Source organism: Pseudomonas sp. NFACC51, from assembly GCF_900103575.1.
Lineage (GTDB): Bacteria > Pseudomonadota > Gammaproteobacteria > Pseudomonadales > Pseudomonadaceae > Aquipseudomonas > Aquipseudomonas fluorescens_Q.
Window position 1 is genome coordinate 1 of sequence record NZ_FMXH01000006.1, and the last position, 115,343, is coordinate 115,343.

Below are 115,343 nucleotides of genomic sequence, written 5' to 3' on the forward strand. Positions count from 1 at the left end.
CCCGTGGCGAGGGAGCTTGCTCCCGCTGGGGCGCGAAGCGGCCCTAAAACCCGGCGACGCGGTGGATCAGGTTGATTGAGTGAGCTTGAGAGGGGGCTGCTGCGCAGCCCAGCGGGAGCAAGCTCCCTCGCCACAAAAGCATCCCGCTCGACCAACCGATTTGCTCTTGAAAACTGACACTGATTCGAGGCATTCCCTTAATCCACGCCGTGCCCAATTCCCCCGTGGCGAGGGAGCTTGCTCCCGCTGGGGCGCGCAGCGGCCCTAAAATCCGGCGACGCGGTGGATCAGGTTGATTGAGTGAGCTTGAGAGGGGGCTGCTGCGCAGCCCAGCGGGAGCAAGCTCCCTCGCCACAAAAAGCCTCGTCCTCGCTGTTTCCTCTTTGCGCACCAATTTGTTACCGAATGCCCCAGCGTGGCGCAATGCCATGCTTCTGTGACCCTCCGATTGCCCTCTCGAAAACCCTCTTAAAAAATTTCATGCCGCTCAGCAGCCCTGAAATCACAAGGCTTTCAGCCAATTCCCCAACCGTTTCTGAACACCACCTCCAACAAGTTGGCCGCTTGATTGCATATGCTTGTACATACAAGTAAAGACGTATGCGTATGAGTCACTGATATTCAACGCAACGTTCGCTAAATCGCTGCCCACTGCCCGGGCTGGTCTGGATTGATCGCTGAGGAGTTTTTGCTGTGACCGACGCTACCCGCAAACCTGAAAAATACCGTGACGTTGAAATCCGTGCCCCTCGCGGTAACACGCTGACCGCCAAGAGCTGGCTGACTGAAGCGCCGCTGCGCATGCTGATGAACAACCTCGACCCGGAAGTGGCCGAGAACCCCAAGGAACTGGTGGTCTACGGTGGCATCGGTCGCGCGGCGCGCAATTGGGAGTGCTACGACAAGATCGTCGAAAGCCTGACCAACCTGAACGACGACGAAACCCTGCTGGTGCAATCCGGCAAGCCGGTGGGTGTGTTCAAGACCCACAGCAACGCCCCTCGCGTCCTGATCGCCAACTCCAACCTGGTGCCGCACTGGGCCAGTTGGGAGCACTTCAACGAACTCGACGCCAAGGGCCTGGCCATGTACGGCCAGATGACCGCCGGCAGCTGGATCTACATCGGCAGCCAGGGCATCGTGCAGGGTACCTACGAAACTTTCGTCGAGGCTGGTCGCCAGCACTACGACTCCAACCTCAAGGGGCGCTGGGTCCTGACCGCCGGCCTGGGCGGCATGGGCGGTGCGCAACCCTTGGCCGCGACCCTGGCCGGTGCGTGCTCGCTGAACATCGAGTGCCAGCAGGTGAGCATCGATTTCCGCCTGAAAACCCGCTATGTCGACGAGCAAGCCACCGACCTCGACGACGCCCTGGCGCGCATCGAGAAATACACCGCCGAAGGCAAGGCGATTTCCATCGCCCTGTGCGGGAACGCTGCCGAGATCCTGCCGGAAATGGTCCGTCGTGGTGTGCGTCCGGACATGGTCACCGACCAGACCAGCGCCCACGACCCGCTCAACGGCTACCTGCCGGCCGGCTGGACCTGGGACGAGTACCGTGCCCGCGCCAAGACCGAACCTGCCGCCGTGGTGAAGGCCGCCAAGCAATCGATGGCCATCCACGTCAAAGCCATGCTGGCCTTTCAGAAAATGGGCGTGCCGACTTTTGACTACGGCAACAACATCCGCCAGATGGCCCAGGAAGAGGGCGTCGAAAATGCCTTCGACTTCCCTGGTTTCGTCCCGGCCTACATCCGTCCGCTGTTCTGCCGCGGTATCGGCCCGTTCCGCTGGGCTGCGCTGTCCGGTGATCCGCAGGACATCTACAAGACCGACGCCAAGGTCAAGGAACTGATCCCCGACGACGCCCACCTGCACAACTGGCTGGACATGGCCCGCGAGCGCATCAGCTTCCAGGGTTTGCCGGCACGGATCTGCTGGGTCGGCCTGGGCCAGCGCGCCAAGCTGGGCCTGGCGTTCAACGAGATGGTGCGCAGCGGCGAATTGTCGGCGCCGATCGTGATCGGTCGCGACCACTTGGACTCCGGTTCCGTGGCCAGCCCCAACCGTGAAACCGAATCCATGCAGGACGGTTCCGATGCGGTCTCCGATTGGCCGTTGCTCAACGCCTTGCTCAACACCGCCAGCGGCGCGACCTGGGTGTCGCTGCACCACGGTGGCGGCGTCGGCATGGGCTTCTCCCAGCACTCGGGCATGGTGATCGTCTGCGACGGTACCGACGAGGCGGCCGAGCGCATTGCTCGCGTACTGCACAACGATCCGGCCACCGGCGTCATGCGTCATGCCGATGCCGGTTACCAGATCGCGATCGATTGCGCGAAAGAGCAGGGGCTGAACTTGCCGATGATTACCGGCAAGTAACCCCGAGCCCCTTGTGGGAGCGAGCTTGCTCGCGATGAGGGCGTGTCAGTGCTGACCCACCGCTATCGCGAGCAAGCTCGCTCCCACAGGGAAGCAGCGGCGAAAATGAATTCCAGAACAATCCACAGAGGTTGAACCATGGCTGTCAGTAGCACACGCGCAAGCAGCAAGCCGTTGATCGAGAAACGTTCGATCGACTACATCCCGGAAGCGGAGCGACACGGTCGGCTGTTGAGCCAGTTCACCCTCTGGATGGGGGCCAACCTGCAAATCACTGCCATTGTCACCGGTGCATTGGCGGTGGTGCTTGGCGGTGATGTGTTCTGGTCGTTGATCGGTTTGCTGATCGGCCAAGTGCTCGGCGGTGGCGTCATGGCCTTGCATGCCGCGCAAGGGCCCAAGCTTGGCCTGCCGCAGATGATCTCCAGTCGGGTGCAGTTCGGTGTGTATGGCGCGGCCATCCCGATCGTGCTGGTGTGCCTGATGTACCTGGGTTTCACCGCGACGGGCACCGTGCTTTCCGGTCAGGCGCTGGGCCAGTTGTTTGATGTCAGCGACAGTGTCGGCATCCTCATTTTCGCCAGTGTCATCGTGTTGGTCACGGTGCTTGGTTATCGGGTGATTCACTTCATTGGCCGTGTCGCCAGCATCCTGGGTGTGATCGCCTTCGTTTACCTGTTCGCTCGCCTGATGAGCCAGACGGACGTTGGCGCACTCCTGCAAATCCGCCATTTCAGTTGGAGCAGCTTCCTGCTGGCGGTGTCGCTCGCGGCCTCCTGGCAGATCGCTTTCGGCCCCTATGTGGCGGACTATTCGCGTTACCTGCCGAGTCAAACTTCCTCGGTGAAAACCTTTTTTGCCGCAGGCGCAGGTTCAGTCATCGGCGCGCAGGTGGCGATGATCCTCGGCGTGTTTGCCGCGGCCTCGGCCAATGGGCAGTTCGCCGGTCACGAAGTGGCCTACATCGTGGGCCTGGGCGGTGCCGGCGCCACGGCTGCGCTGCTGTATTTCAGCATCGCATTCGGCAAGGTCACCATCTCCACGCTGAACTCCTACGGCAGCTTCATGTGCATCGCGACCATCATCAGCGGTTTTCGTGGTCACCTGAACGTCACGCGCCTGCAGCGTCTGGTCTTCGTGCTGGTCATCGTCGGCGCTGCGACGCTGATCGCGCTGCTCGGCCAGCACTCGTTCCTCGGTGCGTTCAAGTCCTTCATCCTGTTCTTGCTGGCGTTCTTTACGCCTTGGAGCGCGATCAACCTGGTGGACTACTACTGCATCACCCGCGAGCGCTATGACGTACCGGCACTGGCCGACCCGAACGGTCGCTACGGTCGTTGGAACGCCCTTGGCATCAGCGTCTATGTCTTCGGCGTACTGGTTCAACTGCCGTTTATCGCCACCAAGTTCTATACCGGTCCGCTGGTGGAAGCCATGGGCGGTGTGGATATTTCCTGGATCATCGGTCTGGTGGTTCCGGCGGCGCTGTATTACGTCGTCGCCAAGAAGTGGCACAGCGCAGTACCCGATCAATTGATCCTGCCGCTCGAGCAGGACACGGTTGACGCACAACCGAGCAGGGCGGGCCGCATCCAAGCGGTCTGATGGGACGTTGACAGGGCTGGATGCCTCTTGACTGCCGTAAGCCAATCCAACTGATTAGGAGCGTCACATAATGAAGTCGAACAAGACCCTGCTGACCACATTGCTTTCCATGGGCCTGCTGGCCGGCGCCAGCGCCACACAAGCGGCGGGTTGGTGCGAGTCGGGCAAACCGGTGAAGTTCGCCGGCCTGAACTGGGAAAGCGGCATGCTGCTGACCGACGTCCTGCAAGTGGTGCTGGAAAAAGGCTACGGCTGCAAGACCGACAGCCTGCCAGGCAACTCCATCACCATGGAGAATGCCCTGAGCAGCAACGACATCCAGGTGTTTGCCGAAGAGTGGGTCGGCCGCAGCGAGGTGTGGAACAAGGCCGAGAAGGCCGGCAAGGTGGTCGGCGTCGGCGCCCCGGTGGTGGGGGCCATCGAAGGCTGGTATGTGCCGCGCTACGTGGTTGAGGGCGACGCCAAGCGCAAGCTCGAAGCCAAGGCCCCGGGCCTGAAGAATATCGCCGACCTGGGTCAGTACGCTGCCGTGTTCAAGGACCCGGAAGAACCGTCCAAGGGCCGTTTCTACAACTGCCCGGCCGGTTGGACCTGTGAGCTGGACAACAGCGAAATGCTGAAAAGCTATGGCCTGGAAAAAACCTACACCAACTTCCGTCCAGGCACCGGCCCGGCCCTGGATGCGGCGGTGCTGTCGAGCTACAAGCGTGGCGAGCCGATCCTGTTCTACTACTGGTCGCCTACGCCGCTGATGGGCCAGGTGGACCTGGTGAAACTGGAAGAAAAACCGGGCGTGGATAAAAGCGTGAGCATCAAGGTCGGCCTGTCCAAGACCTTCCACGACGAAGCCCCGGAGTTGGTGACGGTGCTGGAAAAGGTCAACCTGCCCATCGATATCCTGAACCAGAACCTCGGGCGCATGGCCAAGGAGCGGATCGAGTCGCCGAAGCTGGCGAAGATCTTCCTGAAGGAACATCCTGAAGTCTGGCACGCCTGGGTCAGTGAAGACGCTGCCAAGAAAATCGACGCGGCTCTGTAGGTCGAATCCCCCGGCCAATCCTAGGGTTGGCCGGGACGTTCACTGCATCCACCTGATCGAGAGTCTCTTATGTTTCCCGAAAGCTTTACCTTCTCCATCGCCGACTGGGTCAACGGTTGGGTCGACGCCCTGGTGACCAACTATGGCGATGTGTTCCGGCACATCTCCGACACCTTGCTGTGGGCCATCGTCAACCTCGAAGGCCTGCTGCGCATGGCGCCCTGGTGGCTGATGCTGGCCATCGTCGGCGGCATTGCCTGGCACGCCACCCGCAAGGTCGTGGCCACGGCAGTGATCGTCGGCCTGCTGTTCCTGGTGGGCGCGGTGGGCCTGTGGGACAAACTGATGCAGACCCTTGCCCTGATGCTGGTGGCGACGCTGATCTCGGTGTTGATCGGCATTCCCCTGGGCATCCTCTCGGCGCGCAGCAATCGCCTGCGTTCGGTGCTGATGCCGCTGCTGGACATCATGCAGACCATGCCGAGCTTCGTGTACCTGATTCCGGTGTTGATGCTGTTCGGCCTGGGCAAGGTCCCGGCGATTTTCGCCACGGTGATCTATGCCGCGCCGCCATTGATCCGCCTGACCGACCTGGGGATTCGCCAGGTAGACGGCGAAGTGATGGAAGCCATCAACGCCTTCGGCGCCAACCGCTGGCAACAGTTGTTCGGCGTGCAACTGCCCCTGGCCCTGCCGAGCATCATGGCCGGAATCAACCAGACCACCATGATGGCCCTGTCGATGGTGGTCATCGCCTCGATGATCGGCGCCCGTGGCCTGGGTGAAGACGTGCTGGTGGGCATCCAGACCCTCAACGTCGGCCGTGGCCTGGAAGCCGGGCTGGCGATCGTGATTCTCGCCGTGGTCATCGACCGCATTACCCAGGCCTATGGTCGTCCTCGGCACGAGGTGAGCAAATGAGCAACGCAGCCATCAGCAAGATCGAAGTCAAGAATGTCTTCAAGATTTTCGGCAATCGCTCCAAGGAAGCCCTGGCGCTGATCCGCCAGGACAAGACCAAGGACCAGGTGCTGGCCGAAACCGGCTGCGTGGTCGGCGTGAACGACCTGTCGCTGAGTATCGGCACGGGTGAGATCTTCGTGATCATGGGGCTGTCCGGTTCCGGCAAGTCCACGTTGGTGCGCCATTTCAACCGGCTGATCGATCCTACCAGTGGTGCGATCCTGGTGGACGGTGAAGACATCCTGCAACTGGACATGGACGCCCTGCGCGAGTTTCGCCGGCACAAGATCAGCATGGTGTTCCAGAGCTTCGGCCTGCTGCCCCACAAGAGCGTGCTGGACAACGTCGCCTATGGCTTGAAAGTGCGCGGCGAGAGCAAACAGGTGTGCGCCGAACGGGCGTTGCACTGGATCAACACCGTGGGCCTGAAGGGCTACGAGAACAAGTACCCGCACCAGCTCTCCGGCGGCATGCGCCAGCGCGTGGGCCTGGCCCGGGCCTTGGCGGCGGACACCGACATCATCCTGATGGACGAAGCCTTCAGCGCCCTCGACCCGCTGATCCGCGCGGAAATGCAGGACCAGTTGCTGGAGCTGCAAAAGACCCTGCACAAGACCATCGTCTTCATCACCCACGACCTCGACGAGGCCGTGCGCATCGGCAACCGCATCGCGATTCTCAAGGACGGCAAGCTGATCCAGGTCGGCACGCCCCGGGAGATCCTGCATTCGCCGGCGGATGAGTATGTCGATCGGTTCGTGCAGCGCAGGGCTGCGGTGGTGTAAGGCCGGACCCAGTTGTGTAAGGCCAGACGCGGTTGTGGCGAGGGGATTTATCCCCGTTGGGCTGCGCAGCAGCCCCAGACCAAGCAGTGGGATCAGCCTGACACAATTGGATGGAAAGTAATGGGACTGCTTCGCAGCCCAACGGGGATAAATCCCCTCGCCACAAATGTTATTGGCAACTTATGGGTATGAGGTTTTAGATGTCCCAGGCTGAAAAAATCGTGATCGCCGACGCCCCGTTGCGTTGGCAGGATGTGGTCGCCGTCGCCCGCTTCGGTGCCGAGCTTGAGCTGTCGGCCCAGGCCTGGGCGCGGATCGACAATGCCCAGGCCATCGTCCAGCGCATCGTCGAAAGCGGTGAGCGCGCCTATGGCGTCAACACCGGCCTGGGGGCCTTGTGCAATGTTTCGCTCAAGGACGAACAGCTCAGCCAACTGTCGCGCAACACCCTGCTCAGCCATGCCTGTGGCGTCGGTGCGCCGCTTTCCGATGAACAGACCCGGGCGATTCTCTGCGCCGCCATCCTCAACTACAGCCAGGGTAAATCCGGCATCCATCGCCGGGTGGTCGAAGCGCTGCTGGCGCTGCTCAACCGGGGCATCACACCGCAGGTGCCGTCCCAGGGTTCGGTGGGTTACCTGACCCACATGGCCCACATCAGCATCGCGCTTTTGGGCGTCGGCCAGGTCAGTTATCGCGGGCAAATCGTTTCGGCGCAACAGGCCTTGGCCGCCGAAGGCTTGCAACCGGTGCAGTTGGGCGCCAAGGACGGTTTGTGCCTGGTCAACGGCACCCCGTGCATGACCGGCCTCAGTTGCCTGGCCCTGGCCGATGCGACGCGGCTGGTGCAATGGGCCGACGTGATCGGCGCCATGAGCTTCGAGGCCCTGCGCGGGCAGATTGCCGCGTTCGATGCCGAGATCATCGCCCTCAAGCCGCACCTGGGCATGCAGCAGGTCGGGGTCAACTTGCGGGCCTTGCTCGACGGCAGCGAAGTCATCGCCTCGAGCTTGGGCATTCGTACCCAGGACGCCTTGAGTATCCGCTCGATTCCGCAGGTGCACGGTGCCGCTCGCGATCAGTTGGCGCATGCGCGGCAACAGATCGAAACCGAACTCAACGCCGCCACCGACAACCCGCTGTTGCTCGGCACGCCTGAGCATTTCCGGGTGATGTCCCAGGCCAACCCCCACGGTCAGTCGGTGGCGATGGCGGCGGACCTGCTGGCGATTGCCATGGCTGAGATCGGCTCCATCGCCGAGCGTCGCCTCGACCGCTTGATCAACCCCCACGTCAGCGGCCTGCCGGCCTTCCTGGTAGCCAACCCCGGGGTGAACTCGGGGATGATGATCGTGCAATACGTCGCCGCGTCGCTGTGCGCGGAAAACAAGCAACTGGCGCAACCGGCGGTGCTCGACAACTTCGTCACCTCGGGCCTGCAAGAAGATCATTTGAGCATGGGCACCAACGCGGCCTTGAAGCTGCACAGGGCGCTGGAAAACTGCACGCAGATCCTCGCCATCGAATACCTGCTGGCGGCCCAGGCCTTTGAATTTCTCAAGGCCCAGCGCTTCGGCACCGGCACCGACATCGCTTGGAAACTGCTGCGCGAGCGCGTGCCGGCCTACGACCAGGATCGCTGGCTGGCGCCGGACATCGCCAGTGCCGCTGGCCTGCTTAAAGACCCGAGCATGCTGCGAAGCGTATTACCGAATTTGAATTGATCAAAAAAGCGCCAGCGTGCCAAGGCACCTATTGCCCATAAAGCATCGCCCAAAAGGCGAAGGTGACGGATAACGGAACATTCCGGAGCGACTGGCGGGTAAAAACAAAACTCTCAAAAGGAGCAATACATGACTGCCTTAAACCTGATTCCCGGCCAATTGAGCCTGGCTCAATTGCGTGACATCTATCAGCAACCGGTGACCTTGAGCCTCGACGCCAGCGCGTCGGCGCAGATCGAGGCCAGCGTCGCCTGCGTGGAACAGATCCTCGCCGAGAACCGTACCGCCTACGGCATCAACACCGGTTTCGGCCTGCTGGCCTCGACCCGCATCGCCAGCGAAGACCTGGAAAACCTGCAGCGTTCCCTGGTGCTGTCCCATGCCGCCGGCGTGGGCGAGCCGATCAGCGATGCGCTGGTGCGGCTGGTCATGGTGCTCAAGGTCAACAGCCTGAGCCGGGGTTTCTCCGGCATCCGTCGGCAGGTGATCGATGCGCTGATCGCGCTGATCAATGCCGAGGTCTATCCGCACATACCGCTTAAAGGTTCGGTCGGTGCTTCCGGCGACTTGGCCCCACTGGCCCACATGTCCCTGGTGCTGCTGGGCGAAGGCAAGGCGCGCTATAAAGGCGAATGGTTGCCGGCTGTCGAGGCACTGAAAGTGGCCGGCCTCGCGCCGCTGACCCTGGCCGCGAAAGAAGGCTTGGCGCTGCTCAACGGCACTCAGGTGTCCACCGCGTTTGCCCTGCGTGGCCTGTTCGAAGGCGAAGACCTGTTTGCCGGTGCCCTGGCCCTGGGTGGCCTCACGGTGGAAGCGGTGCTCGGCTCGCGTTCGCCATTCGATGCACGCATCCATGCCGCCCGTGGCCAGAAAGGCCAGATCGACGCCGCCGCTGCCTACCGCGATCTGCTGGGCGAGCGCAGCGAAGTCTCCGATTCGCACCAGAACTGCGACAAGGTCCAGGACCCGTACTCCCTGCGCTGCCAACCGCAAGTGATGGGTGCCTGTCTGACCCAGTTCCGCCAGGCCGCCGAAGTGCTGGTGATCGAGGCCAACGCGGTGTCGGATAACCCGCTGGTGTTCGCCGCCGAGGGTGACGTGATTTCCGGCGGCAACTTCCACGCCGAACCGGTGGCGATGGCCGCCGACAACATGGCCTTGGCGATTGCCGAAATCGGCTCCCTGAGCGAGCGCCGGATTTCGTTGATGATGGACAAGCACATGTCGCAGTTGCCGCCGTTCCTGGTGGCCAATGGCGGGGTGAACTCCGGCTTCATGATCGCCCAGGTCACCGCGGCGGCCCTGGCCAGCGAAAACAAGGCGCTGTCCCATCCGCATTCGGTGGACAGCCTGCCGACCTCGGCCAACCAGGAAGACCACGTTTCCATGGCCCCGGCTGCCGGCAAGCGTCTGTGGGAAATGGCCGAAAATACCCGTGGGATCCTCGCGGTGGAATGGCTTGCGGCTTGCCAGGGGCTGGACCTGCGTGGCGGCTTGAAGACCTCCACGAAGCTGGAGCGGGCCCGGGGGCTGTTGCGTGCGCAAGTGCCGTTTTACGAGAAGGACCGCTTCTTTGCGCCGGACATCAATGCGGCCAGTGAATTGCTGGCGAGTCGGTGCCTGAACGAGCTGGTCACGGCGCAGTTGTTGCCGAGCCTGTAAGGCTGATTCGATCGTTCCCACGCTCTGCGTGGGAACGCCTCATGGGGCGCTATGCGTCCCGATCTACGAAGGACGCGGAGCGTCCCGGACTGCATTCCCACGCGGAGCGTGGGAATGATCCTGACGGAGGACATCAATGAAAACCCTCTGGCAAAACTGCCACGCCGCCACCATGGCCCAGGGCGTCTACTCGATCATCGAAGACGCCGCCATCGTCACCCAGGGCAAGCACATCCAATGGATCGGCCCGCGTGCCGAATTGCCGACGGGTGACTACCCGGCGGTCAACGACCTCAAGGGCGCCTGGGTCACGCCGGGGCTGATCGACTGTCACACCCACACGGTATTTGGCGGCAACCGCAGCGGTGAGTTCGAGCAGCGCCTGCAAGGCGTCAGCTACGCCGAGATTGCCGCAGCCGGCGGTGGCATCGCCAGCACCGTACGCGCCACCCGCGCCGCCAGTGAAGACGAGCTGTTCGCCAGCGCCGCCAAGCGCCTGGGAAGCCTGATGCGCGACGGCGTGACCACCGTGGAAATCAAATCCGGTTACGGCCTGGACCTGGCCAGCGAGCGCAAGATCCTGCGCGTCATCCGCCGCCTCGGCGCTGAGCTGCCAGTCAGCGTACGCAGCACCTGTCTGGCGGCCCACGCTTTGCCGCCGGAATACAAGGATCGCGCCGACGACTACATCGAACACATCTGCAGCGAGATGCTTCCGGCCTTGGCAGCCGAAGGACTGGTGGATGCGGTGGATGCCTTTTGCGAATACCTGGCGTTTTCCCCGGCGCAGGTCGAGCGGGTGTTTATCACAGCGCAACAACTTGGGCTGCCGGTGAAGCTGCACGCCGAGCAATTGTCGTCGCTGCACGGTTCCAGCCTGGCGGCGCGTTACCAGGCGCTGTCGGCCGATCACCTGGAGTTCATGACCGAGGACGATGCCAAGGCCATGGCCGAATCCGGCACCGTGGCGGTGTTGCTGCCGGGGGCGTTTTATTTCCTGCGCGAAACCCAATTGCCGCCCATGGAAGCCCTGCGCAAGCACGGTGTGAAAATCGCCGTGGCCAGCGACCTCAACCCGGGCACCTCGCCGGCGTTGTCGTTGCGCTTGATGTTGAACATGGCCTGCACCTGCTTCCGCATGACCCCGGAAGAAGCCTTGGCGGGGGCGACGATTCATGCGGCCCAGGCCTTGGGCATGGCTCAAACCCACGGTTCGCTGGCTGCCGGCAAGGTCGCGGACTTTGTCGCCTGGCACATCGACCGCCCGGCCGACCTGGCGTACTGGCTCGGTGGCGATCTGGAAAAACGCGTCGTGCGTCACGGCGTGGAAATCGATTGAGGAGAACGGTTGTGGAGAAGGTCCTGAATTTCAAGCAAGGGCGCGTGCCGCTGTTGATCAGCATGCCTCACGCCGGCCTGCGCCTGACTCCGGCGGTACAGGCCGGGCTGATCCCCGAGGCGCAAAGCCTGCCAGACACCGATTGGCACATTCCCAGGCTCTACGAGTTCGCCGCTGAGCTGGGCGCCAGCACCCTGGCCGCCGAGTACTCACGGTTCGTCGTCGACCTGAACCGCCCCTCCGATGACAAACCGATGTACGTCGGCGCCACCACCGGTTTGTACCCGGCGACGCTGTTCGATGGCGTGCCGTTGTTTCGCCAAGGGCTGGAGCCGTCGGCCGAGGAGCGGGCGAGGTATCTGCAACAGATCTGGATGCCTTACCACCAGGCGCTGCAGCAGGAACTGGCGCGGCTCAAGGCCGAGTTCGGCTATGCCTTGCTGTTCGACGCCCATTCGATCCGTTCGGTGATCCCGCACCTGTTCGACGGCAAGCTGCCGGACTTCAACCTCGGCACGTTCAACGGTGCCAGTTGCGACCCGACCCTGGCCAGCCAGCTCGAAGCCATCTGCGCTCGCCATGGTCAGTTCACCCACGTGCTCAACGGGCGGTTCAAGGGCGGACACATTACGCGGCACTACGGTAATCCGGCCGAAGACATCCACGCGGTGCAACTGGAACTGTGCCAGAGCACCTACATGGAAGAGTACGAACCGTTCAACTATCGCGCCGACCTGGCGGAGCCGACGCAAGTGGTGCTCAGGCAATTGCTGGAAGGCTTGTTGGCGTGGGGGCGGCAGGCTTACAAGCATTAACCTGTGGTGAGGCAGCTTCTGTGGCGAGGGAGCTTGCTCCCGCTCGAGTGCGTAGCGCTCGCAAGTTTTTGGGGCCGCTGCGCAGCCCAACGGGAGCAAGCTCCCTCGCCACAGAGGTCTTCAGTGCCCTCAACCTGTCGCCACCGTGCAAAACCGAGTCGCCACAGTTCATCTTCAGCCCCTCGGCGCTGCGTAATGTTTTGGGCACGGTGCAGCAAGACACCGACCTACAATAATCCGCTGCCGCACGAGACCTTCCCGATGAAAAGACTGTTCAAACGCTGTCTGTCGATCCTCTGCGGTACCACCCTCTTGAGCGCCGGGGCGATGGCCGCCGAGCCTGCGTCGTGCCAGACCGTGCGCATGGGCGTGGTCAACTGGACCGACGTGATCGCCACCAGCGGCATGGCCGATGTGCTGCTCACCGGTCTGGGCTACGACAGCAAGCAGACCAGCGCCGTGCAGCAGATCATCTTTGCCGGCATCCGCGACAAGCGCCTCGACATCTTCCTGGGGTATTGGAAGCCGGCGATGGACAAGAACATCGCACCATTCCTGGCCGCCAACCAAGTGAAGGTATTGGACAAGCCAAGCCTGGCCGACGCCCAGGCCACCCTGGCGGTACCCGACTACGTGGCGGCGGCAGGGCTCAAGACCTTTGCCGACATCGCCCGGTTCAAGGACCAGCTCAGTGGCAAGATCTACGGCATCGAGCCGGGCAGCGGCGCCAACACCACCATCAAGACCATGATCGAGACCAACCACTTCGGCCTCAAGGACTTCAAGCTGATCGAATCCGGCGAAGCAGGCATGCTGGCGGCGGTGCAGCGCGCGGTGAATCGCAAGGAGTTCGTGGTCTTCGTCGGCTGGACCCCGCACCCGATGAACATCAACATGAACATCAGCTACCTGACCGGCAGTGAAGATGTCTATGGCCCGAACGAAGGCGCCGCCACGGTCTCCACCGTGACTACGCCGGACTATGCCCAGCGCTGCCCGAACGTGAACCGCTTGCTGGAGAACCTCACCTTCACCGCCGCCCAGGAGAGTCAGTTGATGGTACCGATCATGGAGCGCAAGACGCCCCAGGACGTCGCCCGGCAATGGCTGCGCGAGCATCCCGAGGATCTTCAGCGCTGGTTGGCGGGTGTCATGAGCTTCGATGGCAAGGATGGCGTGGCGGCGGTGCAGGCCAGTCTCAAGAACTGAGGCAATCTTCCGGGCACTGATAACCCTGTGTGGCGAGGGAGCTTGCTCCCGCTCGAGTGCGTAGCGCTCGCAAAATTTTGGGGCCGCTGCGCAGCCCAGCGGGAGCAAGCTCCCTCGCCACAAAAGCCTTTGAGCCACACCACGATGACCTACCCACTCTCCCAGGCAATGTCAGCCTTCATCGACAAAACCCTGAGCTTCACCAGCCTGGACGACAGCCTTGCCGGTTCGCGCCAGGCCTACAGCCAGATGTGCCGGGCGTTCACTGCGCCTTGCCCGCCGACGCTGGCCGTCGAGGATTTCGAACTGGCCGGCGTAGCGGTGAGGGCCTATTACCCGCAACGTGCGGCACCGCTTGCCGGCTGGCCATGCATGCTTTACCTGCACGGTGGCGGTTGGGTCGTGGGGGACCTGGATTCCCATGACTTCATCTGCATGGAGCTGGCCGCTGAGTTGGGCGCGTTGGTGGTGGCGGTGGATTACCGGCTGGCCCCGGAGCATCCGTTTCCGGCCGGTTTCGAAGATTGCCTGGCAGTGTGGCGCCACTTGGCGGACGCCCCGTTTGCCATCGACCCCCGTCGACGGCTGGTGGTCGGTGACAGCGCCGGCGGCAATCTCGCCGCCGCGTTATGCCTGGCCTTGCGCGATGCCGGGCAACCGTTGCCGCGGGCCCAGGTCTTGATTTATCCGGCGCTCGGTGGCCCTGCGGATCTGCCGTCGCGTCACGAGTGCTTCGATGCCCCGCTCCTGAGCCGTCGCGAGTTGGAGCGCTATGAGGCGCTGTACCTGGGTGGCGCTCGTCCCTCGCTTTATGCCATGCCGTTACTCGCCGACAGCCTGGACGGCTTGCCGCCAGCGCTGGTTGCTGTCGCGCAATGGGATCCGCTGCGCGACGACGGCGTCCTTTATTGTGAGCGGCTGAACGCCGCAGGGGGAGACGCCGCGCTGTATGTCGGCAATGGGCTGGTCCACGGTTGCCTGCGTGGCCGCGGCCAGGTGCCAGAGGTCGATCAGATGTATCGCACGCTGCTGGCGTACCTGGCTGACATGCTTTGACTGCGCAGGGGACATGCTCATTAAGGTAATTCGGGTTTATGATGCCGGACGTCAGACTAAATAGACGTCCCCACAGGGATGACTCGACCCCTTACGGAGCGCGCAATGCAGACTTTGTACCCGCAGATCAAACCCCATGCCCGGCACGATCTGGCTGTCGATGACACCCACACGCTCTATGTCGATGAAAGCGGTTCCCCCGAAGGCCTGCCGGTGGTGTTCATTCACGGCGGCCCGGGTGCCGGCTGCGATGCGCAGAGCCGGCGTTACTTCGATCCGAACCTGTACCGCATCGTCACTTTCGACCAGCGCGGCTGCGGTCGGTCCACCCCCCATGCCAGCCTTGAGAACAACACCACCTGGGATCTGGTCGAAGACCTGGAGCGCATCCGCAAACACCTGGGCATCGAGAAGTGGGTGCTGTTTGGCGGTTCCTGGGGCTCGACCCTGGCCCTGGCCTACGCCCAGACCCATCCCGAGCGGGTACACGGCCTGATCCTGCGTGGGATCTTTCTCTGCCGTCCGCAGGAAATCGAGTGGTTCTACCAGGCCGGCGCCAGTCGCCTGTTCCCCGACTACTGGCAGGACTACATCGCACCCATCCCTTTGGACGAACGCGACGACCTGCTCAGCGCTTTCCACAAGCGCCTGACCGGCAACGACCAGATCGCCCAGATGCATGCGGCCAAGGCCTGGTCCACCTGGGAAGGTCGTACCGCGACCCTGCGTCCGAACCCGCTGGTGGTCGATCGCTTCTCCGAGCCGCAGCGGGCGCTGTCGATCGCCCGGATCGAATGCCACTACTTCACCAACAACGCTTTCCTCGAACCCAACCAGTTGATTCGCGACATGGGCAAGATCGCCCATTTGCCGGGCGTCATCGTGCATGGCCGCTACGACGTCATCTGCCCGCTGGACAATGCCTGGGAACTGCATCAGAACTGGCCCAACAGCGAACTGCAGGTGATTCGCGACGCTGGTCACGCCGCTTCGGAGCCGGGGATCACCGACGCATTGGTGCGCGCCGCTGCGCAAATGGCCCGGCGCCTGCTCGACCTGCCGCCTGAAGAAGCATGAAGGGGCTGTTGCAACGAGTTCGCTGCGCACGGGTCGAAGTATCAGGTGAGATCGTCGGCGCAGTGGACCAGGGCTTGCTGGTGTTGGTGGCCGTCGAGCCCGGGGATACCCGGGCCAGCGCCGACAAACTGCTGCATAAGCTGCTTAACTATCGAGTATTCAGCGACGCCGACGGCAAGATGAACCTGTCCCTGGCGGATGTCGGTGGTGGGTTGTTGCTGGTGTCGCAGTTCACCTTGGCGGCCGACACCAAAAGTGGTTTGCGCCCGAGTTTTTCGACAGCCGCACCTCCGGCCCTGGGAGAAGAGTTGTTCAGCTATTTGCTCACCCAGGCAAAACAGGTGCATGGCACTGTGGCATCAGGTAGATTCGGCGCCGACATGCAGGTGCATTTGGTCAATGATGGCCCGGTAACGTTCCTGTTACAGGTTTGAAAGCGCTTGAAACATCTTTTCGGGCCTGTTTCGAGGAAAAACTGGGCGTTTTCTCGATAAATACTTTGCTACCCCTGATGCGTTGTCACGCGGGCTACTAGATAATCGCGCGCTACGGGGGATCAGCGTTCGCTGGTCCATTTGACTTAGGTAGAGACTTGTCCTGGACCGTTTGGGGAATCATTTTGTCCCATCGGAGTCGGAACAATGCTCGCCAACTTGGCAAGAGTGGTCCGCAGGAACGGTTTTTCAGTGCCGTTACCGTGCAGATACTTTATCTGGCCGTTGGTTTTTTGATCAGTTTTCGGCGAGGGTTGCTCGTGATTGTTAGTCCCTGTAATGCACCAAAAATGACTGCCAAACGGTTTAGAAACGCTCTGGTAGCGGGCTCGGCCCTGCTGTGCCTGTTCGGCGCGGGCCAACTGTGGGCATTCAGCCTGGATGATGTATCGGCGAAGGCACAAGAATTGGCCGGGCAAAAGTTCGAAGCCCCGCGCAGCAATTTGCCGAACGAATTCCGCGAAATGAAATTCGCCGATTATCAGAAAATTCGTTTCCGCACCGAAAAAGCTGAATGGGCCGACCAGAAGACCCCGTTCCGGCTGTCGTTCTATCACCAGGGCATGCATTTCGACACGCCGGTGAAGATCAACGAAATCACCGCGACCACCGTCGACGAGATCAAGTACGACCCGACACGTTTCGATTTCGGCGACGTGAAGTTCGATCCCAAGGCCACCGAACAGCTGGGCTACGCCGGTTTCCGCGTGTTGTACCCGATCAACAAGGCTGACAAGCAAGACGAAATCATGACCATGCTGGGCGCGAGTTATTTCCGCGTCATCGGCAAGGGCCAGGTCTACGGTTTGTCCGCTCGAGGCATGGCCATCGACACCGCGTTGCCTTCCGGTGAGGAATTCCCGCGCTTTCGCGAGTTCTGGATCCAGCGTCCGAAACCGACCGACAAGCACCTGGTGATCTTCGCCCTGCTGGATTCACCACGGGCCACTGGCGCCTATCGCCTGATCGTGCGTCCGGGTACCGACACCGTTGTCGACGTGAAATCGCGGGTGTTCCTGCGTGATCGTGTCAACAAGTTGGGCATCGCCCCGTTGACCAGCATGTTCCTGTTCGGCGCCAACCAGCCGTCCAAGGTGCTGAACTACCGTCGTGAACTCCACGATTCCAGCGGCCTGTCCATCCATGCCGGCAACGGCGAGTGGATCTGGCGTCCGCTGAACAACCCGAAACACCTGGCCGTGAGCAACTTCTCGGTAGAAAACCCGCGTGGTTTCGGCCTGCTGCAACGTGGTCGTGACTTCAGCCACTACGAAGACCTGGATGACCGTTACGAAAAACGTCCAAGCGCCTGGATCGAACCGAAAGGCGATTGGGGCAAAGGTACTGTCGATCTGGTTGAAATCCCGACCGCCGACGAAACCAACGACAACATCGTTGCGTTCTGGAGCCCGGAAAAACTGCCTGAACCAGGCCAGCCACTGGACTTCGCCTACCGTCTGCACTGGACCCTCGACGAAGCCAACCTGCACTCGCCAGACAGCGCCTGGGTCAAGCAGACCCTGCGTTCGACCGGTGACGTGAAGCAGTCCAACCTGATCCGTCAACCGGACGGTAGCGTGGCCTACCTGGTGGATTTCGAAGGGCCGTCCCTGCAAGCGCTGCCTGAAGAAGCCGAAGTGCGTAGCCAGGTGAGCGTTGGTGAGAACGCCGAGATCGTCGAGAACAGTGTGCGCTACAACCCTGAAACCAAGGGCTGGCGCCTGACGCTGCGCCTGAAGATCAAGGACCCGAGCAAAGCGACCGAGATGCGTGCCGCCTTGGTCAGGCCGCTTGTTCCTGTCGAACTCCCAGCCACCGCGCATTCCGTGGCCACGCTGGCCAAGGCCGACAAGGTCGCCAAGCAGCAGAGCGAAAAAGAGCAAGCCAACGAGCAAGCCGGCGAGCAGAAAGAAACCAAGGCCGTCAAGGCATCCACCGCCGTCGCCGAGCCGATCCCAACCCAACAGGAACCGGAACAGACTGAACAAGTCCTGACTGAGACCTGGAGCTACCAGTTGCCTGCCGATGAGTAATACGTCCGTACGACCAGAGACTCTCAGTGAGTATCTGGCCCACTTGCCGATGACCGACGAGCAGCGCGCCGAGCTGGCGGGCTGCACGTCATTCAGCCAATTGCATGAACGCTTGGCTTCCTCGACATTCGACGCACCCAACGAGGCGGCGCAAGCCTCGGTGGGCCGACGCCTGACGCTGAGCACCGCCGAGGAACTCGAGGACGCCGAAATGCTGGCCCTCGATGCCAACGGCCGGGTGTGCTTGAAGGCGACACCGCCGATTCGCCGGACCAAGGTCGTGCCGGAACCGTGGCGCACCAATATCCTGATGCGCGGTTGGCGGCGCCTGACCGGGCGTACCAACCCGCCGAAGCCGCCCAAGGATGAGCGCGTGCTGCCCCATGCACGCTGGCGTACCGTGGGTTCGATCCGCCGCTACATCCTGTTGATCCTGATGCTCGGCCAGACCATCGTTGCCGGTTGGTACATGAAAGGCATCATGCCGTACCAAGGCTGGTCGCTGGTGGACCTGGACGAAGTCCTGCACCAACCGCTGTTGCAGACGGCCACGCAAGTGCTGCCGTATGCGTTGCAAACCAGCATCCTGATCCTGTTCGGGATCCTGTTCTGCTGGGTGTCGGCGGGTTTCTGGACGGCGCTGATGGGCTTTCTCGAATTGCTCACCGGTCACGACAAGTACCGCATCTCCGGTGCCAGCGCCGGCAACGAGCCGATTCCCAAGGACGCCCGCACCGCACTGGTGATGCCGATCTGCAACGAAGACGTACCGCGGGTATTCGCCGGTTTGCGCGCAACCTTCGAGTCGGTGGCTGCCACCGGTGACTTGGATCGTTTCGACTTCTTCGTGCTCAGCGACAGTAACGAGACCGATATTTGCGTAGCCGAGCAGCAGGCCTGGCTGGATGTCTGCCGTGAAGCCGGGGGCTTCGGCAAGATCTTCTATCGCCGCCGTCGCCGTCGCGTGAAGCGCAAGAGCGGCAACCTCGACGACTTCTGCCGTCGTTGGGGCAGCGACTACAAGTACATGGTCGTGCTCGACGCTGACAGCGTCATGAGCGGTACGTGCCTGACCAGCCTGGTGCGCCTGATGGAAGCCACGCCGGACGCTGGCATCATCCAGACCGCGCCACGTGCCTCGGGCATGGACACGCTGTATGCGCGCATGCAGCAGTTCGCCACCCGGGTGTACGGCCCGCTGTTCACCGCCGGCCTGCACTTCTGGCAGTTGGGTGAATCCCACTACTGGGGCCACAACGCGATCATTCGCATGAAGCCGTTCATCGAGCACTGCGCGCTGGCGCCGCTGCCCGGTAAAGGCGCGTTCGCCGGTGCCATCCTGTCCCACGACTTCGTCGAAGCGGCGCTGATGCGCCGTGCCGGCTGGGGCGTGTGGATTGCCTATGACCTGCCGGGCAGCTACGAAGAACTGCCGCCGAACCTGCTGGACGAACTCAAGCGTGACCGTCGCTGGTGCCACGGCAACCTGATGAACTTCCGGCTGTTCCTGGTCAAGGGCATGCACCCGGTGCACCGTGCGGTGTTCCTGACTGGCGTGATGTCCTACCTGTCGGCGCCGCTGTGGTTCTTCTTCCTGGTGCTGTCCACTGCGTTGTTGGCGGTGAACACGCTGATGGAGCCGCAGTACTTCCTCGAGCCGCGTCAGCTCTATCCGTTGTGGCCACAATGGCACCCGGAAAAAGCCATCGCCCTGTTCTCCACCACCATCGTGCTGCTGTTCCTGCCCAAGTTGCTGAGTATCGTGCTGATCTGGGCCAAGGGTGCGAAGGAGTTCGGTGGCAAGTTCAAGGTGACGCTGTCGATGCTCCTGGAGATGCTGTTCTCCATGCTGCTGGCGCCAGTGCGGATGATTTTCCACACCCGCTTCGTGCTTGCCGCATTCCTGGGCTGGGCTGCAACCTGGAACTCGCCACAACGTGACGACGACTCCACGCCATGGAGCGAAGCGGTCAAGCGCCACGGCCCGCAAACCTTGCTGGGCTTCTTCTGGGCCTTGCTGGTGATCTGGCTGAACCCGAGCTTCCTGTGGTGGCTGGTGCCGATTGTCGGCTCGCTGATGCTGTCGATTCCGGTATCGGTGATTTCCAGCCGCGTGGGCCTGGGCTTGAAGTCCCGCGATGAAAGCCTGTTCCTGATCCCTGAGGAATACGCACCGCCCCAGGAACTGCTGTCGACGGACCAGTACACCCATGAAAACCGTTGGCATGCGCTCAAAGACGGTTTCATCCGGGCGGTGGTCGATCCACAACAGAACGCCTTGGCGTATGCGTTGGCAACCTCGCGTCACGGCAAGGCCGAGCCGATCGAATGGCTGCGGGTCGAACGCGTTCGTCACGCCTTGAAGACCGGCCCGACCGGCCTCAGCAACGCCGAGCGACTGGCCCTGCTGAGCGACCCGGTGGCCTTGTCTCGCCTGCATGATCAGGTCTGGAGCGAGGGGCATCCCGAGTGGCTAGCGGCGTGGCGTGAGTCGGTCAAGGCCGACCCTCATGCACCGCTGCTACCGCTACAGCCGGTGAGCGTGCAGCCTCAAGTGGCCTGATACGCACAAAGCCCCGCTTCTGGAAGGAAGCGGGGCTTTTTGTTGGGCGCTGTTTTGGTCCGGGGACATGGTTAACACCTGTGGCGAGGGAGCTTGCTCCCGCTGGGTGGCGCAGCCGCCCCCGCTTTTTGGCGTCCGCTGCGCGGCCGAGCGGGAGCAAGCTCCCTCGCCACAGATCGTGGTGCGGTCAGGGTTGTGTGTTGACGTTGTCCAGTGCTCGATTCGCCAACAAAGCACTCAGCTCGATCAGTTGCTGAATACCAAGGGCGACATGACGTCGTGAACCTTCCAGGTCGAACGCAAGGTCACTGACCATGGCGTCGGCTGAGGCCAGGTTTTCGCTGAGGTTGGCCAACAGGCTTTCAGTGTCGATACCGTCCACGACGGTGAAGAGCTGGCCCGGTGGCTGTTTTTCTTCGGGGTTGGGCTGTTTGGGCTTCAGGTAGTAATCGAGCGCGCGGTCGGTGGCTTCCTGGAGTTTCTTGGGGTCGGTTTCGGGTTCTGGTGGGTTGGGTGTGGCCTTGAACATGGTTGACGCTCCTTGATTGATGGAGCCGCCAGACATCGCTGCTAAACGAAAAGGGTGGCGACTGTGCGCGGGTTAGCAGACCAGGAATCAAGGAACCCGGCGCACCGAAGTGCCCCACGCACAGCCACCATAAAGCGGACCTGCGTGCCTTGATATTGTGCCGAGCTGCTAAACCCGATCGCTGAACTGACAGCGACCTGCAAACGTTAGAGCCCGGGGGCAAGGCGCACAAGCCGGCGGATTCTGGCGTAGTTGTAGGCAATGGTGCAAGGCTCCGTAGCCTTGGGATGACGGATTGTGGGGCTCAGGTATTTTTGTATGTATATCCGTTATTTAGGTAACGGCTGCTTAGGGTTCCGCTCTTACAGCGGGTCACTTTCGAAAAGCGCGAAAGTAACCAAAGCGCTCATGCCCCACCACTCGGTGCCTCGCTTAGGCTCGGCATGCCCTCACTCCGGCATTGCTCCGTGGGCCCGCCGCGAAGGGCCATCCATGGCCCAGCGCGGCTATCCCGGCATCCATGCCGGGATGCCCACTCCACAATGCCTGCGTTCGGCCAGCGTGGTTAACGGGGCGCCGAAATCAACGTCCACCACGAGGCGGCCTGGTAGCCGGCCTGTCTCTTGCGGGTGTACCCCGATTCAACTGTGGGAGCGGGCTTGCCCGCGAAGGCGGCCTAGTAGCTGGCCTGTCTCTTGCGGGTGTACCCCGATTCAACTGCGGGAGCGGGCTTGCCCGCGAAGGCGGCCTAGTAGCCGGCCTGTCTCTTGCGGGTATACCCCGATTCAACTGCTCGCTCCCACAGGGGGGCTGTGTTGGACATGAATTTTGTTTTCACTGGAGGTGAATATGGGAGCAAGCTCGCTCGCGATGGCGGTGTGTCAGTTTGCGGTGATGTTGGATGTGCCGGCCTCTTCGCGAGCAAGCCCGCTCCCACAGGAGGAATGCGGTCCCCATCAAGAACCAGGTCGGCTACCAGGCCGCCTTGTGGTGGACGTTGATCTCGGGCGCCCCGTTAACCACGCTGGCCGAACGCAGGCATTGCGCAGTGGGCAACCCGGCATGGATGCCGGGTTAGCCGCGCTGGGCCATGGATGGCCCTTCGCGGCGGCCCACGGAGCAATGCCGGAGTGAGGGCATGCCGAGCCTAGGCGAGGCACCGAGTGGTGGGGCACAAGCGCTTTGGTTACTTTCGCGCTTTTCGAAAGTGACCCGCCGTCAGGGCGGAACCCTAAGCAGCCGTTACCTAAATAACGGATATACACACAAAACCATCAAACCCTAAACCGCCCCACCAACCCCTGCAAATGCCCCCCCAACCGCGCCAACTCAGCACTGGAAGCAGCCGTTTCCTCACTGGAGGCGGCAGTCTGTTCCGACACATCACGCACATTCAGTACGCTACGGTTGATCTCTTCAGCCACAGCACTCTGCTGCTCAGCCGCAGCGGCGATCTGCTGATTCATCGCCTGGATCGCCGAGACGGTACGGGTGATGTTTTCCAGCGACGCACCGGCACGACGGGTCAGCTCGACGCTGCTGTCGGTCAGGCTGCGGCTGTTGTCCAAGGTCGCCGCGACCTGCTCAGTGCCCGACTGCAGGCCAAGGATCAGTTCCTCGATCTCTTCAGTGGACTTCTGGGTGCGCTGGGCCAGGCTGCGGACTTCATCGGCGACCACCGCAAACCCACGCCCGGCTTCACCGGCCCGGGCCGCCTCGATGGCGGCGTTGAGGGCCAGCAGGTTGGTTTGCTGGGCGACGGACTTGATCACATCCAGCACACTGCCGATCTTGTCGCTTTCTCGCTTCAGCTCGCCCATGGCGGTGGTGGAATTACCCACTTCGAGTGCCAGGCGCTCGATCTGGGCAATCGCTTCGCCGACGACTTTATCGCCTTCGCGTGCCTGGGCATCGGCGGCGACGGCCGCTTCGGAAGCCTCTTCGGCATTGCTGGCCACTTCCTGCACCGTGGCGGTCATTTCGTGCATGGCGGTGGCGACCTGGTCGGTTTCCGCTTTCTGGCTGTTGACGCCGGCGCTGGTCTGTACGGTAACGGCCGATAGTTGTTCGGCGGCGCTGGCGATTTGCGTGACGCCTTCGCTGATGCCGCCGATCAATTGCCGCAGGCCCACGGTCATGTTCTGCATGGCGCGCTGTAGCTGGCCCAGTTCGTCGCGGCGCTCGGAAGTGAGGTTGTGGGTCAGGTCGCCGGCAGCCACGCGTTCGGCGATTTTGAGGGTCTGGCCCAGAGGACCGACGATCTGCCGGGTGATGACCAGGGCGGCGATGACACCGAACAACAGGGCCAGTACGGCAGCCGAGACCAGGAAGGTCTTGGCCTTGGCGGCATCACGGTCGCGCACAGCGGTCTGGGAGACCGTCAGTTTTTGGCTGGCGTCGATCAATACGTCGCCTTGCTCTGCCATGAGCTTGAGTGCGGCGGCGTTGTCGATCTGGGAGTCGCGGAACTGGCTGACCGCTGCGCGATAGACATTGATCGAGTCGTTGGCCTGTTGCAGGTTGGCGGCATGTTCTTCGGGTAACTGCTCTGGCAAGCGTGCGAGAAGCTTGAGGACATTGTCGATGGCCTCAAGGGCCGGTTGCTGGGCTTCGTTCTTGCCGCTGTAGGTATAACCGCGAACTTGATAGCGTGCTTGCTGGATCGCCTTGCTCAGGGTCACAGCGTTGTTGAACTGGGCGACGCTGTCGCCTTCCAGCAACGACTTCTCTACTTCAGCGACGCGAGCCACGGCATTGTCTGCACTGGCACCGAGTTTGCTGCGGGCATCTTCTCGGCTGGCGGTAGCGCGGGTCATCTCGGCGAAGGCTTTTTTGTACTCGGCCACGGCGGTCAATTGTTTATCGATCAGTGCGGCATCGGCCGGTTGTTCGATCAGTTGGCGGGCGGTTTTCAGCCCGGCGTCGAGTTTGCCGATCAGGTCGTTGACTTGCTGGGGGCCGTTCTCGCCCCGCGAGGTGTCGTAGTTCATGCGTGCCAGGCGCAAGTCCTTGGTCAAATCGTTCAGGCTGGCAATGAACCCCAGCTTGTCGCCACGGCTGATGACGTTACCCAGGCCGGTCCAGCCCGTGAAGGCGATTATCACGGTCAGGAACAGCACCAGGCCGAAGCCGAAACCGAGTTTGCGATTAACGCCTACATTACCTAGCCATCGGAACATACTGTTACTCCCTGCAGCGCTGAGTTTGTGTGCTGGGAGCTATATCGACCGTTTGGAAGGGATCTGTAGAGAATAGATGTCACAGTAGTGGCCGCTTCGCGCCCAAGCGCGAGCAATCTCTGGCCACGGTTTTATACCTGCCCTTATGGTTAGACCTTGAAGCGACTTACCAGCGTCTGCAAATGCACCCCCAACCGTGCCAGTTCGGCACTGGAGGCTGCGGTTTCTTCACTGGAAGAAGCCGTTTGTTCGGACACATCGCGAACGTTCACGACGCTGCGGTTGATCTCTTCGGCCACGGCGCTCTGCTGCTCGGCGGCGGCGGCGATCTGTTGGTTCATCGACTGGATCGCCGAGACCGTGCGGGTGATGTTTTCCAGTGAGCCACCGGCCCGGCGGGTCAGTTCGACGCTGCTGTCGGTCAGGTTGCGGCTGTTGTCCAGGGTGGTCGCGACCTGTTCGGTGCCCGATTGCAGGCCGAGGATCAGTTCTTCGATTTCTTCGGTGGACTTCTGGGTGCGCTGGGCCAGGCTGCGGACTTCATCGGCGACCACCGCAAACCCACGCCCGGCTTCACCGGCCCGGGCTGCTTCGATGGCGGCGTTGAGGGCCAGCAGGTTGGTTTGCTGGGCGACAGACTTGATCACGTCCAGCACGCTGCCGATCTTGTCGCTCTCGCGCTTGAGGTGGCCCATGGCTTCGGTGGAGATGCCCACTTCCTTGGACAGGCGTTCGATCTGGGCGATGGCTTCGCCGACCACTTTTTCGCCTTCGCGAGCCTGCTGGTCAGCGGCAACTGCCGCTTCGGAGGCTTCCTCGGCATTGCGCGCCACTTCCTGCACGGTGGCGGTCATTTCGTGCATGGCAGTGGCGACCTGGTCGGTCTCCGTTTTCTGGCTGTTGACCCCGGCACTGGTCTGTTCGGTGACGGCCGAGAGCTGTTCGGCGGCGCTGGCGATTTGCGTGACGCCGTCGCTGATACCCCCGATCAGTTGCCGCAGGCTGATCACCATTCGCTGCAGGCTGGCTTGCAATTGGCCCATGTCGTCACGGCGGGTAACCACCAGGTTATGGCTCAAATCGCCCGAGGCGACACGTTCGAGGGCCACCAGGGTTTGTTGCAGGGGAACAACGATCTGCCGCGTAATGATCCACGCAGCCAGCAGACCAAACGCTAACGCCAGGACGGCAACGGTAATCAGGGCCTCTTTCGCATGAATCGTCTCCAGGTCGCGCTTCTCAATCTGCGAGGCCGTCAAATGTTTGTTCAGCTCATGCAAATGGGTGTCCTGGTCGACCATTCTCTTGAGGGCTGAGGCGCTGGCGACCTGCGAATCGCGGAACTGGCTGACGGCTGCGCGATAGGCTTTCATTGATTCGGCGGCTTGTTGCAAGTTGGTTGCGTGCTGTTCCGGTAACTTGCCCGGCAGGCTCTCGAAGTTTTTCAGGACGTTTTCGATGGCATCCAGCGCCGGCTGCTCGGCGTCGGCCTTACCGCTGTAGGTGTAGCCGCGAACTTGGTAACGCGCTTGCTGGAGCAGTTTGCTCAGCTCGACCACGTTGTTGAATTGCGGGACGCTGTCGCCTTGTCGCAAGGCATTTTCGACGTCTGTCACCTTGGCCACGGCGTTGTCGGCGTTGGCGCCAAGCTTGGACCGGGCCGACTCGCGGTTCTGCGTCGCTTGAGTGAGGTCGACAAAGGCACGCTTGTATTCATCGACATTAGCCAATTGCTGATTGAGCAACTCCTGGTCTGCCGGGCGGACAAATCGTTTGAGGGCAGCTTGGATGCTCTCTTGAAGTTTGCCCAGGAGCTCGTTGACGGCTGTCGGCCCTTGTTCGCCGCGTCGCATCTCGTAGTCGAGACGGGCGACGCGTAAATCCTTGGCCGCCTCGTTGATACTGGCGATGGAAGCTTGTTTATCTGAGCGGCTGATCACACTGCTCAGGCTGTTCCAGCCGGCGAAGGTGCTCAAGAGGGTCATGAGCAGGACCAGGCCAAAACCGAAACCCAGCTTGCGATTGACGCTGACGTTTCCCAGCTTTTCGGTTAACCAACTGAACATGCCGATACTCCCTCAAACCTGTTATAGGCCTTATGAAGAGAGTATCGACCATATGCCGGGGATCTGTAGAAATCGTCAGGGAGTCTAGCGGTGGAGAGGGCAAGCGTTGCAGCCAGCGAGGATGAATCGCCTGTGGTCACGTTGCACAAGCTACGAGGATCAGAACAATCGCGCGAGCAAGGCAGTTACCGCAGTCTCGACCCGCAGGATTCGCTCGCCCAGTTGAACCGGTTGCAGGCCGGCCTTGCCCAGCAGTTCGATCTCGTAGGGAATCCAACCGCCTTCGGGGCCGATGGCCAAGGTCACCGGCTCTGTTAGCGCTCGCGGGCAGGGCGGATAGTTGCCAGGATGGCCGACCAGCCCCAGGGTGTCATCCGCCATGGCTGGCAAGCGGTCCTCGACGAAGGGCTTGAAGCGTTTTTCGATGATGATTTCCGGCAGCACGCTGTCCCGGGCCTGCTCCAGGCCCAGGATCAATTGCTCGCGGATGGCCTCGGGCTCCAGGAACGGCGTCTGCCAAAAGCTCTTTTCCACACGATAACTGTTGACCAGCACCACGCGCGGCACGCCCATGGTGGCGATGGTCTGGAACACGCGACGGAGCATTTTCGGGCGAGGCAGGGCCAGCACCAGGGTCAGCGGCAACTTGGCCGGCGGCGGCTGGTCGAGGGTCACTTGCAGTTCGGCCTCGCGAGCTTCCAGGCGCAGCACCTGGGCGGTGCCCATCAGCCCACCGATGCGCCCGACGCGCAGGCTGTCACCGACGGCGCTGCGATGGACTTCCTGCATGTGGGTCAACCGGCGATCGCTCAGGATTACCCGGTCAGGCCCGATGAAATCGGCCTCTTCGAGCAGCAGCAGGTTCACGCTTGGGTCGCTGGCGGCTGGTCGTTGTGGTCATCGACCGGCTGGTCCTCGGGTTCTTCTTCCCGGCGCTTGCGCACCAGGCCACCGAACAGGATGCCGATCTCGAACAGCAGCCACATCGGCACCGCCAGCAGTGTCTGGGAGAAGATGTCCGGTGGGGTCAGGATCATGCCGACCACGAAGCAGCCAATGATCACGTAAGGGCGGATCTTCTTCAGGTAGGCCACGTCGACCACGCCGATCCATACCAGCAGCACCACGGCCACGGGGATTTCGAACGCCACGCCGAAGGCGAAGAACAGCGTCATGACGAAATCCAGGTAGCTGCTGATGTCGGTCATCATTTCCACGCCCGCCGGGGTGGCGGCGGCGAAGAATTTGAAGATCAGCGGGAACACCAGGTAATAGGCGAAGGCCATGCCGGTGTAAAACAGCAGGATGCTGGACACCAGCAGCGGCACGGCGATGCGTTTTTCGTGCTTGTACAGGCCCGGTGCGATGAAGCCCCAGATCTGGTGCAGGATCACCGGGATCGCCAGGAACAGCGAGACCATCATCGTCAGCTTCAATGGCGTCAGGAACGGCGACGACACGTCGGTGGCGATCATTGTCGCCCCTACCGGCAGGTACTGGCGCAGCGGCGTGGAGACGAAGGTGTAGATCTGCTGGGTGAAGGAAAACAGCCCGGCGAAGATGATGAAAACCGCCGCGACGCAACGCAGCAGGCGTGTGCGCAACTCGGTGAGGTGCGATACCAGCGGCATCGGCTGGTCGTTTTCAGGGATATCGCTCATGGGGCTCGCGGCGGCAAAGTAGGGTCGTTAGGCGCAGGGACAGCAGGGGGCGCTGTATCCGTTACCGTCGGTGTCACTGGTGCCGGTTCAGCCAGCGGCTGCGCACCATCCACCGGCGCCTGTGGCGCAATCGTCGGTTCGGCCACGGGCTGAACCGGCGTCGGTTCCTGTTGGGTCGGCGTGAAGATTTTCCGCGCTTCCTGCTCCAGGGACAGAATATGTTCGTTGTGAAGTTGCCGACGGATGTCGTCGGCCCCGATTTCACGTTCAACTTCCTGTTTGATCGCATTGAAGCTGCGCTTCAGGCGGCCGATCCACAGGCCGGCGGTGCGCGCAGCACCCGGCAGACGCTCGGGGCCCAGTACCAGCAGGGCGACGAGGCCGACGAGCAGCAGTTCAGTGAAGCTGATCCCAAACATTAGTCAGTGCTCACGAGTCTTTGCGGACGGGCTCTTCGACTTTCTGTGCCTGCACGTCGATGGTGTGCGGCGCGTTCACAGGCTGGCTGGCCTGGGGGTGTACCGGTTGGGTCGGCTGCGCCGGTTGGCTAGCAGCCGCCGACGGGTCGGCCGGTTTTTCGTCGTCGTTCATGGCCTTGCGAAAGCCCTTGATCGACTCGCCGACATCGGTGCCGAGGTTTTTCAGTTTCTTGGTACCGAACACCAGCACCACGACGACCAGGATGACGACCCAGTGTTTCCAGTCAAAGATACCCATGTGGCTACTCCTCTCAAAAATTGATCAGGCGGACGGGCGCGAGGCTTTCTCGACGTGCCCGGACAGACCGAAGCGACGGTCCAGTTCATCCAGTACGGCCTGCGGATGCTGCCCCAGTTGGGCCAGCATGACCAGGCTGTGGAACCACAGGTCGGCGGTCTCATAGATCACGTCGCTGCAATCGCCACTGATGGCGGCGTCCTTGGCGGCGATGATGGTCTCGACCGACTCTTCGCCGACTTTCTCCAGAATCTTGTTCAAGCCCTTGTGGTACAGGCTGGCGACATAGGAACTGTCGGCCGCGGCGCCCTTGCGCTCTTCCAGCACCTGGGCCAGGCGGGTCAGGGTGTCACTCATGCGTATGTCCTGAATAAATGGCGTGCGGGTCCTTGAGCACCGGGTCGACGATTTTCCAGTCGCCGTTCTCGAAGACGCGATAGAAGCAGCTTTGACGGCCGGTGTGGCAGGCAATCTCACCGACTTGCTCGACCATCAGGATGATGACGTCGCCGTCGCAGTCCAGGCGCATCTCATGCAGGTGCTGCACGTGCCCGGACTCTTCACCTTTGCGCCACAGCTTGCCACGGGAACGTGACCAATAGATGGCGCGGTTCTCGGCGGCGGTCAGGGCCAGCGCTTCGCGGTTCATCCAGGCCATCATCAGCACACGCCCGGTCTTGTGATCCTGGGCGATGGCCGGCACCAGGCCGTCAGCGTCCCATTTGATCTCGTCCTGCCAGTTTTTCATCTTGAGTCCTGACGGCAGCGGCAAGCTTTAAGCTTCAAGCTGCAAGTAAAAGCAGATTTATGTATGTATGGAGCTTGTGGCTTGCAGCTTAAAGCTTGCGGCTGATTCCTGCTATCGGCGAACGACCAGATACAGACCGACCACCATCATGATACCGGCGGGCCAGTGACCCAGCTGGCTCAGCGGCCCGCCGGTCGCCAGCACGGCGCCGCCACCCAGGTGAGCCGCGCCCAGCAGGCGCAACAGCCAATCGTCCTTGCGTCGTTGCCACGGGGGCGCCGGGTCGTGGGCGTGGGGCTGTGACATGCGTTCGAGCAGGTCGCGGGTCATGTTGGCCAGGTGCGGGAGCTGCTCGAACTGGCTTTGCACGTTGCCCAGCAAGGTTCTGGGGCTGACGCGCTCGCGCATCCAGCGTTCGAGGAACGGCTGGGCGGTATTCCACAGGTCGAGGTCCGGGTACAACTGGCGGCCGAGGCCTTCGATGTTCAACAGGGTTTTCTGCAACAGCACCAACTGTGGCTGGACTTCCATGTTGAAGCGTCGCGCCGTCTGGAACAGGCGCATCAGTACCTGGCCAAAGGAAATGTCTTTTAACGGTTTTTCGAAGATCGGTTCGCACACGGTACGGATCGCCGCTTCGAATTCGTTGAGCTTGGTCTCGGCCGGCACCCAGCCTGAATCGATGTGCAGCTGGGCGACGCGACGGTAGTCACGCTTGAAGAAGGCGAACAGGTTGCGCGCCAGGTAGTCCTGGTCTTCAGGGGTCAGGCTACCGACGATGCCGCAGTCGATGGCAATGTACTGCGGGCTCCACGGCTGCACCGTGCTGACGAAGATGTTGCCTGGGTGCATGTCGGCGTGGAAGAAGCTGTCGCGAAACACCTGGGTGAAGAAGATTTCCACGCCGCGTTCGGCGAGCATCTTCATGTCGGTGCGCTGGTCGGCCAGGGTCGCCAGGTCGGTGACCTGGATGCCGTAGATACGCTCCATCACCAACACTTTCGGCCGGCACCAGTCCCAATAGACTTGCGGCACATAGAGCAGCGGCGAGCCCTCGAAGTTACGACGCAGCTGGCTGGCGTTGGCGGCCTCGCGCAGCAGGTCAAGTTCATCGTAGATGGTTTTTTCGTAGTCCTGGACCACGTCCACCGGGTGCAGCAGGCGGGCATCGGCCGACAGCCGCTCGGCGGCGCGGGCGAGGATGAACAGCCACGCCAGGTCCTGGGCAATGATCGGCTTGAGGCCCGGGCGGATGACCTTGACCACCACTTCTTCGCCGCTCTTGAGTTGTGCGGCGTGAACCTGGGCGACGGAGGCCGAGGCCAGGGGGTCGACGTCGAAACGGCTGAAGACTTCGCTGATCTTCTTGCCCAGTTGTTCCTCGATCAGCGCCACCGACACCTTGGAATCGAACGGCGGCACGCGGTCTTGCAGGCGCATCAGTTCATCGGCGATGTCTTCGGGCAACAGGTCGCGACGGGTCGAAAGGATTTGCCCGAACTTGATGAAAATCGGCCCCAGGTCCTGCAAGGCCAGGCGCAAGCGCGCACCGCGACTCAAGTCCAGCGTTCGCCGTGGAAACCAGCGCCACGGCAGCACGAAGCGCAGGGCCAGGAGAAACCAGGGCAACGGCAGGGCGAACAGCAGGTCATCGAGGCGGTAGCGGATCACGACGCGCTGGATGCGCAACAAACGGCGGACGGCAAGCAGCTTCATGCGTTATCGCTTGGTTTCAAGGGATCGGGAAAGGCGCTCGAAACGCGCCTCGAGACGTTCCAGGTCAAGTTTGATCTGGTCCAGTTCATTAAAACGGGCTTGTGCTTCGCGTTGGCCTACGAGGGTACGCGATTCTTCGGCCAGGTATTCACTCAGATTCTGCCCCAGGCTGGCGAACCCTTGCCGATACCAGCGGCTGCGGCTGCGCAAATGGCCGCTGAGCAATTGGGTCGCCACCGGACCGATCCAGCGAGACACTTCGTATTCCCAGTCCAGTTCCAGGTCCTGGAGGATCGCCGCCAGCTCCAGCAGTACGCCGCTGTCGCCGTCGAGCTCCACGTCGGGGCTGTGCAGCACCGCGGTCTTGTCCTTGCCCAGGGCCAGGTTCAGCAGGCTCGACGCCGGTGCGCGCAGCGTGCAGTCGGCCTCGGCCTCCCAGTGCGCAGCGAGCATCAGGCCCTCGTCGCTGGGCAGGATGAACAACCGCAACGTCGGGCTGCGGCAGTCCACGGCAATCACCTTGCCGCTCAAGTGCGCCAGGCGCGCGAGCGCCGTGCTGTCCAGGCGCAACACCCGGTTGAGGCCGAGTTCAACGCTGGCAAGCAGGCCGGTGAGCAGCATCAGGGCTTGATACCGCGGTGCAGGGCGACAATGCCTGCGGTCATGTTGTGGTAGGTCACGCGGTCGAAACCGGCCTCGACCATCATCGACTTCAGGGTTTCCTGGTTCGGGTGCATGCGGATCGATTCGGCCAGGTAGCGATAGCTTTCCGAGTCGTTGGTAATCAGCTTGCCCATCAGCGGCATGAAGGCGAACGAGTAGGCGTCATAGGCCTTGGACATCAGCGCGTTGGTCGGTTTGGAGAACTCCAGCACCAGCAGGCGGCCACCGGGCTTGAGCACGCGCAGCATCGAGCGCAGGGCATCTTCCTTGTGGGTGACGTTGCGCAGGCCGAAGGCGATGGTCACGCAGTCGAAATGGTTGTCGGGGAACGGCAGCTTTTCAGCGTCGGCCTGGACGAACTCGACGTTGCCGGCCACACCCAGGTCCAGCAGGCGGTCGCGACCGACCTTGAGCATGGATTCGTTGATGTCGGCCAGGACGACTTGGCCGGTCGGCCCAACGATGTGGGAAAACTTCTTCGTCAGGTCGCCCGTGCCGCCGGCGATGTCCAGTACGCGATTACCACTGCGCACGCCCGACAGTTCGATCGCGAAACGCTTCCACAGGCGGTGCATGCCGCCCGAGAGCAGGTCGTTCATCAAGTCATACTTGGCGGCTACGGAGTGGAAAACCTCAGCGACTTTTTCCGCTTTCTGGCTTTCCGGCACGTTCTTGAAGCCGAAGTGAGTGGTGGGTTCGGCATCGCTGCCTTTGCGCTGATCAGTCATATCGCGGTCACCAAAAAAGAATGCGGGACATTCTAATCCCGGTGGAGGGCTTTGTCTTGGCAAGGCTGAAGGTAAGATGGGCGACCGCCGGGACGTTTTGACGCAGGCAGGGTCTGAAACGTTCAGGCAAGTCCCGATAAAACAGGAGTCACCCGATGGCCCGTATAACGGTTGAGCGTGCCCATGGCCTGGGCAAGGAAGCGGCACGAGAGAAAGCCGACAAGCTGGCGCAGAAGTTGTCCGATAGCTATGGCCTGGAGCCGCAGTGGGAGGGCGACACCCTGAAACTCAAGCGTTCCGGGGTCAAGGGCGAAGTGCATGTTGGCGAGGACTCGATCCGCGTCGATGTGGAACTGGGCATGTTGATGTCGGCCATGAGCGGCACGATCAAGAGCGAAATCGAAAAGGCGTTGGATAAGGCGTTGGTCTGATTGTTCGAAAGGGTGGGGTGGAACACATCCAAGTTCACAACCTACTCCTGTGGGAGCGGGCTTGCTCGCGAAAGCGGTGGATCAGTCGACATCAATAGTGAATGGTCCACCGCATTCGCGAGCAAGCCTGTTCCCACATGAAGTCGGTCGCCATCCGGTTATGTGTCAGTTGTTAGGGTGCCCTTTCTAATTATTGTCACTACTTTGTGCCTGAGCCCGACCGTGTGCGGGCAGTTCCTCAAACCATTTTCGAGTGAGGTGCACCATGGCCAAAGTTATTCTGAAGAAAAAAACCGACGTTGAATCTTCCACGCTCAGCGACGTGAAAACGTACGCGCGCAAGATCTGGCTGGCGGGCCTGGGCGCCTACACGAAGGTCGGCCAGGAAGGCAGCGAGTACTTTCAGGAGTTGGTAAAGGCTGGCGAAGTTATTGAAACCAAAGGCAAAAAGAAAATTGCCGGAAAACTTGAAGCGGCCAACAGCGAATTGATTGAAGCCAAGAGCGACGTCAATACTTTCAAGGCCCGGGTTGAAGTACAACTCGATAAAGTCGAGAAGGTATTCGATGCCCGTGTTGCAAGTGCCTTGAATCGTATCGGCATTCCGTCTAAACATGACGTTGAGACACTCTCTGCTAAGCTCGATGAGCTGACAGCATTGCTCGAACGTGTCGCGCGTAAACATTAAGGAGAACGGGATGGCTGGCAAAAAAATCACAGAAAAAGAGGGCAGCTCGTGGGCCGGGAAGATTGAAAAGTATTCCCGCAAAATCTGGCTTGCTGGTTTAGGCGTGTACTCGAAGATCGACACTGACGGCAGCAAGCTCTTCGAGTCCCTGGTTAAGGACGGCGAAAAGGCCGAAAAACTCACCAAGACGGCAGTCGGCAAACAAGTCGATGCAGCCAAGGACTCTGCCGAGTCCGCCAAGTCGCGAATCGGTGGCGTGAAGGATCGTGCACTGGGCAAATGGGACGAACTGGAGGGGGCTTTCGACAAGCGCCTGAACAGTGCGATCTCGCGCCTGGGTGTGCCGAGCCGTAATGAAGTCAAGGCACTGCACAGCAAGGTCGACACCCTGACCAAGCAGATCGAAAAACTCACCGGCGCCAAAGTCGCACCCGTGGCGACCAAGACTGCAGCGGCCAAGCCGGCCGCTAAAACGGCGGCCAAGCCACTGGTCAAGGCTGCGGCAAAAACCGCCGCCAAACCTGCGGCGAAAGCAGCAGCCAAGCCCGCGGCTAAAACTGCTGCGGCCAAGCCTGCTGCCAAGGCGGCGGCCAAACCGGTAGCGGCCAAAGCGGCAGCCAAGCCTGCGGCCAAACCCGCGGCTAAAACGGCAGCGGCCAAACCGGCAGCGAAACCCGCGGCCAAGCCTGCGGCCAAGCCTGCGGCAAAAGCGGCCAAACCTGCTGCGGCGAAAAAACCGGCCGTGAAAAAGCCGGCCGCGCCGAAAGCCGCTGCACCGAAGGCGCCAACCGCGGCCGCCAAACCGGCGACCCCGACGAGCACGGCGAACTCCGCCGCCGCTCCGACCCCGGTCGCCACGCCAACTCCAGCGCCGGCTCCAACGACGCCTCCCACCCAGTCCTGATTCTGCGGGACATGCAAAAACGCCCGGCCTGTGAAGGTCGGGCGTTTTTGTTTGTACGCAGGTCAATCTCAAACTTTGAAATCACCCAGAAAACAATGTGGGAGCGAGCTTGCTCGCGATAGCGGCGGGTCAGCAGTATTGATCTTGACTGATACACCGCAATCGCGAGCAAGCTCGCTCCCACAATGGATCTTCCACTGCTGGTCGTCAGTCATGCTCTTCCAGGTAGCGCAACGCCAGTTGCTCAGTCGCCACCTTGGTCGCGGGCGGCAGGTGCGGGGCCACCAGCATCATGATCTGGTAGACCACCAACCGAACCTCGCCTTCACGGTCGAGGATCCGCTGGTAGTCCAGGGAGAACAGCAAGGTCATGGTGATCTGCTCCACCAGCTGCCCCAGGGCCTGGGTATCGCTGATCAGCAATCCCTGGGCCTTGAGCTGCGCCAGCAGTGAGGCGAGGGTGCGCTTCAGGGCATTGAGCAATTGGCGGATACCCTTGGCCAGCTTCGGCAGGCGCCCGGCCAGGTTCGACAGGTCCTGGAACAGAAAGCGGTACTGGGCCAGGCGTTCGACGATCAAGTGCAGGAACAGCCAGTAGTCTTCCGGCGCCAACTGCACGTCCGCCGGAGGGTCCAGCAGCGGCGCCAGTTCGCCCTGGAATCGCTCGAATAGGCCGAGGATCAGCGGTTCCTTGCCATGAAAGTGGTAATAGAGGTTGCCCGGGCTGATGCCCATTTCGTTGGCAACTTCCATGGTGGAGACGTTCGGCTCGCCCTTTTCGTTGAACAATTGCAGGGCACATTCAAGGATGCGGTCGCGGGTTTTCATCCGGTCTTCTTAATGATCAAGTCATGCCACGGCCAATCGCCTGGCCGTGGGGTAAGGTGCTTCAGCGCACGCGAACATAGGTACCGGGAGCTGCGTCCAGGGGCGGGTAGTTCGCGTTGCCCAAGGTCATCTGGGTTTCGTGCTGGGCGCCGGAACGCTCCTGGATCCAGCCCAGCCATTGGGTCCACCAACTGCCTTCGACGTGCTTGGCGTCGTAGTACCAGGCCCGTGGGTCGCTGCTCAGTTTTGCGCTTTCGATGAAGTTGGCCTTGGGGTTGCCCGGCGGGTTGAGGATGCTCTGGACGTGGCCGCTGTTGGAGAGCACGAAGCGTTTTTCGCCACCGAGCAACAGGGTCGAGCGATACACCGCGTCCCACGGTGTGATGTGGTCATTTATGCCGCCCACACTGAAGCTGTCCACCGTCACTTTCTGCAGGTCGATAGGTGTGCCGCACACTTCCAGACCGCCGGGATGGGTCAGTGGGTTGTGCTTGAAGAAGTCCAGCAGGTCGCCGTGGTAAGCCGCCGGCAGGCGGGTGCAGTCGTTGTTCCAGTAGAGGATGTCGAAGGCCGGCGGCTCCTTGCCCAGCAGATAGTTGTTGATGAAGTAAGTCCAGATCAGATCGTTGGGGCGCATCCAGGCAAACACCCGGGCCAGGTCGCGGCCATCGAGGATGCCTTTCTGGTAGGAACGGCGCTTGGCGGCTTCGAGAGTCTGCTCGTCGATGAACAGCGTGGCCGGGCTGTCGATCTGGCTGTCCAGCAGGCTCACCAGGTACGTGGCACTGGCGACCCGACGCAACTGGCGCTTGGCTTGCAGGTGGCCTTGCAGGGCGGCGATGGTCATGCCTCCGGCGCAGGCGCCCATCAGGTTGACCTCGCGGGCGCCGGTGATCGCCCGGCAGACGTTCATGGCCTCTTCCACGGCCTCGACGTAGCTGGACAGGCCCCATTCGCGATGGCGTACGTCAGGGTTGCGCCAACTGATGATGAAAACTTGCAAACCGTTTTTCAGGGCGTACTGGACGAAGCTGTTGGAAGGGCTCAGGTCGAAAATGTAGAACTTGTTGATCTGCGGCGGCACGATCAGCAACGGCTTGGCGTATTGCTTTTCGCTCATGGACCGGTACTGGATCAGCTCGAGCAATTCGTTGCGAAACACCACCGCGCCAGGGGTGGTTGCCAGGGTCTTGCCGACTTCAAAGGCATGGGGCGTGGTTTGTCGCGGCAACCCGTCGTTGTGCAGCAGGTCATCCACCAGATGGCTGAGGCCTCGAACCAGGCTGGTGCCGCCGGAGTTGAACAACTCCTTGACCGCCAGCGGGTTGAGCAAGGTATTGGACGGCGAAACGGCGTCGTTGAGCAGGGCGAAGGCGAAGTGGGCGCGGGCGCGGTCATCCTGGCTCATGGTGCTTTCGTCGATCCAGCTCGTCACCTGTTTCTGCCAGCTCAGGTAGGCCTGCAGGCTGCGGCGGTAGAACGGATTGAGCTGCCAGGTGGGGTCGGCGAAACGCTGGTCGTTGGGGTTGGTGGGGTGCAGGGTCTCCCCCAGCAGCACTCGGCCCAGTTGACCGCCCAGCTTCAGCGCATGCCGGGCACTGTGCACCGGGTTGCGCAAGCCGTGTACGGCAACGCTGCGCAAGGTGGACAGCAGGTCCCTGCCACGCAGGCCGGTGACCGCACTTTGTGCGTTGATGAAGCTGGCAGGGGCGGGCATGGAACCCTTCGCCGGTTTGTCGCGCATGAGTCAACTCCTTCGTCATCAGGCTAAAAACAAACACACCGAACCAGACAACATAGTCGCTGTTTCGGGTCGCTGCGCGGTCCGGCGTCCTGCCAGGCGCTAATGGGCGGTTTCAGCCGCCCAGTGGTGAGGGGTGCGGATGCATCACCGCACGCTGACGTTCTTCCTCCAGGAATTTCATGATGATCGGCGCCACCGCCTCGGCCCGGGTGATCAGGAACAGATGGCCGTCATCGATGATGTGCAATTGGGCGTTGGGAATGCGCCAGGCCAGCATGCGCATGTTGATCAGCGGGATCAGCGGGTCATCGTCGCCAGCCAGCACCAGGGTCGGCTGGTGGATCTTGTGCAGCCAGTGGATGCTGGTCCAGCCCAGGCCGGCGAACAGTTGCCAGTAATAACCGAGCTTGCCCGCCGAACGAACCTTGGCCGCATGGCTGGCCGCCAGGCTCGGGTCGCGACGGAACGAACCGCCGTAGATCAGTGGGGCGATACGCATCACATGGGAAGGTTGAACGTAGCGCCGGGGGCTGGCCATCATCCACAGCACCTTCGGTTTACCCGGCACCATCACCGCCCCGGCCGCCGTGGCCGCCAGTACCAGCTTCTTGCAGCGCTCGGGGTAGTCATGGGCGAACTGCTGGGCCAGGGCGCCCCCCCAGGACACGCCGATCACATTGACCTGCCCGTAGTCCAGGTAATCGAGCATTCGCGCGGTGAGTTTGGCCAGGCCAGGAAAACGATACGGCCGGTTGGGCGTCGATGAGCCGCCGACACCGGGTACGTCAAAGGCGATGACTTCCAGGTCCGGGTCCAGGGCCTGGATGAACGGGAACACCAGCTCGAGGTTGGCGCCGATGCCGTTGAAAATCAGCAAGGGCGTCAAGTGAGGCTTGCCGGGACGTACCGCGGTGCGCAAGGTCTGGCCATCCAGATCGACGGTACGGAAGATGTACGGTTGCGGCATGCTCAAGCCCTGGGGTGGAGAAGTGGAAAAGCAGCATCAAGCTTCAAGTTTCAAGCTGCAAGTTAAGGCGCTTGAAGCTTGAAGCTTGAAGCTTGCAGCTATCTTTCATGCACATAAGTGCCGGGCGCCGCTTCACCGGCCGGGTAGGCCTTGTTGCCCAGCACGGTCGGGGCTTTTTTCAGTTTGCCCGAGCGCTCGGCCTGCCAGGCCTGCCAGTGCAGCCACCAGGAGTCGGTGTGCTTGGTTGAATTCTCCTGCCAATCCTCGGCCTTGGCTGGCATGTCATCACTGGTCATGTAGCGCGACTTGGGATTGCCTGGCGGGTTGAGGATGCTCTGGATATGGCCGCTGCTCGACAGCACGAACTCCACCTTGCCACCAAACAGCTGTGCCGACTTGTAGCAGGACTTCCACGGCGTGATGTGGTCGTTGGTGCCGGCCAGGGAGAAGATGTCGGCGGTGACTTGCTTGAGATCGATGGGCGTGCCGCACACTTCCAGTGCATTGGGACGGATCAGTGGATTGTTCTTGAACATTTCGATGAGGTCGCCGTGGAACGCCGCTGGCAGCCTCGTGGTGTCGTTGTTCCAGAACAGGATGTCGAACACGGGTGGCTCGTTGCCCAACAGATAATTGTTGACCCAGTAGTTCCAGATCAAGTCGTTGGGGCGCATCCAGGCGAACACCTTGGCCATGTCGCGACCTTCGAGTACACCGGCCTGGTAGGAATGGCGCTTGGCCGCTTCCAGGGTCTGTTCGTCGACGAACAACGCCACGTCGGTGTCCAGGGTGGTGTCGAGCACGCTGACCAGCAGGGTCAGCGCATTGACCTTTTTCTCGCCGAGGGCGGCGTAATGGCCCAGCAGCGCGGTGCAGGTGATGCCGCCCGAGCAGGCGCCGAGCATGTTCACGTCCTTGCTGCCGGTGATGGCCGTGACCACGTCCACCGCTTCCTTGAGCGCCTCGATGTAGGTCGACAGGCCCCACTCGCGCTGTTCCTTGGTGGGGTTGCGCCAACTGACGATGAAGGTCTGCACGTTGCTGCGCAGGCAGAAGCGCGCCAGGCTCTTGTCCGGGCTCAGGTCGAATACATAGAACTTGTTGATTTGTGGCGGTACCACCAGCAGCGGTCGCTCGTGGACCTGCTCGGTGATGGGGCGGTACTGGATCAGCTCCAGCACGTCGTTGCGAAACACCACGGCGCCTTCGGTCACGCCCAGGCTCTTGCCGACCTCGAACGCGCCCATGTCGACCTGGCTCGGCATCCCACCGTTGTGCACCAGGTCCTTGGCCAGGTGGGACAGGCCATCGAGCAGGCTCTTGCCGCCGGTTTCGAAGAAGCGCTTGACTGCTGCCGGGTTGGCCGCCGAGTTGGTCGGGGCCATGGCTTCGGTCATCAGGTTGATCACGAAATGCCCGCGGCTGATGTCCGCGGGCGAGAGGTTGCTGTCGTCGATCCAGGCGTGCAGCTCCTTGCGCCACGCCAGGTAGGTTTGCAAGTAGCGTTTGTAGAGTGGGTTCTGGCTCCACGCCGGGTCAGCGAAGCGACGGTCGTCGCCGGCCGGTTGCAGTTCGGATTTGCCGAACAGGACATTCTTGAGTTCGACGCCGAAATGGGCGACGTGCTTGACGCTGTGCAGCGGTTGTTTGATGGCCTGGGTCAGCACCATGCGGGCAGAGGCCAGCAGATCTTTCCTGCGCAAGCCGACGACGGGATTCAACCCCAGGGTATTTTCCGAGGCTTGATACTTCAGGTCATCGTTGTTCTTGTTGCTCATCTACGACGCTCCATTGTCCTTCAGACGAGTACCCGGATCGTGCCATGAAGCCACACAGCCAATACCAGGTACGCTGCTCGGGTGACCATTAATTCCGCATCGAGGGCCAATGAGGAAACGTATGCCAGGAACTCGGCGGTTCCTTTGCAGGTAACTTGCCAGCTCCATTGGTTACCCGAGTTTAATTTTTTTCGCAAGCAGGCCAGTCATTGACGTTGCTGCGCGGGCATTCAAGCAGATGAGTCTAGAAAAATCGCCCTAAAGCGCCAGCCCCTGAGTTAGAGCATCAGCTTGACGACGGACTCGTCCGGGTCGCGGGTTTTTCCGGCGGCCTTGAGTTCGCCAAGATAATCGTTCCACAAGTCTTCCTGACGCACCGCCAACTGGTAGAGATAGTCCCAGGTGAACAGCCCGCTGTCGTGGCCGTCGTCGAAGGTCAATTTCAGTGCGTACTGGCCGGCCGGTTCGACCTTGATCAGTGCAACGTTGAGCTTGCCATATTGCAGGATGGGTTTGCCGTGGCCCTGGACCTCGGCGGAAGGCGAGTGCACCCGCAGGAACTCGGCGGGCAAGTGATACTCCTCGTCCGGCGCGTATTTGAGCGTCAGGGTCTTGGAGGCTTTGTGCAGGTTGATGGCGGTGGGGAGTTTGGTCATGGCAGATCGTCCGTTTCGTGACGCCTTGCATGAGCGATCCGTGGCGAGGGAGCTTGCTCCCGCTGGAGGGCGAAGCCCTCCCAAAAGACTCCCGACAATCCGCCGGATAAGCGGCGGCGTCGGGTTTTTGGGGCCGCTTCGCGACCCAGCGGGAGCAAGCTCCCTCGCCACAGGAGCCCGCTCACACAGCGTGTGGCCTACAGGATATACCGCGACAGATCTTCGTTCTGCGCCAATTCACCCAGGTGGCTGTTGACGTACTCGGCGTCGATGAGGATCGGCGCTTCGTTGTGGGCGCTCGCCAGGTCGCCGGCGCTGAACGAGACTTCCTCGAGCAGGCGTTCGAGCAACGTGTGCAGGCGACGGGCACCGATGTTCTCGGTCTTCTCGTTGACCTGCCAGGCGATCTGGGCCAGGCGCTTGATGCCTTCCGGGGTGAACTCGATGTTCAGGCCTTCGGTCTTGAGCAGCGCGCAATACTGTTCGGTCAGGGACGCGTGGGGCTCGCTGAGGATGCGTTCGAAGTCTTCCGGCGTCAGCGCCTTGAGCTCGACACGGATCGGCAGGCGACCCTGCAGCTCTGGCACCAGGTCGCTCGGCTTGCTCAGGTGGAACGCACCGGAGGCGATGAACAGGATATGGTCGGTCTTGACCATGCCCAGCTTGGTGTTGACCGTGCAGCCTTCGATCAGCGGCAGCAGGTCGCGTTGTACACCTTCGCGGGACACATCGGCACCGCCGACATTGCCGCGCTTGGCGACCTTGTCGATTTCATCGATGAACACGATGCCATGTTGCTCGACCGCCTCCAATGCCTTGGCCTTCAACTCTTCTTCGTTGACCAGGCGGCTGGCTTCTTCGTCGCGCACCAGTTTCAGCGCTTCCTTGACCTTGAGCTTGCGGTTTTTCTTCTTGCCCTTGCCCATGTTGGCGAACAGGCTCTGCAACTGGTTGGTCATCTCTTCCATGCCTGGCGGCGCGGAAATATCGACGCCGGCCATTTCGGCCACTTCGATCTCGATTTCCTTGTCGTCCAGCTGGCCTTCGCGCAGGCGCTTGCGGAACAGTTGGCGGGTGTTGGAGTCCTGGGTCGCGGCGGCGTCGGCGTTGAAGCCCATGCGCGCTGGTGGCAGCAGGGCGTCGAGGATGCGCTCTTCGGCGGCGTCTTCGGCGCGGTGGCGGACCTTGGTGATTTCCTGTTCGCGCAGCAGCTTGATGGCGGCATCGGCCAGGTCACGGATGATCGACTCGACGTCGCGGCCGACATAGCCGACTTCGGTGAATTTGGTGGCTTCGACCTTGATGAACGGCGCGTTGGCGAGTTTGGCCAGGCGCCGGGCGATTTCGGTTTTACCGACACCGGTCGGGCCGATCATCAGGATGTTCTTGGGGGTTACTTCGACGCGCAGTTCTTCGGGCAATTGCATCCGGCGCCAGCGGTTACGCAGGGCGATGGCGACGGCGCGCTTGGCATCGTCCTGGCCGATGATATGGCGGTTGAGTTCGTGGACGATTTCGCGGGGAGTCATGGACATAATAATGGGTGGTCCTCAAGCAAGAATGGGCCGTGGCGTGGTTCGCCTGGGCAGGCTTATTCCGCGAGGTCCTGCTCCTCAATGGTCTGGGTGTGGTTGGTGAAGACACAGATGTCGCCGGCAATGCCCAAGGCAGTCTCGACGATCTCACGAGCCGACAGGTCGGTTTTTTTCAGCAGGGCACTGGCCGCAGCCTGGGCGTAGGCTCCGCCGGAACCCATGGCGATCAGGCCGTCTTCGGGCTCAACGACGTCGCCGTTGCCGGTGATGATCAGGGAGGCGTCCTTGTTGGCGACCGCGAGCATGGCTTCGAGGCGGCTCAGGGAGCGGTCGGTGCGCCATTCCTTGGCCAGTTCCACGGCGGCTCGGACCAGATGGCCCTGGTGTTTCTCAAGTTGGCCTTCGAAACGTTCGAATAACGTGAAGGCGTCGGCAGTGGCCCCGGCGAAACCGGCGATGACTTCGCCGTGATACAGGCGGCGGACTTTCTTCGCGTTGCCTTTCATCACGGTGTTGCCCAGTGAAACCTGGCCGTCGCCGCCCATGACGACTTTGCCATGACGGCGGACTGAAACGATGGTGGTCAAGGGAGAGTCTCCACGCAGCGGGGCGAAAATGCCCGGATGGAACTCATATGGGGGTGGCGCGGGGTTTTTCAACTGTGGGGTGGGGGAGGGGACGAGTGGTGTCCCGGGTTGCCGATCAGGTTTGTGGCAAAGGCATTCACTGTGGCGAGGGAGCTTGCTCCCGCTGGAGCGCGTAGCGGTCCCAAGCTGTTGGGGCTGCTGCGCAGCCCAGCGGGAGCAAGCTCCCTCGCCACAAAAGCCCCACAGCCACAGGTGTCCTTGACGAGATCAGCGGCTCTGGCGTTGTTGTAACAACAGGTTGCTGAAACCGCTGCCGGCCAATTGTTTCTGGGCCTTGGTCAGTTCTTCGCGGTTGCTGAACGGCCCGACCAGTACCCGGTACCAGGTTTCGTCCTTCACGGTGCCGGACTCCACCGCCACGGACTGACCCAGCAGAATGATCTGCGCGCGGACCTTGTCGGCGTCGGCTTCCTTGCGGAACGAACCGGCCTGCAGGAAGAACTTCGTCACCGGCGCGGCTTTCTGCACCGGTGGGGCGGGCGGCGGCGTGATGCCGGCCAGGGCCGCCTGGGCGCGGGCGGTGTCGATCTTCGCCGCTTCGGCCGGGGTCACCGGCGTGGTGGGCACTTGCGGCGTCGGCAGGGTTTTCTCCGGTACGGCTTCGGGCGGCACGATGACTTCCGATTCCGGCAGCAAGGTGTAGAAGTCGTACTTCGGCTTCACCGGTTGCGTTGGGCTCGGCGGAGTCTTGTTGGCCTCGGCGATCCGCGTGGCTTTCTGCTGCTCTTGCCGGACGCGCTTGACGTCATCGCCCTGGCCCGGCTCCAGCTTCATCAGAAACACAATGAAAGCGCCGACGGTCAGGCCGATGGCCATCCACAACCAGCCCGGAATCGGTTTTTTGGCTGGAGGCTGGTAACGACTGGCGCCGCGTTTGGGTGCAGGTTTTTTCTTGGCTGCCAACTTACATGCGCTCCAGGGTTTCCAGGCCCAGCAGTTCCAGGCCTTGCTTGAGCGTACGCCCGGTCAGCGCGGCGAGGCGCAGGCGGCTCTGCATTTGCTCTGGGGTTTGCGCGTTGAGGATCGGGCAGTTCTCGTAGAAGCTGGAGAACAGGCCGGCGACATCGTACAGGTAGGCGCACAGGGTGTGCGGCGTGCCCTTGTCGGCGACGTTATTCAACACTTCACCGAACTGCGCCAGCTTCGCCGCCAGCTCCTGTTCGTGAGGGGCCTGGAGCACAATCTGGCCGTCCACTTCATTGAAGCTTTTGCCGAGCTTGCGGAACACCCCCGCCACGCGGGTGTAGGCGTACAGCAGGTACGGCGCGGTGTTGCCTTCGAAGTTGAGCATCAGGTCGAAGTTGAAGCTGTAGTCGCTGGTGCGGTGCTTGGACAGGTCGGCGTATTTCACCGCGTCGATGCCCACGACCTTGGCGATCTTGCGCAGTTCGTCTTCGGCCAGCTCGGGGTTCTTGCCCTTGACCAGGGTGTAGGCGCGGTCCTGGGCTTCGGTCAGCAGGTCGATCAGCTTCACCGTGCCGCCGTCGCGAGTCTTGAATGGGCGGCCGTCAGCGCCGTTCATGGTGCCGAAGCCCATGTGCTCCATCTCCATTGGATGGGTCACGAAACCGGCCAGGCGTGCGACTTCGAACACTTGCTGGAAGTGCAGAGCCTGGCGCTGGTCGACGAAGTACAGCACCCGATCGGCCTTGAGCACGCTGTTACGGTAGCGCACGGCTGCCAGGTCGGTGGTGGCGTAGAGATAGCCACCATCGGCCTTGACGATGATCACCGGCAACGGCTCGCCATCGGCGGTCTTGAACTGGTCGAGGAACACGCACTGGGCGCCGTTGCTTTCCACCAGCATGCCCTTGGCCTTGAGGTCGTTGACCACGTTGATCAGGTCGTCGTTGTAGGCGCTTTCGCCCATCACGTCGGCCATGGTCAATTTGACGTTCAGCAACTCGTAGATTTTCTGGCAGTGGGACAGGGAGATGTCCTTGAACTTGCTCCACAGCGCCAGGCACTCGGCATCGCCGGCTTGCAGCTTGACCACCAGGCCCCGGGCACGGTCGGCGAACTCGGGCGACTCGTCGAAGCGTTGCTTGGCGGCGCGGTAGAAGTTCTCCAGGTCCGACAGTTCATCGCTGGTAATGGGGTTTTCCTGAAGGTAGGCCATCAGCATGCCGAACTGGGTGCCCCAGTCGCCAACGTGGTTCTGACGGATCACGGTGTCGCCGAGAAACTCCAGGACCCGCGCCACGCCGTCGCCGATGATGGTCGAGCGCAGGTGGCCGACGTGCATTTCCTTGGCCAGGTTGGGCGCCGAGAGGTCGACCACGGTGCGCTGCAACGGACCGGCCTTGCGCACGCCAATGCGCTCGTCGGCCAGGGCCGCGTCCAGGCGCGAGGCCAGGGCCTGGGTGTTCTGGAAGAAATTGATGAACCCGGGGCCGGCAATGTCGGCCTTGCTGACGTTCTCGTCGGCCGGCAGCGCGGCGATGATTTTCTCCGCCAAGTCCCGCGGTTTCATGCCGGCCGGCTTGGCGAGCATCATCGCGATGTTGCTGGCGAAGTCGCCGTGGGTCTTGTCGCGGGTGTTTTCGACCTGAATCGCCGGCGACAGGCCTTCTGGCAGCACACCTTCAGTGACGAGTTGGGCGATGGCTTGCTGGATGAGCTGGCGAATGGTGTCTTTCATGGTCTTCTCTTTCAACCGCAGGCGCGGCGGCGCTTCGATGCGCTGGTGGAAAAACTGGGCATTATCCGTGGCCCGGACGAGCTTGCCAACTGTAGCGGGTCGGTTGGGGATGTGTGGTGACTATTCTTGCTGGCCTGGAGGCACGCGATCCCACAGGGGGCCGGCTTGCGGTCCATTCAGTACAAATCCACCGGATCCACATCCAGCGACCAGCGCACTGCCCGTCCGCTGGGCATCTGCTCCAGCACCAGTAGCCAGGCGCTCAATAGCCGATGCAACGGCGCCCGGGCATTGGCTTGTAATAGAAGCTGGGCTCGATAGCGCCCCGCCCGCCGTTCCATCGGCGCCGGTACCGGGCCGAGCAGTTCGATACCGGTAAGGTTCTGCTGCGCCAGCAAACGCTCGGCCTCGCTGCAGGCTTCATCAAGGAACGCTTCGGCCTGCCCCGGCTTGTGAGCTTCAGCCCGCAACAGCGCCAGGTGTGCAAACGGCGGCAGGCCGGCGCTGCGCCGTTCACTCAAGGCCTGTTCGGCGAAGGCGAAATAACCTTGCTCGGTCAGTTGGATCAGCAACGGATGATCGGCCAGGTGGGTCTGGATGATCACTTTGCCCGGCTCCTCGGCCCGCCCGGCCCGGCCTGCGACCTGGACGATCAACTGTGCCATGCGCTCGCTGGCGCGGAAATCACCGGAAAACAGTCCGCCATCGGCGTCGAGGATCGATACCAGCGTGACCCGTGGGAAGTGGTGCCCCTTGGCGAGCATTTGCGTGCCCACCAGGATGCACGGCTGGCCCTTCTGGATCGTTGCGAACAACTGGTTCATCGCATCTTTGCGCGAAGTGCTGTCGCGATCCACCCGCAGTACCGGGTAATCGGGGAACAGGATGCCCAGCCGTTCTTCGGCGCGTTCGGTGCCGGCACCGACCGGGCGCAAGTCCACTTTGCCGCACTGCGGGCAATGCCTTGGCACGCGCTCGACGTGGCCGCAATGGTGGCAACGCAACTCGCCATGGCGTTGATGCACGGTCATCCGCGCATCGCAACGCTCACAACCAGACATCCAGCCGCAGTCGTGGCACAACAGGGTCGGGGCAAAACCGCGGCGATTGAGGAACACCAGGACCTGTTGCCCGGCAGCCAGGGTCTGGCCGATGGCTTGCTGCATCGGCCCGGAAATACCGCTGTCCAGCGGGCGGCTTTTCACGTCCAGGCGCAGGAAGCGCGGTTGCTTGGCGCCGCCGGCCCGCTCATTGAGGCGCAGCAGGCCGTAGCGGCCGGTGTAGGCGTTGTGCAGGCTTTCCAGCGACGGGGTTGCCGAGCCGAGCACGATGGGAATGTTTTCCTGGCGGGCGCGCACCAGCGCCAGGTCGCGGGCGTGGTAGCGCAGGCCTTCCTGCTGTTTATAGGAGCCGTCGTGCTCTTCGTCGATGATGATCAGGCCGGGGTTCTTCATTGGCGTGAATAGGGCCGAGCGGGTGCCGATGATGATGTCGGCCTCGCCGTCCCGGGCGGCGAGCCAGGCCTCCAGGCGTTCGCGGTCGTTGACCGCTGAGTGCACCAGGGCGATCCGGGCGTTGAAGCGCTGTTCGAAGCGCGCCAGGGTTTGCGGGCCGAGGTTGATTTCCGGAATCAGCACCAGCGCCTGCTTGCCGGCCTCCAGGGTCTGACGGATCAGTTGCAGGTAGACCTCGGTCTTGCCGCTGCCGGTGACGCCCGCCAGGAGAAAGGCGTGATAACTGTCGAAGCCTGCGCGAATCGCTTCGCAAGCGGCTCGCTGTTCGGCGTTGAGCGGCAGTTCCGGCTGGGCCAGCCAATGTTCATGGCGGGCGCCGGGGGCATGCCTGCGTACTTCCACCTGGACCAGGTCCTTGGCCAGCAACAGGTCCAGGCTGTCCTTGCTGAGCATCAGTTTGCTCAACAATTGGTGCGCCACGCCGTGGGGATGTTGGGCCAGGGTCGCCAAGGCCTCGCGCTGGCGCGGGGCGCGGGCGATGCGTGGATCGTCCAGCGAGGCGCCGGGCGCCACCGACCAGAACCGCTCCTGGCGCGCCTCGGCCGGTTCGCCCTGGCGCAGCAGCACCGGCAGCGCCCAACTCAGGGTGTCGCCGAGGCTGTGCTGGTAATACTGGGACGTCCACAGGCACAACTTGAACAGCGCGGCGGGCAGTGGTGGCGTGGCATCGAGCAGGGCCAGGGCTGGTTTGAGCTTGTCGACCGGGACCTCGCTGTGGTCGGTGACCTCCACCAGGATGCCGATCATCTCCCGCCGGCCGAACGGCACCCGCAGGCGCATGCCCGGCTGCAACTGGGCGCGCAGGACTCCGGCCGGGGCGCGGTAGTCGAACAGGCGGCGCAGCGGCGAAGGCAGGGCGAGGCGCAGGATGGCGTCGGGCACGCGGGGGATCTCGATAGACGGACAAGTTCGCAAGGCTGAACACGATTCAATGCGGGAGCGAGCTTGCTCGCGATGGCTGTGGCACAGCCAGCATCACTGCAACTGACCGACCGCTATCGCGAGCAAGCTCTCTCCCACAGGGATTGTGCTTGAGGCCGCGAGCCTAGCAGACGGTTGGTACAAGTCATAGCTTGCGTGATTGATGTTGTCTGGTAGAATCCGCGGCCTAATTACGTGCGGTATTCAACAATAGTGTTGGGTGGCGGCACGCTAGCCTGAGGAAAACAGCATGAAAACCGATATCCATCCGGAATACCCAGTAATTGCCGTAACCTGCAGCTGCGGCAACAAGTTCGAAACGCGTTCGACCTACGGCAAAGCCCTGGCGATCGACGTTTGCAACGAATGCCACCCGTTCTACACCGGCAAGCAAAAGACTCTGGATACCGGCGGTCGTGTTCAGAAGTTCGCCGATCGTTTCGGTGCTTTCGGCAAAGTTACTCCAAAAGCCTGAGGTTGATCATTTTGGATGGTCGTTTCGACCGCTCCAGATTGATGAAAAAGGCGTCCCTTGCGGGCGCCTTTTTTGTGTCCGCGATTTGCCTCGGTGGTGCCCAGGCGTCCTGTCCTTCGCCGGGCAACCTGCCCCAAGTGGCGGTGCAACGGGTGGTGGACGGCGATACCTTGTACCTGGAGGATGGCCGGCGCGTTCGGATGATCGGTCTCAACAGCCCTGAACTGGGCAAGCGAGGCCGCGCCGACGAACCGTTCGCCGTGGCGGCACGTCAGCGACTCGAAGCCCTGGTAGCCGCCAGTGATGGCCGGGTGGGCGTGTTGCCTGGCAAGGATGACCACGATGATTACGGTCGCACACTGGCCCATGTCTACAACGCCCAGGGCGAGAACCTCGAGGAACGGTTGATTGCCGAGGGGCTGGGGTTTCTGGTGGCGGTCGCGCCGAACGTCGACCTGGTCAGATGCCAGCAAATGGCTGAACGTCATGCGCGGCAAGCCGGATCCGGCCTCTGGAAAAAATCGCCCGTCGTGCGAGCGGAGCAAATCAATGCGCCCGGTTTTGTGCTGATGAGCGGACGTGTCGAAAACGTGCAGCGCAATCGCGGTGGCATCTGGATTGAATTGCAGGGGTCAGTTGTCTTGCACATTGCGCCCGGTGTGCAAAGACGCTTCGACGCCTCGGCCCTGAAGCGGCTAAAGGGCCGAAAAATCGAGGCCCGTGGCTGGGTCGTCGATCGCGCCCGACGCAGCGGCCACAAGGCTGGGCAGGCGCGATGGATGTTGCCGCTGACCGATCCTGCCATGCTGCAAGCGGTCTTGTAAGAAAAAATTGTAGACATTTTGTCAGTGGATTGTATGCATGTGGCCCTTGTGTTTCGTGGCTCTTGGCCCAAAGTCGTAGGGCAGGGCGCTTGACAGCAGTGACTGGTCAGTCTTGTGGGGACTTTGCGAGGCGCGTATCCTCGGCGGTCCGTCTGTCCAACACAGTAAAAAGCGGAATGCCCACATGTCTGATCTGAAAACTGCCGCTCTCGAATATCACGCTAATCCTCGTCCAGGGAAGCTGAGTGTCGAGCTCACCAAGGCCACCGCTACTGCTCGCGACTTGTCGCTGGCCTACAGCCCCGGCGTAGCCGAACCAGTCCGCGAAATCGCTCGCGACCCTGAACTGGCCTACAAATACACCGGTAAAGGCAACCTGGTTGCAGTCATTTCCGATGGCACCGCGATTCTCGGCCTGGGTAACCTCGGCCCATTGGCTTCCAAGCCAGTCATGGAAGGCAAGGGCGTGCTGTTCAAGCGCTTCGCCGGTATCGACGTATTCGACATCGAAGTCGATTCCGAGAGCCCGCAAGCCTTCATCGACACCGTCAAGCGCATCTCCATCACCTTCGGCGGCATCAACCTGGAAGACATCAAGGCACCTGAGTGCTTCGAAATCGAGCGCGCCCTGATCGAACAGTGCGACATTCCGGTATTCCACGATGACCAGCACGGCACCGCGATCGTTACTGCGGCCGGCATGATCAACGCCCTGGAAATCGCCGGCAAGACCCTGCCGGAAGCCAAGATCGTCTGCCTTGGCGCTGGCGCTGCGGCCATCTCCTGCATGAAGTTGCTGGTGAGCATGGGCGCCAATATCGAAAACATCTTCATGGTCGACCGTACCGGTGTGATCCACTCCGGCCGTGACGACCTGAACCAGTACAAGGCCGTGTTTGCCCACGCGACCGAGAAGCGCTCCCTGGCGGACGCGCTGGACGGTGCCGACGTGTTCGTCGGCCTGTCGGGTCCGAACCTGCTGAGCCCGGAAAACCTGCTGCGCATGGCGCCGAACCCAATCGTGTTCGCGTGCTCGAACCCGGACCCGGAAATCGCCCCGGAACTGGCTCACGCAACTCGTAATGACGTGATCATGGCCACCGGCCGTTCGGACTACCCGAACCAGGTCAACAACGTACTGGGCTTCCCGTTCATCTTCCGCGGTGCCCTGGACGTTCGCGCCAAGCGCATCAACGAAGAAATGAAAGTCGCGGCCGCCAACGCCCTGCGCGAACTGGCCAAGCTGCCGGTGCCTCAGGAAGTGTGCGACGCCTACGGCGGCATCAAGCTGGAATTCGGTCGTGAGTACATCATCCCGAAACCAATGGACGCCCGCCTGATCACCCTGATCTCCGACGCCGTGGCCAAGGCCGCCATCGAGACTGGCGTGGCCACCCTGCCGTATCCGAAGAACTACCCGCTCAAGAGCGTGGATGATGTGTTCAACGGCTAAGCCGTTGTAGCGCTTCAACGAAAAACCCCGGCTCTTGCGAGTCGGGGTTTTTTATTGTCCTGCGGAAATTGTCTGGGGCGACATGGTTCTTCAGGGAAGCCAGATAACCTGTGGCGAGGGAGCTTGCTCCCGCTGGGCTGCGAAGCGGCCCCAAAAACTTGCGGTCGCTGCGCAACCGAGCGGGAGCAAGCTCCCTCGCCACAGGTTGGTGTGCTGTTGTTGCTTAGAACAGATCGATCGGCGCCGCTTCGTCCGCTGGCAGCGGGCTGCCCGGTGCGACGCCATTGCCCAGCTCGTTGACCGATGGCGGGGTGTCTTCGCTCTTGAACAGTTCGAAGTACGCCCCTGGGGTGCCCGGCGTGGCCGCTCGGCCGCTGACCGGATCGACCCGCAGGCTGAGGATGCCTTCCGGCTCCGGCTGGGTGTGCGGCGGCTTGTCCTTGAGGGCGGCGCCCATGTAGCTCATCCAGATCGGCAGCGCCACGGTACCGCCGAACTCGCGGCGACCCAGGCTTTCGGGTTGGTCGAAACCGGTCCAGACGGTGGTCACGTAATCGGCGTTGTAGCCGGAGAACCAGGCGTCCTTGGATTCGTTGGTGGTACCGGTCTTGCCCGCCAGGTCGGTGCGGCCCAGGGCCAGGGCGCGACGGCCGGTGCCGAGCTTGATCACGTCCTGCAGCATGCTGTTGAGGATGTAGGTGGTGCGGCCATCGACAATGCGTTCCGCGATGGCGGGCGCCTGGGGCAGGCCTGGGGCCGTGGTGGCTTCGCCCGGCGTCGCATTGACCGTAAATGTCTCGGTGGATGGGGCGGCGAGGCCATCGCTGGCCTGCTCACCCGTGGGAACGCGTGGCGGGTTGGCGACGAACAGCGTCTCGCCGTTGCGGCTTTCGATCTTGTCGATGATGTACGGAGTGATCTTGTACCCGCCGTTGGCGAACGTACTCCAGCCGGTGGCGATTTCCATCGGCGTCAAGGTCGCGGTGCCCAGGGCCAGGGACAGGTTTCGCGGCAGGTCCTGCTTGTTGAAGCCGAACTTGCTGATGTAGTCGATGGTGCGGTCCACGCCCAAGGCCTGGAGCAGTCGGATCGATACCAGGTTACGGGACTTGTACAGCGCTTCGCGCAGGCGGATCGGGCCAAGGAACGTATTGGTGTCGTTCTTCGGACGCCAGACCTTGTCCAGGTATTCATCGACGAACACGATCGGCGCGTCGTTCACCAGGCTGGCGGCGGTGTAGCCGTTGTCCAGGGCGGCGCTGTAGACGAAAGGCTTGAAGCTCGAGCCTGGTTGTCGCTTGGCCTGCAATGCGCGGTTGTAGTTGCTTTGCTCGAAGGCGAAGCCACCCACCAGCGAACGGATGGCACCGTCCTGCGGGTCGAGGGACACCAGGGCGCCCTGGGCGGCCGGGATCTGGCTGAATTTAAGCGTGTTGTCCGCCTGGCGCTGCACCCGGATCAGGTCGCCGACCTGGGCGACGTCCGATGGCTGGCGGGGATTGTTACCCATGCTGTTGGTATTGAGGAACGGCCGGGCCCATTTCATGGTGTCCCAGGCCACGTGCTCTTCCTGCTCGCCGTTGCGGGTCAGCACCTTGATGCCATCCTTGTCCACCGACGTGACAATCGCTGGCTCCAGGCTGCTGATGGTGCGTTGCTTGGTCAGCTCCAGGGCCCAGGCTTCCTTGGTCTTGCCCGGCAGGCGCGATTCAGGGCCGCGGTAGCCGTGGCGCTGGTCGTAGGTCATCAGGCCCTCGTGCAGGGCGGTGTTGGCCATTTCCTGCAAGTTGCTCGGCACCGTGGTGGTCACGCGGAAACCTTCGGTGTAAGCGTCGCTGCCATAGCGCCCAACCATCTCGGCACGGGCCATCTCGGCGATGTACGGGGCGTTCACTTCCGGGGTCGGTACGTGGTAGCTGGCGTTCAACGGTTCATTGATCGCGGCGGTGTAGTCGGCCTCGCTGATCTTGCCGAGCTTGTACATGCGCCCCAGGATCCAGTCGCGACGTTCCTTGCTGCGTGCCGGGTTGGCCAGCGGGTTGAAGCGCGAGGGTGCCTTGGGCAGGCCGGCAATCATCGCCATCTGTGCCAGGCTCACGTCGCGGATCGACTTGCCGTAATACACCTGCGCCGCCGCCTCGATGCCGTAGGCGCGGTTGCCCAGGTAAATCTTGTTCACGTACAGCTCGAGGATTTCATCCTTGGTCAGCTGCCGCTCGATTTGCAGGGCCAGGAGGATCTCGGTGGTCTTGCGCGAGAAGCTGCGCTCGCTGGTCAGGAAGAAGTTCTTGGCCACCTGCATGGTGATGGTGCTGCCGCCGGACTGGATGTGGCCGCTCTTGATCAACTGGCTGGCGGCGCGCATCAGGCTGCCCGGGTCGACACCGTAGTGATTGGCGAAGTTATCGTCTTCAGCACTTAGTAACGCATTGATGAAATTGGGGGGAATGTCGGCGAAACGGATCGGCGTGCGGCGCATTTCGCCAAATTCGGCGATCAATTTGTTGTCGCTGCTGTACACCCGCAAAGGAATCTGCAACTGAATACTTCTCAGCGCCTCCACGGACGGCAATCCCGGACTAAGGTAAAGAAAGGCACCGCTCAGGCCCAAGAGCAGTCCGCAGAAAACGGCGACGATGGACCATCCGAAAAATTTCAGCAGACGAATCAAGGCTTTTGGATATCCAGGCAAAGAATGAAAAAGGCGCCAGGTGCTGGGATGGACCCGTGCTTGCAACAAAGCGAAAAAAAACGCTGGGCATTATAAGCATTTTTTTTCGTCGGGAATGCCATCCGGACGTCCGTCGGACCGGTGTGATTGAACGCAATGCATATTAGAGAGTCCGTAACTCACGGATAGTCATAGGGAATTGGTAGTGCTACGACTCTTCAATAAAAAAACCCATGCGCTTCTGGGGATCGACATCAGTTCGACGTCGGTGAAGCTGCTGGAGTTGAGCCGCCAGGGCGATCGATACCGCGTCGAGTCCTACGCGGTCGAACCGTTGCCAGCCAACGCCGTGGTCGAGAAGAACATCGCCGAGCTCGAAGGGGTGGGGCAGGCGTTGTCGCGCCTGTTGGCCAAGGCCAGGACGCCCTTGCGTGGCGTGGCCGTGGCCGTTGCGGGTTCGGCGGTGATCACCAAGACCATCGAGATGGACGCCGGGCTGTCCGACGATGACATGGAAAACCAGCTCAAGATCGAGGCCGATCAATACATCCCCTATCCCCTGGATGAGGTGGCCATTGATTTCGAAGTCATGGGTGTTTCGCCACGCAGTGCCGAGCGCGTCGAAGTGCTGCTGGCGGCGTGCCGCAAGGAAAACGTCGAGGTCCGCGAGGCCGCGTTGGCGCTCGCCGGGCTGACGGCCCGGGTGGTCGATGTGGAAGCTTATGCGCTGGAGCGTGCTTTCGGCCTGCTCGCCAAGCAACTGGCTGCCTCTCAGGAACGGCTGACTGTGGCGGTTGTCGACATCGGCGCCACCATGACCACCCTTAGCGTGCTGCACAACGGGCGCATCATCTATACCCGCGAACAATTGTTCGGCGGTCGCCAACTGACCGAGGAAATTCAGCGTCGCTATGGCCTGACACCCGAACAGGCCGGCCTGGCAAAGAAGCAGGGTGGCCTGCCGGACGACTATCTCAGCGAAGTGCTGCAACCTTTTCGCGAGGCCCTGGTACAGCAGGTCTCGCGGTCCTTGCAGTTCTTCTTCGCCTCGGGCCAGTACAGTGCGGTGGACCACATTTTGCTGGCCGGGGGCACGGCTTCGGTCGCCGGCCTGGATCGGCTGATCGAGCAGCGCCTGGGCACGCCGACCCAGGTGGCCAACCCCTTTACCAACATGGCCCTGAGCAGCAAGGTCAATGCCGGCGCCCTGGCCGGTGATGCGCCGGCACTGATGATTGCCTGTGGGCTGGCCCTCAGGAGTTTCGACTGATGGCGCGGATCAACCTGCTTCCATGGCGCGAAGAGCTGCGTGAAGAACTGCGTAAACGCTTTTTGCTGGCCTTGGTGGGGGCGCTGGTCGGTGCGGTCGGCGTGGTCCTGGTCGCGGTCCGGTACTTCGACAGCGCCATCGACCATCAGGTCGCTCGCAATAGCCATCTCTCCCAGCAGATCGCCGTGCTGGACGAACGCATCAAGCAGATCAGCGAATTGAAGGCCCGTCGCCAGCAATTGGTGGAGCGCATGCGCATCATCCAGGACTTGCAAGGTAACCGGCCGGTCAGCGGGCGCATCTTCGACCAATTGGTGCGGACCCTGCCGGACGGGGTGTATTTCACTGAAGTGAAGATGGAAGACCGGACGCTCTTGATCAAGGGGGCCGCGGAATCGAACAACCGGGTTTCGGACCTGATGCGCAACCTGGACTCGTCGGACCTGTTCGACACGCCCAGCCTGACGGAGGTCAAGGCCACCACCGCTGGGCAGCTCGACCAGGCCAACGTCTTCCAGCTGACGGTTCGCCAGACTCGCCCGGCCGATGCGGAGGACGCCCAATGAAGCCTGGGGAGTGGTTCGACGCACTGCGCAAGATCGATCTCAGTGACCTGGACACCAACAACATCGGTTCCTGGCCCGCGCCGATCAAGTGGCTGGCGGGTGTCCTGCTGGTGGTCCTGGTGCTGGGGCTGGGCTATAACTTTGCCTTGAGCGACTTGGAGAACCAGTTGCAGCAGGTGCGCGAGGAAGAAAACACCCTCAAGGCGCAATTCGCGGGCAAGGCCCACATGGCTGCGAACCTGGAGCGCTACACCGAGCAGATGAAGCAGATGGAAACGTCTTTTGGTGTGCTGTTGCGGCAATTGCCCAGCGATACCGAAGTGCCAGGCCTGCTGGAAGACATTACTCGCACCGGCCTGGGCAGTGGCCTGGAGTTCGAGGAAATCAAGCTGCTGCCGGAAGTCACCCAGCCGTTCTACATCGAGTTGCCGATCCAGATCACCGTGACCGGCGGCTACCACGACCTGGCGACGTTCGTCAGTGGGGTGGCGGGGCTGCCCCGGATTGTCACGCTGCACGATTTCGAGATCGCACCGATGGAGCCCGAGGCCGGCGCGAAGCTGCGCATGAGCATCCAGGCCAAGACCTACCGGTACAACGAGCAGGAGGCGCAACCATGAGGCCGCTGTGTCGTATCTGCCTGTTGGCAGGCCTGGTTGCGCTGGCGGGCTGCGATAACGACAACGGTTTCAGCGACCTGGACGCCTACATGAACGAAGTGCGTCTGCGGCCACCCGGCAAGATCGAGCCGACGCCGACGTTCAGGCCCTACGAAACCTTTACCTACAGTGCCGCCAACCTGCGCAGCCCGTTTTCCCGGCAGGTTCGCGTGGACCAGGCTGAACGGCAGCGGGGCTCGCGCAATGTCCGGCCCGACCCGAACCGGGTCAAACAGTACCTGGAAGGCTTCAACATCGAGCAGTTCGAAATGGTCGGTACGATCTCCAATGTCAGTGGCTCCTTCGCGCTCCTGCGGGGCGCGGGCGGGGTGCATCGGCTCAAGGTCGGTGACTATCTGGGGCGCAACGACGGGCGGATCGTCAGCATCAGTGCCACCCAGGTCGATGTGGTCGAAATCGTTCCCGATGGCGAGGGTGCCTGGCTGGAGCGACCACGGACCATTCCTTTGAAAGAGCATTCATAGTGGAATTCGAACAATGAACAGGTTTTTTTCAGCCCTCGGTATTTCGCTATGGATAGCGCTGTTGTCGCCGATGGTTCTTGGGGCCAGCCTGAAGACGCTGGATGTGGCGGCGTTGCCGGGGGACCGTGTCGAGTTGAAGCTCACCTTCGACGGGCCGCCGCCACCACCCCGGGGCTACACCACCGAACAACCGGCACGGATTGCACTGGACCTGCCGGGCGTGACCAATCAACTTTCCAGCAAGCGCCACGACCTGGGCGGGGGCAATGCACGCAGCGCCACTGTGGTCGAGGCTGGGGATCGTACTCGGTTGATCATCGGCCTTACCCAACTGGCGCCGTATGACACCCGGATCGAAGGTAACAACCTGTTCGTGGTGGTTGGCAAGGGCGCCGCCCCGAAGAGCACTGCCCCGAAGAACTCCACCACTCAGCCCCCGCGCCCGGCGGTTGCCAGCGCTGCGCCTGCGAGGGCCAGTGGGCCGGTGGGCAAGGCGATCCGTGGGGTGGACTTCCAACGCGGGACCCAGGGCGAAGGCAACGTGGTGATCGATCTGTCTGATCCGTCCATCGCCCCGGACATCCAGGAGCGCGAAGGCAAGATCATCCTCAATTTCGCCAGGACGCAGTTGCCCGAGCCGCTGCGGGTGCGCCTGGACGTCAAGGACTTCGCTACCCCGGTGCAATTCGTCAATGCCAGCGCCGGCAGCGACCGGGCGACCATCAGCATCGAACCCAGCGGGACTTTCGACTACTCGACCTACCAGACCGACAACAAGCTCACCGTCAGCGTCCGGCCCATGACCGTCGACGACCTGCAAAAACGTAACGCCGACCGGGCGGCCTACAGTGGCGAGAAGCTCTCGCTCAACTTCCAGGACATCGAGGTGCGTTCGGTCCTGCAACTGATTGCCGATTTTACCAACCTGAACCTCGTGGCCAGCGACACGGTGCAGGGTGGCATCACCCTGCGGTTGCAGAATGTGCCCTGGGACCAGGCGCTCGACCTGGTGCTCAAGACCAAGGGGTTGGACAAACGCAAGGTCGGCAACGTGCTGTTGGTGGCTCCGGCCGATGAAATTGCCGCCCGTGAGCGCCAGGAACTGGAGTCGCAGAAGCAGATTGCCGACCTGGCGCCGCTGCGGCGTGAGCTGTTGCAGGTCAACTATGCGAAGGCGACGGACATCGCCAAGCTGTTCCAGTCGGTGACCAGCGCCGAGGCGAAAGCCGATGAGCGCGGCACGATCACGGTCGATGAGCGAACCAACAACATCATTGCCTACCAGACCCAGGACCGTCTCGACGAACTGCGCCGGATCGTGGCGCAACTGGATATTCCGGTGCGCCAGGTGATGATCGAGGCGCGGATTGTCGAGGCTAACGTCGACTACGACAAAAGCCTGGGCGTGCGTTGGGGCGGTTCGATTCAAAACAAGGGCAACTGGAGTTCCTCGGGGGTTACCACGGGCGATTCAACCACTATCGGCACGCCGGGTAGCACCAGCACCAACCAGCCGTTCGTCGACCTGGGCGCCTCGGGCAATACCTCGGGCATTGGCATTGCCTTCATCACCGACAACGTATTGCTGGACCTTGAACTGACGGCCATGGAGAAGACCGGCAACGGGGAGATCGTCTCCCAGCCCAAGGTGGTGACGTCCGACAAGGAGACGGCAAAGATCCTCAAGGGCACGGAAATTCCTTATCAGGAAGCCAGCTCCAGCGGTGCGACGTCGGTGTCGTTCAAGGAGGCTTCACTGTCGCTGGAGGTGACCCCGCAGATCACTCCAGACAACCGGATCATCATGGAGGTCAAGGTCACCAAGGATGAGCCGGACTACCTGAACAAGGTGAATGATGTGCCGCCGATCAAGAAAAACGAGGTCAATGCCAAGGTCCTGGTCAATGATGGCGAGACCATTGTGATTGGCGGGGTTTTCTCAAATACTCAGAGCAAGGTTGTAGATAAGGTGCCATTTCTTGGCGATGTGCCGTATCTTGGCCGCCTTTTCCGGCGTGATGTGGTTTCGGATAGCAAATCCGAGCTGCTGGTGTTCCTCACTCCGCGTATCATGAATAACCAGGCGATTGCTGTGAGTCGTTGATTCTGTGCGAAATTTGATTCTTGTTGGGCCGATGGGCGCTGGAAAAAGCACCATCGGCCGTTTGCTGGCCAAAGAGCTGCGCCTGCCGTTCAAAGATTCCGACAAGGAAATTGAATTGCGCACGGGCGCCAATATCCCATGGATTTTCGACAAGGAAGGCGAGCCGGGCTTTCGTGACCGTGAGCAGGCGATGATCGCCGAGCTGTGCGCGTTCGATGGCGTGGTGCTCGCCACCGGTGGCGGCGCGGTGATGCGCGAAGCCAACCGTCGGGCGCTGCATGCCGGCGGACGAGTGGTCTATCTGCATGCTTCTGTCGAGCAGCAGGTGGGTCGCACCGCTCGGGATCGCAACCGCCCGCTGTTGCGCACCGCCGACCCGGCCAAGACCCTTCGGGACCTTCTGGAGCTGCGTGATCCGCTGTATCGGGAGATCGCCGACCTGGTGGTGGAAACCGACGAGCGGCCGCCGCGGATGGTGGTGCTGGACATTCTCGATCGCCTTCAGCAACTGCCTCCCCGTTAATGCGCTTGGCGAAATGCGCTATCCTCGACGTCCCGTCGGAACCCGTCCGAGGCGTGGCGGATAGCCATTAATGACGGCAAGCCAAGCTCTTGGGACCTGTGGCGAGGGGATTTATCCCCGTTGGGCATTTCGTTAATCGCAGGCAGGACGCCTGATTCCATCTTCACTGTGGGGACACATGCAGACACTTAAGGTCGACCTGGGCGAGCGCAGCTACCCGATTCATATTGGCGAGGGCCTGCTGGACCAGCCCGAACTGCTGGCGCCGCATATCGCCGGGCGGCAAGTAGCGATCATTTCCAATGAAACCGTCGCGCCCCTGTATCTGGAACGTCTGACCCGCAGCCTGTCGGCCTTCTCGGTCATTTCCGTGGTATTGCCCGACGGCGAAGCCTTCAAGAACTGGGAAACCCTGCAACTTATTTTCGATGGCCTGCTGACTGCGCGCCACGATCGCCGCACCACGGTGCTTGCCTTGGGTGGCGGTGTGATCGGCGACATGGCCGGTTTTGCAGCCGCCTGCTATCAGCGCGGCGTCGATTTCATCCAGATCCCCACCACGCTGCTGTCGCAAGTCGACTCGTCGGTGGGCGGCAAGACCGGGATCAACCATCCGTTGGGCAAGAACATGGTCGGTGCTTTCTATCAGCCCAATGTGGTGCTGATCGACACCGCCACCCTCAATACCCTGCCGGCTCGCGAACTGTCTGCCGGGTTGGCGGAAGTCATCAAGTACGGGCTGATCTGCGACGAGCCGTTCCTGGGCTGGCTAGAAGAGAACGTCGACCGCCTGCGCGCACTCGATCAAGCAGCCCTGACCTACGCCATCGAACGCTCCTGCGCCGCCAAGGCCGCCGTGGTGGGGGCCGATGAGCGTGAATCGGGAGTGCGTGCCACGCTCAACCTGGGCCACACCTTTGGCCATGCCATCGAAACCCACATGGGCTATGGTGTCTGGCTGCATGGCGAGGCCGTTGCGGCCGGTACGGTCATGGCCCTGGAGATGTCTGCGCGCCTGGGCTGGATCAGTGAACAGGAGCGCGATCGCGGTATCCGTCTGTTCCAGCGCGCCGGGCTGCCGGTGGTTCCGCCTGAAGAAATGACCGAGGCGGATTTTCTTGAACACATGGCAATCGACAAAAAAGTGATCGACGGTCGTCTGCGTCTGGTGCTGCTGCGCCACATGGGCGAAGCGGTGGTGACCGACGATTATCCGAAAGAAGTTCTACAGGCCACGCTGGGAGCGGACTACCGCGCCCTGGCTCAGCTTAAAGGTTAATAAGATCCGATGACTAGTTTGCATGCCGACGAGGCTTTCCTCGGCCATTTCCAATTGAGTCATGACCCTTTCGCACCGCGGGTCCCGGGCTTCAAGTTCTTTCCTGCACAGCGCAAGCCGGTACTGGGCCAGTTGCATCACCTGGCGCGCTACAGCCAGTTGCTGCTGGTGGTCACCGGTCCCCAGGGTAGCGGCAAGACCTTGCTGCGCCAGGCCCTGGTGGCCAGCACCAACAAGCAGTCCGTGCAAAGCGTGGTGGTATCGGCCCGTGGCGCCGGCGATGCGGCCGGTATATTGCGTCAGGTGGCCCAGGCGCTGAACGTCGCGCAGGCCGAAATCGGTGCAGTTCTCGATCAGATCGTGCAACTGGCGCTGACCGGGCAGGAAGTCTATCTGCTGGTGGACGATGCCGAGCAGCTCGACGAGTCGGCCCTCGAGGCCCTGCTGGCCTTGGCGGCCGGAGCGCCAGAGGGTCGCCCTCATGTGTTCCTGTTCGGTGAGTCGTCGCTGATCGCTGATCTGGAGCAATTGAACCTTGAGGAAGAGCGCTTCCACGTCATCGAGTTGGCACCCTACACCGAGGAAGAAACGCGTGAATACCTGGCCCAGCGTCTTGAGGGGGCGGGCCGGGGTATCGAACTTTTCACCGCCGATCAGATCTCTGAGATTCACGAAAGCTCCGACGGTTGGCCTGGCAACATCAACCAGGTCGCCCGCGATGCTCTGATCGAAGTCATGATTGCCAGCCGCTCAGCGGTGAAGCGTCCAAGTATGGGGTTCAACATGCCGAAGAAACACGTATTGGCAATTTCCGCCGTCGTCGTGGTCGCGGTTGCCGCCGCCTGGCTGATGCCGGGGCGCACCAAGGCGCCTACCACGGGTACCCCTGCCAACGAACAGGCGCAACTGCCTCTCGGCCAAGGGACGCCGCAACCCAACGGGGGTGCGCCGGCAGTGGAATTCGCCGGCAACACCCAGCCGATGCCACTGCCGCTGGTCGGCCAGTCGCAACCGGTCATGCGTGGCCCGTTGGCTGAAGCGGCCGGTGGCATCACCGAAGGCGACGACGGCGCAGCGCCACCGGTCGACGACAGCAGCGACGTGCCGCCGACCGTGACCACCACCGCACCGCCTGTGGGCGTGCCGGCCGGCCCTGCCCCGACGCCTGCCCCGGCCGCCAAGCCGACTCCGGCACCCACCCAGGTGGCCACCGCCAAGCCTGCCCCGGTTCCAGCGCCTGCCGCCAAGCCGGCGGCACCAGCGCCCGCAGCCAAGCCTGCTGCTGCCCCGGCCAAGACCGCGGGCGGTAGCTGGTACGCTGGCCAGGCACCGGGCAACTACGTAGTGCAGATCCTCGGCACCAGCTCCGAAGCCGCGGCACAGAACTTCGTCAAGGAGCAGGGCGGCGAGTACCGCTATTTCAAGAAAGTCCTCAACGGCAAGCCGCTGTATGTCATCACCTACGGCAGCTTTGCCAACCGTGATGCAGCCGTTTCCGCCATCAAGGCCTTGCCAGCGAAGGTTCAGGCTGGTAAACCTTGGCCTCGCACTGTCGCCAGCGTCCAACAGGAACTGGCAGCAACTCGCTGAAGATTCGGCGGCCTTACCCAGGCCGCCTCTCCCGGCAACCTCAAAATTTCCGCAGGGGCGGGCGACCTTTCAGGCCGCGCGCCTTGTGGTGTCTGCGTCACAGTAGTGTTTGAGTCGTAGCGGTCGAACCCAAAAAAGTTTTGACTAGCACAGCATATAGCTTTAAACCTTTCACAAATGCGACATGGATTTGCGACAGTTCGTCGTCAAATTTGTGAGCCTCTGTGTCGGTGTGTACAATGACCTCCCTTTTGCCCCCGCAAAGCTGGCGTACGTTCGGCGCGGCATGCAACTGGTTGAATTGAAAAGAAATTTGCCTCGATTAGAGGCAGCCTGGTGAGAAAGTGTCTATGAAAGCAGGTCTGTACCAACCAGATGAATTCAAGGATAACTGCGGTTTCGGCCTGATAGCTCATATGCAGGGCGAGCCCAGCCACACCCTTTTGCAAACGGCCATTGAGGCCCTGACCTGCATGACCCACCGTGGTGGGATCAACGCCGACGGCAAGACCGGCGACGGTTGTGGCTTGCTGATTCAAAAGCCCGACGAGTTCCTGCGTGCCATTGCCCAGGAAACGTTTGGCGTGACCCTGCCCAAGCAGTACGCCGTGGGCATGGTGTTCTTCAATCAGGACCCGGTGAAGGCCCAGGCGGCTCGCGAAAACATGAATCGCGAGATCCTGGCCGCCGGCCTGCAACTGGTCGGCTGGCGCAAAGTGCCGATCGACACCAGTGTCCTCGGCCGCCTGGCGCTTGAGCGCCTGCCGCAGATCGAACAGGTGTTCATCGCTGGCGAAGGCCTGAGCGACCAGGACATGTCGATCAAGCTGTTCAGCTCCCGTCGTCGTTCGTCCGTGGCCAATGCCGCCGACACCGATCACTACATCTGCAGCTTTTCCCACAAGACCATCATCTACAAAGGCCTGATGATGCCGGCGGACCTCACCGCCTTCTATCCGGACCTGAGCGACGAGCGCCTGAAAACCGCGATCTGCGTGTTCCACCAGCGCTTCTCCACCAACACCCTGCCGAAATGGCCGCTGGCCCAGCCATTCCGCTTCCTCGCCCACAACGGCGAGATCAACACCATCACCGGCAACCGCAACTGGGCCGTGGCCCGTCGCACCAAGTTCGCCAACGACCTGATGCCCGACCTCGAAGAACTCGGCCCGCTGGTCAACCGCGTGGGCTCGGACTCTTCGAGCATGGACAACATGCTGGAACTGATGGTGACCGGTGGCATCGACCTGTTCCGCGGCGTGCGCATGCTGGTGCCGCCGGCGTGGCAGAACGTCGAGACCATGGACCCGGACCTGCGGGCCTTCTACGAATACAACTCCATGCACATGGAACCGTGGGATGGCCCGGCCGGTATCGTCATGACCGACGGTCGCTACGCCGTGTGCCTGCTGGACCGTAACGGTCTGCGGCCGGCGCGTTGGGTCACCACCACCAACGGGTTCATCACCCTGGCTTCGGAAATCGGTGTCTGGAACTACCAGCCCGAGGATGTCATCGCCAAGGGGCGCGTAGGCCCGGGCCAGATCTTTGCCGTGGACACCGAAACCGGCCAGATCCTCGACACCGACGCCATCGACAACCGTCTCAAGTCCCGTCATCCATACAAGCAATGGCTGCGCAAGAATGCCCTGCGCATCCAGGCGACCATGGAAGACAACGACCACGGTTCGGCTTTCTACGACGTCGATCAGCTCAAGCAGTACATGAAGATGTACCAGGTGACGTTCGAAGAGCGTGACCAAGTGCTGCGTCCGCTGGGCGAGCAGGGCTACGAAGCGGTCGGCTCCATGGGTGACGACACGCCGATGGCCGTGCTGTCGCAGCGCGTGCGCACGCCTTACGACTATTTCCGCCAGCAGTTCGCCCAGGTGACCAACCCGCCGATCGACCCGCTGCGCGAAGCGATCGTGATGTCCCTGGAAATCTGCCTCGGTGCCGAGCGCAATATTTTCCAGGAGTCGCCGGAGCATGCCTCGCGGGTGATTCTCAGCTCGCCGGTCATTTCCCCGGCCAAATGGCGCTCGCTGACCAATCTCGACCGTCCGGGCTTCGCGCGCCAGGTCATCGACCTGAACTACGACGAAAGCGTCGGCCTGGAAGCGGCGATCCGCAACGTTGCCGATCAGGCGGAAGAAGCCGTGCGCGCCGGTCGTACCCAGATCGTGCTGAGCGACCGTCACATCGCGCCGGGCAAGCTGCCGATCCACGCCTCGCTGGCCACCGGCGCGGTGCACCATCGCCTGACCGAAAAAGGTCTGCGCTGCGACTCCAACATCCTGGTAGAGACCGCCACCGCCCGCGATCCGCATCACTTTGCGGTGCTGATCGGTTTCGGTGCCTCGGCGGTGTATCCATTCCTGGCCTATGAAGTGCTGGGCGATCTGATCCGTACCGGTGAAGTGCTGGGCGACCTCTATGAGGTCTTCAAGAATTACCGCAAGGGCATCACCAAGGGCCTGCTCAAGATCCTGTCGAAGATGGGCATCTCGACCATCGCCTCGTACCGTGGCGCGCAACTGTTCGAGGCCATCGGCCTGTCGGAAGAAGTCTGCGAGCTGAGCTTCCGTGGCGTGCCGAGCCGCATCAAAGGGGCGCGTTTCGTCGACATCGAAGCCGAACAGAAAGCCCTGGCGGCCGAAGCCTGGAGTCCGCGCAAGCCGATCCAGCAAGGCGGCCTGCTGAAGTTCGTCCATGGTGGCGAGTACCACGCCTACAACCCGGACGTGGTCAACACCTTGCAAGCCGCCGTGCAGCAGGGCGACTACAGCAAGTTCAAGGAATACACCTCGCTGGTGGACAACCGTCCGGTGTCGATGATTCGCGACCTGCTCAAGGTCAAGACCCTCGACACGCCGTTGGACATCAGTGAAATAGAACCGCTGGAGTCGGTGCTCAAGCGCTTCGATTCGGCCGGTATTTCCCTGGGTGCCTTGTCCCCGGAAGCCCACGAAGCCCTGGCCGAAGCCATGAACCGCCTCGGTGCGCGTTCCAACTCCGGCGAAGGCGGCGAAGACCCGGCGCGCTACGGCACCATCAAGAGCTCGAAAATCAAGCAGGTGGCCACCGGCCGCTTCGGTGTGACGCCGGAATACCTGGTCAACGCTGAAGTGCTGCAGATCAAGGTTGCCCAGGGCGCCAAGCCCGGCGAAGGCGGCCAGCTGCCTGGCGGCAAGGTCAACGGCCTGATCGCCAAGCTGCGCTACGCGGTGCCTGGCGTGACCCTGATCTCACCGCCGCCGCACCACGACATCTACTCGATCGAAGACTTGTCGCAACTGATCTTCGATCTCAAGCAGGTGAACCCCAAGGCGCTGGTCTCGGTGAAACTGGTGGCGGAAGCGGGCGTTGGCACCATCGCGGCCGGCGTGGCCAAGGCCTATGCCGACCTGATCACCATCTCCGGCTACGACGGCGGCACCGGCGCATCGCCGCTGACCTCGATCAAGTACGCCGGTGCACCGTGGGAACTGGGCCTGGCCGAAACTCACCAGACCCTGCGCGGCAACGATTTGCGCGGCAAGGTCCGGGTGCAGACCGACGGCGGCCTGAAAACCGGCCTGGACGTGATCAAGGCCGCCATCCTCGGCGCCGAGAGCTTCGGCTTCGGCACCGCGCCGATGATCGCCCTGGGCTGCAAATACCTGCGCATCTGCCACCTGAACAACTGCGCCACGGGCGTGGCGACCCAGAACGACAAGCTGCGCAAGGACCACTACATCGGTACCGTGGACATGGTGGTGAATTTCTTCACCTACGTGGCCGAAGAAACCCGTGAGTGGCTGGCGAAGCTGGGCGTGCGTTCGCTCGAAGAGCTGATCGGCCGTACCGATCTGCTGGAAGTGATCGAAGGCCAGACCGCCAAGCAGCATCATCTGGACCTGACCCCATTGCTGGGCAGCGATTACATTCCGGCAGACAAACCACAGTTCTGCCAGGTTGATCGCAACCCACCATTCGACAAGGGTGAGCTGGCCGAGAAGATGGTCGACATGGCCGCTGCGGCGATCAACGACCTGAGCGGTGCCGAGTTCGACCTGGATATCTGCAACTGCGACCGTTCCATCGGCGCACGGATCTCCGGCGAAATCGCCCGTAAGCACGGCAACCAGGGCATGGCCAAGGCGCCGATCACCTTCCGCTTCAAGGGCACCGCAGGCCAGAGCTTCGGCGTCTGGAACGCCGGTGGCCTGGACATGTACCTGGAAGGCGATGCCAACGACTACGTGGGCAAGGGCATGACCGGCGGCAAGCTGGTCATCGTTCCGCCCAAGGGCAGCGTCTACAAGACCCAGGACAGTGCCATCATCGGCAACACCTGCCTCTACGGCGCCACAGGCGGCAAGCTGTTCGCCGCCGGCACCGCAGGCGAGCGTTTTGCCGTGCGTAACTCCGGGGCCCACACTGTGGTGGAAGGCACCGGCGATCACTGCTGCGAGTACATGACCGGTGGTTTTGTCTGCGTGCTGGGCAAGACCGGTTATAACTTCGGCTCTGGCATGACCGGCGGTTTCGCCTACGTGCTCGACCAGGACAACACCTTCGTTGACCGGGTCAACCACGAACTGGTGGAAATCCAGCGGATCAGCGGCGAGGCGATGGAAGCCTATCGCAGCCACCTGCAAAACGTGCTGAACGAGTACGTCGCGGAAACCGACAGCGAGTGGGGTCGTGAACTCGCCGAGAACCTCGATGACTACTTGCGCCGTTTCTGGCTGGTCAAGCCCAAGGCTGCCAACCTGAAGTCGTTGCTTTCCAGCACTCGTGCCAACCCGCAGTGATATGCGCCTGAAGAGTTTGATGAGGTTTTAACAATGGCTGAACGTCTGAATAACGACTTCCAGTTCATCGATGTCGGGCGCAAGGATCCGAAGAAGAAACTGTTGCGTCAACGCAAGAAAGAGTTCGTGGAAATCTACGAGCCTTTCAAACCCCAGCAGTCGGCCGACCAGGCCCACCGCTGCCTGGGTTGCGGTAACCCGTACTGCGAATGGAAGTGCCCGGTGCACAACTTCATTCCCAACTGGTTGAAACTGGTGGCCGAGGGCAACATCCTCCAGGCCGCCGAGCTGTCCCACCAGACCAACACCCTGCCGGAAGTCTGCGGCCGGGTGTGCCCGCAGGATCGCCTGTGCGAAGGGGCGTGCACCCTCAACGACGGTTTTGGCGCGGTGACCATCGGTTCGGTGGAGAAATACATCACCGACACCGCGTTCGCCATGGGCTGGCGTCCGGACATGTCCAAGGTCAAGCCGACCGGCAAGCGCGTGGCGATCATCGGTGCCGGCCCGGCGGGCCTGGGCTGTGCCGACGTGCTGGTGCGTGGCGGCGTGACCCCGGTGGTGTTCGACAAGAACCCGGAAATCGGCGGCCTGCTGACCTTTGGCATCCCCGAGTTCAAGCTGGAAAAGACCGTGCTGAGCAATCGTCGCGAAGTCTTCACCGGCATGGGCATCGAGTTCCGCCTGAACACCGAGGTGGGCAAGGACGTGACCATGGAGCAACTGCTCGAAGAATACGATGCGGTCTTCATGGGCATGGGCACCTACACCTACATGAAGGGCGGCTTTGCCGGTGAGGACTTGCCGGGCGTGTACGATGCCTTGGATTTCCTGATCGCCAACGTCAACCGCAACCTGGGCTTTGAAAAGTCGCCGGAAGATTTCGTCGACATGAAAGGCAAGAAGGTGGTGGTGCTGGGTGGTGGCGACACGGCGATGGACTGCAACCGCACCTCGATCCGCCAGGGCGCCAAGTCGGTGACCTGCGCCTACCGCCGTGACGAAGCCAACATGCCCGGCTCGCGCAAAGAGGTGAAGAACGCCAAGGAAGAAGGCGTGAAGTTCCTCTACAACCGCCAGCCGATCGCCATTGTCGGCGAAGACAAGGTCGAAGGCGTGAAGGTGGTCGAGACCCGTCTCGGCGAGCCGGACGCCCGTGGCCGCCGCAGTCCCGAGCCGATCCCCGGTTCCGAAGAGATCATCCCGGCCGACGCCGTGGTCATCGCCTTCGGCTTCCGCCCAAGCCCGGCGCCGTGGTTCGAGCAGTTCAGCATCCAGACCGACAGCCAGGGCCGCGTGGTGGCTCCGGAGCAGGGCCAGTACAAGCACCAGACCAGCAACCCGAAGATCTTCGCCGGTGGCGACATGGTCCGTGGTTCCGACCTGGTGGTAACGGCGATCTTCGAAGGCCGCAATGCGGCGGAAGGGATTCTGGATTATCTGGGCGTCTGACGACGCCAGCTGCGAGCTTTAAGCTGCAAGCCACAAGTTCGAAGCAGATGAGCTTGAGGCTTGTAGCTGATAGCTTGCAGCTGCTTCTATGCGACAAATTGCCCCGATAGATAAAAGGCACGGCTCTTGCCGTGCCTTTTGCGTCGCGCTCTGAGAAAATGCCCGCACTTTTTTTCCGGATGCCGACATGACTGCCCTGAAGAACGACCGTTTCCTTCGCGCCCTGCTCAAGCAACCCGTTGACGTCACCCCGGTGTGGATGATGCGCCAGGCTGGTCGCTACCTGCCGGAGTACCGCGCCAGCCGCGCCAAGGCCGGTGACTTCATGAGCCTGTGCATGAACCCACAGTTCGCCTGCGAAGTGACGATGCAGCCGCTGGATCGCTATCCGCAGCTGGACGCGGCCATCCTGTTCTCCGACATCCTGACCATTCCCGATGCCATGGGCCAAGGCTTGTACTTCGAGACCGGCGAAGGCCCGCGCTTCAAGAAAGTCGTCAGCACCCTGGCCGACATCGAGGCCTTGCCGATTCCCGATCCGCAGAAAGACCTGGGCTACGTCATGGACGCGGTCAGCACTATTCGCCGTGAGCTCAACGGTCGCGTGCCGCTGATCGGTTTCTCCGGCAGCCCATGGACCCTGGCCACCTACATGGTCGAAGGCGGCTCGTCGAAGGACTTCCGCAAGACCAAGGCGATGCTCTACGACAATCCGCAAGCCATGCACCTGCTGCTGGACAAGCTGGCCCAGTCGGTCACGTCCTACCTCAACGGGCAGATCCTGGCCGGTGCACAAGCGGTGCAGATCTTCGATACCTGGGGCGGCAACCTGTCGGCGGCGGCGTACCAGGAATTCTCCCTGGCCTACATGCGCAAGATCGTCAGTGGCCTGATCCGCGAGCACGAGGGTCGTAAAGTCCCGGTGATCCTGTTCACCAAGAACGGCGGCCTGTGGCTGGAAAGCATCGCCGATGCCGGCGCCGACGCCCTGGGCCTGGACTGGACCTGCGACATTGGCAACGCCCGCGAGCGTGTCGGTCACAAGGTTGCCCTGCAAGGCAACATGGACCCGACCGTGCTTTACGCCAAGCCTGAAGCCATCCGCGCAGAAGTCGGGCGCATCCTGGCCAGCTACGGCAGCGGCAGTGGCCATGTGTTCAACCTCGGCCATGGCATCACCCCGGAAGTCGACCCGGAACACGCCGGTGCTTTCCTGCGGGCGGTGCACGAGTTGTCGGCGCAGTACCACCAGTAATCGTTTTCCAGCGTCAACCCAGCCTGTCCGGACCCGTGCCGGACAGGCTTTTTTTCGCCTGTTTTTTTATCTATTAAATGCAAGGCGTCAGTTGTTTTGTCTGATGTGTCTGTTTGTTTTTGTTTGATAGTTATTTCTGTTCGTAAGAAGTTTCTCAAGCTATGTAAGAGAAATAGCTTCAGAGATCATTCCTTCTATTTTGAGAGATTTTTCCTACATAGGAACTGTTCAACTTTCTATAAGGTTCGGCGCTTGTTAGGTCTGGCGCTGAACGATCCGGCGCGCCTTTCAAGATGACGGTGATTCGTCTTTTCAATCTCGATGAGTAGTCTGGAACTTATATGAAAAATAACTTCAATAAGGGCAATGTATTAACGGGGTGTGCTTCGTCGTTAGTGCTGTTGTCGGCCATGGTGGCGTCCCAAGGTGTGCATGCACATGGTTTCGTCGAAGTGCCGCCTTCTCGTGCGCTGTTGTGCCAGAAAGGTGTCAACCTAAACTGCGGTGGCGCGCAATACGAGCCGCATAGTACCGGCGAGACCTTCAAGGGCTTCCCGAATGGAGCCGGTGGTGGGCCGCTGCAAGGCCCTATCGACGGCAAGATCGCCAGCGGCGGCAACGCCAACTTCTCCGCTCTTGATGCGCAATCGGCTTCGCGCTGGCATCTGACCGAAATCAGGGACCGCAACATTACCTTCCAATGGAAATACGACGCAGCGCACCGGACGAGCAAACACGAATACTTCATTACCCGCGACGGTTGGAAGCCGAACCAAGCGCTCAAGCGCTCCTCGTTCGACAGCACGCCGTTCTGTACGGTGGATGGCGGTCATCAAATTCCGGTAAGCGGTGCCCCGCACAACTGCGTCATTCCTGACAGTAAATCGGGTCATCACGTCATCCTCGCCGTCTGGACAGTGGGCGATACGGATAACGCGTTCTACAACCCGGTGGATGTGAACATTCTCGCCGAAGCCGCATTGCCGGGCGGCTGGTTGCCGGTGGGCAGCATTACGCCATCGACTCCGTTGCTGGCGGGTGACAAGGTCAAGGCCCGTGCATTCTCCGCCACCGGCGAAAATGCTGAGTACAGCGTAGAAATCAGTATCGACAACGCTGAAGAAGGCAAGCCTGAGAATTGGTCGTTCAAACTGGCCGAAGCCATTAACACCCATGCCCTGATTCGTGCCGGTATTCGTGGTGAAGACGGCAATATCGCGCCGGTCAAAGGTACCAACAGGCTGTACGCCCAGAAAGAAAGCGGTGTGACTGGCTATCAAGTGCAGTTGGACATGCAGGAAGACGCCAGCGCCAGCATGGAAATTTCTTCCCTGCAGCCAGAGTACGTGCTCGATAAAGGTCGGGTCAGCATGGCGTTCACCGCGCAGACAAACCGCCGAATGAACCTCGAAGCCGCACTGTTCGATGAGAAGAACAAGCAGGTCGGTACCGTCAGCCAGGCCGTGGGTGAAGGCAGTACCGGCCTGAGCCTGGACGTGCGCAGCGCCCCGGGCGCCCACACCCTGACGCTGGTGGGCACCACCGAAGATGGGCGTACCACGCGCCAGGAGACCCAGACCGTCACCCTGACCGGTGAGGGCGCCGGCATCGAGTACGACTTCGTGTTCCCTGAAGGCATCAGTGACTACACCGCCGGCACGAAAGTGCTGCAGCCCAAGACTGACGAAGTCTTCGAGTGCAAGCCGTTCCCGGCGTCCGGCTACTGCAAGCAGTACAGCCCGACCTCGAACGGTTTTGAACCGGGTGTCGGTGCCTCCTGGCAAAGCGCCTGGGACAAGCTGTAAGTCCTGACAGGCATGGCTTCAGGCGGCCCACCGGGTTGCCTGAAGCCTTCAAGCGAGGGCGCGATGATGCATTCCAATTATTCCAAGCGACGGGTGCTGCTGCACTGGCTGTCGGCGGTGATTATTTTATGGACGTTGGTGTCCGGTTTTTATGTGGCTTTCAACCCGGTGTCAGCTTCGACCGAACACTGGATCGGCTCACTCAATGTGTCGTTGACCACGCTGTTCATTCCGTTTTTCGTGTGGCGGGCCTGGCTGTTTTTTTGTGAGCTGGAGCCCCGTGGGGCAGCGCTTTCATTGAACAAGAAGCTGGCCTTGGTGGTGCATGCGCTGATCTACCTGACCATCAGCGTCGTGCTGGTGACCGGCGTACTGATGATGAAAAGCACCATCAGTGTCTTCGGCCTTGTTCGCTTTCCTCAACCATTGGCTGATCCGGCGCTGATCGAACTGGCCAACACCCTCCATAGCCTGTCTTGCGTGGTGCTTTCGATGCTGATTGCGCTGCACCTGTGCGCGGTGCTCTGGCATGAGTTTTCCGGGCGCAGGGTGGTACGACGCATGTCTTTCGCCAAGCCAACTGGCGCGATGAGCCGGAGAGCGCAAAGGTGAGCCTGTCTTTCCTTGGCCGCCGCCTGCCGAGGCTGCTGCTGGTGCTCGTGCCGCTGCTTTACGGGATATTGCTGGCCGGACAAGAGTGGCGCTTTCACCAGGGTTTGGGTCGTGATGTGCCGGTGCCGGCGGACCCGCCGATGGTTCCGGTTCGTGACCGGCCCAACGTGCAAGCCGTGGCGACCGTGCTTGGCCTGGCGCCTGAAGGTGCCCAGGCGCCAAGCGCCGAACCGATTACGTTGCAGGCCAGTTTTGTCGCCGGCCAAGGTTTGTCGCGGGCATTGTTGGCGGACGCCGCCGGCCCGCGCATTTACCAGGTGGGTGAGCGCTTGCCCGGTGGCAGCGTGCTGCGTCGGGTCGAAGCCGGCCATGTGACGTTGTGGCGCAACGGACGTGAAGAGCGCCTTTCCCTGCAACAAGACGCCAAGCCCTTGCTGCGCCGATTGACCCCCGAAGACGGGCACCATGCCACGCTTGTTTCCACGCAATACCTACGCCCGGTGGCCGGGCAATCAGAGTGATCGAATTCATGAACAGCTTTATCCGGGGCCGTGTAGCACGCGTCCTGTTCGGCCTTGCAGTGGTGTGTCCACTGACGTTTCCCGTTTCGCTGCGAGCCGAGGAGGCCCAGTGGCAACTGGCGATGAACAACGCGGAACTGCGCGACGTGGTCGAGGAATTCTCGGCGATCCTGGGCAAGACCGTGGTGCTCGATCCCCGGGTGTCAGGGCGCATTACGGTCATGTCCCGTCAAGCGCTGGACCGCGAGGGGGTACGTCGGTTGTTCTATTCGGTACTCGATGCACACAACTTCACCGTGATCGACGAAGGCGAGCGGATCCTGATCACCCCGGTCAGCGATGCCAAGACGCGTGCCGGTATCGCCGACGAACAAAGCGCCACACCGTCGCAGTTCATCACCCGGGTCCTCGACCTGCAATCGAGTGTCGCTGCCGACGTCGCCGGGCTGATCCGCCCCTTGGTATCGGCCAATGGTTACGTCGGCCCTTCGGTCTCGTCCAACGCCTTGGTGGTCACCGACACGGCGGCCAACGTCCAGCGTATCGCCGGCGTGGTGCAACGGTTGGATTCAGGACGCAACCGCAATCACGTGGTGGTGCGCTTGAAGCACGCCCAGGCCGGGGACATCGCCCCACTCGTGGAAGCCTCCGGCGGCAAGCGCGAGGGGGAAACGGCGGGCGTGGTGATCGCCGATGCCCGCAGCAACCGGCTGGTGATCATCGGCGCGCCAGCGGTGCGTCAACGCCTGGTCGACCTGGCCCGGACCCTGGACGTGCCGGCAGCAGCTTCCCAGGACAACGCGCGGGTCATCCGTCTGCGTCACAGCGATGCCAAACAGTTGGCCGAGGTCCTGGAAGGTGTCGGGCAGGATAGGAAAACCACGCCGGTCCTCGCTGGCCAACGGGAAACCGCGGGGGCCAGCCCCTTCAGGATCAAGGCCGATGAAAGCCAGAATGCCTTGGTCCTGATCGCCGAGCCGGCCCAGGTCCGTATCATCGAGAACATCGTCCGGGAGCTGGACCAACCCCGGGCCCAGGTGCTCATTCATGCGGCCATCGTCGAGGTGAGCGGAGATATTTCCGAAGCGCTGGGGGTGCAGTGGGGACTCAAGAGCGGCAGCGCGACAGGTGGCATCAATTTCCCGGGAACTGACATTCCGATCGTCGGCCTGGACTTCAATAAGCTGGATAAAAAGACTGAAGGCGCATTCCTGCGGCTGGGCGGTGACCGCTTCAGTGCGCTGGTTTCGGCGCTGGCGAGCGATACTCACAGCAACCTGCTTTCCACCCCCAGCCTGCTCACCCTGGATAACCAGGAAGCGGAAATCATCGTGGGCCAGAACGTCCCGTTCAAAACGGGTTCCTATGCCACCAGCGGCAACGGTGCGGACAATCCGTTCACCACCGTGGAGCGCAAGGACGTCGGCATCAGCCTCAAGGTCAAGCCTTACATCAACGAAGGCTCGACCTTGCGTCTTGAAGTCGAGCAGGAAGTTTCGGACATCGCACCGTCTGTTTCCGGAGTCGATTCCTCCGATCTGATCACCAACAAGCGCGCCTTGAAGAGCACGATCCTGGCGGACGATGGCGAGATCATCGTGATCGGCGGCCTGATCCGCGACAGTGTCCGCAGCCAGCAAAGCGGTGTGCCGCTGCTGCGCAGTATTCCCTACTTGGGCGCGTTGTTTCGCTGGAACCGCGACACCCAGACCAAAAGCAACTTGATGGTGTTCCTGCGCCCGACCATCGTGCGCAGCAGCGAAGACCTGGCCGATGTGAGTCGCCAGCGCTACGACGCGCTCCGGGAGCTGAGCAAACCCGGCTCGCGGAAAAACAACTCGCTGCTCTTGCCCCGGGATGCCCGCCAGTTGTTCGACTCATCCAAGGATGCATCAGCGGCCGATTCGCAACAGCGTGCGGGGGCCTTGTGACTGAACCGCAGGCCCCGTTGCCCTTTGGTTTCGCCAGACGTTTCGGTGTGCTGCTCGAAGGCGAGGGGCCGACCTTGAGCCTGGTGATGCGCGGCGACACGCCCCTGACCGCCGTGGCCGAAGTGCGGCGCCTGTGCGGGCGGGATTTGCCCATCCAGGTGCTGGAACCGACGCTGTTCGCCGCGCGCCTGGCCAGCGTCTATCGCCAGGGCCAGAGTGCCGCCGAGCAGGTGGCCCAGGGCCTGGACGAAGAGCTGGACCTGCTCAGCCTGGCCGACCAAATGCCGCAGACTACCGACTTGCTGGAGCAACAAGGTGATGCGCCGATTATCCGGCTGATCAACGCGCTGCTCAGCGAGGCAGTCCGCGAACAGGCCTCGGACGTGCACCTGGAAACGTTCGAGCAATACCTGTCGGTGCGCATGCGCATCGACGGGCAGTTGCAGGAAATGCTGCGCCCGCGCCGGGAACTGGCGAACCTGCTGGTGTCGCGGATCAAGGTCATGGCCCGTTTGGACATCGCCGAAAAGCGCGTACCCCAGGATGGGAGAATGGCCTTGCGCCTGGCCGGCCATGAAGTCGATGTACGGGTCTCCACGTTGCCTTCGGCCCATGGCGAGCGCGTGGTGTTGCGCTTGCTCGACAAGCAGGCCGGGCGTTTGGATCTGCATCGCCTGGGCCTGCCCGACGACACCCTCGCCGACCTGCGGCTATTGCTCGGCAAACCCCACGGCATCGTGTTGGTGACCGGTCCCACGGGTTCGGGCAAGACCACCAGCCTGTACGCGGCCTTGAGCAGCATCAACGACCAGAGTCGCAACATCCTCACCGTCGAAGACCCCATCGAATATCACCTGCCGGGCATCGGCCAGATGCCGGTCAACCCGAAGGTCGACATGACATTCGCCCGTGGTTTGCGGGCTATTTTGCGCCAGGACCCGGACGTGGTGATGGTCGGCGAGATACGCGACCGCGAGACCGCCGAAATCGCCGTCCAGGCGTCGCTGACGGGCCACCTGGTGCTCTCGACCCTGCACACCAATACCGCCGTCGGCGCGGTCACGCGGCTGGTGGACATGGGCGTGGATGCGTATCTGCTGGCGTCGTCCCTGGCCGGCATCGTCGCCCAGCGCTTGTTGCGGGCCTTGTGCCCGTCCTGCAAGACGCCTTATGTGGCCGACGCCGCTACGTGTCGGCGCCTGGGCCTCGATGCCGGTGCCGCGCCCCGGTTGTTCAAGGCCCAGGGCTGCGAGCAATGCCAGAAGGGTTATCGCGGACGTTTTGGTATCTATGAGTTGGTGAATGTCAGCGCCGCCCTGTCGCAACTGATTCATCAGGGCGCCACCGAGCAGGCGCTGGCCGCCGAGGCGCGCAAGACCTCCCGCAGCCTGTTTCAGGACGGTCGCCAGCGGGTGCTGGAAGGCCTGACCAGCGTCGACGAACTGCTGCGCATTACCCAGGAGGATTAGCACCATGCCGACCTTCGACTATCGGGCCGAGGACGCCCAGGGCCGCCGCTGCAAGGGCCGTGTGGAAGCCGACAGCCCGCGCCATGCTCGCCAGTTGCTGCGCGAGCGCGGCTTGCTGCCCAGCGAACTGCTTGCAGCGAAGGAACCGCGAACCCTGGGTGGGTGGCACGCCGGAACGTGGTTGAGCCCGGCAGATCTGGCATTGCTGACGTTGCAGTTGTCCACCTTGATCCAGGCCGGCCTGCCCCTCGAAGAATCCCTGGGAGCGGTGGCGCAACAGAGCCAGAAGCGCCGTGTCGCCCACCTGCTGGCGGCGGTGCGCAGCCGGGTGATGGAAGGCCACGCATTGGCGACGGCCCTGAGGGCCTTTCCCCAGGCGTTTCCCGAGCTGTTCTGCGCCACCGTTGCCGCCGGCGAGCAATCCGGCCACTTGGGCCAGGTGCTGGAGCAATTGGCGACCTACACCCAGGCGCGCCAGGCGTCGCGCCAGCGCATTCAACTGGCGTTGGTGTACCCACTGATTCTGATGCTGGCCTGCGTCGCGATTGTCGCGTTCCTGCTGGGCTACGTGGTGCCGGATGTGGTGAAGATTTTCGTCGACAGTGGCCAGCCGTTGCCTTGGCTGACTCAGGCGCTGATTGCGATGAGCGACGGCTTGCGTCGCTACGGTCTGCTGTTGCTCGGGGCCCTGGCCGGGCTGCTCGGGCTGTGGCGCTGGAGCCTGCGCCAACCGGCGTGGCGCCTGCGTTGGCACCGCTTGTTGCTCAGGTTGCCGTTGTTGGGCGAGGTGCTGCGGGCAATGGAAGCGGCCCGTTTCGCCAGCACCTTGGCGATCCTGAGCAAAAGCGCGGTGCCGCTGGTGGAGGCCTTGCACATCGCCGCCCAGGTGATCGGCAACCTGACCATTCGCGCACGCATGGCCGACGTGGCCCGTTCGGTCCGCGAGGGCGGCACCCTGACCCGTGGCCTGGAACTGGGCGGGGATATCCCGCCGCTGATGCTGCACATGATCGCCAGCGGTGAACGAGCTGGCGAACTCGACAGCATGTTGGCCCGCGCCGCCGAACAACAAGAGGCCAGCCTCGCGGCACGCATCGCGCTGGTGGTGAGCCTTTTCGAACCGGCCATGTTGGTGCTGATGGGCGGCGTCGTGCTGCTGATCGTCATGGCCATTCTGCTTCCTATCTTGAGCCTCAACCAATTGGTGAATTGACCCATGACACTTCAAAACAACCGACCGGTACGCCCCCAGCGTGGTTTCACCCTGATCGAAATCATGGTGGTGGTGGTCATTATCGGCATCCTCGGCGCCATCGTCGTGCCGCAGTTTATGAGCCGGCCTGACCAGGCCAAGGTCACGGCCGCGCGCACTGATATCCAGGCGATTGCCACGGCCCTGGAAATGTACCGTCTCGACAATGCTCAATATCCTTCGACCCAGCAGGGCCTGGAGGCGTTGAGCAAGCGTCCTTCCGGTACGCCAGCCGCGAAAAACTGGAACCCCCAGGGGTATCTGAAGAGCCAGCCGGTCGACCCTTGGGGCACGCCCTATCAGTACCTCAATCCTGGCCTCAAGGCGCTCGATGGCGGTTACGACCTGTACTCGCTGGGTGCCGACGGCCTGCTGGGCGGCGAGGGCTTTGCTGCCGACATCGGCAATTGGGCTGAGTGAACATGAGCCGTGATTCTCGGGGTTTCACCTTGCTGGAACTGATGGTCGTCATTGTGTTGATCGGGAGCGTGATGGGCATGGTCAGCCTGGCTATCGGCCCGAGCCCGACGCGTGAGGCCCGGCAGCAAGCCCAGGACTTCATCCGCGTGGTGCAGCAGTTGCGCGAACGCGCGGTATTGGATGGGCTGGAATATGGGGTACGTGTACAGCCTCGCGGCTATCAGGCGTTGCGACTCGAGTCTCAGGGGTGGACAGCGGTGTCGGCGTCGCAACGGCTGCCTGAAAGCCTGACGCTTGGGTTGGAGCAGGACGGCCATGCCGTGGCGCTCGATGATGCCCGAGGTCCACCACAGTTGCTGATGCTCAGCAGTGACGAGATCAGTCCGTTCAGGTTGCTCATCAAAGTTGCTGGCCAGACGATTTCCCAGGTCGTGAGTGACGGCTTGGCGCAGCCGCTGATCGATGGCTGACGCTCGCAGGCTGGCCGCCGATTGCCAGGGGTTCACCTTGTTGGAAGTCATGGTCGCGCTGGCGATTTTCGCCACGTTGGCGGCTGCGGTGCTGTCGGCCAGTCAGTTCGTGCTCAAGCAAAGCGCCGGGCTTGAGGACCGTCTGTTCGGCGCCTGGCTGGCGGACAACCAGCTCAGCGAGCTCCGTCTGCAAGCCGCTACGCCACTGGGCCAACAGCGCCTGGCCCGGCACCTGGATCAGCGCGATTGGATTTTGCAACAGCGTGTCGCCGCGGCCCGCGACCCGCGTCTGCTCCGGGTCGAGATCCAGGTCAGCCGGGCCAGCAGCCCAGCAGTCGTGCACCGCACCACGGGATGGGTCCGCGACCGTCATGAATAGACAATCGGGCTTCACCTTGTTGGAGCTGGTGATTGCCATCGCCATTTTTGCCTTGCTCGGCCTGGCCAGTTGGCGCCTGTTCGACGGCGTGGTGCGTACCCAGCAGGGCGCCGGCCAGCATGAGCGCGAAGTCAGGGCCTTACAGCGTGCGGTGGGGGTGATCGAACGGGATGTGTGGCAGGCCGTTGCTGGTTCCACCGTGCTCGCGTCAGGGCGCCTGCAATTGCAGCGTAGCCATTGGCCCAATCCGCTGGACCAGCCACGCAGCGAGCGGCAAACGGTGAACTATCGACTCGAGGCAGCGGTGTTGTGGCGCGACAGTCGCGGTGAAGGGCCGGTCATCGTGCAACAGCAGAAATTGCTCGAGGACGTACGCAGCCTGAGCTGGCGTGTATTCGATGCGCAACGAGGCTGGCATGACGAAACCGTGCGCGGCAACGCGCCACTGGCGTTGGAGCTGGTGATTTCCACGGGGCGTTTCCAGCAGATCCGCCGCGTGCTGTTGTTGCCGGGGGCGTTGCCGTGAGCCGGCAACGAGGCGTGGCGCTGATCAGTGTGTTGTTGGTCCTGAGCCTGGCGCTGCTTTTCACCGCTGGCATGCTGCGCAGTCATCGCCTGTTGTTGCAGAGCAGCGCTCAGCAGTTGCAGCACGTCCAACTGCGTCAATTGGGGCTGGCCGCTGAAGCCTGGGCGCAGGCGGTGTTGGAAGGTAGCGCGATAACTTCGTCCGGGCCGGTAGACCTGAGCCAGGATTGGGCTCGGCTCAAACCTGCATTCGAGATGGAGGACGCCGAGGTTCACATCGATATCGAGGATTTGTCCGGGCGCCTGAACCTTAATGCGCTGCTGGCTCAGGGCCAGACCGATCAAGTTACCCTCGGTCGTTGGAGGCGATTGTTGGCGTTGCTGGAGCTACCCGCGCTGTCATTGCCCCAGGTCGGCTCGGTGCAGGAGTTGAGTCAACTGCGCCTGTTGCCGGGCATCGACGGTCAGACGCTGCGGCGCCTGGAGCCTTGGGTGGTGGTGTTGCCCAGGGACGCCCTGGTGAATATCAATACCGCGCCGCTGCCAGTGTTGATGAGCCTGGACGGCATGGAGGATGAGGTGGCCAAGGTGTTGATCAACCAGCGTCGCCATCAGCCATACGCCAGTGTGCAGGCCTTCACCAATGACCCGCTTTTATCCGGGGTGGGCATCGGCAGCCATGGCCTGGGCGTGAGCAGCCGCTGGTTCCGAATCACCGTGAGCGTGACCCGTGCCGATAGCCGTCTGCGCCTGGCCTCGGACATCGAGCGCGACCCCGTTAGCGGACGCTGGACGGTGGCTCAGCGTCGTTTTTTACCCATCAGCCCCAGCGAGTCCCTGAGATGAAAACCTGGCTTTACCTGACAGCCGACGGCATGGATGAGCCTTGCGTCAACTGGCCGTGTTGCGTGTGGTCGCCCACGGGCGAACGACGCAGCCTGCCCTTGCATGAAGCCGCCCGCGAGTTGAATGGGCGAGTCGTCGATGTGCTGTTGCCGATGGAAATGTGCAGTTGGCTGCGCAGCGATCCGTGGCCCTCTGGACGCCAGCCGCGACCCCAGGCCCTCGCATTCGCCATCGAAGAACAACTGAGTGAAAATCTGGAGGCGTTGCACATCAGCGTTGGCGCGCGGGACCGACAGCAGCGCTACCCGCTGATGGTGACCGAGCGAGGCCGGTTCCAGGCACTGCTGGCGCTGCTGGCTGCGCAAGGCGTCGATGTACGGGCGATGCATGTCGACGCGGACCTGCTTCCCCATGACAAGGCTTTTGCGGTGCGTTGGTTCGGTCGCTGGCTGTTGGGCGGGGCATTACCGGCGCGAGTGTCGCTGTCGGCCCGGGCCCTGGCAACGCTCAAGCCGGACCTGCCCGAAGAGATTCACTGGCTGGACGAGGGACGCGATCGTGAAGGCATCGATGAGTGGCTGCTCTGCGCTGGCGGACATCCCATCGACCTGATGCAGGGTGAGTTCCGTCGACGTCGCCAGCCGCTGCCGTGGCGTGGTGTGGCGGTTACTGCGTTGGGATTGCTATTGCTCACCTGGGCATTCAGCGAGGGCCGCATACGATTTCTTGAAAGCGAAAGCCGTCATCTGTATGCCCAGGGCGAGCAGCGATTCAGGTCGCTGTATCCCGAGCAAACCCGGATCGTCGACCTGGCGGCGCAGTTCCAGGCGTTGCAAAGTCATCGCGGGCGAAGCCAGGACACACAGGTCGCTCGTCTGGTCCGTCTGACGGAGCAGGTCATTGGTGCGAGCAGCGTCGAAGTGCAGCGCATCGATTTTCGTGAAGACGAAGGTTGGAAAATCCAGCTCACCGCCACCAGTTTCGTCGAGCTTGAGCAACTGCGCGAGCGGGGGCAGCAAACCGGACTGCCCGTCACCCTCGGCAGCGCCAGCAAGCAGAACAACCGCGTGCAGGCCATCCTCACCCTGGAGAACAGTTGATGAACTTCAATAGCTTGATACTGGCCTGGGGGAGGCTGTCACGCCGTGAGCAACAATTGTTGCTGGGCCTTGTCGGGCTGCTGCTGGTGGTCGTGGTCTACACATCGATCTGGCAACCTGTCCGGCAACGGCTGGATGTCGCCGAGCGACAGTACCGCCAACAGGCCGAGCTGCACGCACGAATCCAGCGCGCCGAGCCCGCCCGGGATCTAACCACCGCCACACGGCCCTTGTCGGTGCGCGTCAATGATAGTGCGGCCGCGACGGGGTTGGAAATAGCTGAAATGGAGGTCGATGGCGATTCGTTGCGACTGGCCGTCAGTGGCGATGCCAATCAATTGCTCCAGTGGCTGGATCAACAAGAGCGGGAGGGCGCGACGCTGCAGTCGTTGACTCTGGAAGCACGTAATAGTGTGTTGGAGGCGCGGGTGGTGTTGCGTCAATGAGCGATCGAGTACACAGCCATTTTGGCCTGAAGCATGGGGTTTTTGTGGCGAGGGAGCTTGCTCCCGCTCGACTGCGCAGCAGTCGTAAAGCGGTTTGCAGGGTTCACCTGTTGCTCCGCGGCGTCTGGTTCTGGGGTGGCTGCGCCACCCAGCGGGAGCAAGCTCCCTCGCCACAAAGTATTCGCTCTGTCCCTGGTTTGGGTCGTGAACTCGTGATGGCTAAACCTGAACATTCCCCGGCAACAACGGTAACTTCGCCAGTTTCACCGCCACCAGCAACGCCACCACCAGCAAGGTGCCGATGAACAGACCGACACCGTTCCACCCGCCCAAGTGCCAGGCCACGCCGCCCGCCGTACCTGCGACACTCGATCCGGCGTAATAGCTGAACAGGTAAAGCGACGACGCCTGGCCCTTGGCTTTGAGGGCGCGGCGGCCGATCCAACTGCTGGCGACCGAGTGGGCGCCGAAGAAGCCGAAGGTGAACACCAGCATGCCCAGCACGACCAACCACAACGGCGTGGCCATGGTCAGCGCGAGGCCGGCCAGCATCAGCGCGATGGTCGCCCAGAGCATTTTGCGTCGGCCGAGTTTGTCCGCCAGTGCGCCGATTTTTGCCGAGCTGTAGATGCCCGACAGGTACACCACCGACAGCAACCCGACAAAGGCCTGATCCAAGTGATAAGGCTCGGCCAGCAGGCGGTAACCGATGTAGTTGAACAGGGTGACGAACGCGCCCATCAAGACGAAGGCTTCGAGAAACAGCAGCGGCAAGCCGGCGTCGCGAAAGTGCATGATGAAACCGTCCAGCAGGCTACGCGGGTGCAGCGAGCGAGGACGGAAGTTGCGCGACTCGGGGAGAATCCTCCAGAACACCGCCGCCGCGATCAAGGCCAGGCCACCGATCACCAGCATCGCGGTGTGCCAGCTGACAAAGTCGATCAAGACCCCGGTGATCAGGCGCCCGCACATCCCGCCGATGGCGTTGCCGGCGATGTACAGCCCCATCGCCAGGCCAATGTGCTTGGGATGGATTTCTTCGCTCAGGTAGGTCATCGCGACTGCAGCCAAGCCGCTCAAAGACAGCCCCACCAGGGCGCGTAGCAGCAGCACGCCGTGCCAGGTCGGCATCATGGCACTGGCGATCGTGCACACCGATGCGGCGAACAGCGCCGCGACCATCACTGGCTTGCGACCAATGCGGTCGGAAATCGGGCCGGTAATCAACAGGCCGATGGCGAGCAAGCCGGTCGCGACCGACAGGATCAGGCTGCTCTGCGCCGCATTGATGGAGAACTCCGTGGACAACAGCGGCATCATCGGTTGCACGCAATACAACAGGGCGAACGTTGCAAAGCCGCCGCTGAACAGTGCCAGCACCGTGCGCATGAACATGGGCGTGCCTTTTTCGATGTAGATGTCCTTCAGTTCGGCGACGACCTCATCTTGCACACGAGGTGGGATTTCATGGGCCAGTGGAGCGACAGCAGTTTTCACGTTGAACCTCGAACGAGCACGGCCAGGCAGGCATTGAAAAAAGCATATAGCCGGCTAACGTTTCTATCCAATATATTGTTCGACCTGTTTAAGACGTTTTACGACCTATTGGATCACCCATGGAATTGCGCCACCTGCGTTACTTCATCGCCGTTGCCGAAGAACTGCATTTCGGCCGCGCCGCCTTGGCCCTGGGTATCTCCCAACCACCCTTGAGCCAGCAGATCCAGGCCCTGGAACAGGAGATCGGGGCGCGGTTGTTCGAGCGTACCAATCGTCGGGTCGAGCTGAGCGAGGCCGGTCGACTGTTTCTCGAGGAGGCGCGACGGGTTTTGGTCCAGGTCGATAAGGCCGCCGACGTAGCCCGTCGTGCCCAGCTGGGGGAACTGGGAGAACTGAAAATCGGCTTCACCTCTTCGGCACCGTTCAACTCCACCATTCCCCAGGCGATCTTCTCGTTCCGCCAGCGCTTTCCCGCGGTGCACCTGAACCTGCGGGAAATGAGCAGCACCCAAGTGGCCGATGCGCTGGTGGACGAGGTAATCGAGGTGGGCATCATGCGGCCGTTGCCACTGCCCGACGCCTTGAGGGAAATCGAACTCAGCCGCGAACCGCTGGTGGCCGTGCTCAGCGCCAAACATCCGCTGGCCCAGGGCAACGAAGAAGGCCTGTTTCTCTCGGCGTTGGCCCAGGAACCGTTCGTGTTCTTCCCGCGCAGCTACGGCAGCGGCCTGTACGCGCAACTCCTGAACCTGGCCCGCGACGCCGGCTTCAGCCCGCACTTCGCCCAGGAAGCCGGCGAAGCCATGACCATCATCGGCCTGGTGGCGGCAGGCCTGGGCGTTTCGGTCTTGCCAGCGTCTTACCAACGCATGCGAATCGATGGCGTGGTCTACCGGCCGCTGCTCGATCCGGCGGCGGTGTCAGCGGTGTGGCTGGTGCAGCGCAAGGACCAGCGTTCGCCGATGGCGAAGGGGTTTGTGGAGTTGTTGACTGAAAATATAGAAACCCACAGATCGGCGTGATGAATAAAAAACTTGCCTATATGTGAAGGGGCGCCGCAAGGCTAATGCTGGTCATGAGAAAAGTGATGGACCTGTGGCGAGGGAGCTTGCTCCCGCTCGGCTGCGAAGCAGTCGTAAACCGGCGGGTGCGGTGTGTCTGATGTTCCGCATCTGGCAGGTTTTGGGGCCGCTTCCCGGCCCAGCGGGAGCAAGCTCCCTCGCCACGGGTGTATCGATTGCCTTAGGTGAAAAATGTGTTTTGCTGTTTTTAATGTACTACCCGCCTACGGCGCCAGGGCGTTGTTTCGAAAGTATGTAACCGGTGCCCAGCCTGCATAAGAGCTCAATGGGCTATTGCCTCATAGCCCATTACCCTTCGAGCGTTGTGCCTATAAATCCAGTTTTGTCTTCAGGCTGTTCATGATCTCCACCCGGTTTTCAAGGTAGTGGCTCAGGCCCTTTGCGCGCAGATGACAGGCGGCGCAGTCACCGCAGCCTCTGCCCTTGATGCCGTTGTAGCATGTCAGTGTCTGTTGATCGATGAACTCCAACCACCCGTGATAATCGGCCAGCGCCCAGGTTTGGGCTTTGTTCAGCCACATCAAGGGCGTCTCGATGCGCAAGGGATAGTCCATGCCCAGTTCAATGGCGTTGTTCAGTGCCTTCACGAACGCATCGCGGCAGTCCGGATAGCCCGAGAAGTCGGTTTCACACACACCGGTGATAAGCGTTCTCGCACCCACCTGATACGCATAGATAGACGCCAGGGTCAAAAACAGAATGTTGCGCCCAGGCACGAAGGTGCTGGGCAGGCCATCTCCATCGCTGTTGGCCGCGGGCACTGGAATGTTGTCGCGGGTGAGGCTGCTGATGGCCAGTTCGTTGAGCAGGGTGGTGTCCAGTATTTTATGAACGGTCACGCCAAGGGCCTTGCAGAGTTGTTGCGCCACTTCGATTTCTTGACGATGGCGCTGGCCGTAGTCGAACGTGATGCAATGAACTTCGTCGTACCGGGGTAAGGCGTGAACCAGGCAGGTAGTCGAATCCTGGCCACCGCTGAAAACGATGACTGCTTTCTTTGTCATTTCATTCATTTGGACCTGTCCCAATAGGTGCTGAAGGAGTGACCCTAGCCCGAAGTTCAACACCTTGTTGTGGGAAGTTTCCGAATTTACGTGCTCCGCTTTCTCTATTTGGGTTTTCAGTCGCAAGTGAAGCCGCTAGAAGATCGCTGCCACGGCGGGTGCCGCACACCCGGAGAATCCTCGCCAATTGGAATTGTCCGTGCGCGGCGGCGCTTGCCGTGGCAGGCGGTACTCACCTCGGTCCTTTATTTTTTCACTTAGCCTTACCAGACCGTCGCAGGTTTATTGGCGTGGTAATCATAAAAACCCTGGAGTATCCAGGTATCGCCCTTGCGTTCGAACGCGGCGCGCCATGCGCTTCTGCCGCCACCGGGGGATAGCTGGGCCATGTCGTACCAGTAATATTTGTTGATTCGTTTTGTCGTGGCCCTGCCGGCTCGAATGTCATCCATGATTTCGTTGATCTTGGCTCGGGCCGCTTCGGGAAAGTTGTCATAGGACATCTGTGTTTCAGCCAGCGTGCTGATAGTCACCGTAAACTTGTCTATTGCGGTGGATGCTTCCCCCAGTACTGGTGAAGTGCTGGTGGTAGGTGATGTGCCAGTGACCTTCTTCGTCGGGACTTGGGTTACGACCTCGATATCAAACGCGTCGTAGTTCGAGAGTTTTTTTGCGAAGTTGGTAATGTCCTCTCCGGTGACCAGTAACGTCTTGCGCTGCGACTTGCCCTTGTTGGCGATGACATAAGGAATCTTGTTGTTGCGGATTTCCGTCAGGAGCCCGGGTTTGTGTCTTTTTTTCATCTCGTCCCGGAACGCGCCGAGCTTTTTCTTTTTGTACTCCGCGAAGTTTGCAGGGTTCGTTTTATAGTCCTCCCTGGCAGCCTCTACCTCTGGACCTTCTCCTGTAAACAGCGCGCCCAGGTCCTCCCAGACGCGCTTTTCCGCGACTTTGACCACCTCATGAATATCGTCCTGTATCTTGGTCATGGCGGCTTTCTTCTTTCCCTGTTCAGGGACGATGGTGATGAATAATGCGCCGGTGAGGTTGTCTGGCAAGGAGGACATCATCATCTTGAAGTTGCCTTCGTTGTCGAAAAGCTCCTTCTTGAGTGGCAGGGTCATGTCGAAAACTTTTATTTTTTGCGCGGCCGTCAGCTGGATCCCCTTTACCTGGGAGTCGATGTCTCGGGTGCAGTAGTCGACGGCCTGCCATACGTTGAATTTGTACAGCAGGCTTTCGTGGGGCTTCTTATGTTGCCCGAGGCCGTGGAGGCCCTTGTTGATCTGGTTGATTCGTGAAAGGTAAGTGTCTATATCGGGCGCGTCGATATCATTCATGCTCTCGCGCAAGATGCGTTCGGCCAGCTCCTCGGGCATCGAGTGGATGACCTTCTTTACCGTATTCACCACCTGTCGAGAAGGCCAGTGATGGTCGACCAGGATGCCCTCCACCAAGGCGTTATAGGTTTTCTGTTGCGCAGTTTCCGGGGCCCGACTGAACAGACTATGCAGGACTCCGCCACCGAGCAGGCGTTGCGGTTCTTCGATGTGCCAGCGACCGTTTTTCCACGTCACCGTCCGTTGATGGGTACGATTGTTGGGCGCGTAGATAATCCGCAGGCTTTCCTGTATCGCGGTTTTGCAGTAGTCATGCCCCATCTTCAAATAGGCTTGGCCGGACGCGTCCCTGTACAGGTTGCGACCTTCGGGGACGAGCCCTTTGCTGTCAAAACCTTTCAGGAGAAAAGGGCCTAGCTCGGGGTCGGGCATACGGGGCAGGGAAGACAGCTCCGGGCGGGTCTTGTCCCGGCGTCGTGCCGCGCGCGCCATGATCAGGTCCTGCCCGGCCTCTGCCACGACCTCACCCAGCCCGCTGATGAAATCACTGGCCCACTGGCTGAAGCTGCCGCCCTCGTCTTTTATGGCCGACACCGCAGCGCCCCCGGCCATCACCGGCAGGATCGCACGGCCCAGTACCCCGCCCAGGCGGCCCGCGTAGAACATGGCCATCGCGCCCGCCAGCAAGGTGACGCCATTCCTGCGCCCCTCCTGGGCCGCTGCGCTGTCGCGCTCGGCGTTCGTTACCATCAGCGCGTCAGCCGTCTTGAGCGCGTGGCTGATCTGCGTTTCGTGCAGTGCTTTGAGCAGGTCGCCTTTGACCACGGGGGAGGCGACCTTCAAGGCGAAATCATCCTGAACCCGATGCTTGATCCATGAGAAGGTGGACTGCGTGACTTTCTTTATCTTCTCGTTGAGCGTCAGGTTTTCCGCGGCCGGCACCAGGCTGGCAAGCTGATCGGCTTGTTCCATCAGCGGCAGTTGGGAAATCAGCCAGCGGGTCATTTCCAGCGTGCTGATGAGTGTCTTGACCAGGACCGCTTCCAGCTCCCTTTCGCTTCCTGCGTGGATGTCCCTGAACACTTTTCCGTCCGGCGCACCCGGCGTGTACAGCGTCAATGAAGGCCGGCTGGATAGTTTCCTGACGCCAAAGGCCAGCAGCTCTTTCAGCACACTGTCGCCCCACTGGATCTGCCGCACCACCACCTCGTGCCCGTTGACCTTGCGGCGTTCCTCAGGCATTGCGCTGTCCAACGCCGCCAGCACCAGGTTCAGGCCGGTGTTGTCCTTATCGTGTGTAAAGTCTCCCGATATATGCGCGGCCCACGCCTGCGCCCGCATTTGTTTGGCTTTCAGAGCCATCCATTGTGCCTGGCGCTCCCGGGCCGCAAGCAGCAACGCGGGCGGGATACGGGCACCCACATTTGCCCTTTCAATGATCTCCACGATCTGTGCAAAGCTCAGCGGCCCCTCTTCGGTGTGGTGGGAAGCGTTGCGTTCGTCCGGTGTCAGGTTGGACATGGCCCACTGCGTCATGGAACGGCAATCGTCGAATATCGCCTTCGCACTGCCTAGCGACACCCCGGACCCGAACGGTGACTCGCCCGTGGGCGCGTGCGAGTCGATGGTCTGCTTGCGGATACATAGGGATACCTGGTCAGGATCGACTGGGGCGTATTTGTCCTTGATGAAGCCGGCGAGCAGCGTGCGGGTCCGATCCTGGAGGGCGTCAGGGGACGCCAGCATCACGGGATCTGGCGGGGGTGGGGTATCCGCCAGGGTTATCTGCAGGTCCTGCAGCGCGTTCCACCAGGCCACGCGGTCGCTGCCGATCACGTTCGGGTTGGCGTGCAGCCAGTCGTCCAGTTTTTTCTGGTACAGCCGTAGCGCGCGCTCGTCCATGGCGCCGGCTAGGTCCAGCCTGTCCTTGAGGTTCGCCGCGATATCCAGCCTGGCGATCCAGGCGCTGATTTGCTCATCATCTCCCGGCCCGTTCAGCAACGCGTCGCTCACGGCGGTTTTTTGCGCCGCTCGCAGATCCATAACCAGGTAGGCAAGGAAGTCCCCGGCGATGGGGGCGATTGTCACGTCATACTGAACGTTATCGTCGGCCTCCAGGCTGGCCTTCAGCGCCGTCAGGTCCGCGTACACTTCCAGCGGCTTGCCCAAGCTGTACAGCACCGCGCTTGCCGGGTAGTCGGTATTGTCATGTCGGGTCAGTGCAACAGCGCCTGACACCGGCACGCTGAACCCCCATCCTTCAGGGGTGATACTGAGGCTGTAGACCCCGGGCCGGTCACGCTCTGCCAGCCTGGCGCGAGACGTTGCGTCCGGTGCCGACAGTGCATGTTCCGTCAGCGCCTTGTGCAGCGGCGGGCTCAGGGTTCCATCCAGTTGGTGGAGATCGGCCTGTGCCTTGAGTTGCCTACCGAATTCATCGGCCAGCCATTGGCTGACGCTGCGGTCCTGGCTAACGTCGGGCGGAGTGTCCCAGAAGTTGTCCAGTGCCCGCGCCAGCATTTGTTCATACGACGTTGGGGTGACGCTTATCAGTTGCTTGATTGCTTGCTTGGCGTCACGGCTATTCAGGGCTGCCGGCATCTCCGTGACGCTGTTCAGCTCGGTGACGATGTCTATATTGCCCAAATCGTCGAAGAACTCGTGGGCATTGATCTTTCCTGCCACCGCACGCCAGAAGAGCGTGTCGAGGGGGACTGTTTGCGCCACCTTTTTAAACGCCGGCGCGTTGGCTGCGCGTTCAGTTGGGGGGACGGCTTCATCTTGCAGTCGGCACACGCGTATTTCTTTGACGGCCAGCTTGTTCACCAGGGTGGGGAAGGCTTGCCTGAACCCATTATCCAAGTGCCGCGCAGCCACTTCCGAGGCGCGCGGAACGGCATCGTTCAGGCGGATCATCTGCTGCTGCGAGGCATTGAGTTGGTGTATCAGCAGGGCGCTAGCGGTTTGTAAGGGGGTGTTCTCCAGCATGTTCTCTTCCTGAAAGTTTTTCGGAAGGAACAACCTATTGAAGGTGCGCGAAGAGGGGGCGGTATATAGATACCGCATGGAGCGGCGACAGGCGGTGTACCGGTGTTGTGGATACATAATCGATGTGGCAGCGAGACTGTTCGCGATGCGCCTTGACGGGTCATGCTAACGGTCATGTTTTATCACGCAGAAATACCAGGATCGCCTCGCAGGTTGCCTGTGTTCTTTCTTCCAGTACCCAATGTCCGGTGTTGTGCAATATAAAAGAGTACGGTTGCGTGGTGATACATTTGACTTGCTCGGCCAGGGTACTTCCTCTCGAATGGTCCCCGCCGATAGTGAGCACAGGCACTGTCAGTTTATTGTTGGCGTATGCTTGATTATCACCCACATCATGCTCTATCCAGGCTGAATAAAGCTTGAAGGCTGCCTCCATGCGTCCGGGCTGGGAATAATCTTTCACCAAAGCCATACGCACCTCGTCCGGCATTGTGTCGTTGCCGGGGAATACAAAGTCGTCAAAAAACATGTCCAGGTAAGTTTTTTCCTGACCTTGGATCATGGTGAGTGCTGTCTTGCCAAAGAAGCGGAAATGCCACTTGCTGGCAATGCGGGCTTGCGGGTCTCCGTTATAAGCCGTTTCCCACCCTGGGATGCCAGGAATGAATCCGTCCATCAGGATAATACGTTTGGTTTCATCGGGATAAAGGGCTCCGTAGGCATAGGCAATCATTAAGCCCATGTCATGGCCGACAATATCAACCTGTTTGATATTCAGGTGGGTGACCAGCTCGTGCAGGTCATGCGCCATATTTTTTTTATCATAGCCGCTTTCTGAAATATCGGTTTCTCCAGCACCGCGATAATCAGGAACGATAGGCGTATAACCGGCACGCACCAATGGCCCCATCAATACCGTCCAATTGCGCCAGCTTCCCGGGAACCCATGCACCAGCAACACAGGGTTTGCGCCATCACCGCTTATAAGATAGTGCATGCGGATGCCGTTCACGTACACGTAGGCCCGTGTGAACGATGCACCCCCTACAACAATATTTTGTTCTACAGAAGGCGATGTGGCCTGGTGTCGAGAAGATAAGGCGATGGCGCCCGACCAGGCTATTGTGTCCATCATTTTCTTGTCCATTTTGGGAGCCGAGTTAATTTCATGAGCTACGCCGTGCAGCTCATAAGTAACGGCGAACTGTTTATCGAGCGTCAACTTCTAAGGTATTTTTTAAAGCATTTACAGCTTGTGGCTTTCCGAATGCTATCGATACTGTCGAAGTTGACAGTTCCGACAAGCGGCAATTGTTCCGATTGAGCCCCGGCAGAGCAGTTGCAGGTGAAAAAAAGCAGGGCGGAACTTGCATCGGACCCCTGTTGACTGTAGGAAAAGTCGCGTTTCCAGTTGCGATGTTTCCTATTCGCTCCAGATGCCCACGATGTTGGGGTTGCGATTCGCCTGTGTTGCAACGTTTTATTCATCATTCCGAATTGTCTGGCTCAGTGCTCTTTCCCGGCGGAAAGGGGACCCGCCTGAAGCCTGTGAATAAGGCCTTGGAAATGCACTCATCTTTGTACGCCCCCTACACCAACGAAGTCTCCTGTGACTATCTCCGTCATTTGGACGATCTGTACTTGGCGCAACAGCAACTCGATGGTGTTGACGAAAAAGTCATCACATTTATTAATCGACAAAAAGCATTCGTCAAAGCTCATCCCCCAATCGCTATTTACCGAGTGGCCACCGAGGGCAGCCAGACCCGTAACGGCGCAACGATCCAGCAAGTGTCATCGTCGTTGACGTTCACCTTGGATAATGGCTGGAAAGTACGAGCCGCGCGGAAAGGCGACCAGGTTGTGTATGCCGATGGCAGTACCGCGCGGATCGTAACCGCCGCGGGGGCAGCCAACAGTAATATTGCCCTGGTCGGCAGCCGTTTGAGCAATGGCGACGAGATCATCAATACGCTTCAGAGACGTTTTCTGATCATCGTGCGTGAAGGCGTGCCGATGGCAGAAGACTTTTTGCCCGCTCTCAAACTGGCGGATGTTCATTACTTGCACTCGGATGAGGTGAAGGAGAACATCCAATGAGCGTACAGCATAGATCCACTGTGGGAGCGAGCTTGCTCGCGATTGCGGTGGATCGGTGCCACAGCCGTTCCGGGCTTATTGCACCTTCGCCAAATCTCCCTTCAACGCAACGCCCGCCATGATCGCGCCGGCGTGGCATTCATAGGTGGTCGGGTCCTTGCGTTCGTTGCTCTTGTAGAAGCTGACAATGTTGGTGACGGCGTTGGCGCCGGCGTTCTTGGCGGCTTGGTGCAGGCTGATCAGGGCCGATTGCAGCACCCATTCGCAGGCGACTTCATCGGACTTGTTGAACGCGTTGGTTTTCTTGTTGGTCACGGCACCCGGGCTGACGACGGTGACGTTGCCGGCCGGTTTATTGCCGGCTAGGTAGAACTTCACGCTGCCGTCGATCTTGCCGGTGCGGATGGCTTCGGCCACGACTTTGTCGAACGGCAGGAACAGCGCGGTATCACGGGCCTGGCTGAGGCTTGGCAGGGTGCTGAGCAAGAGGGCGGTGGTCACAGCGATTTTCTTCAACGACATCGTGGTCTCCTTGACGAGGGGCAACAGGGTTTTGAATCCGATTCAGTGCCAGCGACGGAAAATCAGCGAGGTGTTGACCCCACCAAAGGCGAAGTTGTTGTTCATCACGTATTCGTTGCTCATCGACCTGAACTCGTTACGCAGGTAATCGAGCTTGCCGCATTGGGGATCAACCTCATCGAGGTTGAAGGTGTGCACGTAGAGGTCGCGGTTCATCATTTCGATGCTGAACCAAGACTCCAGCGCCCCGCAGGCACCCAGGGTGTGGCCCAGGAAACTCTTCTGTGAGCTGATGGGCATGTGTTCGCCAAACAGGCTGCTGGTGGCCAGGGTTTCGGCAATGTCGCCCTGTTCGGTGGCGGTGCCGTGGCCGTTGACGTAGCCAATGGCTGAGGGACTGAGGCCTGCGTCTTCCAGGGCCAGTTCCATGGCCCGGCGCATGGTGACCAGTTCTGGGCGCGTGGCATGCTGGCCGTCGGCGTTGCTGCCAAAGCCGACAATTTCGGCATGGATCCGCGCACCACGCGCCAGGGCATGTTCCAGTTCTTCGAGCACCAGCATGCCGGCGCCTTCGCCGATCACCAGGCCATCGCGGTCCTTGTCGTAGGGGCGCGGGCTGGTTTGCGGTGCTTCGTTTTTCAGGCTGGTGGCGTAGAGCGCATCGAACACCATCGCTTCGGTCGGGCACAGCTCTTCGGCGCCACCGGCGAGCATCAATGGCAGGCGCCCGAACTTGATGGCCTCGTAGGCATAGCCGATGCCATGGCTGCCGCTGGTGCAGGCGCTGGAGGTGGGGATCAGGCGCCCGGTCAGGCCGAAGAAGATGCTGATATTGGCCGCCGTGGTGTGGGGCATCATCCGCACGTAGGAGTTGGCGTTCAGCCCTTCGGCCACGCTGTTGAGCAGCATGTTGCCAAAGGCCTTGATCTCGTCGGTGCTGCCGGTGGACGAACCGCAAGACACGCCCATGCGCCCGTCTGTGATCGACTCGTCGCCCAGCAGGCCGGCGTCGGCCAGGGCCTGTTCCGCCGACGCGACCGCCAGGCGCGAAACCCGGCCCATGCTGCGCAGTTGCTTGCGGGTCCAGTGGGCCGGGACCTGGAAGTCGTCGATGGGACCGGCCAGGCGGGTGTTCAGTTCGGTGAAACGGTCCCACTCATCCATGCGCCGGATGCCGCTGCGGTTGGCGGCGAAGTTGGCGGCGATGGTGTCCCAGTCGCTGCCGATGGAGGTGATGCCGGCCATGCCGGTAACGACGACGCGCTTCATCAGCACAAGCCTCCATTGACGGCCAGGACCTGCCGGGTGATGTAGCCGGCTTCGGCCGACATCAGGAAATTTACCGCACCCGCCACTTCTTCCGGGGTGCCCATGCGCTGGGCGGGGATCATTTTCATCAGTTCCTCCACCGGGACGTTTTCATCGAGCATGGCGGTATCGATCAGCCCGGGCGCGACGCAATTGACGGTGATCTTGCGCTTGCCCAACTCGATTGCCAACGCCTTGGCCGCGCCGATCAAACCGGCCTTCGAAGCACTGTAGTTGACCTGGCCGCGATTGCCGATCAGCCCCGAAACCGAGGTGATGCAGACGATCCTTCCGGCGGCGCGACGACGGATCATCGGCATCATCACCGGGTGCAGCACGTTATAGAAACCGTCGAGGTTAGTGCGCATCACCACATCCCAGTCGTCTTCGCTAAGGGCTGGGAAGGCACCATCACGGGTCAGGCCGGCGTTGAGCACCACACCGTAATAGGCGCCGTGGGTTTCGACATCGGCTTCGAGAATGGCCTTGCATGCGGCGCGGTCGGCCACGTCGAATTGCAGCACCCGGGCGTTGCGGCCCAGGGCCTGGATTTGCGCCTGGACCGTCTCGGCCTCGGCGCGGCCGCTACGGCAGTGCAGCACGATGTCGTGCCCGGCCTGGGCCAGGCGCAGGGCGATGGCGCGGCCGATGCCACGGCTGGAGCCGGTGACCAGTACGGATTCAGTCATGACGGGTTTCCTGTTGCGGACGGTTCATGAAGGTAATGGGCGGCCTGGGGCGGACGGAATACGTTGAGCCGGGCCGAGGCGTGGATGCCGGGGGCGTGGATGTGGCATTCGAACACGCCCATGCCGTTGTCGTCTTCCAGGGAGCGCACGCCGTGGATGGTCAGCTCGACGCCGACGGGAAAACACTCGACATTGCATTCGAACTTGCGGGTGCCGAGCAAAAAGCCCAACTCCACGGCATCGCCGCGTTGGCGTGCATGACAACCGGCAAAGGCCGCGACGCTTTGCGCCATCAGCTCGATGCCGACCCAGGCTGGCAGCGTGCCATCGTCGCGGCTGAACAAACCGCCGGGCTTGACGGTGGCGTGGGTATGGATCTGTTCGTCATCGAACGACAGGATCCGGTCGATGAGGATCATGTCGCCGGCATGGGGCAGCAGTTCGGCGAGCGGCCAGTCAATCATGGGGCGTCTCCGATAATCAGGCTGACGTTGTTGCCACCGAATGCAAATGAATTGCTCATCAGGCGGCGCGGGGTGGCCGGGCTCAGGTGGGTGCCGGCGGTGACCCAGTCCAGCGCCGGCAGGGCCGGATCGGCCTGGCCGTCCCAGACATGCGGCGGCAGGGCCAGGACGGTATTCTCCGAGCTCAGGGCCAACCAGCAGAACGCCGCTTCCAGCGCCCCGGCCGCGCCGAGGGTATGGCCGGTCATGGGCTTGGTGGACGAGCAGGGCACGCCCGCCGGAAACAGCCCGGCCACCGCCTGGCTTTCCATGGCGTCATTGTGCTGCGTGGCGGTGCCATGCAGGTTCAGGTAGTCGATCTGGCTGGCCTCGAGGCCGGCGCAACGCAGGGCTTTTTCCATGGCCTGGCGGGCGCCGCGACCACTGGGTTCAGGTGCGGAAATATGGTGGGCATCGGAACTGGCGCCGTCGCCGAGCAAGGCAATCGGTGTCCCGTCGCCTGGCGTCTTGCTCATGAGAAACAGCACGGCTGCTTCGCCAATGTTGATGCCGCTGCGGTTCACCGAAAACGGATTGCAGCGTTCGTTTGACACCGCTTCCAGGGCCGAAAAACCGTTGAGGGTCAGTTTGCACAGGCTGTCCACGCCACCGCACAGCACGGCATCGCACAGGCCCAGGTCCAGCAGGCGCCGGGCGCTCATCAAGGCGCGGGCGCTGGAGGTGCAGGCCGTGGAAATCACGTAGGACGGGCCGCTCAGGCCGAGCCAGTCGGAAAGAAAGTTGGCCGGCGCGCTGAGTTCCTGTTGCTGGTAGTCGTAGCCGTCGGGGAAGTGTTGCTCGCGCAGGTAATGGGCAATGCCCTGGCTGGCCTCGTCGATCCCCGAAGTGCTGGTGCCCAACACGATGCCGATGCGGGCGCGACCGTAGGCCTGGATGGCCTGGTCGATCTCGGCGCGAATCTGCAGCCCGGCTTCCAACAGCAGTTGATTGTTGCGGCTGCGGTGCGCCAATAGGGTTGGGGGAATGGGGGCGAGTTCACCCGGCACCGCGGCAACCGGCAACGCACGTTCGGCGACCCAGCCGTCCTTGATACGCACGCCCGAGCAGTCGCCGGCAAACAGGTTGCGCGCGACGCTGTGCTTGTCGCGGCCCAGGGCACAGATCACCCCGAGGGCATTCAAATAGGCGGTCATGGGGCGTTCTCGGTCAACGGTGTGATGCGGTAGCGGGGGCCTTGGGGCAGGCTCATTTCAAAATCCAGCGGCTGCGTGTAGCGCACCTGCCAGCGACTATCAAGGGTCCGTTGCGACGCCTGTTGCCGGGCGGCCGGGTAGTTGTCGGGCAGTTCGGCTTCGGGGGTCAGGGCGAACAATAGCGCGGCGAACAACTCCCGGGCCTCGGCATTGGGCGGCAGCAGACCGTCGGCTTGCCACTGACCTGCGACCAGGCGCTGACGGGCCACGGGAATGCCCAGCGGGTCCATCATCGACCAACGGATGCCGGCGTCTTCGCGCTGGATCACCAGCAACCAGTCCTGGCGTTGGCCGACCAGGGTCCGCTCGATGTGCAGTTGCATCGGCAAGGCCAGGGTTGGCGTGCGCTCGGGCAGCGGCGCATGGCTGGCGCAGGCACTGAGCAGCAACAGGCAGACGATAAGCAGGGCGCGAATCATCCGATGATCCCTTCGACGGGCTTGCGCGCCACCACATTGACCAGGGTTTCCTCTCGCTCGCCGAACGGTTTGGCCCGGCGCAGGCCAAAACGCTCCAGCAAGCCGAAGTCCTTGGCGCGGCTCCACCACAGGTACGGATAGGACACGTTGCGGGCTTCGAACTGGAAACCCTGCCCACGGATCATCTCCAGGTACTGCGCGGCACTTTTCTGCACGTGCATGGGATGGCGGAACAGCCAGCGGATCACCCAGGTATCGATGTAGGCCTCGGTGGATTCGGCGAACATCAGGTAACCACCAGGCTTGAGTACGCGGTAGAACTCGGCGAGGGCTTCTTCCTGCTCCACCAGGTGATGGAAGGTCTGGTGGCAGAACAGCAGGTCGACGCTGGCATCCGGCACTGTCAATGTCGCGCAGTCGCTGCCGATCAGCTCCACGGTCATGCCCTGGCGCGCGGCCTCCTCCCGGCTCAGGTCCAGGCTGTGGGGGTCGGCATCCACGCCGATCAGGCGGTGTGGCGCGAACACCTGGCGCAGGTACTGGAATGATTTGCCCTGGCCGCAGCCGGCGTCCAGCAGCACCGGGTTGCTCGGCAGCGGGGTGCTGAACAGGCTGCGCAGGTCGTTGATCGCCACGCGCAACACATGGTGCTGCCAGGTGTGGCTGCGCAGGAACCAGAAACCGAAGCGGGTTTCTTCGACGTAGTTGTCGCTCAAGTAGCTCATGGTTGCTGACTCATGGCGCCGGGCTCGCGCAGATTTCCGAGAGCATGCGCAGGCGCCGCTTGGGTTCGCTGACGAACGGGTTGCGCTGATCCCAGGCATAGCCGGCCAGGATCGAGCTGATCATGCGGCGGATGTCGTCCGAGCCTTCGGTGTAGAAAATCACGTCCTGGAAGGTGCCGGCGTACCAGCCCTCGACATAGCAGCGGAAGGTGTCGACGCCGCGCTTGAGCGGCTCGGCAAACTCGCTTTGCCAATCCACGCTTTCACCTTGCAACTGACGGTGGAGCACGTCGGCGGCCATGCTCGCCGAACGCATGGCAATGGTCACGCCGGAGGAGAACACCGGGTCGAGGAATTCCGCGGCGTTGCCCAGCAGGGCGAAGCCTGGGCCGTGCAGGGTCTTGACGTTGGCCGAGTAGCCGCCGATGGTCCGCGCCGGGGTGTCCCACACGGCATTCTTCAACACGCCGGCCAGGCTTGGGGTTTCGTCGATGAAACCGCGCAGGCAGGCATCGAGATCGTCGGTGCGGCCGGCGAAATGTTCCGCCGCCGCGACCACGCCCACCGAGCAGCGCCCGCCGCTGAACGGAATGGTCCAGAACCACACGTCGCGCTTGCTCGGGTGGGTGGTGATCAGAATCTTTTCTCGATCGAACGCCGGGGCGTCGATGCGATCCTCGATGTGGGTGAACACTGCTTGGCGCACCGGGAAGTTCGACGGGGCTTCGAGGTCCAGCAGGCGCGGCAGGACTCGGCCATAGCCGCTGGCATCGAGCACGAAGTCGGCCTCGACACAGTACTCGCTGCCATCTTCGCGCTGCACGCCCAGTTGTGGTTTGGCGAGGCTGAAGTCGGCGCTGGTGATCGCTTGGCCGTAGCGGATCTCCACGCCTTGCAGGGCGGCCTGGTCGGCCAGCAACTTGTCGAAGTCGGCGCGTTGCACCTGGAAGGTCGTGGGCTTGCCGTTGCTGAAGGTATCGCCGAAATCGAAGGCGCTGTAGCGCTCGCCCCAGGCAAACGCGGCGCCGTTCTTGCGCTGGAACCCGGCGGCATTCACCGCGTCGAGCATGCCAGCTTCTTCGACGAAATCCAGGCAATGGGACAACAGGCTCTCACCGATGGAGAACCGGGGGAAATGCTGGCGCTCGATGACCAGCACCTCATGGCCCTTGCGCTTGAGCAGCGCGGCGGCGATGGCGCCGGAAGGGCCTGCGCCAATGATGACGACCTGTCGACGTTCCATTTCAACTGTTGGCACTGGAGCTCCTGGCCGGGACGGCAATCGAGGGAATACGGTGCAAACCGGTCACGGCCGGCAGCAATGTGGCGATCAGCCCCATCAGCATCAGCGTGAAATACAACGCGGGGCTGATGAGCTGTTGTTGCAAGAGCAGATTGAGGAACACGATTTCACTCAAGCCGCGAATGTTCAGCAGGATACTTTCGCGCCAGCGACTGGCGCCGGCGAATGACGCCGCGGCCCAACCCAGGCCCAGCCAGTTGCCCAGTAGTTTGCTGGCAATGGGCAACAGCAGCAACGCCGTCAATTGCACCCAGTCGAGGCTGCTCATGGCGCTGTGGACGTCGATCTGCACAATGCCGAACGTGAGAATCAGCGGGATCGCCAGGTACGTCTGCAAACCCTGCATCCAGGCGATATTGAACGGCAGCCTCAAGGGCACTTTGAGCGCGGCCATGCACAGCAGATAGCCGATGCCGACGATCAGTGCATTGAGCCGGTAGTGTTCGGCCACCACCAGCAGGGCAAAAAACACGCCGCTGTACAGCAACGGCTGGCGCAGGCCAACCAGGCGCAACAGCAGCGGCACGCAGGCGCCGGCCATCGGCAACAGCAGGCTGCCCAGGTGGAGACTGCCCTGGGCCAGGCCGAACAGGCTCCAGCAGGCCAGGTCGATCAGGATCGCCGTTTGCACCAGTCGCCGAGTGGCGGCGGGTGGGTAATCGATGTGACGCAGATACAGATACAGCACAGGGATCGCTGTGATCGCAAACAGCAGTCCCACCGCCAGGGAGCTGATCCAGGGCTGGGGCGGCAGCAACCAGAACGCTGTCGCCAGACCGCAGGCGAATGGAACGACGAAGCTTGGCAGGGCGATTTTCACGCTCTGGCGGTCCAGGCGCAGGTCGATCACGTCGCTGAGGATATGCCCCAGCAACAGCGCGAACGCGAGGCTGTAGAGATTCTTCAGCCACACCGGCGACACCAATTGCGCGCCGCTGAGCTGCCAGCCCGGCTCGATCCAGAAATACATCAGCAGCGGCAGGCCGAAGGTCGCCAGCAACAACTGGCTGACAATCGGGATCAACCCGAAACGAGCGCCCAGGCGTGTGGCAACTGCGAACAGCCCCAGGGCCATGAGCCAGAACAGCAGGGTCATCATTGGGTGGGCTCCGCGACCGTCGCCGCGTGGGCTTGTTGTCCGGCCCAGGGCGCCAACATGAAGCTGAAGGCCAGCCCCAGGCTCACCGCCAGGCCGAAGTTACTCACCGCCGGTGTGCTGGACAGCGCCAGCAGGCCGAACGACAGCCAGGTGGTGACCGCCGCCAGGAACGTGCCCAGCAGGCTCACGGCGGCACCGCCGATCTGTTCGCGCATCAGGATCGCGTAGTCGACGCCGATGGCCGTCACCAGCAACAGGCCGAACAGGCTGAACAAGGTCAGCGGCTGCCCCAGCCAGCCGAGGCTCGCCAGGCTGCACAGCGCAGCCAGCAGCGGCAGTGCCACGATGCGCAAGGCGCCGCCGACGCCAAACGGCCAGATCAGCACCAGCACAATCAGCACGCAAGAGGCCAGTTTCAACTCGGCGGCGCTGACCTGCGTGGCGGCGAAGACCCGGTTCAGGTCGCCCAGGCGATCCACCAGTTGTACGCCTGGCAGATCCACCGCCTGTATCCGCAGCAGCGCCGCATCGTTCAAACCTTGCAAGCTGACCACCGCCGCGACGCCTTGCGCTGTTGGTCCGAGCCAGAGTGTGCGATACGGCTCGGCCAGCGGACCTGCCAGTGCGGCGTCAATGTCGGTCACCGGCAGGGCCTGTAATTGCGCCAGTTCCGCTTGCAGCGCAGCGACCGGGACGCCCAGGTCCAGTAGCGGTTGCCAGACGGCTGGCAAGCGCCCCAGGGCCTCACGCACTTTCTGTTGTTCGGCGGGTGGGCTGACCAGTTGGTTCAGCGACAGGTAGCCCTGGAGCTTTTCCAGGCCGATCAACTGATCCAGCCGCTCGTTGAGGGCGGTCTGGCGCTCCAGCAGTTGGGATTGATCGTCGGCGCGGATCAGGAAGAACTGGCTGGTGGGCTGGAAACCGGTGATGCGCGCGATATCGCGGGCTTCGTCGGTCAGGTGCTGGGGCGTGCCGATCCACTGGCGGATGTCGTTTTTCGGGGTCAGGTGCCAGAGCCCACCCGCGCAGAACATCAGCAACAACATCAGCAGGGCCGGCGTGCGTACCCGTTTCAGCAGGGCTTCGCGGGCCTTGAGCAGGTATTGGCAGACTTGGAGCGGCCATTGGGCGGGACGCAACTCTGCGCCCTTGAGCAGCGCCGGTAGCAGGCAGACGGCGCTCAGGTAAGCGCCGACGAGGCCAGCGGCGGAAAATATCGCGATCTGGGTCAGGGCCGGAAAGGGCGTCCAGGCCAGGGCCAGGTAGCCAATACAGGTAGTCACAAGGCTCAGGCTCAGCCCCGGCAGGGTCAGACGCAAGGCCGGCCAGCTGCGCCATGGCTTCAGGCTCCAGCTCTTGGACAGGTAGTGCAGCGGGTAATCCACGGCCACGCCAATCAGGCTGGAACCCAGGACCAGGGTCATGACATGCATGCGGCCAAACAAGGCCACGCAGGCCACCGCGCCGAACAGCACGCCCACCAGCACCGGCACGAACGCCAGCCATACTCGCAGGCGCCGGAAGGCCAGCAACAGCAACAGCAAGATGCCGACGGTCGCGCCACCGCCGACCCAGGTGATTTCCCGCGACGCCTGTTGCTGGCCGCTGGCGGCGTACAGCAGGCCGCTCGCCGCCAGCAGTTGACCTTGGGCCTGGCTCGCCTGGTCGCGGCTGCGTTGCAGCAGCTCGGCCACTTGCAGCGGCAGGTTCATGTCGAAGGCGTTGCCCTGGGCGCGGGCCCGCAGCATCACCCAGCTTTTACCGTCGGCATCGGCGACCAACGCACCGCTGCCGATGTCGAATTTGATCGCGCCGCGTTGTGGCTGGCTGTTCTGGATGCGCCCGGTCAGGCCCAGCCAGTCGTCCTGGTTCGGCACCAGGCTGAAGCCGCTGAACGGGTCGAACAGGGCCTGCACCCGTTGTTGGATGAACGCCTGGGGCTGCTCGATCAATTGCTGCCGGTCCGCCGCCGAGAGCATCGCCAGCCGCCCGTTGAGCAATTGCGTGCGCAGCGCCGGCAAGTCGGCCTGCAACGTCCACTGCACCTTGTCGAACAGACCGCTGGCCTGCCATTGCTCGCCGAGGGTTTGCGCCAGGGCGATGGCCTGCTGGCGATCGGTGTGGCCGACCAGTACCAGCATCTCGCGATTGAGTGGCTCCTGCATGCGTTGTTCGGCGATCAGTTCCAGGGCATCGGGCGACGTGCCCGGCACCAGCTCCATGAGATTGGCCGACAACGGCGCGCCGTTGCGCCATTGCCAACCGGCGAGCGCCAGCACCGCCAGCAGCAGGATCAGGAACAGCCGGGGCAGCATCCGTTCACTCGGCAAAATCATGTTGCTCCGCTTCGCTCAAGGGTTGTGCGCTGTTGCTGTCCTGCATGCGCAGCACGGTACTGTCGCCTTGGGTTTCCAGCAGTTCGATGCGCTGCACCAGTTCGCCGCCGTCGATGTTGATCTGGTTGAAAACCTGCTTGAGCAGCACCGAGCGCGGGGTCAGGGTGAGCTTCCATTGTTGCGGCTCGCCCGACAGGCTCAGTTCGAAATCCCGTTGCAGGCCTGTGCTGTCTCCCTGCAATACCGCCAGGAACAAGCGGTTCTGCTCGGCGCCGGCGCTCTTGTTCGGCAGCATCTGCCAGGCGTTGCCATCCCGCCGGGCGATGCCCTGGGCGGTGATGCGGTAGTCCTGTTGCAGCGGGGTTTGCAGCAGCCACAGCAGTCCATGGTTTTTCGCCAGCACGAAGCGTCCCTTGCTGGTGAGGGGCTGGGGCAGGGCGCGCAGGTGTTTTTCCTGGATAAACTGCCCGTGGATCACTTCCGGGCGGGCCAGTTGGTCGCTCAACTGTTGCAAGTCGAACGCCTGGGCCAGGGGTGCCAGGCAGCACAGCAACAGCCAGACTGACAGGCGCTTCATGGCAGTTTCCTTTCCACGGCTTCGACAAAGACCCGGGGCGAGGCCAGCAGCATTTCGCGACTGGCGAGGTCCACGGCCACTTGCACCGAACTGGCACGGGTCAAGCGCTCGCCCGTGGTTGCGTCGCTGATCAGGTAATTGATCTTCAGCCGGTTTTCCCACTCCACCAGACTGGCACGCACGGTCAGGGCCTGGCCGAACACGGCGCTGCGCACGTAGCGCAGTTGCAGGTCGATGATCGGCCATGCGTGGCCGGATTCGAGCATGTCGTTGTAGTTGTGGCCGATCAGGTCGAGCAAGGCGCAGCGGGCCACTTCCAGATATTTGATGTAGTGGCCGTGCCAGACCACGTTCATCGAATCGACATCGAAGAACGGCACCACGATGTGTGTGTCGACGTGCAAAACACCTTGGCTACGCATGCAGCCTCCAGTGTTGCTCGGCGATGCGTTGCAAGCACAGGCGCAGTTCGCCTTCCAGGGCGCGGTCTTCGATGACCGGGGCGAAATCCTCGGCCAGTTGCTCGTGCATGGCGGCCAGGGCCGGCGGCAGTGGGCGAGCGTCTTCGGCGCGGCTGCGCAGCCATACGCCCTGGTTGGCGGCCAGCAAGGTCGCGGCGGCGACTTGTTCGGTCAGCTCCAGCACGCGGATGGCGTCCCGGGCGGCGATGGTGCCCATGCTCACCTTGTCCTGGTTGTGGCACTCGGTGGAGCGCGAGAACACGCTGGCCGGCATGGTGTTTTTCAGGGCTTCGGCGGTCCAGGCGCTGGTGCCGATCTGCACGGCCTTGAAGCCATGGTTGAGCATCGCTCGGTCGGCGCTGGCGCCGGACAGGTTGCTCGGCAGGCCATGGTTGTAACGCTCGTCCACTAGCAGCGCGAGCTGGCGATCCAGCAAGTCGGCGACGTTGGCCACCAGGTTCTTCAGGCTATCCATGGCGAAGGCGATATGCCCGCCGTAGAAATGCCCGCCGTGCAGTACGCGCTCGGCTTCGGCGTCGATGATCGGGTTGTCGTTGGCACTGTTGAGTTCGGTTTCGATGAACGCGCGCAGCCAGCCCAGGCTGTCGGCCAATACCCCAAGCACGTGGGGCGCGCAGCGCAGGGAGTAGCGATCCTGGAGGCGGTGCAACGGCGCGGTCGGCGCGTCGATGGCCAGGTCCTTGCGCAGCCACGCGGCGACTTGCATCTGTCCCGGGTGCGGCTTGGCGGCGAACAGGCGCTCGTCGAAATGTTCCGGGTTGCCCTGCAGGGCGACGACGTTCAACGCAGTGATGCGGGTTGCCAGTTGCAACAGGTAATCGGCCCGGGCGAAGGCCAGGCAGGCCAGGCCGGTCATCACGGCGGTGCCGTTCATCAGCGCCAGGGCTTCCTTGGGCCGCAGCACCAGCGGGGTCCAGCCCAATTCGCGGTGCACATCGGCGGCCAATCGCCGTTCGCCACGGAACATCACTTCCCGTTCGCCGGACAGCGTGGCGGCGACGTAGGACAGCGGCGTCAGGTCGCCGCTGGCGCCCACCGAGCCTTCTTCCGGAATCAACGGCAGGATGTCGTGTTCAAGAAAGGCCTGCAGGCGTTCCAGCAGTTCCACCCGCACCCCGGACACGCCGTGGCACAGCGACTGCAGACGCGCCGCGAGCACCGCACGGGTGGCCTGGGCGTCGAGCAGCTTGCCCAGGCCGCAGCCGTGGAACGTATACAGGTGACGCGGCAGGGCCTCGACGTGGTGCAACGGCACGGCCACCACGCAGGAGTCGCCGTAACCGGTGGTCACGCCGTAGATAACGCCTTCCTTGTCCAGCAAGGAATCGAGGAATTGCGCACCCTTGGCGATGCGCTGGCGGAACGCCGGGTCATCCTGCAACTGCGTCGGTGCCTGACGGTTGGCCAGGGCCAGCACATCTTCGATGCGCAAAGGGCGTTCGCCGAAGGTTACCGGCTCAAGAGTGGGCATCGTCATCGGTCTTCCAGAAAGGGTAAAAGTTGAACCACTGTTGGGGGGCCTGGAGGCAGTATTGCGCCAGGCGCTCGGCGTAGCGGCCAGCCCAGTGGGCAATCACTTGCTCGCGGTCGTTGCGTTTCCACACCACGGCATCGGCGAAGGGTTCGAGGGTGACGCGATAGCGCCCCTCGTGCTTGAGGCACATCAGCAGGTTGACCGGGCATTTCAGCAGGCCGGCCAGCAACCAGGGGCCCTGGGGAAAAGCGGCCGGCTGACCCATGAAGTCCACAGTCACGCTGCGCCCGCCGTGCAGCGGTACGCGGTCACCGGCAATTGCCAGCCACTCGCCGCGCTCCAGGCGTTCGCTCAACTGCAACATGATCACCGGGTCCAGCTCGCTGACCTGGATCAGCCGCAGGTGCGTGGCACCGGCTTCGCCCAGCAAGCGGTTGAACTGCTCGGCGTGCTTGGTGTGCACCAGCACGTTCATGGTGACTTTCTCGCCCAGCTCGGCCAGGGCCCGGCACATTTCCAGGTTGCCCAGGTGAGCGCCCACCAGCATTTGCCCGCGGGTGTCTCGCAAGTGATTGCGCAGCAGTGCCTTATCGACGATTTCGATCTGGTCGATGCTCAGCTTGCCGTTCCAGACGTCGAGCTTGTCCAGCAGGGAGTCGGCAAACGCCATGAACTGGCCGAACACCCGCCAGTGGCTCGGGTGCAGCTCGGGACGTGCGCTCCAGTCGGCCAGGCGCTGCTGATATTGCCAGGCCGCCTGGCGCGCGCTGCGGCCGAAAATGAAGAAGTACAGGACGATGCCGTACAGCACCGGAGTCAGCAAGCGCCGGCCTAGTACTTTGGCAGCGACTGCGGTGAGTTTCATCAGCCAGAAACTGCCGCGCTCCTGGCGGTCGGCCCAATGTTGCTTGTCTTGCTGAAGGCTCATGCTCGCCACCGTCGCCAGAGAATCAGGGGAAAGCGCACGAGCATGCCGAAGAACAACCGGGTGTGCATGCTGGAAATCAGCACGTTGTCGTGGAACAGGCGAAAGTGCGAGACCCCGTCCTGGGGGTAATGGACCCGCGTGTGCAGCCAGCGCATCGGCTGATTGCGCCAGGCCAGGCGCACGAGAATGTCCGAATCGAAATCCATGCGCTTGCCGATATTGGCCGAGTCGATCAGCGCCAGGGTCGGTGTCAGGGGATAGACCCGAAAGCCGCACATGGAATCGCGGATTTGCAAGGACAGGCTGTTGATCCAGACCATCACGTGGGTCAGGTAGCGCGCGTACAGGCGACCTTTCGGCACACTGGCGTCGTAGCGCGGATAACCACAGATCACCGCGTCCGGGTGGGCACGGGATTGTTCGATGAAGGCTTTCACGTCGCCAAGGTCGTGCTGCCCGTCGGCGTCCACCTGCAAGGCGTGGCTGAAACCCAGGCGCGAAGCCTCGCGCAGGCCAGTCATCACCGCGCCGCCCTTGCCCTCGTTGACGGCTAGCCTGACCAGATGAACCCGCTCGCCCTCTGCCAGCCGGTCGAGCACGGCGGCACACGCCGGGCTGCTGGCGTCATCCACCAGCACGCAGGGCAGTCCGTTGGCGAGCAACGCCTGGACCACCGCCGAGATGGCGGTTTCGTGGTTGTAGACCGGGATGACGGCGCAGGGGTTATGCATGCGGCATGTCTCGGTGGCTAAGGTGCACTTTGTGGCGAGGGAGCTTGCTCCCGCTCGAGTGCGAAGCACTCGCTCTTGTAGCACCAGGGGCTGCTTCGCAGCCCAGCGGGAGCAAGCTCCCTCGCCACAGTGATCTGTGCAGATGCCTAGGCATTGTTTTCCCCCAATACAATCCGCCCGCTGGAGCAGGCCGCCGTGTCATTGCGGTAGGCGAAGTACAGCTTGCCGCGCTCGCGGTCGAAGCGCAGGTGCAATTGGATGTCATCGCCGGGGCGCACCAGTTGCTGGAATTTCAGCACTTCCATGCCGACGAACCGAGGCGGCAGGTCCAGCAGTTGGCGCCCCAGGCTCAAGGCCCAATCGACCTGCACCACGCCCGGCAGTACCGGCGCGGTGGGGAAGTGGCCGCTGAAGTACGCCAGATCGGGCGGCACGACCAGTTGCAGGCTCCACTCACCATCGGTTTCGACTTGCGCCAACACGTCGGGGGCCTTGGGGCGTGGCGCCATCAGCAGCGCCTCGACCTCGGCCTGGGGCAGCTTGCCCTGGGCATTGAGCGGCAACTGCCGCAGCCAGCGCCAGCGTCGTGGCAGGGCGAGGGTTTCGCAATGTTCGCTCAGGTGCCGGCGCAGGCCCTCGGTCACGGCGCGCCGACCCTGGTTGCGCAAGGCGCCCAGGCCGGCATCGCTCAACACCAGTAGCGCGCCAAGGGAGGCGCGATTCTCCTGCACCACGCCCAGTCGCGCTTCGCTGACCCAGTCGTGGGTCACCAACGCGTGTTCCAGCATGGGCAGGGAGATGCGTTTCTCTTCGAGCTTGACGATACGGTCCAGTCGCCCGAGTAGCTCGAAACGGCCGTCTTCGGCGATCCGCGCCGCGTCGGCGGTGTGTTCCACATGCCCAACCGGCAGATAGGGCGATGCGATCAGCAAGGCGCCGTCGCTGTCCTGGCTCAGCTCGACGCCGGCAAAGGGCTGCCACAATCCGCCACCTTGGCGCCAGGCAATGCCGCCTGTTTCCGAGCTGCCGAAAATTTCCGTGGGCCATTGCCCCAGGCGCTGCTGCAAGCTTTGCGCTGCCTCGGGGGGCAAGGCGCCGCCAGAGGAGAACACCCGGCGCACGCTGCTCAGGGCTGGCCAATCGAGGTTATCGCCCATGCGCTTGAGCAGCGCCGGGCTGGCGACCCAGGCGAAGGCCAGTTGCTCACGGCTGGCACGTTGCAGGTCTTCCGGGAAGGCCAGTTGCCGACGCACGAACGCACGCCCGGCGCACAGCGGCCACAGCACCCGGAACAGCAACCCGTAGATGTGCTGGGTAGCAACGCTGCCGATCATGCAGGCCGGACCCAGGTCGGCGCCCCACAGCTGTTCCAGGGCCTGGACCTCGTTGCTTAACTGGCGCAGGGTTTTCTCGATGCGCTTGGGCTCGCCGCTGGAGCCGGAGGTGCACAGGCTCAGCCAGCAGTGATCGAGGTCCAGTTCGGCGGCGTCCATCGGCGCTTGTTGCAGGTCGCCGGGATGTGTATCGCCGGGCTGGTCGGTCAGCCACAGATCCACGTCCGCCGCCCAACGCTGACGTGTCTGCGCTTGCAGGTCGGCGGGCAGCAGGACCCGGACCCCAGCGCGCCAGGCACCAAGCAGGGCGACGGCCAGGTCGGCGGCATCTTCCAGGTGCACCGCCACATGCCGCGCCCCGCGAGCTTGCAGGCCGGCCGCCAGGCGCAACGCCGCGTCCCGCAGTTGCGAGTGATTCAGCGCCGGATCGACCGCAACGGTGCGTTCCGGCTGAGTCTTGAGCAGCATCTGCTCAAGTGTTATCCAATTCATGGGCGGCCTCTTACCCGTTGTCGTATGAGCCATTCAATGGCAAACAGCAGCCCCATCAATCCGTAGGAAATCAGGCCGGTGTACAACATCCACCAGCTCAGCGGCGCCCAGAGGGTGAGGGCGGCGGCGAGCAAACCGTTACACAGGAAAAACACACTCCAGGCCACCGTGACCTGGCGCGTATACACCACCGCCTTGGCCGGCAACTGCGGTTCGCGCAGGCGGGCCAGGCGTTCGATCATTGGCGGGCCGTATTTCAGGCTCAGCACGAACAGCCCGAGCATGAACGCGCTGATCAGCACCGGGTACCAGCGCAGCAGGAGCGGGCTGTCGAACAGCGCGAGCAATATGCAAAACACGATTGCCGTGGCCGCCATCCAGCGGCTGCCGGCCCCGCCTGTGCCAAGCAACGCCCGGGCCAGCCACAGGCTGCCCAGCAGCAGTCCGAACTGCCACGGGGCAAAGTGCTCCATGCCGAAATACACCGCAAAGGGGTACAACAGGCCCACCAGCAGCAGGCCAAGGCCAATCAGCCGGGTCATGCGGCCGGTTGGACCAGTCGATAGACCGCCTCGACCACGTCATTGACGGTGCGCACCGACTTGAATTCTTCGGCGGCGATTTTCTTGCCGGTCTGACGCTTGATATGGTCGATCAGGTCGACCGCATCGATGCTGTCGATTTCCAGGTCCTGGTACAGGTTCGATTCCAGCGTCACACGCTCAGGGTCCAGCTCGAAAAGCTCGACCAGAGCATCGCGCAGGGTGTGGAAAATATCGTCACGAGTTTGCATGGTCTGGTCTCAGGCTACGCTTTTTGCAGTGACGAAGGCCGCAAGGCTTGCCACATTGCTGAAATGGTTACGGGTGTCCTTGGCGTCGGCGTCTATCTTGATGCCGTACTCCTTCTGGATCGCCAGGCCTAACTCCAGGGCATCCACCGAGTCCAGGCCCAGGCCTTCGCCGAACAGCGTCTGGTGGTCGCCGATGTCGTCGATGTCGATGTCTTCCAGGCCGAGGGCGTCGATGATCAGCTTTTTGATGTCACGGTGCAGATCGCTCATCTTCGGCGAGCTCCTTGATGTAATAGTGATGCAAAAAATCGTTGAGCCTGCGCGAAGCCTGGGGTGGCGGGCCGAGCGCGGCGAACGCCTGTGGGTCTATATCGGCCCCGACGTGAAAACTGAAGTGCACGCGGCGCAGGGGGATGCGATACCAGGGTTCAGCCTTGGTCAGGGTCGTGGGGCAGACCTTGATCGTGACGGGCGTGAGGATTTTCGCACCCCGCAGGGCGATGGCCGCCGCCCCCCGATGAAAGGCCGGCACCTGGCCTGGCTGGGTGCGTGTCCCTTCGGGGAAGACGATCAATGTCTGGCCCTCTTGCAAGGCGTCGCTGGCGGCATCGAGCATGTCCATGCTGCCGTCGTTGCTGATGTATTGGGTCGAATGCAGTGGGCCCCGGGTAAAGGGGTTGTCCCAGAGGCTTTGCTTGACCACGCAGTTGGCGTCGCGCACCAGCCCGATCAGGAACACCACGTCGATCAGCGACGGGTGATTGGCAATGATCATCTGCCCAGGGCGACCGAGTCGTTCGGCGCCATCGATCTGATAGGTGAGCACGCCGGTACGGGCCATGAACCGGATAAAGAACCAGAACAACCGCCCGACCGTGCGGCGCGCCCGTTGCCGGTGGGCCTGGGCATCGCCGGGCCACCAGGCCAGCAACGGGAGCACCAGCAAACGCAGGCACAGCCCGCCCAGCCCGAACAGGGCGAAGCTTGCGGCGGTCGCGATCAGGCGCCAGTAATAGGCGTCGCGATGTTTACCCGTCACCGGTTGCGTTGCCAGGTCCATACACGATTCTTCCAGGCATGTTGGCAGGTGGTTTCATTGTTCAGCAGGGTACGCAACAGATCCAGGGCATGGGGCCAGTCGCTGCCAGGCGATTGGCCGGCCTGCGCGCAGAGATCCAGTTGCCAGTCATCGCCCGGGGTCAGTAGCAGGCCCATGGCATAGGGAAACGGAACGTCATCGACCCAGGGTGCATAGACTTGCGGAGGTTGCTCTTCGGTGATCACCAGCAGCACCGCAGGCGATCCTTCGTTCAGCAGCGCGACGGCCTCCAGCACGCCGTGTTCCAAGCCGTCGCCGGTAGCGGCCAGGGCGGTCATTTCGCTGGTTTCGCCGCGCATGATCGACCACAGGCCAATCACCGCGTTGTGCACCGACAGGCTGAATTGGGTCGGCGACAAGGGCTGGTCGGCTGCCAGGTCCTTGAGAATCTCAAAAGTGCGCGGGGTTTCGCCGTGGCGGGAAATAAAGACCAACGGTAGGTCCGGCCGGCCCTCGGCCAACGGCCAGCCAACACTGAAGGCCATCCGCGCCAGGCGGCTGAGGCGCCGGCGCTGCATGGCCGGCAGGAACGAAACGTCAGGGGCGGCATCGCTGGCCGGCAATACGACCGGCTGTCGGCTCCATGCCTGCCAATCGTCCACGCTTTCGAGCCCAGGGGCCCACGCGCGCCATTGGGCGATATTGAAATTGATCACAAACTTCACCCCACCCCTGCGGGCTTTTATTGTCACGGTTCAGTGGTTTGACCCGCGTCCAACCCTGCATGGCCTTGCGACCCAAGTGGCGCGCATTATCCCGGTGCGATTGGCTTGTAGCAAATGCTGGTTACATTTTGTCCAGCGAAATGTACGAGTTGGTCCGCTCAAGGCCAGGCTTGGACCATTGTCGCGATCATCATGAGCCTGTCTGTCGGTTATTTCTGTCACGGTCTGGGCGAATTGACGTCTGAATTGTGGGAAAAGCCACTGTTGCTGTAGTCCTTCTACGCGGAAGGTAGCTAAGCGGTGTCGCTGCCTACTACACTCGGGAATCTTTGATACACGGAGGTTTTGACATGCGGCGTGTGGTGTTCAATCAGAAAGGTGGCGTGGGCAAGTCCAGCATCGCCTGCAATCTGGCGGCAGTCAGCGCCAGCGAGGGCTATCGCACGCTGTTGGTCGACCTGGATGCCCAGGCCAACTCCACTCAATACCTGACTGGCTTGACCGGCGATGACATTCCCATGGGTATTGCCGATTTCTTCAAGCAAACCCTGTCGTCCGGGCCGTTCTCGAAAAAGAACAAGGTGGATATCTACGAAACGCCGTTCGACAACCTGCACGTCATCACCGCCACGGCGGAACTGACGGATCTGCAGCCCAAGCTTGAGGCCAAGCACAAGATCAACAAGCTGCGCAAGCTGCTTGAAGAGCTGGAGGAAGATTACGACCGGATTTACCTGGACACCCCGCCAGCACTGAATTTCTATGCGGTTTCAGCATTGATCGCCGCCGATCGGGTGCTGATCCCCTTCGACTGCGACAGCTTCTCCCGACAGGCGTTGTACGGACTGCTGGCGGAAATCGAAGAGCTCAAGGACGACCATAACGAAGGCCTGGAAGTCGAAGGCATCGTGGTCAACCAGTTCCAGGCTCGGGCCAGCCTGCCACAGCAGATTCTCGACGAACTGATCGCCGAAGGGCTGCCGGTATTGCCGGTGTACCTGAGCAGCTCGGTGCGCATGCGCGAATCCCACCAGGCCAGCCTGCCGCTGATCCACCTCGACCCGCGACACAAGCTGACCCTGCAGTTCATGGAGCTGCATAGCCTGCTGGAAAGCGCCTGAATCTGACCTGTGCAAAACCCATGTGGAGCGAGCTTGCTCGCTCCACATGGGTTTTTGATTCAAATCCCCTGGCTGCGCAACCAAGCCATCAACTGCGGCAACGGCAGCGCCCCACTCTGGCGCGCCACTTCCCGGCCATCCTTGAACAGAATCAGGCTGGGAATCGAGCGGATCCCCAACTGTGCCGATAACTGCTGATTGGCCTCGCTGTCGAGCTTGGCCAAGCGGCATTTGCCCGCCAGCTGTGCGGCGGCTTGTTCGAACACGGGCGCGAAGGACTTGCACGGCCCACACCAATCGGCCCATACATCCACCAGCAATGGCAGGTCGCCTTTGATCTGGCTGGTGTAGTCGCCTTGCTTGAGTTCGAACGGTTTGTTCAATAGCACCTGGGCTTTGCAGCGCCCGCATTTGGGTTGGTCGCCCAGGCGTTCGGCGGGTATGCGATTGAGCCCGTTGCAATGGGGGCAGGGGATCAGCATCAGGTCAGTCTCCAGAAAATCATGGGCACAGATTGAACACTATATAGAAATCACCACAAAAACCTGTGGGAGCGAGCTTGCTCGCGATGGCGGTGTATCAGTCAGATACTGGATCGACTGTCAGACCGCTATCGCGAGCAAGCTCGCTCCCACAAGGGTATATCGGTGAGGCTGTTATTTAGTGCTGGTCAGCGTGTTGTAGCTGGTCATCAGGTTGCGGTAGTCCGGGATGTGGTTGGAGAACAAGGTCGCCAGCCCTTCCACGTCGTTGCGCCAGTCGCGGTGCAGTTCACAAGCCAGGCCGAACCAGGTCATCAGTTGCGCACCCGAGGACGACATGCGGTCCCAGGCCGATTGACGGGTCAGCTCGTTGAACGTGCCGGACGCATCGGTGACCACGAACACGTCGAAACCTTCGGCCAGGGCCGACAGTGCCGGGAAGGCTACGCAGACTTCGGTGACCACACCGGCGATGATCAGTTGCTTCTTGCCGGTGGCCTTGATCGCCTTGACGAAATCTTCGTTGTCCCAGGCGTTGATCTGGCCAGGACGGGCGATGTACGGCGCGTCCGGGAACAGGGTCTTGAGCTCGGGCATCAACGGGCCGTTGGGGCCGGTTTCGAAGCTGGTGGTGAGGATGGTCGGCAGTTGGAAGTACTTCGCCAGGTCGGCCAGGGCCAGCACGTTGTTCTTGAAGCGGTCCGGGTCGATATCGCGTACCAGAGACAGCAGGCCGGCTTGGTGATCGACCAGCAGAACGGCGGCGTTATCTTTGTCGAGGCGGTTGTAGGAAGTGGTCATGGCGTAGTCCTCATCAAGTTTTGGTTGCCGAAGGTGTCGGCGTGGTTAAGGTTTTCAATGTCGGTGCAGCGATTGATCGGTGACTCATCCGGTCGAAGCGCCCCGGCTTCAATCCGTGTTGCGTTTCGATGGGTGTAGATTAAAACTGGCACCTTTGATGCGCTAGACTGCGAAAATTAGCCTTAGCGTTCTATTTGGAGAACGATCATCGAAGACCTCAACACGCTTTACTACTTCACCCAGGTCGTGGAGCACCGTGGGTTCGCCGCTGCTGGCCGGGCGCTGGACATGCCAAAGTCCAAACTCAGTCGGCGTATCGCCCAGTTGGAAGATCGGCTCGGGGTGCGCTTGCTCCATCGCACCAGCCGCCACTGCACGCTGACGGAGATCGGCCAGGCCTATTACCAGCGTTGCCTGGCGATGCGGGTCGAAGCCGAGAGCGCGGCGGAAGTGATCGAACGCAACCGTTCCGAACCCCAGGGGCTGGTGCGCATCAGTTGCCCGACGGCGCTGCTCAACAGTTGGGTCGGGCCGATGCTGACCCGCTACATGCTCAAGTACCCACGGGTGGAGTTGTTCATCGAGAGCACCAACCGCCGGGTGGATCTGATCCATGAAGGGTTCGATATCGCCTTGCGGGTGCGCTTTCCGCCGCTGGAAAACACCGACATGGTCATGAAAGTGCTGAGCAACAGCACCCAATGCCTGGTGGGCAGCCCGGCTTACCTTGAGCGCTTGTCTTCACCCGCTTCGCCGGCGGACCTCAACGGCCTGCCGAGCGTGCATTGGGGCGGGGCGCAGCGCGAATATCAGTGGGAATTGTTCGGCCCGGACGGCAGTCGCGCATTGATCCGTCATGAACCGCGCATGGTCACCGACGACCTGCTGGCCCTGCGTCACGCCGTGTTGGCCGGCATCGGCATCGCTCACCTGCCCACTGTGGTGGTGCGTGAAGACATCGCGGCTGGCCGGCTGGTGGAACTGGTGCCGGGCTGGACGCCTAAATGCGGCATCGTTCATGCGATCTTCGCCTCACGGCGCGGATTGCTGCCGTCGGTACGTACGCTGATCGATTTCCTGGCCGAGGAATTCAGTCATAGCGATATGGCATAGGGCCGGGCCCGTTGGTTTTTTGTCTGCGGTGAAGGGCGGCTAGCCAGGCTGCCATTCATCAGGTGCGTTGCACTCAATGCACGCCAGGCCCTCAAAAAACCACAACGTACCTGTTCGCAACCCGGAGGTCCCATGAGCAATCCTCAAGACCCAGACACCCCACAGGCCGTGGACAACCCCAATGACGACGGCTTCGTCCTCGGCACCGCCGGCCGCGACGAAGACCCCAACGCCGCCCCGGCCTACGCCATCGACCGCCGCCACGACCGGGACGAGCTGACCCCCGAAGACGCCCGCGGCATGCCCGGTTATCCCGAGGAAAAACCAGCGGCCAAACCCAAGGAGAAGGGGGGTGAAGAGGCGGAGCCGGGGATCGAGACGCCTGAGCAGGGGAACGATAAGGTTGGGTGAGCAGGACTCATATCTGCTCACATTTCTTACCGAGACCTAAATCTTTTGGCGACTAGGCTGGAAACCAGCAAGAGCTAACCATTTGTCTAACTGGCGCTATCGCAATTTGCGATGCGCCAGATTTGTGTTTAACTTCCCCATAGCAAAATGCGATAAGGACGTTGCATGCATGTGATCACTGAGAAACGCATTTGGGAGGCCAAGGAGAAATGGCCACATTCAGCGAATGCGTTGGATCAATGGTATCGGCTGATCAAGCGCAATAGCCCGGCTGATTTCGCGGCGATGAAATCCATATTTCCGGCAACCGATAAGGTCGGTCCGCTGCATGTGTTTGACATCGGTGGAAACAAGTTGCGGCTGATTGCGGTGATTCGATACCGAGCACAGCGTCTGTATATCAAATGCGTGCTTGACCATCGGGAATACGACAGAGGCAAGTGGAAGGAGGAAAAGGGATGAGTGCACTGATTGAACAAGTCGCTGCCCATTGGGAGTTTGTATCGCCCCTGCTGCGAAAGCCCAGGAGCGAAGAGGATTATGACCGATTGGCGAATGCTCTTGATGAGCTGTTGGTGTTGGTGGGCGAAGACGAAACCCATCCTCTCATGAGCCTGGTGGATATTATCGGCGAATGGATCGAGGCATGGGACCAGCAGCACCGGCCAATGCCCAAGGCGAGCGGTGTCGAGGCGCTGCGTTACCTGATGCGTGAACATGGCATGAGCCAGAGCGACTTGCCGGGCGTTGGTACCCAGTCGGTGGTATCGGAGGTATTGAGCGGTAAGCGTCAGCTCAATTTGAGGCAGATCCGCTGGCTGGCCGAGCGCTTCGGTGTATCGGTGGAAACCTTCATTTGATGGTTCGGTGTAGCGCTGCGAAATACCGACCTGCTTTTGTGGCGAGGGGATTTATCCCCGCTCGGCTGCGAAGCAGTCGTAACCCGGCTGACGCGGTTCATCTGTTGCACCGCGTTGCCTGTGTTGGGGCTGCTGCGCAGCCCAGCGGGGATAAATCCCCTCGCCACAGGGTAGTCATCTCTGCGATCCAGACAGGTATGTGTTGGGCGGGTGGTTTCTTTCAGCCGTGGCGCCGCGTTACGACGAGCAACTGATCTCCAGGTGCTTGCCCCACTCCGGCGGACGTTGCGCGTAGCTGTCCATGCCCGGTTGCTCTTCGAACGGTTTGCTCAGCACGGTATGCAGGCGGCGTACTTCGTCGTAGTCGCCTGATTCGGCGGCGTCGATGGCTTTCTGCGCCAGGTAGTTGCGTAGCACGTACAGCGGGTTGACGGCGTGCATGCGTGCGCGGCGTTGGTCTTGATCGACGGGGCCTTCGCGGTTGACGCGGGCAACATACAATTGGCCCCAGGCATCGAAGCCCTTCAGGTCGACGAAGTCATCGCGCAGGGTCGCGACGGCCTGCTCGGGAGCTTGGTCGCCCAGTCGGCGGAAGAACAGGCTGTAGTCGACGCCGCTGTTCTGCATCAATTGCAGCAAGCGCTCCAGCAGTTTCTGGTC

Annotated in this window: 102 protein-coding genes and 4 pseudogenes (1 of these 106 running past the window's edge); 53 read left to right on the forward strand and 53 right to left on the reverse strand. The window is 61.9% G+C overall.

What is annotated here, in order from left to right; genetic code table 11:
- Positions 1-693: 693 nt before the first annotated feature.
- From hutU to mdoH, 15 genes are all read left to right on the forward strand, one after another.
- The gene (gene hutU / locus BLT00_RS13535) at positions 694-2,382 is read left to right on the forward strand and encodes a urocanate hydratase (RefSeq protein WP_092150998.1); all 1,689 of its coding nucleotides are present in this window, start codon (positions 694-696) and stop codon (positions 2,380-2,382) included.
- A 138-nt stretch (positions 2,383-2,520) separates the two neighbouring features.
- Positions 2,521-3,987, forward strand: a complete 1,467-nt coding sequence (locus BLT00_RS13540; RefSeq protein ID WP_092151001.1) for a purine-cytosine permease family protein — start codon at positions 2,521-2,523, stop codon at positions 3,985-3,987.
- 70 nt (positions 3,988-4,057) lie between these two features.
- Positions 4,058-5,026, forward strand: a complete 969-nt coding sequence (locus tag BLT00_RS13545; protein ID WP_092151004.1) for an ABC transporter substrate-binding protein — start codon at positions 4,058-4,060, stop codon at positions 5,024-5,026.
- Positions 5,027-5,095: 69 nt separating this feature from the next.
- The gene (locus BLT00_RS13550) at positions 5,096-5,947 is read left to right on the forward strand and encodes an ABC transporter permease (RefSeq protein ID WP_041024738.1); all 852 of its coding nucleotides are present in this window, start codon (positions 5,096-5,098) and stop codon (positions 5,945-5,947) included.
- The gene (locus BLT00_RS13555) at positions 5,944-6,774 is read left to right on the forward strand and encodes a quaternary amine ABC transporter ATP-binding protein (protein ID WP_092151007.1); all 831 of its coding nucleotides are present in this window, start codon (positions 5,944-5,946) and stop codon (positions 6,772-6,774) included. Before BLT00_RS13550 ends, BLT00_RS13555 begins: the two co-directional genes overlap by 4 nt.
- A 200-nt stretch (positions 6,775-6,974) precedes the next feature.
- Positions 6,975-8,498 carry a histidine ammonia-lyase gene (gene hutH, locus BLT00_RS13560; protein WP_092151010.1) on the forward strand — a complete coding sequence of 508 codons (1,524 nt, stop codon included), beginning with the start codon at positions 6,975-6,977 and terminating at the stop codon, positions 8,496-8,498.
- 129 nt (positions 8,499-8,627) lie between these two features.
- Positions 8,628-10,160: a histidine ammonia-lyase gene (hutH, locus tag BLT00_RS13565; RefSeq protein ID WP_063323336.1), complete on the forward strand. Its 1,533-nt coding sequence runs from the start codon at positions 8,628-8,630 to the stop codon at positions 10,158-10,160.
- 136 nt (positions 10,161-10,296) lie between these two features.
- Positions 10,297-11,499, forward strand: a complete 1,203-nt coding sequence (gene hutI / locus BLT00_RS13570; RefSeq protein WP_092151013.1) for an imidazolonepropionase — start codon at positions 10,297-10,299, stop codon at positions 11,497-11,499.
- A gap of 11 nt (positions 11,500-11,510) precedes the next feature.
- Entirely contained in the window at positions 11,511-12,314 is an 804-nt protein-coding gene (gene hutG / locus BLT00_RS13575) for an N-formylglutamate deformylase (protein WP_092151016.1), read from the forward strand.
- Between the two features lie 261 nt (positions 12,315-12,575).
- Positions 12,576-13,523 (forward strand): choline ABC transporter substrate-binding protein, encoded by a 948-nt coding sequence (locus tag BLT00_RS13580; protein WP_092151019.1) that lies wholly within the window; start codon positions 12,576-12,578, stop codon positions 13,521-13,523.
- 144 nt (positions 13,524-13,667) lie between these two features.
- Positions 13,668-14,579, forward strand: a complete 912-nt coding sequence (locus BLT00_RS13585; protein WP_256572661.1) for an alpha/beta hydrolase — start codon at positions 13,668-13,670, stop codon at positions 14,577-14,579.
- Between the two features lie 105 nt (positions 14,580-14,684).
- Positions 14,685-15,656: a prolyl aminopeptidase gene (gene pip, locus BLT00_RS13590; RefSeq protein WP_003196909.1), complete on the forward strand. Its 972-nt coding sequence runs from the start codon at positions 14,685-14,687 to the stop codon at positions 15,654-15,656.
- Positions 15,653-16,090, forward strand: coding sequence for a D-aminoacyl-tRNA deacylase (gene dtd, locus BLT00_RS13595; protein WP_092151025.1), 438 nt, complete (start codon positions 15,653-15,655; stop codon positions 16,088-16,090). Before pip ends, dtd begins: the two co-directional genes overlap by 4 nt.
- Before the next feature lie 350 nt (positions 16,091-16,440).
- Positions 16,441-18,183: a glucan biosynthesis protein G gene (locus tag BLT00_RS13600; RefSeq protein ID WP_218189610.1), complete on the forward strand. Its 1,743-nt coding sequence runs from the start codon at positions 16,441-16,443 to the stop codon at positions 18,181-18,183.
- Entirely contained in the window at positions 18,176-20,746 is a 2,571-nt protein-coding gene (gene mdoH / locus BLT00_RS13605) for a glucans biosynthesis glucosyltransferase MdoH (RefSeq protein ID WP_092151027.1), read from the forward strand. The genes BLT00_RS13600 and mdoH overlap by 8 nt, the downstream gene beginning before the upstream one ends.
- Positions 20,747-20,933: 187 nt before the next feature.
- Here the strand turns inward: mdoH and BLT00_RS13610 are convergent, their stop codons facing one another.
- The 14 genes and pseudogenes from BLT00_RS13610 to ubiE form a co-directional block, all read right to left on the reverse strand.
- Positions 20,934-21,275: a DUF6124 family protein gene (locus tag BLT00_RS13610; protein ID WP_092151030.1), complete on the reverse strand. Its 342-nt coding sequence runs from the start codon at positions 21,273-21,275 to the stop codon at positions 20,934-20,936.
- Between the two features lie 1,274 nt (positions 21,276-22,549).
- A complete protein-coding gene (locus BLT00_RS32475) occupies positions 22,550-23,422 on the reverse strand; it encodes a methyl-accepting chemotaxis protein (protein WP_371914211.1) in 873 nt (290 codons plus the stop codon).
- Positions 23,408-24,454, reverse strand: a pseudogene (locus BLT00_RS32480) (methyl-accepting chemotaxis protein); the annotation flags it as partial. The pseudogene BLT00_RS32480 and the gene BLT00_RS32475, both read right to left, overlap by 15 nt.
- A 149-nt stretch (positions 24,455-24,603) precedes the next feature.
- Positions 24,604-25,467 (reverse strand): methyl-accepting chemotaxis protein, encoded by an 864-nt coding sequence (locus BLT00_RS32485; RefSeq protein WP_371914212.1) that lies wholly within the window; start codon positions 25,465-25,467, stop codon positions 24,604-24,606.
- A pseudogene (locus BLT00_RS32490) lies at positions 25,459-26,520 on the reverse strand (methyl-accepting chemotaxis protein); the annotation flags it as partial. The pseudogene BLT00_RS32490 and the gene BLT00_RS32485, both read right to left, overlap by 9 nt.
- A gap of 159 nt (positions 26,521-26,679) precedes the next feature.
- Entirely contained in the window at positions 26,680-27,387 is a 708-nt protein-coding gene (locus tag BLT00_RS13635) for a 16S rRNA (uracil(1498)-N(3))-methyltransferase (RefSeq protein ID WP_063323325.1), read from the reverse strand.
- Complete coding sequence (gene tatC / locus BLT00_RS13640; RefSeq protein ID WP_060739577.1) at positions 27,384-28,181, reverse strand: twin-arginine translocase subunit TatC; 798 nt, start codon at positions 28,179-28,181, stop codon at positions 27,384-27,386. Before tatC ends, BLT00_RS13635 begins: the two co-directional genes overlap by 4 nt.
- Positions 28,178-28,600: a Sec-independent protein translocase protein TatB gene (tatB, locus tag BLT00_RS13645; protein WP_092146802.1), complete on the reverse strand. Its 423-nt coding sequence runs from the start codon at positions 28,598-28,600 to the stop codon at positions 28,178-28,180. The genes tatC and tatB overlap by 4 nt, the downstream gene beginning before the upstream one ends.
- Positions 28,601-28,610: 10 nt before the next feature.
- Complete coding sequence (locus BLT00_RS13650) at positions 28,611-28,898, reverse strand: twin-arginine translocase TatA/TatE family subunit (protein WP_063323323.1); 288 nt, start codon at positions 28,896-28,898, stop codon at positions 28,611-28,613.
- A gap of 24 nt (positions 28,899-28,922) precedes the next feature.
- The gene (locus BLT00_RS13655) at positions 28,923-29,255 is read right to left on the reverse strand and encodes a phosphoribosyl-ATP diphosphatase (RefSeq protein ID WP_003186671.1); all 333 of its coding nucleotides are present in this window, start codon (positions 29,253-29,255) and stop codon (positions 28,923-28,925) included.
- A complete protein-coding gene (gene hisI, locus BLT00_RS13660) occupies positions 29,248-29,646 on the reverse strand; it encodes a phosphoribosyl-AMP cyclohydrolase (RefSeq protein WP_063323322.1) in 399 nt (132 codons plus the stop codon). Before hisI ends, BLT00_RS13655 begins: the two co-directional genes overlap by 8 nt.
- Positions 29,647-29,757: 111 nt before the next feature.
- Complete coding sequence (gene ubiB / locus BLT00_RS13665; protein ID WP_092146800.1) at positions 29,758-31,362, reverse strand: ubiquinone biosynthesis regulatory protein kinase UbiB; 1,605 nt, start codon at positions 31,360-31,362, stop codon at positions 29,758-29,760.
- Positions 31,359-31,983 (reverse strand): annotated as a pseudogene (locus tag BLT00_RS13670) (SCP2 domain-containing protein). Before BLT00_RS13670 ends, ubiB begins: the two are co-directional and overlap by 4 nt.
- Positions 31,983-32,753, reverse strand: a complete 771-nt coding sequence (gene ubiE, locus BLT00_RS13675; protein ID WP_003196937.1) for a bifunctional demethylmenaquinone methyltransferase/2-methoxy-6-polyprenyl-1,4-benzoquinol methylase UbiE — start codon at positions 32,751-32,753, stop codon at positions 31,983-31,985. Before ubiE ends, BLT00_RS13670 begins: the two are co-directional and overlap by 1 nt.
- 155 nt (positions 32,754-32,908) lie before the next feature.
- Here ubiE and BLT00_RS13680 point away from each other — a divergent pair, with 155 nt between their 5' ends.
- The 3 genes from BLT00_RS13680 to BLT00_RS13690 all read left to right on the forward strand — a co-directional run bounded on the left by BLT00_RS13680 (position 32,909) and on the right by BLT00_RS13690 (position 34,776).
- Complete coding sequence (locus tag BLT00_RS13680) at positions 32,909-33,184, forward strand: polyhydroxyalkanoic acid system family protein (protein WP_092146798.1); 276 nt, start codon at positions 32,909-32,911, stop codon at positions 33,182-33,184.
- A gap of 265 nt (positions 33,185-33,449) precedes the next feature.
- Entirely contained in the window at positions 33,450-33,872 is a 423-nt protein-coding gene (locus BLT00_RS13685; protein WP_003196940.1) for a phasin family protein, read from the forward strand.
- Between the two features lie 10 nt (positions 33,873-33,882).
- On the forward strand, positions 33,883-34,776 hold the full coding sequence (locus tag BLT00_RS13690; RefSeq protein WP_092146796.1) for a phasin family protein: 894 nt from the start codon (positions 33,883-33,885) through the stop codon (positions 34,774-34,776).
- 207 nt (positions 34,777-34,983) lie between these two features.
- On the opposite strand, the gene BLT00_RS13695 is transcribed toward BLT00_RS13690, so the two are convergent.
- The 10 genes from BLT00_RS13695 to BLT00_RS13745 form a co-directional block, all read right to left on the reverse strand.
- Complete coding sequence (locus BLT00_RS13695; protein ID WP_092146795.1) at positions 34,984-35,604, reverse strand: TetR/AcrR family transcriptional regulator; 621 nt, start codon at positions 35,602-35,604, stop codon at positions 34,984-34,986.
- A 61-nt stretch (positions 35,605-35,665) separates the two neighbouring features.
- Complete coding sequence (phaC, locus tag BLT00_RS13700; protein ID WP_063323317.1) at positions 35,666-37,348, reverse strand: class II poly(R)-hydroxyalkanoic acid synthase; 1,683 nt, start codon at positions 37,346-37,348, stop codon at positions 35,666-35,668.
- A 112-nt stretch (positions 37,349-37,460) separates the two neighbouring features.
- Positions 37,461-38,315: a poly(3-hydroxyalkanoate) depolymerase gene (phaZ, locus tag BLT00_RS13705; protein WP_072344981.1), complete on the reverse strand. Its 855-nt coding sequence runs from the start codon at positions 38,313-38,315 to the stop codon at positions 37,461-37,463.
- A 98-nt stretch (positions 38,316-38,413) separates the two neighbouring features.
- Positions 38,414-40,093: a class II poly(R)-hydroxyalkanoic acid synthase gene (gene phaC / locus BLT00_RS13710; protein WP_063323315.1), complete on the reverse strand. Its 1,680-nt coding sequence runs from the start codon at positions 40,091-40,093 to the stop codon at positions 38,414-38,416.
- A gap of 278 nt (positions 40,094-40,371) precedes the next feature.
- Positions 40,372-40,749: a gamma-butyrobetaine hydroxylase family protein gene (locus BLT00_RS13715; RefSeq protein WP_063323314.1), complete on the reverse strand. Its 378-nt coding sequence runs from the start codon at positions 40,747-40,749 to the stop codon at positions 40,372-40,374.
- 197 nt (positions 40,750-40,946) lie between these two features.
- A complete protein-coding gene (gene hslU, locus BLT00_RS13720) occupies positions 40,947-42,284 on the reverse strand; it encodes an ATP-dependent protease ATPase subunit HslU (protein WP_063323313.1) in 1,338 nt (445 codons plus the stop codon).
- Between the two features lie 56 nt (positions 42,285-42,340).
- Positions 42,341-42,871: an ATP-dependent protease subunit HslV gene (gene hslV, locus BLT00_RS13725; protein ID WP_003196958.1), complete on the reverse strand. Its 531-nt coding sequence runs from the start codon at positions 42,869-42,871 to the stop codon at positions 42,341-42,343.
- 267 nt (positions 42,872-43,138) lie between these two features.
- Entirely contained in the window at positions 43,139-43,834 is a 696-nt protein-coding gene (locus tag BLT00_RS13735) for an SPOR domain-containing protein (RefSeq protein ID WP_063323312.1), read from the reverse strand.
- 1 nt (position 43,835) lies between these two features.
- Positions 43,836-45,572, reverse strand: coding sequence for an arginine--tRNA ligase (argS, locus tag BLT00_RS13740; protein WP_092146793.1), 1,737 nt, complete (start codon positions 45,570-45,572; stop codon positions 43,836-43,838).
- Positions 45,573-45,748: 176 nt separating this feature from the next.
- Positions 45,749-47,968: a primosomal protein N' gene (locus tag BLT00_RS13745; RefSeq protein WP_092146791.1), complete on the reverse strand. Its 2,220-nt coding sequence runs from the start codon at positions 47,966-47,968 to the stop codon at positions 45,749-45,751.
- A gap of 289 nt (positions 47,969-48,257) precedes the next feature.
- Here BLT00_RS13745 and rpmE point away from each other — a divergent pair, with 289 nt between their 5' ends.
- From rpmE to BLT00_RS13760, 3 genes are all read left to right on the forward strand, one after another.
- Positions 48,258-48,482, forward strand: a complete 225-nt coding sequence (gene rpmE / locus BLT00_RS13750) for a 50S ribosomal protein L31 (RefSeq protein ID WP_003196965.1) — start codon at positions 48,258-48,260, stop codon at positions 48,480-48,482.
- 41 nt (positions 48,483-48,523) lie between these two features.
- Positions 48,524-49,306 (forward strand): thermonuclease family protein, encoded by a 783-nt coding sequence (locus BLT00_RS13755; protein ID WP_092146816.1) that lies wholly within the window; start codon positions 48,524-48,526, stop codon positions 49,304-49,306.
- A 184-nt stretch (positions 49,307-49,490) separates the two neighbouring features.
- A complete protein-coding gene (locus tag BLT00_RS13760) occupies positions 49,491-50,759 on the forward strand; it encodes a malic enzyme-like NAD(P)-binding protein (protein ID WP_092146789.1) in 1,269 nt (422 codons plus the stop codon).
- Positions 50,760-50,982: 223 nt separating this feature from the next.
- Here the strand turns inward: BLT00_RS13760 and BLT00_RS13765 are convergent, their stop codons facing one another.
- Complete coding sequence (locus BLT00_RS13765) at positions 50,983-53,427, reverse strand: penicillin-binding protein 1A (RefSeq protein WP_175456239.1); 2,445 nt, start codon at positions 53,425-53,427, stop codon at positions 50,983-50,985.
- A 208-nt stretch (positions 53,428-53,635) separates the two neighbouring features.
- Between BLT00_RS13765 and BLT00_RS13770 the strand changes: the two genes are divergently transcribed.
- The 24 genes from BLT00_RS13770 (at position 53,636) to gspM (ending at position 81,188) form a co-directional block, all read left to right on the forward strand.
- Complete coding sequence (locus BLT00_RS13770; RefSeq protein ID WP_092146785.1) at positions 53,636-54,700, forward strand: pilus assembly protein PilM; 1,065 nt, start codon at positions 53,636-53,638, stop codon at positions 54,698-54,700.
- On the forward strand, positions 54,700-55,266 hold the full coding sequence (locus BLT00_RS13775) for a PilN domain-containing protein (RefSeq protein ID WP_092146784.1): 567 nt from the start codon (positions 54,700-54,702) through the stop codon (positions 55,264-55,266). Before BLT00_RS13770 ends, BLT00_RS13775 begins: the two co-directional genes overlap by 1 nt.
- The gene (gene pilO / locus BLT00_RS13780; protein ID WP_003196977.1) at positions 55,263-55,886 is read left to right on the forward strand and encodes a type 4a pilus biogenesis protein PilO; all 624 of its coding nucleotides are present in this window, start codon (positions 55,263-55,265) and stop codon (positions 55,884-55,886) included. Before BLT00_RS13775 ends, pilO begins: the two co-directional genes overlap by 4 nt.
- Positions 55,883-56,410: a pilus assembly protein PilP gene (locus BLT00_RS13785; RefSeq protein ID WP_063323303.1), complete on the forward strand. Its 528-nt coding sequence runs from the start codon at positions 55,883-55,885 to the stop codon at positions 56,408-56,410. Before pilO ends, BLT00_RS13785 begins: the two co-directional genes overlap by 4 nt.
- A gap of 13 nt (positions 56,411-56,423) precedes the next feature.
- Positions 56,424-58,514, forward strand: a complete 2,091-nt coding sequence (gene pilQ, locus BLT00_RS13790; RefSeq protein ID WP_063323302.1) for a type IV pilus secretin PilQ — start codon at positions 56,424-56,426, stop codon at positions 58,512-58,514.
- 4 nt (positions 58,515-58,518) lie between these two features.
- Positions 58,519-59,037: a shikimate kinase AroK gene (gene aroK, locus BLT00_RS13795; RefSeq protein ID WP_003196983.1), complete on the forward strand. Its 519-nt coding sequence runs from the start codon at positions 58,519-58,521 to the stop codon at positions 59,035-59,037.
- 178 nt (positions 59,038-59,215) lie between these two features.
- A complete protein-coding gene (aroB, locus tag BLT00_RS13800; RefSeq protein WP_063323301.1) occupies positions 59,216-60,316 on the forward strand; it encodes a 3-dehydroquinate synthase in 1,101 nt (366 codons plus the stop codon).
- 9 nt (positions 60,317-60,325) lie between these two features.
- Positions 60,326-61,906 carry an AAA family ATPase gene (locus tag BLT00_RS13805; protein ID WP_092146782.1) on the forward strand — a complete coding sequence of 527 codons (1,581 nt, stop codon included), beginning with the start codon at positions 60,326-60,328 and terminating at the stop codon, positions 61,904-61,906.
- A 350-nt stretch (positions 61,907-62,256) separates the two neighbouring features.
- The gene (gene gltB, locus BLT00_RS13815) at positions 62,257-66,705 is read left to right on the forward strand and encodes a glutamate synthase large subunit (protein ID WP_063323299.1); all 4,449 of its coding nucleotides are present in this window, start codon (positions 62,257-62,259) and stop codon (positions 66,703-66,705) included.
- Between the two features lie 33 nt (positions 66,706-66,738).
- Positions 66,739-68,157, forward strand: a complete 1,419-nt coding sequence (locus BLT00_RS13820; protein ID WP_039592434.1) for an FAD-dependent oxidoreductase — start codon at positions 66,739-66,741, stop codon at positions 68,155-68,157.
- 187 nt (positions 68,158-68,344) lie between these two features.
- Entirely contained in the window at positions 68,345-69,412 is a 1,068-nt protein-coding gene (gene hemE / locus BLT00_RS13825) for a uroporphyrinogen decarboxylase (protein ID WP_063323298.1), read from the forward strand.
- Between the two features lie 341 nt (positions 69,413-69,753).
- Positions 69,754-71,217 carry an N-acetylglucosamine-binding protein GbpA gene (gene gbpA / locus BLT00_RS13830; RefSeq protein WP_092146780.1) on the forward strand — a complete coding sequence of 488 codons (1,464 nt, stop codon included), beginning with the start codon at positions 69,754-69,756 and terminating at the stop codon, positions 71,215-71,217.
- A 66-nt stretch (positions 71,218-71,283) separates the two neighbouring features.
- The gene (locus tag BLT00_RS13835; RefSeq protein ID WP_092146814.1) at positions 71,284-71,829 is read left to right on the forward strand and encodes a cytochrome b; all 546 of its coding nucleotides are present in this window, start codon (positions 71,284-71,286) and stop codon (positions 71,827-71,829) included.
- A complete protein-coding gene (locus BLT00_RS13840; protein ID WP_092146778.1) occupies positions 71,826-72,350 on the forward strand; it encodes a type II secretion system protein N in 525 nt (174 codons plus the stop codon). Before BLT00_RS13835 ends, BLT00_RS13840 begins: the two co-directional genes overlap by 4 nt.
- An 8-nt stretch (positions 72,351-72,358) precedes the next feature.
- On the forward strand, positions 72,359-74,281 hold the full coding sequence (gspD, locus tag BLT00_RS13845) for a type II secretion system secretin GspD (protein WP_175456238.1): 1,923 nt from the start codon (positions 72,359-72,361) through the stop codon (positions 74,279-74,281).
- Entirely contained in the window at positions 74,278-75,750 is a 1,473-nt protein-coding gene (gene gspE, locus BLT00_RS13850) for a type II secretion system ATPase GspE (protein WP_092146775.1), read from the forward strand. Before gspD ends, gspE begins: the two co-directional genes overlap by 4 nt.
- A 4-nt stretch (positions 75,751-75,754) precedes the next feature.
- The gene (gspF, locus tag BLT00_RS13855) at positions 75,755-76,963 is read left to right on the forward strand and encodes a type II secretion system inner membrane protein GspF (protein ID WP_092146773.1); all 1,209 of its coding nucleotides are present in this window, start codon (positions 75,755-75,757) and stop codon (positions 76,961-76,963) included.
- Positions 76,964-76,966: 3 nt separating this feature from the next.
- Positions 76,967-77,422 carry a type II secretion system major pseudopilin GspG gene (gene gspG / locus BLT00_RS13860; protein WP_092146771.1) on the forward strand — a complete coding sequence of 152 codons (456 nt, stop codon included), beginning with the start codon at positions 76,967-76,969 and terminating at the stop codon, positions 77,420-77,422.
- A 2-nt stretch (positions 77,423-77,424) separates the two neighbouring features.
- Positions 77,425-77,892 (forward strand): type II secretion system minor pseudopilin GspH, encoded by a 468-nt coding sequence (gene gspH / locus BLT00_RS13865; RefSeq protein WP_092146769.1) that lies wholly within the window; start codon positions 77,425-77,427, stop codon positions 77,890-77,892.
- Entirely contained in the window at positions 77,885-78,271 is a 387-nt protein-coding gene (gene gspI, locus BLT00_RS13870; protein ID WP_092146767.1) for a type II secretion system minor pseudopilin GspI, read from the forward strand. The genes gspH and gspI overlap by 8 nt, the downstream gene beginning before the upstream one ends.
- Positions 78,264-78,797, forward strand: coding sequence for a type II secretion system protein GspJ (locus BLT00_RS13875; RefSeq protein ID WP_092146765.1), 534 nt, complete (start codon positions 78,264-78,266; stop codon positions 78,795-78,797). The genes gspI and BLT00_RS13875 overlap by 8 nt, the downstream gene beginning before the upstream one ends.
- Positions 78,794-79,642: a type II secretion system protein GspK gene (locus BLT00_RS13880; RefSeq protein WP_092146763.1), complete on the forward strand. Its 849-nt coding sequence runs from the start codon at positions 78,794-78,796 to the stop codon at positions 79,640-79,642. Before BLT00_RS13875 ends, BLT00_RS13880 begins: the two co-directional genes overlap by 4 nt.
- On the forward strand, positions 79,639-80,742 hold the full coding sequence (gene gspL, locus BLT00_RS13885) for a type II secretion system protein GspL (protein ID WP_092146761.1): 1,104 nt from the start codon (positions 79,639-79,641) through the stop codon (positions 80,740-80,742). Before BLT00_RS13880 ends, gspL begins: the two co-directional genes overlap by 4 nt.
- Positions 80,742-81,188, forward strand: coding sequence for a type II secretion system protein GspM (gene gspM, locus BLT00_RS13890; protein WP_092146759.1), 447 nt, complete (start codon positions 80,742-80,744; stop codon positions 81,186-81,188). Before gspL ends, gspM begins: the two co-directional genes overlap by 1 nt.
- 219 nt (positions 81,189-81,407) lie before the next feature.
- On the opposite strand, the gene BLT00_RS13895 is transcribed toward gspM, so the two are convergent.
- Positions 81,408-82,583: an MFS transporter gene (locus tag BLT00_RS13895; protein ID WP_259332380.1), complete on the reverse strand. Its 1,176-nt coding sequence runs from the start codon at positions 82,581-82,583 to the stop codon at positions 81,408-81,410.
- A gap of 221 nt (positions 82,584-82,804) precedes the next feature.
- Here BLT00_RS13895 and BLT00_RS13900 point away from each other — a divergent pair, with 221 nt between their 5' ends.
- Positions 82,805-83,710, forward strand: a complete 906-nt coding sequence (locus BLT00_RS13900; protein WP_092146758.1) for a LysR family transcriptional regulator — start codon at positions 82,805-82,807, stop codon at positions 83,708-83,710.
- Positions 83,711-83,938: 228 nt separating this feature from the next.
- Positions 83,939-84,028: pseudogene (locus BLT00_RS32495) on the forward strand (VUT family protein); the annotation flags it as partial.
- A gap of 50 nt (positions 84,029-84,078) precedes the next feature.
- On the opposite strand, the gene queC reads toward BLT00_RS32495, so the two are convergent.
- The 3 genes from queC to BLT00_RS13915 form a co-directional block, all read right to left on the reverse strand.
- A complete protein-coding gene (gene queC, locus BLT00_RS13905) occupies positions 84,079-84,774 on the reverse strand; it encodes a 7-cyano-7-deazaguanine synthase QueC (protein WP_092146756.1) in 696 nt (231 codons plus the stop codon).
- Positions 84,775-85,037: 263 nt separating this feature from the next.
- On the reverse strand, positions 85,038-89,102 hold the full coding sequence (locus BLT00_RS13910) for a dermonecrotic toxin domain-containing protein (RefSeq protein WP_092146754.1): 4,065 nt from the start codon (positions 89,100-89,102) through the stop codon (positions 85,038-85,040).
- 172 nt (positions 89,103-89,274) lie between these two features.
- Positions 89,275-90,324 carry an alpha/beta fold hydrolase gene (locus tag BLT00_RS13915; protein ID WP_371856957.1) on the reverse strand — a complete coding sequence of 350 codons (1,050 nt, stop codon included), beginning with the start codon at positions 90,322-90,324 and terminating at the stop codon, positions 89,275-89,277.
- Positions 90,325-90,569: 245 nt separating this feature from the next.
- Here BLT00_RS13915 and BLT00_RS13920 point away from each other — a divergent pair, with 245 nt between their 5' ends.
- Positions 90,570-91,202, forward strand: a complete 633-nt coding sequence (locus BLT00_RS13920; RefSeq protein WP_256571721.1) for a PAAR domain-containing protein — start codon at positions 90,570-90,572, stop codon at positions 91,200-91,202.
- Positions 91,203-91,277: 75 nt separating this feature from the next.
- Here the strand turns inward: BLT00_RS13920 and BLT00_RS13925 are convergent, their stop codons facing one another.
- From BLT00_RS13925 to BLT00_RS14025, 21 genes are all read right to left on the reverse strand, one after another.
- Positions 91,278-91,724 carry a hypothetical protein gene (locus BLT00_RS13925; protein WP_063323280.1) on the reverse strand — a complete coding sequence of 149 codons (447 nt, stop codon included), beginning with the start codon at positions 91,722-91,724 and terminating at the stop codon, positions 91,278-91,280.
- 42 nt (positions 91,725-91,766) lie between these two features.
- Entirely contained in the window at positions 91,767-92,993 is a 1,227-nt protein-coding gene (locus BLT00_RS13930; RefSeq protein ID WP_063323279.1) for a beta-ketoacyl-ACP synthase, read from the reverse strand.
- Positions 92,993-93,721, reverse strand: coding sequence for a 3-oxoacyl-ACP reductase FabG (gene fabG / locus BLT00_RS13935; protein ID WP_003197011.1), 729 nt, complete (start codon positions 93,719-93,721; stop codon positions 92,993-92,995). Before fabG ends, BLT00_RS13930 begins: the two co-directional genes overlap by 1 nt.
- On the reverse strand, positions 93,718-94,185 hold the full coding sequence (locus BLT00_RS13940) for a hotdog family protein (protein WP_092146750.1): 468 nt from the start codon (positions 94,183-94,185) through the stop codon (positions 93,718-93,720). Before BLT00_RS13940 ends, fabG begins: the two co-directional genes overlap by 4 nt.
- Positions 94,182-95,378 (reverse strand): beta-ketoacyl-[acyl-carrier-protein] synthase family protein, encoded by a 1,197-nt coding sequence (locus tag BLT00_RS13945; RefSeq protein WP_092146748.1) that lies wholly within the window; start codon positions 95,376-95,378, stop codon positions 94,182-94,184. The genes BLT00_RS13940 and BLT00_RS13945 overlap by 4 nt, the downstream gene beginning before the upstream one ends.
- On the reverse strand, positions 95,375-95,857 hold the full coding sequence (locus BLT00_RS13950; protein WP_092146746.1) for a DUF3261 domain-containing protein: 483 nt from the start codon (positions 95,855-95,857) through the stop codon (positions 95,375-95,377). The genes BLT00_RS13945 and BLT00_RS13950 overlap by 4 nt, the downstream gene beginning before the upstream one ends.
- Positions 95,854-96,582 carry a class I SAM-dependent methyltransferase gene (locus BLT00_RS13955; protein ID WP_092146744.1) on the reverse strand — a complete coding sequence of 243 codons (729 nt, stop codon included), beginning with the start codon at positions 96,580-96,582 and terminating at the stop codon, positions 95,854-95,856. The genes BLT00_RS13950 and BLT00_RS13955 overlap by 4 nt, the downstream gene beginning before the upstream one ends.
- Positions 96,583-96,592: 10 nt before the next feature.
- Complete coding sequence (locus tag BLT00_RS13960) at positions 96,593-97,840, reverse strand: NAD(P)/FAD-dependent oxidoreductase (protein ID WP_063323274.1); 1,248 nt, start codon at positions 97,838-97,840, stop codon at positions 96,593-96,595.
- Positions 97,827-98,984 carry a sodium:proton antiporter gene (locus BLT00_RS13965; protein WP_092146742.1) on the reverse strand — a complete coding sequence of 386 codons (1,158 nt, stop codon included), beginning with the start codon at positions 98,982-98,984 and terminating at the stop codon, positions 97,827-97,829. Before BLT00_RS13965 ends, BLT00_RS13960 begins: the two co-directional genes overlap by 14 nt.
- Positions 98,981-101,320 carry an MMPL family transporter gene (locus tag BLT00_RS13970; protein ID WP_092146740.1) on the reverse strand — a complete coding sequence of 780 codons (2,340 nt, stop codon included), beginning with the start codon at positions 101,318-101,320 and terminating at the stop codon, positions 98,981-98,983. Before BLT00_RS13970 ends, BLT00_RS13965 begins: the two co-directional genes overlap by 4 nt.
- The gene (locus tag BLT00_RS13975; RefSeq protein WP_063323271.1) at positions 101,304-101,897 is read right to left on the reverse strand and encodes an outer membrane lipoprotein carrier protein LolA; all 594 of its coding nucleotides are present in this window, start codon (positions 101,895-101,897) and stop codon (positions 101,304-101,306) included. The genes BLT00_RS13970 and BLT00_RS13975 overlap by 17 nt, the downstream gene beginning before the upstream one ends.
- Entirely contained in the window at positions 101,894-102,319 is a 426-nt protein-coding gene (locus BLT00_RS13980; protein ID WP_063323270.1) for an acyl-CoA thioesterase, read from the reverse strand. The genes BLT00_RS13975 and BLT00_RS13980 overlap by 4 nt, the downstream gene beginning before the upstream one ends.
- On the reverse strand, positions 102,312-103,856 hold the full coding sequence (gene hutH, locus BLT00_RS13985) for an HAL/PAL/TAL family ammonia-lyase (RefSeq protein WP_063323269.1): 1,545 nt from the start codon (positions 103,854-103,856) through the stop codon (positions 102,312-102,314). The genes BLT00_RS13980 and hutH (BLT00_RS13985) overlap by 8 nt, the downstream gene beginning before the upstream one ends.
- Positions 103,837-104,781, reverse strand: a complete 945-nt coding sequence (locus tag BLT00_RS13990; protein WP_092146738.1) for an LpxL/LpxP family acyltransferase — start codon at positions 104,779-104,781, stop codon at positions 103,837-103,839. Before BLT00_RS13990 ends, hutH (BLT00_RS13985) begins: the two co-directional genes overlap by 20 nt.
- The gene (locus BLT00_RS13995) at positions 104,778-105,512 is read right to left on the reverse strand and encodes a glycosyltransferase family 2 protein (protein ID WP_063323267.1); all 735 of its coding nucleotides are present in this window, start codon (positions 105,510-105,512) and stop codon (positions 104,778-104,780) included. Before BLT00_RS13995 ends, BLT00_RS13990 begins: the two co-directional genes overlap by 4 nt.
- 146 nt (positions 105,513-105,658) lie before the next feature.
- Complete coding sequence (locus tag BLT00_RS14000) at positions 105,659-107,338, reverse strand: acyl-CoA synthetase family protein (RefSeq protein ID WP_092146736.1); 1,680 nt, start codon at positions 107,336-107,338, stop codon at positions 105,659-105,661.
- Entirely contained in the window at positions 107,335-107,880 is a 546-nt protein-coding gene (locus BLT00_RS14005) for a COG4648 family protein (RefSeq protein ID WP_092146734.1), read from the reverse strand. The genes BLT00_RS14000 and BLT00_RS14005 overlap by 4 nt, the downstream gene beginning before the upstream one ends.
- A complete protein-coding gene (locus tag BLT00_RS14010; RefSeq protein WP_003197040.1) occupies positions 107,877-108,131 on the reverse strand; it encodes an acyl carrier protein in 255 nt (84 codons plus the stop codon). The genes BLT00_RS14005 and BLT00_RS14010 overlap by 4 nt, the downstream gene beginning before the upstream one ends.
- 9 nt (positions 108,132-108,140) lie before the next feature.
- Positions 108,141-108,401: a phosphopantetheine-binding protein gene (locus BLT00_RS14015; protein WP_063323264.1), complete on the reverse strand. Its 261-nt coding sequence runs from the start codon at positions 108,399-108,401 to the stop codon at positions 108,141-108,143.
- On the reverse strand, positions 108,382-109,191 hold the full coding sequence (locus tag BLT00_RS14020; protein WP_092146732.1) for a lysophospholipid acyltransferase family protein: 810 nt from the start codon (positions 109,189-109,191) through the stop codon (positions 108,382-108,384). The genes BLT00_RS14015 and BLT00_RS14020 overlap by 20 nt, the downstream gene beginning before the upstream one ends.
- On the reverse strand, positions 109,167-109,886 hold the full coding sequence (locus BLT00_RS14025; RefSeq protein WP_063325179.1) for a beta-ketoacyl synthase chain length factor: 720 nt from the start codon (positions 109,884-109,886) through the stop codon (positions 109,167-109,169). Before BLT00_RS14025 ends, BLT00_RS14020 begins: the two co-directional genes overlap by 25 nt.
- Before the next feature lie 359 nt (positions 109,887-110,245).
- Here BLT00_RS14025 and BLT00_RS14030 point away from each other — a divergent pair, with 359 nt between their 5' ends.
- The gene (locus BLT00_RS14030; protein ID WP_003197050.1) at positions 110,246-111,016 is read left to right on the forward strand and encodes a ParA family protein; all 771 of its coding nucleotides are present in this window, start codon (positions 110,246-110,248) and stop codon (positions 111,014-111,016) included.
- Between the two features lie 59 nt (positions 111,017-111,075).
- Here BLT00_RS14030 and trxC read toward each other — a convergent pair whose 3' ends face one another.
- Together trxC and ycaC are read right to left on the reverse strand one after the other, a co-directional pair.
- Complete coding sequence (trxC, locus tag BLT00_RS14035) at positions 111,076-111,498, reverse strand: thioredoxin TrxC (protein ID WP_092146730.1); 423 nt, start codon at positions 111,496-111,498, stop codon at positions 111,076-111,078.
- Positions 111,499-111,672: 174 nt separating this feature from the next.
- The gene (gene ycaC / locus BLT00_RS14040; protein ID WP_092146728.1) at positions 111,673-112,299 is read right to left on the reverse strand and encodes an isochorismate family cysteine hydrolase YcaC; all 627 of its coding nucleotides are present in this window, start codon (positions 112,297-112,299) and stop codon (positions 111,673-111,675) included.
- A 207-nt stretch (positions 112,300-112,506) separates the two neighbouring features.
- Here ycaC and BLT00_RS14045 point away from each other — a divergent pair, with 207 nt between their 5' ends.
- The 4 genes from BLT00_RS14045 to BLT00_RS14060 all read left to right on the forward strand — a co-directional run bounded on the left by BLT00_RS14045 (position 112,507) and on the right by BLT00_RS14060 (position 114,683).
- Positions 112,507-113,412 carry a LysR substrate-binding domain-containing protein gene (locus BLT00_RS14045; RefSeq protein ID WP_218190046.1) on the forward strand — a complete coding sequence of 302 codons (906 nt, stop codon included), beginning with the start codon at positions 112,507-112,509 and terminating at the stop codon, positions 113,410-113,412.
- A 132-nt stretch (positions 113,413-113,544) separates the two neighbouring features.
- Positions 113,545-113,823, forward strand: a complete 279-nt coding sequence (locus tag BLT00_RS14050; RefSeq protein ID WP_092146724.1) for a hypothetical protein — start codon at positions 113,545-113,547, stop codon at positions 113,821-113,823.
- Positions 113,824-113,988: 165 nt separating this feature from the next.
- Complete coding sequence (locus BLT00_RS14055) at positions 113,989-114,285, forward strand: type II toxin-antitoxin system HigB family toxin (RefSeq protein WP_053117759.1); 297 nt, start codon at positions 113,989-113,991, stop codon at positions 114,283-114,285.
- A complete protein-coding gene (locus tag BLT00_RS14060; RefSeq protein ID WP_092146722.1) occupies positions 114,282-114,683 on the forward strand; it encodes a helix-turn-helix domain-containing protein in 402 nt (133 codons plus the stop codon). Before BLT00_RS14055 ends, BLT00_RS14060 begins: the two co-directional genes overlap by 4 nt.
- Positions 114,684-114,920: 237 nt before the next feature.
- Here BLT00_RS14060 and selO read toward each other — a convergent pair whose 3' ends face one another.
- A protein-coding gene (gene selO / locus BLT00_RS14065) for a protein adenylyltransferase SelO (protein ID WP_092146720.1) crosses the window boundary here: on the reverse strand, positions 114,921-115,343 show its 3' portion. It continues 1,041 nt past the right edge of the window; the window shows 423 of its 1,464 coding nt (coding positions 1,042-1,464); its start codon lies off the right edge, out of view; the stop codon is at positions 114,921-114,923.

Excerpts from the sequence above, each read along its gene's own strand:
- tatC (WP_060739577.1), bottom strand. The coding sequence starts at position 28,181 with ATGAGCGATATCCCTGAAAACGACCAGCCGATGCCGCTGGTATCGCAC.
- hutI (WP_092151013.1), top strand. The coding sequence starts at position 10,297 with ATGAAAACCCTCTGGCAAAACTGCCACGCCGCCACCATGGCCCAGGGC.
- pilQ (WP_063323302.1), top strand. The coding sequence starts at position 56,424 with ATGAACAGGTTTTTTTCAGCCCTCGGTATTTCGCTATGGATAGCGCTG.
- ycaC (WP_092146728.1), bottom strand. The coding sequence starts at position 112,299 with ATGACCACTTCCTACAACCGCCTCGACAAAGATAACGCCGCCGTTCTG.
- BLT00_RS32475 (WP_371914211.1), bottom strand. The coding sequence starts at position 23,422 with ATGCAGAACATGACCGTGGGCCTGCGGCAATTGATCGGCGGCATCAGC.
- BLT00_RS13695 (WP_092146795.1), bottom strand. The coding sequence starts at position 35,604 with ATGAAAACCCGCGACCGCATCCTTGAATGTGCCCTGCAATTGTTCAAC.
- BLT00_RS13540 (WP_092151001.1), top strand. The coding sequence starts at position 2,521 with ATGGCTGTCAGTAGCACACGCGCAAGCAGCAAGCCGTTGATCGAGAAA.
- gspD (WP_175456238.1), top strand. The coding sequence starts at position 72,359 with ATGAACAGCTTTATCCGGGGCCGTGTAGCACGCGTCCTGTTCGGCCTT.
- BLT00_RS14020 (WP_092146732.1), bottom strand. The coding sequence starts at position 109,191 with ATGGACCTGGCAACGCAACCGGTGACGGGTAAACATCGCGACGCCTAT.
- BLT00_RS13715 (WP_063323314.1), bottom strand. The coding sequence starts at position 40,749 with ATGACCAAACTCCCCACCGCCATCAACCTGCACAAAGCCTCCAAGACC.
- argS (WP_092146793.1), bottom strand. The coding sequence starts at position 45,572 with ATGAAAGACACCATTCGCCAGCTCATCCAGCAAGCCATCGCCCAACTC.
- BLT00_RS13550 (WP_041024738.1), top strand. The coding sequence starts at position 5,096 with ATGTTTCCCGAAAGCTTTACCTTCTCCATCGCCGACTGGGTCAACGGT.
- BLT00_RS13760 (WP_092146789.1), top strand. The coding sequence starts at position 49,491 with ATGTCTGATCTGAAAACTGCCGCTCTCGAATATCACGCTAATCCTCGT.
- BLT00_RS13690 (WP_092146796.1), top strand. The coding sequence starts at position 33,883 with ATGGCTGGCAAAAAAATCACAGAAAAAGAGGGCAGCTCGTGGGCCGGG.
- BLT00_RS13785 (WP_063323303.1), top strand. The coding sequence starts at position 55,883 with ATGAGGCCGCTGTGTCGTATCTGCCTGTTGGCAGGCCTGGTTGCGCTG.
- BLT00_RS13655 (WP_003186671.1), bottom strand. The coding sequence starts at position 29,255 with ATGAGTGACACCCTGACCCGCCTGGCCCAGGTGCTGGAAGAGCGCAAG.
- BLT00_RS13965 (WP_092146742.1), bottom strand. The coding sequence starts at position 98,984 with ATGATGACCCTGCTGTTCTGGCTCATGGCCCTGGGGCTGTTCGCAGTT.
- hutH (WP_063323269.1), bottom strand. The coding sequence starts at position 103,856 with ATGACGATGCCCACTCTTGAGCCGGTAACCTTCGGCGAACGCCCTTTG.
- BLT00_RS13610 (WP_092151030.1), bottom strand. The coding sequence starts at position 21,275 with ATGTTCAAGGCCACACCCAACCCACCAGAACCCGAAACCGACCCCAAG.
- BLT00_RS13545 (WP_092151004.1), top strand. The coding sequence starts at position 4,058 with ATGAAGTCGAACAAGACCCTGCTGACCACATTGCTTTCCATGGGCCTG.
- aroB (WP_063323301.1), top strand. The coding sequence starts at position 59,216 with ATGCAGACACTTAAGGTCGACCTGGGCGAGCGCAGCTACCCGATTCAT.
- BLT00_RS13580 (WP_092151019.1), top strand. The coding sequence starts at position 12,576 with ATGAAAAGACTGTTCAAACGCTGTCTGTCGATCCTCTGCGGTACCACC.
- gspH (WP_092146769.1), top strand. The coding sequence starts at position 77,425 with ATGAGCCGTGATTCTCGGGGTTTCACCTTGCTGGAACTGATGGTCGTC.
- BLT00_RS13585 (WP_256572661.1), top strand. The coding sequence starts at position 13,668 with ATGACCTACCCACTCTCCCAGGCAATGTCAGCCTTCATCGACAAAACC.
- BLT00_RS13875 (WP_092146765.1), top strand. The coding sequence starts at position 78,264 with ATGAATAGACAATCGGGCTTCACCTTGTTGGAGCTGGTGATTGCCATC.
- hutH (WP_092151010.1), top strand. The coding sequence starts at position 6,975 with ATGTCCCAGGCTGAAAAAATCGTGATCGCCGACGCCCCGTTGCGTTGG.
- BLT00_RS13600 (WP_218189610.1), top strand. The coding sequence starts at position 16,441 with ATGACTGCCAAACGGTTTAGAAACGCTCTGGTAGCGGGCTCGGCCCTG.
- ubiB (WP_092146800.1), bottom strand. The coding sequence starts at position 31,362 with ATGAAGCTGCTTGCCGTCCGCCGTTTGTTGCGCATCCAGCGCGTCGTG.
- gspF (WP_092146773.1), top strand. The coding sequence starts at position 75,755 with ATGCCGACCTTCGACTATCGGGCCGAGGACGCCCAGGGCCGCCGCTGC.
- gspM (WP_092146759.1), top strand. The coding sequence starts at position 80,742 with ATGAACTTCAATAGCTTGATACTGGCCTGGGGGAGGCTGTCACGCCGT.
- BLT00_RS13950 (WP_092146746.1), bottom strand. The coding sequence starts at position 95,857 with ATGATTCGCGCCCTGCTTATCGTCTGCCTGTTGCTGCTCAGTGCCTGC.
- phaC (WP_063323315.1), bottom strand. The coding sequence starts at position 40,093 with ATGAGCAACAAGAACAACGATGACCTGAAGTATCAAGCCTCGGAAAAT.
- rpmE (WP_003196965.1), top strand. The coding sequence starts at position 48,258 with ATGAAAACCGATATCCATCCGGAATACCCAGTAATTGCCGTAACCTGC.
- BLT00_RS13900 (WP_092146758.1), top strand. The coding sequence starts at position 82,805 with ATGGAATTGCGCCACCTGCGTTACTTCATCGCCGTTGCCGAAGAACTG.
- BLT00_RS13835 (WP_092146814.1), top strand. The coding sequence starts at position 71,284 with ATGCATTCCAATTATTCCAAGCGACGGGTGCTGCTGCACTGGCTGTCG.
- BLT00_RS13895 (WP_259332380.1), bottom strand. The coding sequence starts at position 82,583 with ATGTTCATGCGCACGGTGCTGGCACTGTTCAGCGGCGGCTTTGCAACG.
- phaC (WP_063323317.1), bottom strand. The coding sequence starts at position 37,348 with ATGCGCGACAAACCGGCGAAGGGTTCCATGCCCGCCCCTGCCAGCTTC.
- BLT00_RS13980 (WP_063323270.1), bottom strand. The coding sequence starts at position 102,319 with ATGCGTAGCCAAGGTGTTTTGCACGTCGACACACACATCGTGGTGCCG.
- BLT00_RS14055 (WP_053117759.1), top strand. The coding sequence starts at position 113,989 with ATGCATGTGATCACTGAGAAACGCATTTGGGAGGCCAAGGAGAAATGG.
- BLT00_RS13930 (WP_063323279.1), bottom strand. The coding sequence starts at position 92,993 with ATGAAGCGCGTCGTCGTTACCGGCATGGCCGGCATCACCTCCATCGGC.
- pip (WP_003196909.1), top strand. The coding sequence starts at position 14,685 with ATGCAGACTTTGTACCCGCAGATCAAACCCCATGCCCGGCACGATCTG.
- hslU (WP_063323313.1), bottom strand. The coding sequence starts at position 42,284 with ATGTCCATGACTCCCCGCGAAATCGTCCACGAACTCAACCGCCATATC.
- BLT00_RS13925 (WP_063323280.1), bottom strand. The coding sequence starts at position 91,724 with ATGTCGTTGAAGAAAATCGCTGTGACCACCGCCCTCTTGCTCAGCACC.
- trxC (WP_092146730.1), bottom strand. The coding sequence starts at position 111,498 with ATGCTGATCCCCTGCCCCCATTGCAACGGGCTCAATCGCATACCCGCC.
- hemE (WP_063323298.1), top strand. The coding sequence starts at position 68,345 with ATGACTGCCCTGAAGAACGACCGTTTCCTTCGCGCCCTGCTCAAGCAA.
- BLT00_RS14060 (WP_092146722.1), top strand. The coding sequence starts at position 114,282 with ATGAGTGCACTGATTGAACAAGTCGCTGCCCATTGGGAGTTTGTATCG.
- BLT00_RS14015 (WP_063323264.1), bottom strand. The coding sequence starts at position 108,401 with ATGAGCGATCTGCACCGTGACATCAAAAAGCTGATCATCGACGCCCTC.
- BLT00_RS13945 (WP_092146748.1), bottom strand. The coding sequence starts at position 95,378 with ATGACCGCCTATTTGAATGCCCTCGGGGTGATCTGTGCCCTGGGCCGC.
- BLT00_RS13820 (WP_039592434.1), top strand. The coding sequence starts at position 66,739 with ATGGCTGAACGTCTGAATAACGACTTCCAGTTCATCGATGTCGGGCGC.
- phaZ (WP_072344981.1), bottom strand. The coding sequence starts at position 38,315 with ATGCCGCAACCGTACATCTTCCGTACCGTCGATCTGGATGGCCAGACC.
- BLT00_RS13990 (WP_092146738.1), bottom strand. The coding sequence starts at position 104,781 with ATGAGCCTTCAGCAAGACAAGCAACATTGGGCCGACCGCCAGGAGCGC.
- BLT00_RS13650 (WP_063323323.1), bottom strand. The coding sequence starts at position 28,898 with ATGGGTATCTTTGACTGGAAACACTGGGTCGTCATCCTGGTCGTCGTG.
- BLT00_RS13975 (WP_063323271.1), bottom strand. The coding sequence starts at position 101,897 with ATGAAGCGCCTGTCAGTCTGGCTGTTGCTGTGCTGCCTGGCACCCCTG.
- gspL (WP_092146761.1), top strand. The coding sequence starts at position 79,639 with ATGAAAACCTGGCTTTACCTGACAGCCGACGGCATGGATGAGCCTTGC.
- mdoH (WP_092151027.1), top strand. The coding sequence starts at position 18,176 with ATGAGTAATACGTCCGTACGACCAGAGACTCTCAGTGAGTATCTGGCC.
- queC (WP_092146756.1), bottom strand. The coding sequence starts at position 84,774 with ATGACAAAGAAAGCAGTCATCGTTTTCAGCGGTGGCCAGGATTCGACT.
- BLT00_RS14000 (WP_092146736.1), bottom strand. The coding sequence starts at position 107,338 with ATGAATTGGATAACACTTGAGCAGATGCTGCTCAAGACTCAGCCGGAA.
- BLT00_RS13955 (WP_092146744.1), bottom strand. The coding sequence starts at position 96,582 with ATGAGCTACTTGAGCGACAACTACGTCGAAGAAACCCGCTTCGGTTTC.
- ubiE (WP_003196937.1), bottom strand. The coding sequence starts at position 32,753 with ATGACTGATCAGCGCAAAGGCAGCGATGCCGAACCCACCACTCACTTC.
- hutH (WP_063323336.1), top strand. The coding sequence starts at position 8,628 with ATGACTGCCTTAAACCTGATTCCCGGCCAATTGAGCCTGGCTCAATTG.
- BLT00_RS13775 (WP_092146784.1), top strand. The coding sequence starts at position 54,700 with ATGGCGCGGATCAACCTGCTTCCATGGCGCGAAGAGCTGCGTGAAGAA.
- pilO (WP_003196977.1), top strand. The coding sequence starts at position 55,263 with ATGAAGCCTGGGGAGTGGTTCGACGCACTGCGCAAGATCGATCTCAGT.
- BLT00_RS13995 (WP_063323267.1), bottom strand. The coding sequence starts at position 105,512 with ATGCATAACCCCTGCGCCGTCATCCCGGTCTACAACCACGAAACCGCC.
- BLT00_RS13755 (WP_092146816.1), top strand. The coding sequence starts at position 48,524 with ATGAAAAAGGCGTCCCTTGCGGGCGCCTTTTTTGTGTCCGCGATTTGC.
- BLT00_RS14005 (WP_092146734.1), bottom strand. The coding sequence starts at position 107,880 with ATGACCCGGCTGATTGGCCTTGGCCTGCTGCTGGTGGGCCTGTTGTAC.
- BLT00_RS32485 (WP_371914212.1), bottom strand. The coding sequence starts at position 25,467 with ATGGTGATCAGCCTGCGGCAACTGATCGGGGGTATCAGCGACGGCGTC.
- BLT00_RS13940 (WP_092146750.1), bottom strand. The coding sequence starts at position 94,185 with ATGATTGACTGGCCGCTCGCCGAACTGCTGCCCCATGCCGGCGACATG.
- dtd (WP_092151025.1), top strand. The coding sequence starts at position 15,653 with ATGAAGGGGCTGTTGCAACGAGTTCGCTGCGCACGGGTCGAAGTATCA.
- BLT00_RS13555 (WP_092151007.1), top strand. The coding sequence starts at position 5,944 with ATGAGCAACGCAGCCATCAGCAAGATCGAAGTCAAGAATGTCTTCAAG.
- fabG (WP_003197011.1), bottom strand. The coding sequence starts at position 93,721 with ATGACTGAATCCGTACTGGTCACCGGCTCCAGCCGTGGCATCGGCCGC.
- gbpA (WP_092146780.1), top strand. The coding sequence starts at position 69,754 with ATGAAAAATAACTTCAATAAGGGCAATGTATTAACGGGGTGTGCTTCG.
- gltB (WP_063323299.1), top strand. The coding sequence starts at position 62,257 with ATGAAAGCAGGTCTGTACCAACCAGATGAATTCAAGGATAACTGCGGT.
- BLT00_RS13680 (WP_092146798.1), top strand. The coding sequence starts at position 32,909 with ATGGCCCGTATAACGGTTGAGCGTGCCCATGGCCTGGGCAAGGAAGCG.
- BLT00_RS14050 (WP_092146724.1), top strand. The coding sequence starts at position 113,545 with ATGAGCAATCCTCAAGACCCAGACACCCCACAGGCCGTGGACAACCCC.
- BLT00_RS13685 (WP_003196940.1), top strand. The coding sequence starts at position 33,450 with ATGGCCAAAGTTATTCTGAAGAAAAAAACCGACGTTGAATCTTCCACG.
- gspG (WP_092146771.1), top strand. The coding sequence starts at position 76,967 with ATGACACTTCAAAACAACCGACCGGTACGCCCCCAGCGTGGTTTCACC.
- tatB (WP_092146802.1), bottom strand. The coding sequence starts at position 28,600 with ATGTTTGGGATCAGCTTCACTGAACTGCTGCTCGTCGGCCTCGTCGCC.
- BLT00_RS13970 (WP_092146740.1), bottom strand. The coding sequence starts at position 101,320 with ATGATTTTGCCGAGTGAACGGATGCTGCCCCGGCTGTTCCTGATCCTG.
- hisI (WP_063323322.1), bottom strand. The coding sequence starts at position 29,646 with ATGAAAAACTGGCAGGACGAGATCAAATGGGACGCTGACGGCCTGGTG.
- BLT00_RS13910 (WP_092146754.1), bottom strand. The coding sequence starts at position 89,102 with ATGCTGGAGAACACCCCCTTACAAACCGCTAGCGCCCTGCTGATACAC.
- gspI (WP_092146767.1), top strand. The coding sequence starts at position 77,885 with ATGGCTGACGCTCGCAGGCTGGCCGCCGATTGCCAGGGGTTCACCTTG.
- BLT00_RS13805 (WP_092146782.1), top strand. The coding sequence starts at position 60,326 with ATGACTAGTTTGCATGCCGACGAGGCTTTCCTCGGCCATTTCCAATTG.
- BLT00_RS14030 (WP_003197050.1), top strand. The coding sequence starts at position 110,246 with ATGCGGCGTGTGGTGTTCAATCAGAAAGGTGGCGTGGGCAAGTCCAGC.
- BLT00_RS14010 (WP_003197040.1), bottom strand. The coding sequence starts at position 108,131 with ATGCAAACTCGTGACGATATTTTCCACACCCTGCGCGATGCTCTGGTC.